General features: G+C 70.4%; 93 protein-coding genes (2 of these 93 running past the window's edge). 32 read left to right on the top strand and 61 right to left on the bottom strand.

All coding sequences use genetic code 11. From position 1 onward, the window contains the following. The 3 genes in view from ACKI2N_RS25665 to ACKI2N_RS25655 are tightly spaced (at most 34 nt apart) and all read left to right on the top strand, a layout consistent with a single transcriptional unit that may run on beyond the window. Positions 1–756: the 3' portion of a TonB-dependent receptor gene (locus tag ACKI2N_RS25665; RefSeq protein WP_420991622.1), read on the top strand. The gene continues 1,488 nt to the left of window position 1, outside the view; only the last 756 of its 2,244 coding nucleotides appear in the window; the start codon falls outside the window, past its left edge; its stop codon occupies positions 754–756. 7 nt (positions 757–763) lie between these two features. Beyond that, positions 764–2,302, top strand: coding sequence for a PepSY domain-containing protein (locus tag ACKI2N_RS25660; protein ID WP_420991621.1), 1,539 nt, complete (start codon positions 764–766; stop codon positions 2,300–2,302). 34 nt (positions 2,303–2,336) lie between these two features. Next, entirely contained in the window at positions 2,337–3,395 is a 1,059-nt protein-coding gene (locus tag ACKI2N_RS25655) for a HoxN/HupN/NixA family nickel/cobalt transporter (protein ID WP_420991620.1), read from the top strand. Positions 3,396–3,497: 102 nt separating this feature from the next. Here ACKI2N_RS25655 and ACKI2N_RS25650 read toward each other — a convergent pair whose 3' ends face one another. The 12 genes from ACKI2N_RS25650 to ACKI2N_RS25595 all read right to left on the bottom strand — a co-directional run bounded on the left by ACKI2N_RS25650 (position 3,498) and on the right by ACKI2N_RS25595 (position 19,168). Next, the gene (locus ACKI2N_RS25650; RefSeq protein ID WP_420991619.1) at positions 3,498–3,935 is read right to left on the bottom strand and encodes a type II toxin-antitoxin system VapC family toxin; all 438 of its coding nucleotides are present in this window, start codon (positions 3,933–3,935) and stop codon (positions 3,498–3,500) included. Continuing rightward, entirely contained in the window at positions 3,932–4,174 is a 243-nt protein-coding gene (locus ACKI2N_RS25645; RefSeq protein WP_420991618.1) for a type II toxin-antitoxin system Phd/YefM family antitoxin, read from the bottom strand. Before ACKI2N_RS25645 ends, ACKI2N_RS25650 begins: the two co-directional genes overlap by 4 nt. Positions 4,175–4,391: 217 nt before the next feature. Then, complete coding sequence (locus ACKI2N_RS25640; RefSeq protein WP_420991617.1) at positions 4,392–4,853, bottom strand: vWA domain-containing protein; 462 nt, start codon at positions 4,851–4,853, stop codon at positions 4,392–4,394. A gap of 209 nt (positions 4,854–5,062) precedes the next feature. After that, complete coding sequence (locus ACKI2N_RS25635; RefSeq protein WP_420991616.1) at positions 5,063–6,103, bottom strand: ATP-binding protein; 1,041 nt, start codon at positions 6,101–6,103, stop codon at positions 5,063–5,065. Further along, positions 6,100–9,900 carry a cobaltochelatase subunit CobN gene (gene cobN / locus ACKI2N_RS25630; RefSeq protein WP_420991615.1) on the bottom strand — a complete coding sequence of 1,267 codons (3,801 nt, stop codon included), beginning with the start codon at positions 9,898–9,900 and terminating at the stop codon, positions 6,100–6,102. Before cobN ends, ACKI2N_RS25635 begins: the two co-directional genes overlap by 4 nt. A 38-nt stretch (positions 9,901–9,938) precedes the next feature. After that, positions 9,939–11,012, bottom strand: coding sequence for a cobalamin biosynthesis protein CobW (gene cobW, locus ACKI2N_RS25625; protein WP_420991614.1), 1,074 nt, complete (start codon positions 11,010–11,012; stop codon positions 9,939–9,941). Positions 11,013–11,127: 115 nt separating this feature from the next. Further along, positions 11,128–15,219 (bottom strand): cobaltochelatase subunit CobN, encoded by a 4,092-nt coding sequence (locus tag ACKI2N_RS25620; RefSeq protein WP_420991613.1) that lies wholly within the window; start codon positions 15,217–15,219, stop codon positions 11,128–11,130. Continuing rightward, positions 15,216–15,644, bottom strand: coding sequence for a DUF2149 domain-containing protein (locus ACKI2N_RS25615; protein WP_420991611.1), 429 nt, complete (start codon positions 15,642–15,644; stop codon positions 15,216–15,218). Before ACKI2N_RS25615 ends, ACKI2N_RS25620 begins: the two co-directional genes overlap by 4 nt. Further along, the gene (locus ACKI2N_RS25610; protein WP_420991610.1) at positions 15,644–16,288 is read right to left on the bottom strand and encodes a MotA/TolQ/ExbB proton channel family protein; all 645 of its coding nucleotides are present in this window, start codon (positions 16,286–16,288) and stop codon (positions 15,644–15,646) included. The genes ACKI2N_RS25615 and ACKI2N_RS25610 overlap by 1 nt, the downstream gene beginning before the upstream one ends. 117 nt (positions 16,289–16,405) lie before the next feature. Then, positions 16,406–17,293, bottom strand: a complete 888-nt coding sequence (locus tag ACKI2N_RS25605) for a polysaccharide deacetylase family protein (RefSeq protein ID WP_420991609.1) — start codon at positions 17,291–17,293, stop codon at positions 16,406–16,408. Positions 17,294–17,698: 405 nt separating this feature from the next. Then, the gene (locus ACKI2N_RS25600) at positions 17,699–18,406 is read right to left on the bottom strand and encodes a response regulator transcription factor (RefSeq protein ID WP_420991608.1); all 708 of its coding nucleotides are present in this window, start codon (positions 18,404–18,406) and stop codon (positions 17,699–17,701) included. Positions 18,407–18,664: 258 nt separating this feature from the next. Next, positions 18,665–19,168 carry a DUF6630 family protein gene (locus ACKI2N_RS25595; protein WP_420991607.1) on the bottom strand — a complete coding sequence of 168 codons (504 nt, stop codon included), beginning with the start codon at positions 19,166–19,168 and terminating at the stop codon, positions 18,665–18,667. Between the two features lie 757 nt (positions 19,169–19,925). Here ACKI2N_RS25595 and ACKI2N_RS25590 point away from each other — a divergent pair. The 5 genes from ACKI2N_RS25590 to ACKI2N_RS25570 all read left to right on the top strand — a co-directional run bounded on the left by ACKI2N_RS25590 (position 19,926) and on the right by ACKI2N_RS25570 (position 25,339). Beyond that, on the top strand, positions 19,926–20,651 hold the full coding sequence (locus ACKI2N_RS25590) for an MgtC/SapB family protein (protein ID WP_420991606.1): 726 nt from the start codon (positions 19,926–19,928) through the stop codon (positions 20,649–20,651). Positions 20,652–20,792: 141 nt separating this feature from the next. Continuing rightward, positions 20,793–21,800, top strand: a complete 1,008-nt coding sequence (locus ACKI2N_RS25585) for a Bug family tripartite tricarboxylate transporter substrate binding protein (RefSeq protein WP_420991605.1) — start codon at positions 20,793–20,795, stop codon at positions 21,798–21,800. 453 nt (positions 21,801–22,253) lie between these two features. Further along, entirely contained in the window at positions 22,254–23,240 is a 987-nt protein-coding gene (locus ACKI2N_RS25580) for a Bug family tripartite tricarboxylate transporter substrate binding protein (protein ID WP_420991604.1), read from the top strand. Between the two features lie 39 nt (positions 23,241–23,279). Next, positions 23,280–24,479, top strand: a complete 1,200-nt coding sequence (locus tag ACKI2N_RS25575; RefSeq protein ID WP_420991603.1) for a CaiB/BaiF CoA transferase family protein — start codon at positions 23,280–23,282, stop codon at positions 24,477–24,479. After that, complete coding sequence (locus ACKI2N_RS25570; protein ID WP_420991602.1) at positions 24,476–25,339, top strand: citryl-CoA lyase; 864 nt, start codon at positions 24,476–24,478, stop codon at positions 25,337–25,339. Before ACKI2N_RS25575 ends, ACKI2N_RS25570 begins: the two co-directional genes overlap by 4 nt. Before the next feature lie 10 nt (positions 25,340–25,349). Here ACKI2N_RS25570 and ACKI2N_RS25565 read toward each other — a convergent pair whose 3' ends face one another. Then, the gene (locus tag ACKI2N_RS25565; RefSeq protein ID WP_420991601.1) at positions 25,350–26,546 is read right to left on the bottom strand and encodes a diguanylate cyclase; all 1,197 of its coding nucleotides are present in this window, start codon (positions 26,544–26,546) and stop codon (positions 25,350–25,352) included. 324 nt (positions 26,547–26,870) lie between these two features. Further along, a complete protein-coding gene (locus ACKI2N_RS25560) occupies positions 26,871–27,599 on the bottom strand; it encodes an IclR family transcriptional regulator (protein ID WP_420991600.1) in 729 nt (242 codons plus the stop codon). A gap of 761 nt (positions 27,600–28,360) precedes the next feature. On the opposite strand from ACKI2N_RS25560, the gene ACKI2N_RS25555 reads away from it, so the two are divergent. The 3 genes from ACKI2N_RS25555 to ACKI2N_RS25545 are packed head-to-tail and all read left to right on the top strand — an operon-like array spanning position 28,361 to position 34,374. Next, positions 28,361–29,659 carry an efflux RND transporter periplasmic adaptor subunit gene (locus tag ACKI2N_RS25555; protein ID WP_420991599.1) on the top strand — a complete coding sequence of 433 codons (1,299 nt, stop codon included), beginning with the start codon at positions 28,361–28,363 and terminating at the stop codon, positions 29,657–29,659. Between the two features lie 16 nt (positions 29,660–29,675). Beyond that, a complete protein-coding gene (locus tag ACKI2N_RS25550; protein ID WP_420991598.1) occupies positions 29,676–32,861 on the top strand; it encodes an efflux RND transporter permease subunit in 3,186 nt (1,061 codons plus the stop codon). Position 32,862: 1 nt separating this feature from the next. After that, positions 32,863–34,374, top strand: coding sequence for an efflux transporter outer membrane subunit (locus tag ACKI2N_RS25545; RefSeq protein ID WP_420991597.1), 1,512 nt, complete (start codon positions 32,863–32,865; stop codon positions 34,372–34,374). A gap of 26 nt (positions 34,375–34,400) precedes the next feature. Here the strand turns inward: ACKI2N_RS25545 and ACKI2N_RS25540 are convergent, their stop codons facing one another. The 5 genes from ACKI2N_RS25540 to ACKI2N_RS25520 all read right to left on the bottom strand — a co-directional run bounded on the left by ACKI2N_RS25540 (position 34,401) and on the right by ACKI2N_RS25520 (position 39,140). Next, positions 34,401–35,168, bottom strand: coding sequence for a class I SAM-dependent methyltransferase (locus tag ACKI2N_RS25540; protein WP_420991596.1), 768 nt, complete (start codon positions 35,166–35,168; stop codon positions 34,401–34,403). Between the two features lie 178 nt (positions 35,169–35,346). Beyond that, positions 35,347–36,234 carry an ABC transporter permease gene (locus ACKI2N_RS25535; RefSeq protein ID WP_420991595.1) on the bottom strand — a complete coding sequence of 296 codons (888 nt, stop codon included), beginning with the start codon at positions 36,232–36,234 and terminating at the stop codon, positions 35,347–35,349. Positions 36,235–36,253: 19 nt separating this feature from the next. Next, on the bottom strand, positions 36,254–37,102 hold the full coding sequence (locus tag ACKI2N_RS25530; RefSeq protein ID WP_420991594.1) for an ABC transporter ATP-binding protein: 849 nt from the start codon (positions 37,100–37,102) through the stop codon (positions 36,254–36,256). A gap of 1 nt (position 37,103) precedes the next feature. Then, positions 37,104–38,138 (bottom strand): ABC transporter substrate-binding protein, encoded by a 1,035-nt coding sequence (locus tag ACKI2N_RS25525; protein ID WP_420991593.1) that lies wholly within the window; start codon positions 38,136–38,138, stop codon positions 37,104–37,106. Between the two features lie 87 nt (positions 38,139–38,225). Beyond that, positions 38,226–39,140: a TauD/TfdA dioxygenase family protein gene (locus tag ACKI2N_RS25520; RefSeq protein WP_420991591.1), complete on the bottom strand. Its 915-nt coding sequence runs from the start codon at positions 39,138–39,140 to the stop codon at positions 38,226–38,228. A 545-nt stretch (positions 39,141–39,685) separates the two neighbouring features. Here ACKI2N_RS25520 and ACKI2N_RS25515 point away from each other — a divergent pair. The 5 genes from ACKI2N_RS25515 (at position 39,686) to ACKI2N_RS25495 (ending at position 44,388) form a co-directional block, all read left to right on the top strand. After that, positions 39,686–40,783 (top strand): ABC transporter substrate-binding protein, encoded by a 1,098-nt coding sequence (locus tag ACKI2N_RS25515; RefSeq protein WP_420991590.1) that lies wholly within the window; start codon positions 39,686–39,688, stop codon positions 40,781–40,783. A 4-nt stretch (positions 40,784–40,787) separates the two neighbouring features. Further along, positions 40,788–41,633: an ABC transporter permease gene (locus tag ACKI2N_RS25510; RefSeq protein WP_420991589.1), complete on the top strand. Its 846-nt coding sequence runs from the start codon at positions 40,788–40,790 to the stop codon at positions 41,631–41,633. Between the two features lie 64 nt (positions 41,634–41,697). After that, on the top strand, positions 41,698–42,492 hold the full coding sequence (locus ACKI2N_RS25505; protein ID WP_420991588.1) for an ABC transporter permease: 795 nt from the start codon (positions 41,698–41,700) through the stop codon (positions 42,490–42,492). Between the two features lie 37 nt (positions 42,493–42,529). Beyond that, the gene (locus ACKI2N_RS25500) at positions 42,530–43,369 is read left to right on the top strand and encodes an ABC transporter ATP-binding protein (protein WP_420991587.1); all 840 of its coding nucleotides are present in this window, start codon (positions 42,530–42,532) and stop codon (positions 43,367–43,369) included. A gap of 59 nt (positions 43,370–43,428) precedes the next feature. Next, entirely contained in the window at positions 43,429–44,388 is a 960-nt protein-coding gene (locus ACKI2N_RS25495) for a TauD/TfdA dioxygenase family protein (protein WP_420991586.1), read from the top strand. 82 nt (positions 44,389–44,470) lie between these two features. Here ACKI2N_RS25495 and ACKI2N_RS25490 read toward each other — a convergent pair whose 3' ends face one another. Genes ACKI2N_RS25490 through cyoA form a run of 4 tightly spaced genes read right to left on the bottom strand, consistent with a single transcriptional unit; the run spans position 44,471 to position 48,433 of the window. After that, positions 44,471–44,833, bottom strand: a complete 363-nt coding sequence (locus tag ACKI2N_RS25490) for a cytochrome o ubiquinol oxidase subunit IV (protein ID WP_420991584.1) — start codon at positions 44,831–44,833, stop codon at positions 44,471–44,473. Continuing rightward, entirely contained in the window at positions 44,833–45,474 is a 642-nt protein-coding gene (gene cyoC, locus ACKI2N_RS25485; protein WP_420991583.1) for a cytochrome o ubiquinol oxidase subunit III, read from the bottom strand. The genes ACKI2N_RS25490 and cyoC overlap by 1 nt, the downstream gene beginning before the upstream one ends. A gap of 5 nt (positions 45,475–45,479) precedes the next feature. After that, positions 45,480–47,456, bottom strand: a complete 1,977-nt coding sequence (gene cyoB, locus ACKI2N_RS25480; RefSeq protein WP_420992056.1) for a cytochrome o ubiquinol oxidase subunit I — start codon at positions 47,454–47,456, stop codon at positions 45,480–45,482. 8 nt (positions 47,457–47,464) lie between these two features. Then, entirely contained in the window at positions 47,465–48,433 is a 969-nt protein-coding gene (cyoA, locus tag ACKI2N_RS25475) for a ubiquinol oxidase subunit II (protein WP_420991582.1), read from the bottom strand. Between the two features lie 689 nt (positions 48,434–49,122). Here cyoA and ACKI2N_RS25470 point away from each other — a divergent pair. From ACKI2N_RS25470 to ACKI2N_RS25460, 3 genes are all read left to right on the top strand, one after another. After that, a complete protein-coding gene (locus ACKI2N_RS25470) occupies positions 49,123–50,091 on the top strand; it encodes an aliphatic sulfonate ABC transporter substrate-binding protein (RefSeq protein ID WP_420991581.1) in 969 nt (322 codons plus the stop codon). A 201-nt stretch (positions 50,092–50,292) separates the two neighbouring features. Further along, positions 50,293–51,567 (top strand): O-acetylhomoserine aminocarboxypropyltransferase/cysteine synthase family protein, encoded by a 1,275-nt coding sequence (locus ACKI2N_RS25465; RefSeq protein ID WP_020203456.1) that lies wholly within the window; start codon positions 50,293–50,295, stop codon positions 51,565–51,567. 261 nt (positions 51,568–51,828) lie between these two features. Further along, positions 51,829–52,641 carry a MetQ/NlpA family ABC transporter substrate-binding protein gene (locus ACKI2N_RS25460; RefSeq protein WP_420991580.1) on the top strand — a complete coding sequence of 271 codons (813 nt, stop codon included), beginning with the start codon at positions 51,829–51,831 and terminating at the stop codon, positions 52,639–52,641. Between the two features lie 182 nt (positions 52,642–52,823). Here the strand turns inward: ACKI2N_RS25460 and ACKI2N_RS25455 are convergent, their stop codons facing one another. The 3 genes from ACKI2N_RS25455 to ACKI2N_RS25445 are packed head-to-tail and all read right to left on the bottom strand — an operon-like array spanning position 52,824 to position 58,811. Continuing rightward, a complete protein-coding gene (locus tag ACKI2N_RS25455; protein ID WP_420991579.1) occupies positions 52,824–54,317 on the bottom strand; it encodes an efflux transporter outer membrane subunit in 1,494 nt (497 codons plus the stop codon). Next, the gene (locus ACKI2N_RS25450) at positions 54,314–55,567 is read right to left on the bottom strand and encodes an efflux RND transporter periplasmic adaptor subunit (RefSeq protein WP_420991578.1); all 1,254 of its coding nucleotides are present in this window, start codon (positions 55,565–55,567) and stop codon (positions 54,314–54,316) included. Before ACKI2N_RS25450 ends, ACKI2N_RS25455 begins: the two co-directional genes overlap by 4 nt. Before the next feature lie 4 nt (positions 55,568–55,571). Then, positions 55,572–58,811, bottom strand: coding sequence for an efflux RND transporter permease subunit (locus tag ACKI2N_RS25445; RefSeq protein WP_420991577.1), 3,240 nt, complete (start codon positions 58,809–58,811; stop codon positions 55,572–55,574). A 380-nt stretch (positions 58,812–59,191) separates the two neighbouring features. On the opposite strand from ACKI2N_RS25445, the gene ACKI2N_RS25440 reads away from it, so the two are divergent. Continuing rightward, on the top strand, positions 59,192–60,172 hold the full coding sequence (locus tag ACKI2N_RS25440) for an aliphatic sulfonate ABC transporter substrate-binding protein (protein WP_420991576.1): 981 nt from the start codon (positions 59,192–59,194) through the stop codon (positions 60,170–60,172). Positions 60,173–60,204: 32 nt separating this feature from the next. On the opposite strand, the gene ACKI2N_RS25435 is transcribed toward ACKI2N_RS25440, so the two are convergent. Next, positions 60,205–61,032: an SDR family NAD(P)-dependent oxidoreductase gene (locus ACKI2N_RS25435; protein ID WP_420991575.1), complete on the bottom strand. Its 828-nt coding sequence runs from the start codon at positions 61,030–61,032 to the stop codon at positions 60,205–60,207. A 99-nt stretch (positions 61,033–61,131) separates the two neighbouring features. Here ACKI2N_RS25435 and ACKI2N_RS25430 point away from each other — a divergent pair, with 99 nt between their 5' ends. Beyond that, positions 61,132–62,124, top strand: coding sequence for a GlxA family transcriptional regulator (locus ACKI2N_RS25430; protein WP_420991574.1), 993 nt, complete (start codon positions 61,132–61,134; stop codon positions 62,122–62,124). A 17-nt stretch (positions 62,125–62,141) separates the two neighbouring features. Here the strand turns inward: ACKI2N_RS25430 and pip are convergent, their stop codons facing one another. Continuing rightward, complete coding sequence (gene pip / locus ACKI2N_RS25425) at positions 62,142–63,101, bottom strand: prolyl aminopeptidase (RefSeq protein ID WP_420991573.1); 960 nt, start codon at positions 63,099–63,101, stop codon at positions 62,142–62,144. 89 nt (positions 63,102–63,190) lie between these two features. Then, on the bottom strand, positions 63,191–63,382 hold the full coding sequence (locus tag ACKI2N_RS25420) for a 2-hydroxymuconate tautomerase (protein ID WP_420991572.1): 192 nt from the start codon (positions 63,380–63,382) through the stop codon (positions 63,191–63,193). 227 nt (positions 63,383–63,609) lie between these two features. Between ACKI2N_RS25420 and ACKI2N_RS25415 the strand changes: the two genes are divergently transcribed. Then, entirely contained in the window at positions 63,610–64,569 is a 960-nt protein-coding gene (locus ACKI2N_RS25415) for a patatin-like phospholipase family protein (protein ID WP_420991571.1), read from the top strand. 80 nt (positions 64,570–64,649) lie between these two features. Further along, on the top strand, positions 64,650–65,867 hold the full coding sequence (locus ACKI2N_RS25410) for a CaiB/BaiF CoA transferase family protein (protein WP_420991570.1): 1,218 nt from the start codon (positions 64,650–64,652) through the stop codon (positions 65,865–65,867). A gap of 46 nt (positions 65,868–65,913) precedes the next feature. On the opposite strand, the gene ACKI2N_RS25405 is transcribed toward ACKI2N_RS25410, so the two are convergent. The 10 genes from ACKI2N_RS25405 to ACKI2N_RS25360 all read right to left on the bottom strand — a co-directional run bounded on the left by ACKI2N_RS25405 (position 65,914) and on the right by ACKI2N_RS25360 (position 75,245). Then, complete coding sequence (locus ACKI2N_RS25405) at positions 65,914–66,198, bottom strand: hypothetical protein (RefSeq protein WP_420991569.1); 285 nt, start codon at positions 66,196–66,198, stop codon at positions 65,914–65,916. A 202-nt stretch (positions 66,199–66,400) separates the two neighbouring features. After that, entirely contained in the window at positions 66,401–67,099 is a 699-nt protein-coding gene (locus tag ACKI2N_RS25400; protein WP_420991568.1) for an SDR family NAD(P)-dependent oxidoreductase, read from the bottom strand. An 89-nt stretch (positions 67,100–67,188) separates the two neighbouring features. Further along, positions 67,189–67,905 carry an ABC transporter ATP-binding protein gene (locus tag ACKI2N_RS25395; protein WP_420991567.1) on the bottom strand — a complete coding sequence of 239 codons (717 nt, stop codon included), beginning with the start codon at positions 67,903–67,905 and terminating at the stop codon, positions 67,189–67,191. Next, positions 67,886–68,620, bottom strand: coding sequence for an ABC transporter ATP-binding protein (locus ACKI2N_RS25390; protein ID WP_420991566.1), 735 nt, complete (start codon positions 68,618–68,620; stop codon positions 67,886–67,888). Before ACKI2N_RS25390 ends, ACKI2N_RS25395 begins: the two co-directional genes overlap by 20 nt. A 12-nt stretch (positions 68,621–68,632) precedes the next feature. Continuing rightward, a complete protein-coding gene (locus ACKI2N_RS25385) occupies positions 68,633–69,655 on the bottom strand; it encodes a branched-chain amino acid ABC transporter permease (protein ID WP_420991565.1) in 1,023 nt (340 codons plus the stop codon). Positions 69,656–69,668: 13 nt separating this feature from the next. Then, the gene (locus ACKI2N_RS25380) at positions 69,669–70,553 is read right to left on the bottom strand and encodes a branched-chain amino acid ABC transporter permease (protein ID WP_420991563.1); all 885 of its coding nucleotides are present in this window, start codon (positions 70,551–70,553) and stop codon (positions 69,669–69,671) included. A gap of 92 nt (positions 70,554–70,645) precedes the next feature. Further along, the gene (locus tag ACKI2N_RS25375; protein ID WP_420991562.1) at positions 70,646–71,917 is read right to left on the bottom strand and encodes an ABC transporter substrate-binding protein; all 1,272 of its coding nucleotides are present in this window, start codon (positions 71,915–71,917) and stop codon (positions 70,646–70,648) included. Between the two features lie 137 nt (positions 71,918–72,054). Further along, positions 72,055–73,035, bottom strand: coding sequence for a transketolase family protein (locus ACKI2N_RS25370; RefSeq protein ID WP_420991561.1), 981 nt, complete (start codon positions 73,033–73,035; stop codon positions 72,055–72,057). Positions 73,036–73,048: 13 nt separating this feature from the next. Beyond that, a complete protein-coding gene (locus tag ACKI2N_RS25365) occupies positions 73,049–73,948 on the bottom strand; it encodes a transketolase (RefSeq protein WP_420991560.1) in 900 nt (299 codons plus the stop codon). Positions 73,949–74,150: 202 nt separating this feature from the next. Further along, the gene (locus ACKI2N_RS25360; protein WP_420991559.1) at positions 74,151–75,245 is read right to left on the bottom strand and encodes a glycerol dehydrogenase; all 1,095 of its coding nucleotides are present in this window, start codon (positions 75,243–75,245) and stop codon (positions 74,151–74,153) included. 213 nt (positions 75,246–75,458) lie between these two features. Here ACKI2N_RS25360 and ACKI2N_RS25355 point away from each other — a divergent pair, with 213 nt between their 5' ends. Both ACKI2N_RS25355 and ACKI2N_RS25350 read left to right on the top strand, forming a co-directional pair. Next, entirely contained in the window at positions 75,459–76,304 is an 846-nt protein-coding gene (locus ACKI2N_RS25355) for a shikimate dehydrogenase family protein (protein WP_420991558.1), read from the top strand. A gap of 67 nt (positions 76,305–76,371) precedes the next feature. Beyond that, on the top strand, positions 76,372–77,052 hold the full coding sequence (locus ACKI2N_RS25350) for a GntR family transcriptional regulator (protein WP_420991557.1): 681 nt from the start codon (positions 76,372–76,374) through the stop codon (positions 77,050–77,052). A 22-nt stretch (positions 77,053–77,074) separates the two neighbouring features. On the opposite strand, the gene ACKI2N_RS25345 is transcribed toward ACKI2N_RS25350, so the two are convergent. Continuing rightward, on the bottom strand, positions 77,075–77,926 hold the full coding sequence (locus ACKI2N_RS25345; RefSeq protein WP_420991556.1) for a type 1 glutamine amidotransferase domain-containing protein: 852 nt from the start codon (positions 77,924–77,926) through the stop codon (positions 77,075–77,077). Between the two features lie 126 nt (positions 77,927–78,052). Between ACKI2N_RS25345 and ACKI2N_RS25340 the strand changes: the two genes are divergently transcribed. Further along, on the top strand, positions 78,053–78,973 hold the full coding sequence (locus ACKI2N_RS25340; RefSeq protein ID WP_420991555.1) for a LysR family transcriptional regulator: 921 nt from the start codon (positions 78,053–78,055) through the stop codon (positions 78,971–78,973). A gap of 21 nt (positions 78,974–78,994) precedes the next feature. Here ACKI2N_RS25340 and ACKI2N_RS25335 read toward each other — a convergent pair whose 3' ends face one another. Then, positions 78,995–79,981 carry an NAD(P)H-quinone oxidoreductase gene (locus ACKI2N_RS25335; RefSeq protein ID WP_420991554.1) on the bottom strand — a complete coding sequence of 329 codons (987 nt, stop codon included), beginning with the start codon at positions 79,979–79,981 and terminating at the stop codon, positions 78,995–78,997. A 271-nt stretch (positions 79,982–80,252) separates the two neighbouring features. Between ACKI2N_RS25335 and ACKI2N_RS25330 the strand changes: the two genes are divergently transcribed. Then, the gene (locus ACKI2N_RS25330) at positions 80,253–80,642 is read left to right on the top strand and encodes a VOC family protein (protein ID WP_420991553.1); all 390 of its coding nucleotides are present in this window, start codon (positions 80,253–80,255) and stop codon (positions 80,640–80,642) included. Positions 80,643–80,658: 16 nt separating this feature from the next. Here the strand turns inward: ACKI2N_RS25330 and ACKI2N_RS25325 are convergent, their stop codons facing one another. The 6 genes from ACKI2N_RS25325 to ACKI2N_RS25300 form a co-directional block, all read right to left on the bottom strand. Further along, on the bottom strand, positions 80,659–81,660 hold the full coding sequence (locus ACKI2N_RS25325) for a tripartite tricarboxylate transporter substrate binding protein (protein ID WP_420991552.1): 1,002 nt from the start codon (positions 81,658–81,660) through the stop codon (positions 80,659–80,661). Positions 81,661–81,740: 80 nt separating this feature from the next. Beyond that, entirely contained in the window at positions 81,741–83,537 is a 1,797-nt protein-coding gene (locus tag ACKI2N_RS25320) for an acyclic terpene utilization AtuA family protein (RefSeq protein ID WP_420991550.1), read from the bottom strand. Beyond that, entirely contained in the window at positions 83,534–85,552 is a 2,019-nt protein-coding gene (locus ACKI2N_RS25315) for an acetyl/propionyl/methylcrotonyl-CoA carboxylase subunit alpha (protein ID WP_420991549.1), read from the bottom strand. The genes ACKI2N_RS25320 and ACKI2N_RS25315 overlap by 4 nt, the downstream gene beginning before the upstream one ends. Positions 85,553–85,603: 51 nt before the next feature. Then, the gene (locus ACKI2N_RS25310; protein ID WP_420991548.1) at positions 85,604–86,473 is read right to left on the bottom strand and encodes an enoyl-CoA hydratase/isomerase family protein; all 870 of its coding nucleotides are present in this window, start codon (positions 86,471–86,473) and stop codon (positions 85,604–85,606) included. Positions 86,474–86,537: 64 nt separating this feature from the next. Continuing rightward, complete coding sequence (locus ACKI2N_RS25305; protein WP_420991547.1) at positions 86,538–87,698, bottom strand: acyl-CoA dehydrogenase family protein; 1,161 nt, start codon at positions 87,696–87,698, stop codon at positions 86,538–86,540. Between the two features lie 80 nt (positions 87,699–87,778). Continuing rightward, positions 87,779–89,398: an acyl-CoA carboxylase subunit beta gene (locus ACKI2N_RS25300; protein WP_420991545.1), complete on the bottom strand. Its 1,620-nt coding sequence runs from the start codon at positions 89,396–89,398 to the stop codon at positions 87,779–87,781. A 110-nt stretch (positions 89,399–89,508) separates the two neighbouring features. Between ACKI2N_RS25300 and ACKI2N_RS25295 the strand changes: the two genes are divergently transcribed. Further along, a complete protein-coding gene (locus tag ACKI2N_RS25295) occupies positions 89,509–90,303 on the top strand; it encodes an IclR family transcriptional regulator (RefSeq protein WP_420991544.1) in 795 nt (264 codons plus the stop codon). Between the two features lie 73 nt (positions 90,304–90,376). Here the strand turns inward: ACKI2N_RS25295 and ACKI2N_RS25290 are convergent, their stop codons facing one another. The 3 genes from ACKI2N_RS25290 to ACKI2N_RS25280 form a co-directional block, all read right to left on the bottom strand. Continuing rightward, positions 90,377–90,871, bottom strand: a complete 495-nt coding sequence (locus tag ACKI2N_RS25290) for a hypothetical protein (protein WP_420991542.1) — start codon at positions 90,869–90,871, stop codon at positions 90,377–90,379. A 70-nt stretch (positions 90,872–90,941) separates the two neighbouring features. Continuing rightward, on the bottom strand, positions 90,942–91,190 hold the full coding sequence (locus ACKI2N_RS25285; RefSeq protein WP_420991541.1) for a GlsB/YeaQ/YmgE family stress response membrane protein: 249 nt from the start codon (positions 91,188–91,190) through the stop codon (positions 90,942–90,944). A gap of 64 nt (positions 91,191–91,254) precedes the next feature. After that, positions 91,255–91,437 (bottom strand): hypothetical protein, encoded by a 183-nt coding sequence (locus tag ACKI2N_RS25280; RefSeq protein ID WP_420991540.1) that lies wholly within the window; start codon positions 91,435–91,437, stop codon positions 91,255–91,257. A gap of 346 nt (positions 91,438–91,783) precedes the next feature. On the opposite strand from ACKI2N_RS25280, the gene ACKI2N_RS25275 reads away from it, so the two are divergent. Continuing rightward, positions 91,784–92,692 (top strand): DMT family transporter, encoded by a 909-nt coding sequence (locus ACKI2N_RS25275; RefSeq protein ID WP_420991539.1) that lies wholly within the window; start codon positions 91,784–91,786, stop codon positions 92,690–92,692. Positions 92,693–93,062: 370 nt separating this feature from the next. Here ACKI2N_RS25275 and ACKI2N_RS25270 read toward each other — a convergent pair whose 3' ends face one another. After that, entirely contained in the window at positions 93,063–95,006 is a 1,944-nt protein-coding gene (locus tag ACKI2N_RS25270) for a methyl-accepting chemotaxis protein (protein ID WP_420991538.1), read from the bottom strand. 419 nt (positions 95,007–95,425) lie between these two features. On the opposite strand from ACKI2N_RS25270, the gene ACKI2N_RS25265 reads away from it, so the two are divergent. Then, the gene (locus ACKI2N_RS25265) at positions 95,426–95,677 is read left to right on the top strand and encodes a hypothetical protein (protein WP_420991537.1); all 252 of its coding nucleotides are present in this window, start codon (positions 95,426–95,428) and stop codon (positions 95,675–95,677) included. Positions 95,678–95,805: 128 nt separating this feature from the next. On the opposite strand, the gene ACKI2N_RS25260 is transcribed toward ACKI2N_RS25265, so the two are convergent. From ACKI2N_RS25260 to ACKI2N_RS25230, 7 genes are all read right to left on the bottom strand, one after another. After that, a complete protein-coding gene (locus tag ACKI2N_RS25260; RefSeq protein WP_420991536.1) occupies positions 95,806–99,330 on the bottom strand; it encodes an error-prone DNA polymerase in 3,525 nt (1,174 codons plus the stop codon). Positions 99,331–99,431: 101 nt separating this feature from the next. Then, on the bottom strand, positions 99,432–100,988 hold the full coding sequence (locus tag ACKI2N_RS25255) for a Y-family DNA polymerase (RefSeq protein ID WP_420991535.1): 1,557 nt from the start codon (positions 100,986–100,988) through the stop codon (positions 99,432–99,434). Next, positions 100,921–101,826, bottom strand: coding sequence for a translesion DNA synthesis-associated protein ImuA (gene imuA / locus ACKI2N_RS25250; RefSeq protein WP_420991534.1), 906 nt, complete (start codon positions 101,824–101,826; stop codon positions 100,921–100,923). Before imuA ends, ACKI2N_RS25255 begins: the two co-directional genes overlap by 68 nt. Positions 101,827–101,996: 170 nt before the next feature. Further along, positions 101,997–103,736, bottom strand: a complete 1,740-nt coding sequence (araD, locus tag ACKI2N_RS25245; protein ID WP_420991533.1) for an L-arabinonate dehydratase — start codon at positions 103,734–103,736, stop codon at positions 101,997–101,999. A 12-nt stretch (positions 103,737–103,748) separates the two neighbouring features. Then, positions 103,749–104,528: an HpcH/HpaI aldolase family protein gene (locus tag ACKI2N_RS25240; protein ID WP_420991532.1), complete on the bottom strand. Its 780-nt coding sequence runs from the start codon at positions 104,526–104,528 to the stop codon at positions 103,749–103,751. Between the two features lies 1 nt (position 104,529). Then, positions 104,530–105,483 (bottom strand): Bug family tripartite tricarboxylate transporter substrate binding protein, encoded by a 954-nt coding sequence (locus tag ACKI2N_RS25235; RefSeq protein ID WP_420991531.1) that lies wholly within the window; start codon positions 105,481–105,483, stop codon positions 104,530–104,532. A 125-nt stretch (positions 105,484–105,608) separates the two neighbouring features. Next, complete coding sequence (locus ACKI2N_RS25230; protein WP_420991530.1) at positions 105,609–107,054, bottom strand: NAD-dependent succinate-semialdehyde dehydrogenase; 1,446 nt, start codon at positions 107,052–107,054, stop codon at positions 105,609–105,611. 316 nt (positions 107,055–107,370) lie between these two features. Here ACKI2N_RS25230 and ACKI2N_RS25225 point away from each other — a divergent pair, with 316 nt between their 5' ends. Continuing rightward, a complete protein-coding gene (locus ACKI2N_RS25225; protein WP_420991529.1) occupies positions 107,371–108,060 on the top strand; it encodes a GntR family transcriptional regulator in 690 nt (229 codons plus the stop codon). 195 nt (positions 108,061–108,255) lie between these two features. Then, positions 108,256–110,058 carry an IlvD/Edd family dehydratase gene (locus tag ACKI2N_RS25220; RefSeq protein ID WP_420991527.1) on the top strand — a complete coding sequence of 601 codons (1,803 nt, stop codon included), beginning with the start codon at positions 108,256–108,258 and terminating at the stop codon, positions 110,056–110,058. A gap of 117 nt (positions 110,059–110,175) precedes the next feature. Here the strand turns inward: ACKI2N_RS25220 and ACKI2N_RS25215 are convergent, their stop codons facing one another. From ACKI2N_RS25215 to ACKI2N_RS25205, 3 genes are all read right to left on the bottom strand, one after another. Further along, the gene (locus ACKI2N_RS25215) at positions 110,176–111,189 is read right to left on the bottom strand and encodes an alpha/beta fold hydrolase (protein WP_420991526.1); all 1,014 of its coding nucleotides are present in this window, start codon (positions 111,187–111,189) and stop codon (positions 110,176–110,178) included. 226 nt (positions 111,190–111,415) lie between these two features. Further along, positions 111,416–112,525, bottom strand: a complete 1,110-nt coding sequence (locus ACKI2N_RS25210) for a mandelate racemase/muconate lactonizing enzyme family protein (RefSeq protein ID WP_420991525.1) — start codon at positions 112,523–112,525, stop codon at positions 111,416–111,418. Between the two features lie 68 nt (positions 112,526–112,593). Beyond that, positions 112,594–113,177: the 3' portion of a Bug family tripartite tricarboxylate transporter substrate binding protein gene (locus ACKI2N_RS25205; RefSeq protein ID WP_420991524.1), read on the bottom strand. Its footprint extends 406 nt past the window's final position; the window shows 584 of its 990 coding nt (coding positions 407–990); the start codon falls outside the window, past its right edge; the stop codon is at positions 112,594–112,596.

Raw genomic sequence — 113,177 nt, 5'->3', positions numbered from 1 at the left:
GACTGGACGCGCACCTTCAACAACGCCACCTGGCGCGCGGGCACGGTCTACGAATTCACGCCGTCGCTGTCGGTCTACGCGCAGTACGCCACCGCCACCGACCCGCTCGGTGCGCTGATCACCACCTCGGACGCGCAGAAGGACTTCAAGCTCGCCACCGGCCGGCAGATCGAAGCCGGCGTCAAGCAATCGTTCTGGAACAAGCGCGGCGAATGGACTTTTGCCGCCTACCAGATCGTGAAGAAGAACCTGCTCACGCGCGACGCCAGCAACCCGGCGTTGTCGGTGCAGGTGGGCGAGCAGTCCTCGCGCGGGCTGGAGGCGTCGCTCGGCATCGAACTGATGCGCGGCCTGCGCGTGGATGCCAACGGCACCGTGCTGCGCGCCCGCTACGACGACTTCGCCGAAAGCGTGAACGGCGCGCTGGTCTCGCGCAACGGCAACGTGCCGACCGGCGTGCCGCAGCAGGCGGCCAACCTGTGGCTGACCTGGGCGTTCGCGCCGCGATGGCAGGCGGGCGGCGGCCTGCGCTACGTGGGCCGGCGCTATACCAACAACGCCAACACCACGGCCATGCCCTCGTACACGGTGGTGGATACGTCGCTGCAGTGGCGCGTGTCGCGCCAGGCCGCGCTGACGCTGCGCGTCTACAACCTGTTCAACCGCAACTACGCCGAGACCTCCGGCAACAGCGGCGGGCAATGGCTGCTGGGCCGCCCGCGCGCGGCCGAGCTGTCGGCCAGCTTCTACTTCTAGGCCGGCCATGACGCGCCCCTCGCTGTCCTGGCGGGAACACTGCTGGCGCTTCACGCGCCGCTGGCTCTACCTGGTGCACCGCTGGGCCGGGATCGCCGGCTGCCTGCTGATCGCCATGTGGTTCCTGTCGGGGCTGGTCATGATGTACGTGGCGTTCCCCGCGCTGACCGACAGCGAGCGCCACGCCGGCCTGCCGCCGCTGGACCTGCCGGCGGTGCGGGTCACGCCCGCCGCGGCGATGGCCGGCGCGGGCCTGGACCGCTTCCCGCGCAGCCTGCGCCTGGAGACGATGGGCACGCTGCCCGTGTACCGCATGGTCGACTGGCGCGGCCAGCCGCATACCGTCTCCGCGCGCGACGGCACGCGCATCGAACAGGTGGACGCCGCCGCCGCGCGGGACATCGCCGCGCGCTTCGCCCACGCCGGCGGCGCGCGCTGGGTCGAGACCGCCGCGCGCGACCAGTGGACCGTGCCCAACGGCCTGAACGCCTGGCGCCCGCTGCACCGCATCGCGCTGGACGACGAGGCCGGCACCGAGCTGTACGTGTCCGCGCGCACCGGCGAAGTCATGCGCGACACGAACCGCGCCGAGCGCTTCTGGAACTGGCTGGGGGCGGTGCCGCACTGGCTGTACTTCACGCCGGTGCGCGCCGATCCGCCACTGTGGCGCCAGGTGGTGCTGTGGACCTCCGGCGTGTGCGTCGCCGTGGCGGTGAGCGGCATCTGGATCGGCTGGCTGCGGCTGCGCGTGCGCCGCCGCTTCGCGCACGGCAGCGCGGGCGGCACCTCGCCCTACCACGGCTGGATGGCCTGGCACCACGTGGCCGGGCTGGGCGGCGCGCTGTTCCTGCTGGCGTGGCTGGCCAGCGGCTGGCTTTCGGTCAATCCCAACCAGTGGTTCCCCGCGCGCAACTTCGACCAGGCCGCGCTGGAGCGCTACGCGGGACAGACGCTGCCGCGCTTTCCGGAGCTCGACGGCGGCGCGCTGGCCGCGCGCCTGGACGGCATGGCGGCGCCGCGCGAAATCCGCATGGCGTGGCAGGCGGGACTGCCGGTGCTGCTGGTGGCGGACGCGGGCGAAGACGGGCTTGCCGGGCTTGCCGTACGCACCATACGCGCCATACGCGCCGACGACGGCAAGACGCCGGCGCTGAGCGACGCGGCGCTGGCCGCGGCCGCGGCCAGCCTCGTGCCCGGCGCCCGCGTCGCCGGCAGCGAACGCCTCGCGCAGCCGGACGCCTACTGGTACGGCCATCACCAGCCGCGCAGGTTCCCGGTGCTGCGCGTGCGCTTCGACGACGCCGCGCAAACCTGGGCCTATATCGACCCGGCCAACGGCAGCCTGCTCGGCCGCAGCGACCGCAGCCGGCGCGCCTACCGCTGGCTGTTCAACGCCGCGCACAGTTGGGACCTCGGCTGGCTGCTGCGGCACCGGCCAGCGTGGGACATTGCCGTGTGGGCGCTGTCCCTCGCCGGACTCGTCATCTCCGTCAGCGGCGTGGTGATAGGCTGGCGGCGTTTGTTCCGCCCCCGCCGCCGCTCCTGAAAACCGTCGCCGACCGACTCCATCCCCTGCCCCCATGCTCCGCTTCCTCGCCAGCATCTTCAACGACCAGCACGCCGACGTGCGCCGCAAGGTCATTGCCCTGTACGCCTTCCTGATCGCCGCCAACGTGGGCGCCTGGATCTGGGCGCTGGCCGCCTTCCGCGACCATCCCATGCTGCTGGCCTCGGCCGTGCTGGCCTATACGCTCGGCCTGCGCCACGCCGTCGACGCGGACCACATCGCCGCCATCGACAACGTCACGCGCAAGCTCATGCAGGAAGGCAAGCGCCCGGTCACGGTGGGCTTCTTCTTCTCGCTCGGGCACTCCACCGTGGTCACGATGATGTCCGTCGGCATCGCCGTCGCCGCCGCGGCGCTGCAGACGCGCTTCGCCGACATGAAGGCGGTGGGCGGCATGATCGGCACCAGCGTGTCGGCGCTGTTCCTGTTCCTGCTGGCCTTCTTCAACCTGCTGATCCTGATCTCGGTGTGGCGCGCGTTCCGCGCCGTCAGGCGCGGCGAGCCTCTCAAGGAGCAGGACCTGGACCTGCTGCTCAACAACCGCGGCTTCCTCGCGCGCATCTTCCGCCCGCTGTTCCGCCTCGCCAGCCGCAGCTGGCACCTGTTCCCGATGGGCCTGCTGTTCGGCCTCGGCTTCGACACCGCGACCGAAGTGGCGCTGTTCGGCCTGTCCGCGGCCGAGGCCGCCAAGGGCGTGCCGTTCTGGACCATCATGGTGTTCCCGGCGCTGTTTACCGCCGGCATGTCGCTGGTGGACACCACCGACGGCATCCTGATGCTGGGCGCCTACGGCTGGGCCTTCACCAAGCCGATCCGCAAGCTCTACTACAACATGACCATCACGCTGGTGTCGGTGGTGGTGGCGGTGGTGATCGGCGGCATCGAGGCGCTCGGCCTGATTGCCGACAAGCTCGGCCTGGAAGGCGGCGTGTGGGACGTGGTCGGCGCGCTGAACGCGCACTTCGGCATGCTCGGCTACGTCATCATCGGCGTGTTCGTGCTGAGCTGGCTGGTGTCGATGGTGGTGTACCGCGTGCGGCGGTACGACGAGATCGAGGTGCGGATGGGATGACGGCGCGCTGTTGCAAACGCGATGTGAACGCGGTGAAGCAGCGATGGAAACGGAACGAAGCCGCCTGCGCATGCGCGCGGAACGGCCCGCGCGGTGGCGGACTCAGGCGAACACGATGCCGCCGGCCCGCCGCATCGCATCCGCCAGCGCGACGTCGAAGGTCGCCAGCGCCGCGCCGCTGCGCAGCGCGAGATCCAGGTAACTAGCGTCATAGGCGGTCAGCGCGTGCTCGCGGGCCAGCCCCATGACGACCTCGCTGCGCTCCGCGGGCGCCGCCACGTCGGTCTCGATCGGCAGGCGGCCGAGCTTGGCGACGAAATCCGCCACCTGGGCCTCGCTCACGACCTGCCTGCGCTCGGCCACCAGCAGCGCGTTGGCGGTCTCCACGTGCCACAGCGGCGGCACCAGCACGCGGCATGACGGCAGCGCCGCGAGCACCCGCCCGGCGCAATCGGCCTGCGCCGGCTCCGTCCGCTCGAACAGCCAGGCCAGCGCCACGGAGGCATCCAGCACCAGCGCCGCCGGCACCGCCGACGTCACCGGCGCCCCTCCGCGATCCAGCGGCCGAGTTCGTCGGCCGCCACACCCTGCACCCGGGTAATGGCGCGCATCGCCGCGACCGCGGCTTCCGCGCCGAGCCGGCTGTTGTCCGCGCTCGGCACGAGGTCCGCAATGGGACGGCCACGCTGGGTGATGGTGAAACGCTCGCCCTGCTCCACCTTGCGCAGCAATTCGGGCAGCCTGGTCTTGGCATCGTAGGAACCCACCTCGACGAACATGCTAGCCTCCATCTGGTCTATGAACTGGTCTAGTCTAGCAAATTTGATGGAGGTGGTACGGGCAACGCTTGCGTCGCGTTGTTGTGCGGTCACATGAGCTCCTTTCACGATGACGTCGGATGGCACAAATGGCTTCGGATGCATGCAGGATGCGAGGTATTTTCAGCCGCCATCCGATTCTGGGCACCCGCGACCATCGCCAGGAAGTCCCGGATTCTCATTTTAGAAGTGCTTCCACCGCCACCCACTCCCCGCCCCACGCCGCCGCCAGTTCGCGGCAGCGCCCCAGCGCCACCGCCTGCTGTTCGAAATCCACCACCATCACGGCATCCGCCCCGCGCGGGCGCGCGGGCTGCTCCGCGCTGCGGCCGTCGCTGAGCAGCCACAGCCAGCGCTGCTGCGCCGGGCGGCGGCGGGCGGCGCCGGCCAGCACCTCGCCCGCGCGCTGCATGCCGAGCGCGAGCGGCGTGCCGCCGCCGCCGGCGATCGGGCGAATCCAGGCTTCGCTCCACGGCCGCGCGCGGGCCGGCTGGAGGCGGACTTCGGCGTGGCTGCCGGCAAAGCACACCAGCGCGACCTCGGCACGGGCCTGGTAGGCGCGCTGGAGCAGGCGCAGCAGCACGCCCTTGGCCAGCGCGAGCTGGCGGCCGTGCAGCATGGAGGCGGAGCAGTCCAGCACGAAGCAATGCAGCACGCCGGCGTGGGCATGCTGCGCGCGCAGGCGCAGGTGCGCGGGCGCGAGCGGCCCGGCGCGCTTGGCGGCGAGCGTGCGGGGCCAATCGATGCGGCTGCCGGCGGGACGGCCTTTCTGCGGCCGTGGCGCGGCGAAGCGAGGGGCTTGCCACCGGTTGCCGCCCTGCCCGGAATCGGCGGCGGCCTGCCGGTGGCTCAGGCTTTTTTTGCGGGCAGCGGCCTCACGGACTTGACCGGGGCGATGCCGGCCGCGCCGCTGTCCGCGGGCGGCGGCAATGCGCCCCAGGGATTGGCTGCGCTGCCGGCGTCGCCGCGCTCGCCCGCCTGCGCGTCGGCCTCCGCGCCGTCCGGCGCGCGGCCGGCATCGGGCGGCGCCTGCCGGCGATGATGCAGCACCAGTTCCGCCACGGCATCCACATGCGCCGGCGCGATGGCGGCGTCGCCTTGCAGCGCGGCCAGCGCGCGCGCCGCGCGCAGCATCACGAGGTCGGCGCGCACGCCGTCCACGGCGGCATCCAGGCACAGGCGGCCGACGCGCTCGTGCACGGCGTCGCCGAACGTGAGCGCCGGCAGCGCGGCCCGCGCCGCGCGCACCTGCCGCGTCAGGGTTTCCTGCGCGCCGGCATGGCGCGCGCGCAGCGCCGCGGGATCGGTGTCAAAGGCCAGCCGCGCGCGGACGATGGCCTGGCGCTGCGCCGCGTCGGTGCAGTTCTCCAGCGTCAGCGCCAGGCCGAAGCGGTCCAGCAGTTGCGGGCGCAGCTCGCCTTCCTCGGGGTTCATGGTGCCGACCAGCACGAAGCGCGCCTCGTGCTGGTGCGAGACGCCGTCGCGCTCCACCACGTTGACACCGCTGGCGGCCACGTCGAGCAACTGGTCGACGAGGTGATCGGGCAGCAGGTTGACCTCGTCGACATAGAGCACGCCCTGGTGCGCGCGCGCCAGCAGGCCCGGCGCGAAGCGCACCTCGCTCTGGCGCAGCACGTGGCCGAGGTCCAGCGTGCCGACGAGCTGCTCCTCGCTGGCGCCCAGCGGCAGCGTGACGAACTGCCCTTCGGGCAACAGCTCGGCGAGCGCGCGCGCGGCGGTGGACTTGGCGGTGCCGCGCGGGCCGCTCACCAGCACGCCGCCGATGCCGGGGTCCACCGCGGCCAGCAGCAGCGCCTGCTGCAAGCGCGGCTGGCCCACCAGCGCGCTGAACGGAAACGGCAAGCGCGGGCGCTGTGCGGCGGCGGTCATCGGGATGCTCCTTCAAGCGCCTGCTCGCTGTCGAGCAGGTGTCGTTCGAGTTGGGCGCGGCGCTCGCCGGGTTCCTGCCACAGGCCGCGCTGCGCGGCCTCGAGCAGGCGCTCGCAGATGGCGTGCAGCGCGCGCGGGTTATGCCGGCGCAGGAAGGCGCGCGTGCCGGCGTCGTTGACGTAGGCGTCGGCCACCAGCGCGTACTGGTGGTCGGATACCACGCGCGTGGTGGCGTCGAAGCCGAACAGGTAGTCCACGGTGGCGGCCATCTCGAAGGCGCCCTTGTAGCCGTGGCGCTTGACGCCGTCGATCCATTTGGGATTGACCACGCGCGCGCGGATCACGCGGCTGATTTCTTCCTGCAGCGTGCGGATGCGCGGCGCGGCCGGGTTGCTGTGGTCGCCGTGGTAGATGGCCGGCTGCGCGCCGCCGAAGGTGCGCGCGGCGGCGGCCATGCCGCCCTGGAACTGGTAATAGTCGTTGGCGTCGAGCAGGTCGTGCTCGCGGTTGTCCTGGTTCTGCACCACGGCGTCCAGGCCCGACAGGCGCGCGGCAAAGCTGGCGCGCGCCTCCACGCCGTCGGTGCCCTGCCCGTAGGCATAGCCGCCGGCATGCAGGTAGGCCTGGGCCAGGTCGTTGTCGTCCTGCCAGGCGCGGCTGTCGATCAGGTCCTGCAGGCCGGTGCCGTAGCCGCCCGGGCGCGCGCCGAACACGCGCCAGCCGGCGCGCCGGCGCGCCTCGGCGGCGGGCAGGCCCTGCGCTTGCAGGCAGGCGCGCTCGGCCAGCACGCGCGCGCGCAGCGGGTTGAGTTCAGGCGGTTCGTCGAGCTCGGCCACCGCCTGCACGGCGGCGTCGAACAGGCGCATGACGTTGGCGAACGCATCGCGGAAGAAGCCCGACACGCGCAGCGTCACGTCCACGCGCGGGCGGTCGAAGATGGCCATCGGCAGGATCTCGAAATCCGTGACGCGGAAGCTGCCGGATGCCCACCTGGGCCGCACGCCCATCAGCGCGAAGGCCTGCGCGATGTCGTCGCCACCGCTGCGCATGGTGGCCGTGCCCCAGACCGACAGGCCCACCGCGCGCGGATAGTCGCCATGCTCCTGCAGATGGCGCTCGATCAGCTGGTTGGCCGACTTGAGGCCGAGCGTCCACGCCGTGCGCGTGGGCACCGCGCGCGTGTCGACCGAGTAGAAATTGCGGCCGGTGGGCAGCACATCCGGGCGGCCGCGCGACGGCGCGCCGCTGGGGCCGGGCGGCACGAAGCGCCCGGCCAGGCCGCGCGCGAGCTGCAGCATTTCCTGCGCGCCGCAGGCGTCCAGCCGCGGCGCCACCTCGGCGTGCAGGCGCGCCAGCACCGCCGCGGCCCGCGGCAGGCCGGCGGGCGCGGCGCCCTCGTCGAGCCAGCGCGTCGCCAGCAGCTCGAGCCGCTCGCGCGTGTCGCCGTGGTGGCGCCACGCGCCGGCATCGACGGACATCAGCAGGGCCGGGCGCGGCCCGTGCCACGGCGCGCCCCAATCCGCGTCGAGCGGGTCGAAATCTTCGCCCAGCCCGAGATCGGCGGCGAGCGCGGCCAGCAGGCTGGCTTGCGCGCCGCGGCCGTCGCCGCTCGGGAAACGGCCCAGCGCGAGCAGCGTGTCGCGCCGCTGGCGCCCCTGCGGCGACACGCCGAACACATGCAGGCCGTCGCGGATCTGCGACTCCTTGAGCTCGCACAGGTACGCATCGGTGCGGTTGAGCAGCGCGTCCTCGCCGTCGCTGTCGGCCGGCGCGTCGAGTCCCAGCTCGCGGTGCAGCTGCTGGTCCACGATCAGCTCGAGGATGGACTTGCGCAGCAGCCGCGCGCGGCGCGGGTCGACCGCGAGCGCCTCGTAGTATTCGTCGACCTGCCGCTCCAGGTCCTGCAGCGGCCCGTAGTTCTCGGCACGCGTAAGCGGCGGCATCAGGTGGTCGACGATGACCGCCTGCGCGCGCCGCTTGGCCTGCGCGCCCTCGCCCGGGTCGTTGACGATGAACGGGTAGAGATGCGGCAGCGGGCCGAGGATGGCGTCGGGCCAGCAGGTGTCGGCCAGCGCCACGCTCTTGCCGGGCAGCCATTCCAGGTTGCCGTGCTTGCCGACGTGGACGACGGCATCGGCGCCGAACGCATGGCGCAGCCAGAAATAGAAGGCCAGGTAGCCATGCGGCGGCACCAGCTCGGCGTCGTGGTAGCTGGCGTAGTCCTGCGCGCCGGTGGTCCCGTCCTCGCCGGGCCGCGCGTGGGCGCGCGCCGGCTGCAGGCCGACGAACAGGTGGCCGCTGCGCACGCCGGCGATCATGAAGCGGCCCTGCCGCACCATCGGGTCGTGCTCCGGGCTGCCCCACCGCGCGGCGATGGCGCGCTGGTTTTCCTCGGGCAGGCCGCGCAGGTGGCGCAGGTAGTCCGCCATCGCCAGGCTCTGGAAGGCGGGGCGCCAGCCGTGCTGGGCGAGGTCGTTGGTGATGCCTTGCGTCAGCCCGCGCATGAGCGCGTCGCCGTCGGCGGGCAGGCCTTCGCAGCGATAGCCCTGCTCGCGCAGCATGGCGAGGATGCCCACCACCGAGGCCGGCGTGTCGAGGCCCACGCCATTGCCGATGCGCCCTTCGCTGGACGGATAGTTGGCCAGCACCAGCGCCACGCGCTTTTGCGCGTTGGGCAGATCGCGCAGGCGGCACCAGCGCCGCGCCAGTTCGGCCACGAAGGCGATGCGCTCCGCGTCGGGCTGGTAGCGCACCACGTCCACCTCGGTGTGCGGGCAGCGGTAGGCCAGGCCCTTGAAGCTGACCGCACGCGTGATGATGCGGCCGTCCACCTCGGGCATGGCGATGTGCATGGCCACGTCGCGCGCGCCCAGGCCCTGGCTGTCGCGCAGCCAGTCCTCGCGGTTGCCGCCGCTGAGCACCACCTGCAGCACCGGCGCGTCGCCGGCCAGCGCCATGGTTTCGGGCGCGTCGAGCGAAGACACCGCGAAGGCGGTGGTATTGAGCACCAGCGCCGCGCGCTGTTCCGCGCAGAGCTGCTGCAGGACTTCGCGGCACAGCGCGTCCTTGAGCGAGTTCACCGCCAGCGGCAGCGGGTTGAGGCCCGCGGCGCGCAGCGCGGCGATCAGCGCGTCGAACACGGCGGTGTTGCCGGCCTGCAGGTGAGCGCGGTAGAACACCAGCGCCGCCACCGGCGCGCCGGCCATCCACTCGCGCTGCCAGTCCGCCATGGTGGCGACGCCGTGCGCCGGATGGTAGAGCGCGGCCTGCGGCAGCACGCGCGGCTGCAAGGCCGGCTCGCCCCAGCCGAACGCGTGGTGCGCCAGGCAGCGGAAAAACTGCTCGGCGTTGTCGGCGCCGCCTTCGCGCAGGTAGCGCCACAGCGTGGTGGCCAGCGCCGCCGGCGCGTTGCCGCGCGCGAGCAGGTTGGCGTCCTCGGCGAGGTCGCCGGAAAACATCACCAGCAACTGCCCGCGCGCGCGGGCCAGCTCGGTCAGCCGCTCCAGGCCGTAGGCCCAGTCGCTGTCGCCGCCGAGGTGGTCCACCACCACCACGCTCGCGTGCTGCAGCACGTCGTCCACGTACATGTCGAGCGAGGCCGGCTGGCGCAGGTACATCTGGTTGGCCAGCCGCACCGTGGGAAAATCGTCGCCCAGGCGCGGAAACACGCCGGCCAGCAGCGACAGCGTGGTGTCCGCCGCGCTCAGCACCACGATGCGCGCCGGGCTCTGCGCGATGCGCACCACGCCGGCGTTGTCGTCGACGAAGCCGCCGGGGCGGGTGGAAAGCAGATGCATGCGCGTGGCCTGCGCGAACGTGTGCGCCGCAGGCGGCGTCAGGCCTGCGCCGTGGCCAGCGCCGCCTCGAGAGCCGCCTGCAGCGCGGCCTGCTCGAGGTCCTGCCCGATCAGCACGATGCGCGTGGCCTGCGTCTCGCCCGGCTGCCAGCGACGGTCGAAATAGCCGTCGAAGCGGCGCCCCACGCCGTGCAGCACGAAGCGCATGGGCTTGCCGGGCAGCTTGGCGAAGCCCTTGATGCGATAGATGGTGTGCTGCTCCACCAGTTGCTGCAGCGCGCCGACGAGGTGGTCGCGCCCGACTTCGCCCAGCGCCACCACCACCGAATCGAATTCGTCGTGATGATGGTCGGCATGATCGGGATCGTCGGCCGAGCCGTGGTGGTCCGGGCGCAGGTGGATGGTGTCCTCGGAGGCACGGTTCAGGCCCAGCAGCAGCGCCACGTCGAGCTTGCCGCCCTGCGCGCCGACGATCTTCACCTCGGCCGGGATCTCGGGGCGGATCAGCGCTTCCACCTCGGCGCGCTGCGCGGCGTCGATCAGGTCGGTCTTGTTGAGGATGACGAGGTCGGCCGCGCCGAGCTGGTCCTCGAACAGCTCGTGCAGCGGCGATTCGTGGTCGAGGTTGGGATCGGCCTTGCGCTGCGCGTCCACGGCGTCCGGATCGGCGGCGAACTGGCCGGCCGCCGCCGCGGCGCCGTCCACCACGGTCACCACCGCGTCCACGGTGAAGGCATTCTTGATGCTGGGCCAGTTGAAGGCCTGCACCAGCGGCCTGGGCAGCGCCAGGCCGGAGGTTTCGATCAGCACGTGGTCGATGTCGGCGCGGCGCTCCAGCAACTGCTCCATCACCGGGAAGAACTCTTCCTGCACGGTGCAGCACAGGCAGCCGTTGGCCAGTTCGTAGAGCTGGCCGTTGCTCTCGCCCGCCTCGTCGCAGCCGATGCCGCAGCCCTTGAGGATCTCGCCGTCGATGCCCAGCTCGCCGAACTCGTTGACGATCACCGCGATGCGGCGCCCGCCGGCGTTCTCGAGGATGTGGCGCAGCAAGGTGGTCTTGCCGCTGCCGAGGAAGCCGGTGACGATGGTGGCGGGGATTTTGCTGGTCTGCATGATGGTGGCGGGCTCGGAAATCAGGCGTCTGGACAGGCCGCGGCCAGGCTGCGGCGCGGCGGAAACGAGGCGGACAGCATAAAGAGATCGCGCGGGGCTGTCCACCGCCGCGGCATCAGCGCGATGCCCCCCGGCGCCGGCCGCGGCGCCATTCCGCGCCGGCCCCTGCGGCGACCAGCAGCAGTATCAGCAAGACGGCTCCCCATGCCTGGCGCGGGTGCAGGCCGGAAAGTGGCGCCGCAGGCGCGAGCCTGAGCGAGCGCGATGCGAGCAACCGGCCGACCACGTGCTCGGTGGCCGGCGCCGGCGGCGCGGCCGGAGCCGGCTGTGCCCCTTGTGCCCCCCCTGCCCGCTGGGCGGGTGCCGCCGCTCCCTTCGCGGCGGCGCGCCGCGCGGGCGCGCCGCCCGGTGCCGGCGCTGGCTCGCGCCCCGGCATCGCCCGCGCCAGCCGCTCGCCGAACGCGCGCAGCGCCTGCGCCGGCAGGCGCGCCTGCTGGCCCAGCCCGGCGATGTATTGCATCAGCGCCGGATTGCCGCAGCTGTTGGCCGTGCACGACAGCCCGTCGCGGTTGACCGAGGCCACGTAGCGCCGCGCCATGTCCGCGCGCTCGGCCGCGGTGAAGCGGTAGCTGCCCTGCCGGTCCACTTCCAGCAGGCGCGCCAGGATGCCCTGCCGCGCGTGCGGATTGCTGCGCGCGAAGAAGCGGTCCATGTCCATGCCGAGCTTGTCGGCCACGTAGACGTCGTAGGTCTGCTGCCAGAAGTCGCCGCTCATCTGCTCCGGGCTGGTGGCCTGGAAGCCGTAGAGATGCTCGATCTCCCTGGCCATCTCGCGCGCGCCGGCGTAGCCCGAGCGCTGCATGCCGGCGATCCAGCGCGGGTTCCAGTTGCGCGCGTTGAGCTCGGTGGCCAGCCACGTGCGCGCATCCACCGTCTCGGCCTCGGCCGGGCGGCGCAGGTTGTGCAGCCAGAAGCGCGGCGCCTGCCCGCTGACCGCGCGCGTGGCGAGGTTGAGGCCGCCGGCGTACTGGTAGGTGTCGTCGTTGTCGAGCGCGCCGTAGAGCGTGCTGGCGCGCGAGAACAGCACGGCCTGGTTCGATTTGAGATGGCTGGCCAGCGCCTGCGGCGCGGTCTCGCCCCAGCCCTCGGCGGAGAACGCGAAGTTCATGTAGCGCAGGTATTGCTGCGCCAGCGCCTGCCCGGCCGGCTCGCCGGGCCGGGCCACAGGTCGGGCCACATCAAGGCTCTGCTCCACCATCTGCTGCACGCCGATGCCGTAGTTGCCCGGCCTGGCGGCGAACACGCGGGCGCGCGCCAGGCGCGCGGCCAGCGGCGGCGCCACGCCGGCGGCCAGCAGCGCCGCCTCTGCCTCGCGGTCATGGCGGCTGACGGCGTTGTCGCCGGCCGCGGCGGCCAGGCGCGCGGCCTTGTCCAGCAGCGCCACCTTGTCGCCGAAGCCGTCGCGGTAGATGCCGGAGATGGTGAACAGCACGTTGACGCGCGCCCGGCCGAGCTGCGCATCGGGAATCAGCCGCACGTCCTCGGCCACGCCGCGCGCGTTCCAGACCGGCTCCACGCCCATCAGGTAGAGCGCCTCGCTTTCCATCGCGCCCTGGTGGCGCTCGGTCTCGCCGTAGAACAGCACCATCGAAACCTGCGCGGGAATGGCGCCGGTTTCCGCGCGGTAGCGCGCCAGCGTCTGCCGCGCCAGCGCCTTGCCGACTTCCCACGCGGCCGGCGTGGGGATGAAGGCGCCGTCGAAGGCATGCAGGTTGCGCCCGGTGGGCAGGCCCTGCGGCGTGCGCACCGGATCGCCGAGCGGCGCGGTCGGCAGGTAGCGGCCCGAGAGCACCGTGACGAGGCCGTCGAGCTCGTCCTGCGGCGAGGCGCGCAGGCCGGCCAGCCAGGCGCGCGCCGCGGCCAGCGCGGCCTTTGCCTTGTCCGCCAGCGGCGGCAGGTCCGCCAGATCCGGCTCGCGCCCGTCGAGCAGCGCGCCGGCCCAGTCCGCCAGCGTGTCATGGCCCATGCGTTTGCGCTCGCCGGCGTCGAACGCGCTTTCCAGCACGGTAGCCAGCGCCCGCCGCTGGAAATCCGCCGGCGGCAGTTCGCCCAGCACGTGGATGCCTTGCGGCATCGGCTCGGCTTCCACCTTGTGCAGGAAGCGGTGGATCACCGGCTCGACCTGTTCCCACGGCGCGCCGAGGTCCAGGCCGAGCTGCCGGTCCAGGCCCAGCGCGCGGATCTGCGCCAGCGCCTGCAGGCGGTATTGCCCGGCCAGCGCGGGGGCGCCGTCGGCGGTGGCTTCCTGCTGCTCGATCACCTCGTCCAGCTTCGCCAGCGCGGCCGGCATGCCGGCGCGGGCCAGCAGCGGGGTCAGGTGGCTGACCAGCACGGCGGCGCTGCGGCGCTTGGCCTGTATTGCCTCGCCGCCGCCGTCCTGGATGTAGTAGTAGGCGTTGGGCAGGTCGCCCAGCAGCACTTCCGCGCTGTCGTCGCCGGCCTGCCCGGCCTGCTTGCCGGGCAGCCACTCGAGCGTGCCGTGGCGGCCGACGTGGACCACCGCGTCGGCGCCGAACGCGTGGCGGTACCACAGGTAGGCGGCGATATACGAATGCGGCGGCGGCGTGACCGTGTCGTGCGAGCTGTCCAGCGCGCGCGCGAAGGTGGAGCGCAGCGGCTGCGGGCCGACGAACAGGTTGCCCAAGCGCAGGCCCGGGATCACGAAATCCTGCCCGCCGCGGCCGTCGTCCACCAGCATCAGCGGGTTGCGCTCGGGCGGCCCCCAGGCGGCGAGCACCGACCGGCGGAAGCCCGCGGGCAGCGTGTCGAACCAGCGCTTGTACTGCGCCATCGGCAGCAGCGCGACGCGCCCGCGCGCGACCATCTCGCGCAGCTCGCCCGGCGACCATTCCTCCATGTTGCGGCCGTTGCGCTCCAGCAGCGCGCTCAGCCCGGCGGTGTCCGGCACGGCGCTGCCGGCCTGGTAGCCGGCCGCGCGCAAGCGCGCCACGATCTGCGCCAGCGATGGCAGCGTGGCCAGGTAGCTGGCGCCGATATTGCCGCTGCCGGGCGGGTTGTTGTAGTAGAGGATGGCGATGCGCTTGTCCGCCGCCGGCTTGTCCTGCAGCGCGATCCAGCGCCGCGCGCGCGCCACCGCGGCGTCGGCGCGCTCCGGCACCGCGCGGCTGGTCTTGGCGCCGTTTTCGTCTTCCAGCGTGGCGAACAGGATCGGTTCGCTGGCGCCGGCGCGCTCGGGCGTATTGAGCAGCAGCGGCAGGCGCTCGCCGGCGATGCCGCGCGCGTCGGCGCGCCAGGCGGCCTGGCTGTCGCGCGTGGCGACCAGGTTGATGGCGTGCACGCCGTGGCGCTCCAGCCATGCCTTGTCCTCGGCGCGGCTGATGGTGAGATTGAGCGCGAACAGCGCGCGCAGCGGGCTGTGGCCGTCCACCGTCAGCGCGGCGTCCAGGCTGGAGAGCGGCCAGCCGAACACCGGCACGGCGCCGATGCCCTGCCGCTCCAGCGCCGCCACCAGCGCATCGATATGGGCCAGGTCCTGCTGGCGGTAATTGCTGGCGTAGAAGGCAATGCCCACCAGCGGCGCATCGGCGGGCGGGCCGCCGTTGGCGCGATACCAGTCCAGGTACGCCGGCAGCGTGGCGAACACTTGCGCGGCGCGCGGGTGATAGATGCCGGCCGCGGGCAGCGGGCGCGGCGCCGGCACGGCGATGGCGTCCGCGCCGCGCAACTGCGCCACGGTCCACGCCAGCCAGCCGGCCAGGTTGTCGGCGCCGCCGGCGCTCCAGTAGGCCTCGGCCGCCTGCCCGCGCGCGGCGTCGAGGCCAATGCCCCACGCGGCTTCGGCCGAGGCCGCGGGCGCGGCCAGCACCAGCGCGCCGCGCTGCCTGGCCTGGCGCACGGCCGGAGCCATCTGCTTCAACACGGCGGCAGGCGCGAAATACGCGTAGATGGCATCGGCGGCGGCGGCCTGCACGGCATCGGGCGCGGCGGTGACGGCTTGCAGCACCACCCGGCCTGGCCCGGCCAGCTCGCGCAGGCGCGCTTCGGCGGCGGGCAGCAGATGGGTGTTGGTGGTGACCACCAGCACGCGCACCGGCGCGGCGGCCTGCGCATGCGCCACGCATGCCGGCAGCAGCCAGCCGAGCAGGACGAGGAGCGCCGCCAGCCAGCGCTGCCGGACCGGCCTCATCTGGCCGCGCCCGCCGCCGGGGCGGCCTGCGCGGCGGAGGCCGGCGCGCCTTCGGGCACGTAGACCACGCTGCCGTCGGGCAGCTGGTAGGCCACGCCCAGCCGCGTGCCCTCGCCGGCCTTCTGCTGCGCGGAGAACTTGCTGACCTTCACTTCCTTGCGGTTCTTCTCCAGCCATTGCAGTTCGCCCGTGCGCGGGTCGCGCCGGACCAGCGTGAAGCGCGCCTCGGGATCGAGCAGCTGGGCCAGGCCGAAGGCCTGCGTGAGCGCCACCATCAGGCCCACCGCAAAGACGATCGAGGCATCGAACAGGTTGGCCACGCCGGCCAGCGGGTCTTCGCGGTGCACCGAGGCCAGTTCGCCCTGCATGTGCCGGCGGCGCACGAAGCGGCGGCGCCGGAAACGGTGTCCGTGGCCGGTTTCCATCAGGCTTGCGCCCCCGCCGCCGGCAGGGCGCGCAGCACCAGCTCGCACAGGTTCTCCATCTCCTTGAGATCGGCGCGCGCCCAGCGCTCGCGCGTGAGCGTAAGCACGTAGGCGATGCCGCCCAGCACCAGCCCGCACACCACCGCGCCGAAGCCGATCACGAGGTGGTTGACCATGCCGGCCATGTCGCCGGCCAGCAGCGACTGCAGCGCCGGCCCGAGCGGGATGATGGTGCCGGCCAGCCCCAGCATGGGGGCGATGCGCACCAGCGTGCGGGTCAGGTCGAGCCGGTTGGCCACGCGCATTTCCTCGCGCTGCAGCGTCTCGTCCAGCCACAGGTCGAGGTGCTCGTGCGAATCGAGGCGCGCCAGGCGGCCTTCGAGCAAACCCCAGAAGCGCGCCAGCGCGGGCGACATCGGCAGCGTGTGCAGTTGGGCCGGCGCCCCACGGCGCAAGCCGGCGGCCAGCGCGTTGGCCAGCGCCGGCAGGTCGCTGCGCGGCGAGGCGGCGCGCCGGCGCGACTGCACCAGCAGGCTGCCGAGGTCGGCCAGCGACAGCACGAACAGCGCCAGCAGGGCCAGCGCGACGGGCCAGAAGAACGCCGTGGAAAGGCGGTAGAAGATCTCGGTGACGGCGCTTTCCATCGTGATGCTCGGCTGGGAAGTAAGAGGAAGCGGCAAGGCATGGAGCGCCCCGCGCAGGCGCGCGGCAGGCCGCACGCGCAGCATTGTACGCGGCGGCGCGCGCCGCCGCCGCGCGCTTCAGGGCCAGCTGGCGCGCGCGTAGACGCCCGACAGCGCGCGCACCCGCGCGGCCCGCTCGGCCTGGCGGGCATCGGTATAGAACGGCGGGTCGGCCAGCGCCAGGCCGTTGTTGCCGGCTTCTTCCACCAGGATCTGCAGGTACTCCGTCATGTGCGAGGCGGTGTAGTCGTTGGTGTCGTGGAAACTCACCACGATGGGCGCCACGCCGCCGGCCAGCGCCAGCCGCTGCGCGGACAGCGCCACCTTGACCTGCGCCAGCTCGCTGTTGATGTGCGAGCGGCGGCGCAGGCTGATATGCCAGCCGTAGATCTTGCCGTCGCGCGCGTTGACGTCCGACATCAGCATGCCCAGCCCGAGCTTGCGGTAGACCGCCTGGACCGCATCGTCGTACGCCCAGTTGGGCGGGCGCACGAGCTGCGCCGCGCCGCGGCACTGCTCGATGATGTCGGCTTCGCCGGACAGCAGCGACGCCTCCAGTTCCTCCGGCGCCAGGCGCGTGTGCGACACATGGCCCTCCGGCAGGCCGCTGTGCACCGCGAGGCGGTGGCCGGCCTGGCAGGTGGCATGCATCTGCGCCTTGCCCGCTTCCCCGCCGCCGCGGCGCGGGTGGGCGGTCTGCACGAAGAACAGGGCCTTGATGCCCGGGGTGACCGGATTGTCGGCCAGCTGGCGCAGGATCAGCGGCGTGCTGCCGTCCTCGCCGGCGTCGGGGCCGTCGTCGAAGGTGAGCAGGAAGCGGATCGGCGGCAGCGGCTGCGCGGCGCGCATGGTGGCCAGCTGGATGGACGGCGTGGACGGCGTGGACGGCGTGGACGGCGCGGCCGGCAACGGCGTGGCCAGCGATGGCGTGGCCAGCGATGGCGCGCACAGGCCGGCGGCCTGCATGACGCAGGCCAAGAGACAAGAACGGAAAAGACGCATGCGTGGGGGCGCACGGCGGCGCGCGGCGCGCCACTTCGTGCGCTGTGCCGGCGGGCCGTGGTGGAGTTTCAGGCAACGGGCAAGGCGCCCGGCGGTGCGCGCTTACCGCGTGTGCGCGAGGCGCCGCAGCGGCAATCGAGGCCCGGCCGGACACGACGCGGCATTGTGCCATAGTGCCCGGCGGCGGCCCGCGCCAGCAAAAAAACCAGGCCACATGACGTGGCCTGGCTGGCAATGCGGCAGCGATGCGGGCGCTGCCTGCGGGTACGGGAAGCTGGCGAAAGCTCCCCTGGATTCAGATTAGCCGCTGGCCGGCGCGCCAGCGTGAACAACTGTGTCGGCAAGCCGGCCGGGCGCGGCCGCCGCGGCTCATTCGAGCCGGCCGGGCTCGGTCACCGCATCGAAGCGATAACCGTGCGAGTACACCGAAGTCAGGCGCACGCCGTTCTGCGGGCGCAGCGCGAGCTTGATCCGCAGGCGCGACACGTGGGTGTCGAGCGTGCGCGAGTCGGGGCCGATCACGCGGCCCCACACGGCCTTCTCCATCATCTCGCGCGGCAGCAGCCTGCCCACGTTGCGGAACAGGAACAGCGCCACGTCGAACTCGCGCGGCGAGACGTCGAGCCGCGTGCCGCGCAGCGAGATGGTGCGCCCGACCGGATCCACCGCGTAGCCGCCGACTTCGATCAGCTCGCTCTGCACCATCGCCTGCGGATAGGCCCGGCGCAGCAGCGCGCGCATGCGGGCCACCAGTTCGGCGCGGCGGATCGGCTTGGTCATGTAGTCGTCGGCGCCGGCGCCGAGCGCGGCCACCACGCTTTCCTCGAGCGGACGGCTGGTGACGAACAGGATGGGCAGGACGCGGCCGACGCGCTGGCGTATCCACGGCACGAGGTCGAGGCCGCTGATGTCGGGCAGTTGCCAGTCGAGAATCACGAGGTCGAACGTGTCTTCGCGCAGCGCGCGCACGAAGGCCCCGCCACTGGCGTAGGTGGCGCAGGCATAGCCCGCGTCTTCCACAATCTGCCGGATGAGCCCGGCCTGGCTCTCATCGTCTTCTACCGAAGCAATTCTCATGGCTCTCTCTTGACCATCCCCGGTAACGTTACCGTGTCCAGCCATTGCGCCGAAGGGTTCAGCGAAAGAGAAAGGCGACTGCAATGCGAAAACGCTCACAGGCATGCTGCCGGGCCAGCATCAGACCCCGCTAGCCTAGCGCAGCCGTGCGCGGTAATTGTCACTAAATGTGAACGCCAGGGTGAGCGCCGATATCAATGCAGGGAGGAACGCAGGGAGGGCGCGGAGGTGCGGCGGCGTCGAACGGAGCCGCCCCTGTCAGCAGGTTTCGTCGGCGGGATCGATCATCAGTTGCAGGCGCGCGGCCACGCTGGCCAGCCGCGCCTCGTCGCGGCTGCGCACCAGCCAGCCGGCAAAGGCGTCGGCCTGGGTGTCCCAGCACCACAGGGTGTGGCCGGCCGCGCGCAGCGACGCCTGCGCGATGGTCATCAGGGCGGGGACATCGTGGGCGGCGAGAAAGGCTGGCGCCAGCGGGTCGGCCACGCCCCAGTCCACCTGCAAGCCGGCGCGCGCGGCCAGCGCGCGCACGCTGCGCACCAGCGCCGCGGGGTCGTTCCACTCGACGTAGAAACCGGCGCCGGTGCCGGTGGCTTCGCTCAGCGGCCACAGCAGCCGATGGCCGTCGCATCCCGGCCCGGCGTGCGCGAGAGCGTGCCCGAACGCGGTCCAGCAACGGTCTGCCGCATCGTGGTCATGCAGGCATACCAGCAGGATCAGCTCGCGCATGGCGTCCTGCGTTTCACTCGGGAGCACAATCGTCATAGGCTTCTGGCGGGTTGGAGCGGCAGGACCGGCGCGGTCATGGCGGGAACACCCGGCGGGCACGCATGGTCCGCGCCGGATTGACTGCGGCGCGGACCATGATGCACGGGCACCGGCAACGCTCGCAGCACGCTATTCTGACAAAGCTTGTAGCGTGGCGCCACTACGCTCGCGCCCCTTCCCGCACGGCGCGAACACCCCCCCAAAAAGCGGTTGCCAAGCGCATGGTGGCTTTGATACGCTTCGCCCGTCATCGCTGCGGAGTCGATCTCCATGGACAGTTGTTCTGCGTGGCCTGCGGCCACATCCTGAACGGCCAGGCAAGCCAAGGCGTCGTTTCTCCTTTCGCCGCTGCCTCGCCGATACCGGCCGGTAGTGGCGGCATCGCACGGGTTCTCCGCGCGCTGCCTTCCCTTCCAGCTCCCCCCAGTTCCCTGCCAGACTAGCGGCCGCCATGCCGCGGAATGCACTCGCCCATGCGGCGTCGCTTCCACACGCCGGCACCCGTGCGCCGTCTCCACGCGGCCCTGCCACCGGTGCATGGGCCGCAGTGCGATTGCGTGGCGGCCTGCCGCCGCCACGCACGCAACGCAACACGTGACACGCCACGGACCTCGTGCCGAAACGCCCGTCGCGGCCGATGCCGCGACACGGGCCCGACATCTGCCTGCCGTACAAATGCGGTAGCGCCCGGGTCGGGACCTGGGAAACAATAACGAAAAAAGCGCATCCGCTTTACAGCCCGGGAAAACCTGCCATGCAATCCCTCCAAGCGTTCCAGAACGTCAACCTCACCTCGTTGATGGATACCCTCGTGAGCCTGACCACCGCCTTCGTGCTGGGCGCGGTGATCGGCTACGAGCGGCAGATCCGGCAGCGCACCGCCGGCCTGCGCACCAACGTGCTGGTGGCGGTGGGCGCGGCCATCTTCGTCGACATGGCCAACCGCATGGCCGGGCACGACGGCGCGGTGCGCGTGGTGGCCTACGTGGTGTCCGGCATCGGTTTCCTTGGCGCGGGCGTGATCATGCGCGAGGAAGGCAATGTGCGCGGCCTCAACACCGCCGCCACGCTGTGGGGCTCGGCCGCGATCGGCGCCAGCGCGGGCGCGGACCTGATCCTCGAGGCCACGCTGGGCTGCCTGTTCGTGCTGGCGGCCAACACGCTGTTGCGGCCCGTGGTCGACCGCATCAACCAGCAGCCGATGGACACCACGGCGGTGGAAGTCACCAACACCGTCTACGTGATCGCGCCGCGCGCTTCGCAGAAGCTGGCGCTGCAGTTGCTGGAGCGCACGCTGGAGATGGGCAACTATCCCACGCGCGACCTGGAGGTGCATGCCTTCGGCGATGCCGACGTGGAGATCGAGGCGGTGCTGACCGCCACCTCGATCGACGGCGAGGTGCTGGACCGCCTGATGGCGCAACTGGCCGAGTCCGAGCATATCCACCAGGCTTTCTGGAGCCCCAGCACCACGGACTGAGCACGCCGCCGGCACCGCGCCGGCAGTCGATCAGCGCACACAATCGCCGCGGCGGACGTTGCAATGCGCGCGCGGCATGGCATCCTTGTCGACCACCGTGGACGGAGATCCCGGCGCGGTCTTATTACATACGAGGAGCCAATGAAAGTATCGAAGTCGTCCGCCGCCCAGGGGCCGCGCCTTGCGCGCCGCATCCTGGCCTCCGCCGTCGCATGCCACGCGATGGCCGCGGCCGTTCCCGCCATCGCCGCCGAGACGTGGCCGTCCAAGCCGATCAAGGTGATCGTGCCTTATACCCCGGGCGGGTCCACCGACACCGTCTCGCGCATCGTCTTCGAAAAGGTCGCGGAGCGGCTCAGGCAGCCCATCGTGATCGAGAACAAGCCCGGCGGCAATTCCACGCTGGGCACGTCGATCGCCGCGCGCGCCAAGCCGGATGGCTATACCTTCCTGTCGGTGCTGGCCGCGTACTCGGCCAACCCCAGCCTGTACTCGCACCTGCAGTACAAGCCGAGCGACCTGACCCCCGTCTCGCTGATGGCCGACCTGCCGCTGTTCCTGTTCAGCAGCAAGTCCGTGCCCGCCACCACGGTGGCGCAACTGGTGGACTATGGCCACAAGAACCCGGGCAAGCTGAACTTCGGTTCCAGCGGCACGGGCTCCAGCGCGCACCTGGTCGGCACCCGCTTCGGCATGGTCAGCAAGATGGAGATGACCCACATCCCCTACAACGGCAGCGCGCCGATCCTGACGGACCTGATGTCGGGCAATGTGTCGATGGTGTTCGATCCGCTGCTGGTGCCGATGCCGCAGGCCAAGGCCGGCAAGATCAACGTGCTGGCGGTGGCCTCGGCCAGGCGCTGGCCGGGCGAGCCGAATATCCCGACCATGGAGGAAGCCGGCTTTCCGGGCTTCGTGATGAGTTCGTGGGCCGGGCTGGTGGCGCCGGCGGGCACGCCGCAACCGGTGATCGAGCGCATGTCGAAGGAAATCGCCGAGGCGGTGCGCTCGCCCGACGTGCAGAAAAAGCTGGAGAACCTCGGCTTTATCGGCGTGGGCAGCACGCCGGCCGAATTCCGCAAGCTGATCGAGCGCGACTCGGCGCGCTACGCCGAAATCATCAAGGCGGCCAAGATCTCGCTCGACTGAGCGCCTGCCGCGGCCGCCCGCCGGCGCGGGCAGCCATTCCCCGATGAACCCGGACGAGCGTCCGGCAAGCGGCCTGCTCCCCCAGGCCGCTTTTCGTTTTCTCCCGCCTGTCTTTCCTCCCCCGTTTGCTTCCCGTTTGCTCTCCGTTGCCGCCCCGCATCGCGGTCCGCGCCGGCCCAGGCTCGTCTCCTGACGTACCCCGCCGATGCCTTGACAACCCTCCCCGGCACTTCTATTCTCTCGCTTAAATTCCCTAAGTAAGATCATAGTTCTGTTGTACAGAACAAAATTGGAGACAAGGCCCGCCGGCGACCCGCGCCACCGCCACGCCCCGTTCCCCCAAGAGCCAATCGAGAGACACCTTCCCTGACGCCCTGGCCGGCATCGCGGGAGCGCCTGCCCGCGAGGGCGGCGCCGCGCACCGGCCGGCACCATTCCACAGACGGAGACCCAATGAAGCGCTTTACCTCCCGCATCCGCGCCCTGCTGATGCTCGCCGCGCCCGCCGCGCTGCTTGCCGCGGCAGCCCTGCCCGCCGCCGCCGACACCTATCCCAGCCAGCCGGTGCGGCTGGTGGTGCCCTTTCCGCCGGCCGGCGGCACCGACGTCATGGCGCGCCTGGTGTTCAACAAGGTGGGCGCGAGCACGCACTGGAACGTGGTGGTGGAAAACCGCGCCGGCGCGGGCGGCAATATCGGCATGGACGCGGTGGCCAAGGCGCGCCCGGACGGCTACACCCTGGGCATGGGCCAGACCGCCAACCTGGCGATCAATCCCACGCTCTACCCCCGGATGCCGTATGACGCGGTCAAGGACTTCGCGCCCGTGGCGCTGGTTTCGGCGCAGCCGCTGGTGCTGATCGTGCGCAAGGACGCGCCGTACAAGAACCTCGCCGACCTCGTTGCCGCCGGCAAGGCCAAACAGTTGTCGATGGCTTCGGCCGGCACCGGCACCGTGGGCCACCTGACCGGCGAGATGTTCGCGCGCCGCACCGGCATCAAGATGCTGCACGTGCCGTACAAGGGCGCCTCGCCCGCGCTGACCGACCTGCTGGGCGGCCAGACCGATTTCTACTTCGCCACGCCGCCGATCGCGCTGCCGATGCTCAAGGGCGGCAAGCTCAAGGCGCTCGCGGTGACCTCGGCCAGGCGCCTGCCGCTGCTGGCGGACATCCCCACCGTGATCGAAGGCGGCTATGCCGGCTTCCAGGCCGAGGACTGGAAGGCGCTGGTGGCGCCGGCCGGCACTCCGGCCGACGTGATCAAGCGCGTCAACGAGGCCGTCAACAAGGCCATCGCCGAGCCCGAGACCGTTGCCCGCATGCGCGAAGAAGGCAGCGAGCCGCGCGGCGGCACCCCCGCCGAGCTGGGCGCCTTCATCAAGGCCGAGAACACCCGCTGGGGCACCATCGTGCACCAGTCGGGCGCCAAGGTAGAGTAAGCGGCGCCAGAGGCCGCCGTACCAACCGGACCACGCAACATGCAAAAACCGCTACGCCATATCCGCGTGCTCGACCTCACCAACGTGCTGGCCGGGCCGTTCTGCTGCCACCAGCTCGCCCACATGGGCGCCGAGGTCATCAAGGTGGAAACGCCGGGCACCGGCGACCTGGCGCGCCAGCTCGGCGCCGACGCCGAACTCAACAGCCGCCTGATGGGCGTGTCCTTCCTGGCGCAGAACCCGGGCAAGCGCTCCATCACCGTCAACCTCAAGCATGCGCGCGGCAAGGAAGTGTTCCGCAAGCTGGTGGCCAGCGCCGACGTGCTGGTGGAGAACTTCCGCCCGGGCGTGATGGACCGCCTGGGACTGGGCTTCGAGGCGCTCAAGCAGGTCAACCCGAAGCTGATCTACTGCGGCATCTCCGGCTTCGGCCAGGACGGCCCGCTGTCCGACCTGCCGGCCTACGACCAGATCATCCAGGGCATGTCCGGGGTGATGAGCATCACCGGCGACGCGCAGACCGCGCCCTACCGCGTGGGCTACCCGGTGTCCGACACCATCGGCGGCATCACCGCGGCGTTTGCCGTGGCCGCGGCGCTGGCGGACCACCAGCGCACCGACGGCTATTTCATCGACGTGTCCATGCTCGAAGCCACGCTCGCCACCATGGGCTGGGTGGTCTCCAACTACCTGATCGCCGGCAAGACCCCGGCGCCGATGGGCAACGAGAACATGACGGCCAGCCCGTCCGGCACCTTCCGTACCGGCGATGGCCTGCTCAACATCGCCGCCAACAAGCAGGAACAGTTCGAGGCGGTGTGCCGCGTGGTGGGCCGTCCGGAACTGGCCACCGACGCGCGCTTTGCCGCACGCCAGGCGCGCCTGGCCAACCGCGCCGAACTCACGCGCGAACTGGAAGCCGAGCTGGCGAGGAAATCCGCCGACCAATGGTGGGCGCTGCTCAACGAGGCGGGCGTGCCCGCCGGCCCGGTCTACAGCGTGCCGCAGACGCTGGACCACCCGCAGATCAGCGGGCGCGGCATGATCGGCGACTTTGCCGACGTGCCCGGCGTGGGCCGCGACATCCGCCTGGTGCGCACCGGCTTCAAGCTCAACGGCGAGGCTCCTTCGGTGGATACGCCGCCGCCGGAGCTCGGCCAGCACACCCGCGAGATCCTCGCCCAGCTCGGTTATGGCGAGGCCGACATCGAAACCCTGCAACAGGAGCGCGCCGTATGAGCGAACCCATCCAGGCCGGCAACGCACCCGGCATCGACGAAGGCCAGCGCCTGTCCCAGGACTGGTGGCGCACCGGGATCATCGACATGCAGCCCGGCGAGATCCGCTACCGCGGCTATCCCATCGAGCAGCTGATCGGGCAGGTCTCGTTCGCGCAGATGATCTGGCTGATGCTGCGCGGCGAATTGCCGGGCCGCAAGCAAGGCGAGCTGCTCGACGCCGCGCTGATGTCCGCGGTGGACCACGGCCCGCAGGCGCCCAGCATCGCCATCGCGCGCATGGCCGCGACCTGCGGCGTGGGCCTGAACAATGCCATGGCCTCGGCCGTCAACGTGCTCGGCGACGTGCACGGCGGCGCCGGCGAGCAGGCCGTGGAACTGTACCAGGACGTGGCGCGGCGCATCGACGGCGGCCTGGCGCAGGCCGACGCGGTCAGGGCGGCGCTGGCCGACTACCGCGACGCGCATGGCAAGTTCGTCTCGGGCTTCGGCCATCGCTTCCATCCGCTGGACCCGCGCGCGCCGCGCCTGCTGGCGCTGGTGGACAAGGCGGCGCAGGACGGCGTGGTATCGGGGCGCTTCGCGGCCATCGCGCGCGCGGTGGAGGCCGAGCTGGGCGCGGGCCGCAGCAAGCCCATCCCGATGAACATCGACGGCGCCACCGCGGTGATCTACGCCGAGCTGGGCTTTCCGGCGCCGCTGGCGCGCGGGCTGTTCTGCCTGTCGCGCTCGGTCGGCATCCTGGCGCACGCATGGGAGCAGACGCAGCAAGGCGGCCGCAACAAGGGACCGATCCCGCGCCAGTACATCTGGACCTACGACGGCCATCCGCAGCGCGACGTGCCGCCGATGCAGGACTGACCCGGCGCCGCTACCGGCTCGGCGCGTGGGCGGAGTCGCCCACGTCCCCCGGCACCGGCCGCGTGGCCGGCGCCATCCACGACGCCAGCGCGTAGCGGTCGCGGCCGAATTCCTTGGCGGCGTAGAGCGCGCGGTCGGCGGCCGCGAACAGCGAGCGCCACAGGCCGTCCGCCCCGGCCGCGCCGCCGCGCAGCTCCGCCACGCCGATGCTGACGCTGGCGAACGCGGCCGGCGCGCCGGGCAACGGGATCGCGCGGACTTTCTTGAGGATGCGGCTGGCCAGCGCGGTGGCCTGGCCTTCATCGGTATGCGGGCAGAGAATGCAGAATTCCTCGCCGCCGTAGCGGCCGGCCACGTCGGAGGCGCGCCGCGAATTGTCGATGGCCTCGGCGATCAGCTTGAGCACGGTGTCGCCGGCATGATGGCCGTTGCGGTCGTTGACCTGCTTGAAGTGATCCACGTCGATCACCAGGCAGGACAGGGGCTGGCCGTGCCGCTCCCATGCCGCCACCAGGCTGATGGCGGCCTTGTCGAGCGCGCCGCGGTTGAGCAGGCGGGTCAGCGCGTCGAAGCGCGCGCCGCTTTCGTTGGCGGCGATGACCTGCTCGGTCGCCATCAGCGTGAAGCCGAACAGGCCCAGCAGGGTCGCCACCAGCGGCGACAGCAGCAGCATGGCGCTGGCATTGCTCGCGTAGAACGGGCCGGCGAACACGGTGCCCGCCAGGCCGGCGGCCACGCCCGCGAGCTGGGTGACGAGATGGATCAGGGTGGCCACCACCACCAGCGGCGCGCCGATGCTGCGCCGGCCGCCGTGGGAATGCAGCAAAGTAAGCGCGGTCAGCATCGCCACCACCGCCAGGCAGCCGTAGCCGACCACGTGCAGGCGCGCGTAGCTGTCGGCCATGCCGGCCGCGCCGAGCAGCGCGAGGCCGGCCAGCGCGACGCCCAGCGCCAGCGAGCGGTCCCACGGCGCCAGTCCGTAGTAGACCCGCACGCCGCGATAGATCAGCATCCGCCCGCCGATGAACACCGCGGCCGCCACGGCGCTCACGTAGACCTGCCGGGCCGAGGTATTGAGGGCCAGCGCCAGCCCGGCCACCGACAGCAGCAAGTGCCCGGCCGCCCACAGCCGCCCCGCCGGGCTGAGCCGCAGCGCGGCCAGCAAGCCCAGCGAGATGACCAGCGTACTGGCAAACACCACCAACATGACGACAACTACCGTTTGCTGGTCTAACTGCACGGGAGTCCTTTGAAGATGCCGTGTTGCCGGTGGCGTTGAGAAGAAGTCGAGAAGGAAGGCCGAAGACGACGATGCCGGCGCGGCGGTGCGGTTCCCGCTGCCTGGGCAATTTTCGCAAAACGCGCATGATAACGTCCCGGGACCGCGCGGGGTACCCCCCGGCAAGCCGGGCATAGGGCACTTTCTGCAGAGATATTGACGGCTGGCAAACCGGGCGGCCCGGGAGAGCCATCGGACCGGAACAAAAATGACTAATAAGTCATGTTCATGAAGACGGGTCCGGCCCGCAGCTCAGGTGGAATAAGGGAAGGTGCCGCCCAGCGCGACCGTGAGATCCCGTGCCGCGTTCAGCACATGCGGGCGGAACGCGGCATCGAAGCGCGGCGTCGGGCAGGTCAGCGTCAGCGCGCCCTTGAGCGCGCCGTCGGGCCCGAACACCGGCGAGGACACCCCGGCGATGTCCGGCACGCGGTCGCCGACCATCTCGGCCACGCCTTCGTCGCGGATCTTCTGGTAGAGCTCCCCGCGCGCGCCGCCGAACGCGCGCAGCACGCGGCCGCCGGCGCCGCGGTTGCGCGGCAGCAGGTCGCCGGCCTTGGCGTGGTCGCGCACCGGCTGCGGCGAATCGACGCGGTACAGGCACAGGCGGTGCTCGCCCTGGTCGATGTGGAAAGCCGCGCTCTCGCGCGTGGCCTGCACCAGCTGGCGCAGCACCGGCATTACCACCAGCTCCAGCGAAAACGAGGCCGAGTAGACCGCGTGCAGGCGCGCCACCTCGGGCCCGAGGCCGTAGCGCCCGTCGGCCTGGCGCTGGACCAGGCGGGCATGCTCGAGCGAAGCCAGCAGCCGCAGCAGCGTGCTCTTGTACAGCCCCGAGCGCTGCGCCAGTTCCACCAGCCCGAGCGTGGTGTCGCCCTGCCGGAACGCGCAGAGCACGAACAAGGCGCGGTCCACGGCGATGGCGCCGCCTTCGGCGCCATGCTTGTCGGCTTCGGAAAGTTGGGCGGCTTTACGGGGCATCGATTGGCTTGCGGAAAGAAGGAAAGATGGTGGAACGGCAGGAAAAACAGGGGGCCGGGCTCCGGACGACGGTTGCCGGCATGCGGCAGTTTCCGGCATTCCTTGGCACTGCGGTTCCACGGTACAGAACGGTGCCATCGTTGTCAATGCGGCCTCGCCACCCCCCGCGCACCGGTGCGCCTGCCGCGGCCGAGCCTGTGCAAGCGCCGTTCGCGCCCCGCGCCCCCGCCACGGCCGTCCTTGAATTGTCCCGGAAGTGATCTAGAGTGATGTGATGCGTCATCTCGCCCGCCGGCCCCGATGCTCCGGGAGCGCGGCGACATGGCGCAATCCACGACACGATTCACGTCACGATGGAGTGATCCAGCAATGGTTGGACTGAACGCACTGACCCGGGCCCGCCTTCAGCTTGCGCAAAACACGTTCCTCCACCCCCTCCGCCCTGCCAGCCGCGCCTGTCTTGCCAGCGCCGGCGGCGGCATCCGGCACGATTTCCCTGGCGGCGCTTCCCGCGCGCCGCACCCGGACTTGGACCCAGATCAATAATCGAGCGCCCATTTCCGCCCACGATACCCAACGACCGCCTTGCGGCAAGCCTCAGGCCCTGCCGGCCCTTGCGCTTGCCCGCCAGGCGCGCCCACGCTGCCTCAACCATCTTGCCGCCCAGCGGCTTCAGCCTGTCCATGCCCAGACTCCAGCGCGCGCGTGTTCCCGTATTGCCAGCCTGCCCCAGCCACCCTTACCGATTCCGAGGTTCTTCCATGCGCATCGAGCGGATTCCACTTCGCCTTCTCGGCGCCGCGGCGATCGCCGCCCTCCTTGCCGCATGCGGAGAGAAGCCGGCCCCCCCGCCCCCGCCTCCGCTCGAAGTGGGCGTGGTCACGGTCAAGACCAGCACCGTGCCGGTGACGGTGGAGCTGCCCGGGCGCACCAGCGCCTTCCTGGTGGCGCAGGTGCGCGCGCGGGTGGACGGCATCGTGCTGCGGCGCGAGTTCACCGAGGGGGATGACGTCAAGGCCGGCGAGCGGCTCTACAAGATCGACCCGGCGCCTTACATTGCCGCGCTCGACAACGCCAAGGCCGCGCTGGCCAAGGCCCAGGCCAACGTCACCACGCAGAACGCGCTGGTCAGCCGCTACAAGGTGCTGGTGGCCGCCAACGCCGTCAGCAAGCAGGACTACGACAACGCCGTGGCCGCGCTGGGCCAGGCCCAGGCCGACGTGGCCGCCGGCAAGGCCAGCGTGGAAACCGCGCAGATCAACCTCGGCTATACCGACGTGATCTCGCCCATCACCGGCCGCAGCGGCCTGTCGCAGGTCACGCCGGGCGCCTATGTGCAGGCCAGCCAGGCCACCCTGCTCACCACCGTGCAGCAGCTCGACCCGGTCTACGTCAACCTGACGCAATCGAGCGTGGAAGGCCTGCGGCTGCGCCGCCAGGTCCAGGAAGGCAAGCTGCAGACCAGCGGCATCCACGCCGCCAAGGTCACGCTGCTGCTGGAAGACGGCCGCACCTACTCGGAACCGGGCCGGCTGCAGTTCTCCGATGTGAGCGTGGACCAGACCACGGGCTCGGTCACGGTGCGCGCGATCTTCCCCAACAAGGACCGCGTGCTGCTGCCGGGCATGTTCGTGCGCGCGCGCATCGACGAAGGCGTCAACGACAAGGCCATGGTGGTGCCGCAGATCGGCGTCACGCACGACCAGAAGGGCCAGCCGGTGGCGCTGGTGGTCGGCCCCGACAACAAGGTGTCGCAGCGCCAGCTCGTCACCACCGCCACCTACGGCAACAACTGGGTGGTGGAAAGCGGGCTGCAGCCCGGCGACCGCGTGATCGTCAACGGCGTGGAAAAGGCCAAGCCCGGCATGACCGTGAAGCCGATCGAGGCCCAGGTGCCGGCCCAGCCCGCCTCGGGCGCGCAGGCGCCGCCGCCGGCGGCGCAACCGGCTTCGGCGGCTCCGGCGGCATCGGCGCCGCCGTCCGTGCCACCGGCCACGGCCCCGTACTCCCCCGCCCCCGCTCCGGCACCTGCTGCGGCGTCCACGTCCGCCGCGCAATAAAAAGGGAGCCTGCCTCATGGCAAAGTTCTTCATCGACCGGCCGATCTTCGCCTGGGTCATCGCCATCATCCTGATGCTGGCGGGCGTGGCGGCGACGGTGACCCTGCCGATCGCCCAGTATCCGACGATCGCCCCGCCGGCCATCCAGATCAGCGCCACCTATCCCGGCGCTTCGGCCAAGACGGTGGAAGACACCGTCACCCAGGTGATCGAACAACAGATGAGCGGGCTGGACCACCTGCTTTACCTTTCGTCGACCAGCGACGACTCCGGCACCGCCACCATCACCCTGACCTTCGCCGCCGGCACCAATCCCGACATCGCCCAGGTGCAGGTCCAGAACAAGCTGCAGCTGGCCACGCCGCTGCTGCCGCAGGTGGTGCAGCAGCTCGGCGCCAAGGTGACCAAGTCGAGCAGCAGCTTCCTGCTGATCCTGGCCTTCGTGTCCCGCGACGGCAGCATGAACCGCTACGACCTGACCAACTACGTGGCCTCCAAGATCCTGGACCCGATCAGCCGCCTCGACGGGGTGGGCACGGTGACGCTGTTCGGCTCGCAGTTCGCCATGCGGATCTGGCTCGACGCCACCAAGCTCAACAACTATGGCCTGACCCCGGTCGACGTCAACAGCGCCGTGATTGCGCAAAACGTGCAGGTGGCGGGCGGCAGCCTGGGCGGCACGCCGTCGGTGCCCGGCCAGATGCTGCAGGCCACCATCACCGAGGCCACGCTGCTGCAGACGCCGGAGCAGTTCGGCAACATCCTGCTCAAGGTCAACACCGACGGCTCGCAGGTGCGCCTCAAGGACGTGGCGCGGATCGAGCTGGGCGGCGAGACTTACAACTACGACACCAAGTACAACGGCCAGCCGACCGCGGCGTTCGGCATCCAGCTCGCCACCGGCGCCAACGCGCTGAACACCGCCAAGGCCGTGCGCGCCAAGATCGCCGACCTGCAGCGCTACTCCCCGCAGGGCCTGGTGGTGGAATATCCCTACGACACCACGCCGTTCGTCACGCTGTCCATCGAGGAAGTGGTCAAGACGCTGATCGAGGGCATCGTGCTGGTGTTCCTGGTGATGTACCTGTTCCTGCAGAACCTGCGCGCCACGCTGATCCCGACCATCGCCGTGCCGGTGGTGCTGCTGGGCACGTTCGCGGTGATGGCGATCGTGGGCTTCTCGATCAACACGCTGTCCATGTTCGGGCTGGTGCTCGCCATCGGGCTGCTGGTGGACGATGCCATCGTGGTGGTGGAAAACGTCGAGCGGGTGATGGCGGAGGAAGGATTGTCGCCGCGCGACGCCACCCGCAAGGCCATGGAGCAGATCACCGGCGCGCTGGTGGGCGTGGCGCTGGTGCTGTCGGCGGTGTTCGTGCCGGTGGCGTTCTCGGGCGGCTCGGTGGGCGCCATCTACCGGCAGTTCTCGCTGACCATCGTGGCCGCCATGCTGCTGTCGGTGATGGTGGCCCTGATCCTGACGCCGGCGCTGTGCGCGACCATGCTCAAGCCGATTCCCCAGGGCCATCACGACGAGAAGACCGGTTTCTTCGGCTGGTTCAACCGCAATTTCGCCAAGAGCCAGCAGAAATACCACAGCGGCGTGCTGCACGTGATCCGCCGCTCGGGCCGCTGGCTGATCATCTACCTGCTGGTGATCGTGGCGGTGGGCTTCCTGTTCCTGCGGCTGCCCAAGTCCTTCCTGCCCGAGGAAGACCAGGGCACCATGTTCGTGCTGGTGCAGGCGCCGGTGGGCTCCACGCAGGAGCGGACCGCCAAGGTGCTGGCCGACGTGCAGGACTACCTGCTGAACCAGGAGAAGAACGTGGTCGAGGCGGTGCTGACGGTCAACGGCTTCAGCTTCGCCGGGCGCGGCCAGAATTCCGGCCTGGTGTTCGTGCGCCTGAAGGACTTCAAGCTGCGCGAGACCGCCGACCTGAAGGCGCCGGCGCTGGTGGGCCGCATCTTCGGGCACTTCGCGTCCTACAAGGACGCGCAGATCTTCCCGCTCAACCCGCCGTCGATCCCCGAGCTCGGCACGGCCGCCGGCTTCGACTTCGAGCTGCAGGACCGCGCCGGCCTCGGCCACGAAAAACTGATGGAGGCGCGCAACATGCTGCTCGGCATGGCCGCCAGGGACCCGTCGCTGGCGCAGGTGCGGCCCAACGGCCTGAACGACACGCCGCAATTCAAGGTCAACATCGACCGCGAGAAGGCCAATGCGCTGGGCGTGACCGCGGCCAGCATCGACCAGACCTTTTCCACCGCGTGGGCTTCGCAGTACATCAACAACTTCCTCGACATCGACAACCGCATCAAGAAAGTCTATGTCCAGGGCGACGCGCGCTTTCGCATGAACCCCGAGGACCTCAACGTCTGGTATGTCCGCAATGCGGCCGGCACCATGGTCCCGTTCAGCGCCTTCGCCACCGGCGCGTGGATCTACGGCTCGCCCAAGCTGGAGCGCTACAACGGCATCTCGGCGGTCGAGATCCAGGGCGCCGCGGCGCACGGCAAGTCGACCGGGCAGGCCATGCAGGCCATCGAAGCCATCGCGGCCAAGCTGCCGGCCGGCATCGGCTACGAATGGACGGGCCTGTCGTACCAGGAAATCCAGTCCGGCTCGCAAGCGCCGATCCTGTACGGCATCTCGATCCTGTTCGTGTTCCTGTGCCTGGCCGCGCTGTACGAGAGCTGGTCGATCCCGTTCTCGGTGATCATGGTGGTGCCGCTGGGCGTGCTCGGCGCGCTGCTGGCCACCACCCTGCGCGGGCTCGAAAACGACGTGTTCTTCCAGGTCGGCCTGCTGACCACGGTGGGCCTGTCCGCCAAGAACGCCATCCTGATCGTGGAATTCGCGCGCGAGCTGCGCGACCAGGGCATGAGCACCCTGGACGCCGCGGTGGAAGCCGCGCGGCTGCGGCTGCGCCCGATCCTGATGACCTCGCTGGCCTTCATCCTCGGCGTGATGCCGCTGGCGCTGAGCAACGGCGCGGGCTCCGGCAGCCAGCACGCCATCGGCACCGGCGTGATCGGCGGCATGCTGACCGCCACCTTCCTGGCCATCTTCATGATCCCGATGTTCTTCGTGGTGATCGGCAAGTTCAGCAAGGCAAAGCCCCACCACGACTCGCATCCCGCGGCCCCGCCGCCCCCGGACAACCCCGCCGGCGGCGACGGCGCGCTCAGGGAGGGACACTGACATGCGCAGACATGCACTGATGACCGCCGCCGCGATCCTGGCCGCCGGCTGCACGCTCGCGCCGAAGTACGAACGCCCCGCGGCGCCGGTGGCGCCGGCCTTCCCCACCGGCGGCATCTATGACCAGCAGCCGGGCCCCGGCCAGGACGGCAGCGGCAGCGCGGCCGGCGCGCCGGCGCCGGAGATCGGCTGGCGCGACTTCTTCGCCGACGCGCGCCTGCAGCGCATCCTCGCGCTGGCGCTCAAGAACAACCGCGACCTGCGCGTCTCCGTGCTCAACATGGAAGCCGCGCGCGCCCAGTACCAGATCACGCGTGCCGGCCTGTTCCCCGCGCTCGACGCGGTCGCCTCGGAAAACCGCACGCGCACGCCGAGCCGCCTTGCCGTCACCGGCCGCCCCATCGTCAGCGAATACTCGGTCGGGCTGAGCGCGTCGTGGGAGATCGACTTCTTCGGCCGCATCCGCAGCCTCAAGGACCAGGCGCTGGCGCAATACCTCGCGCTGGCGCAAACCCGCAAGGCGGCGGAGATTTCGCTGGTGTCGGCGGTGGCGGACCAGTACCTGACCATGCTCGCCTACGACGACGCGCTCACCGTGACGCGCAATACGCTGGTGACCGCGCAGGAGTCGTTCCGCATCACCAAGCTGCAGTTCGAGACCGGCACCGGCTCGGAACTGGACCTGCGCCAGGCCGAAGGCGTGGTCGAACAGGCCAACGCCAACCTGCAATCGCAAAGCCGCCTGCGCGCGCAGGCGGAGAACGCCCTGGTGCTGCTGGTGGGCGAACCGCTGCCGGAAGACCTGCCCGAGGGCCTGCCGCTCAACAGCCAGGCCCTGCTGACGGACATCCCCGCCGGACTGCCCTCGGACCTGCTCGTCCGCCGCCCGGACATCGCCGCGGCCGAGCAATCGCTGCTGGCCGCCAACGCCAATATCGGCGCGGCGCGCGCGGCCTTTTTCCCGCGGGTCGTGCTCACCGGCAGCGCCGGCACGCTCTCGCCCACGCTCGGCGGCCTGTTCAAGCCGGGCTCCGGCGCGTGGTCGTTCGCCCCGCAGATCACCCTGCCGATCTTCGAAGGCGGCCTCAATGTCGCCAACCTCGACCTGGCGCAGGTGCAGAAGCGCATCGAGATCGCCAATTACGAAAAAGCCATCCAGGTCGCCTTCCGCGAAGTCTCCGACGGGCTGGCCGCGCGCGGCACCTACGACCAGCAGATCCAGGCGCTGGAGCGCTTCACCAGCTCGCAGGAGCGCCGGCTGACCTTGTCGGACCTGCGCTACCGCAACGGGGTTGACAGCTACCTGAGCGTGCTGACCGCGCAGACCGATCTCTACAACGCGCAGCAATTGCTGATCTCGGCGCGGCTGCAGCGGCTGACCAACCTGGTCGACCTGTACCAGTTCCTTGGCGGCGGATGGATCGAGCGCGCCGGCGACACGCCGCGGCCGGCCGATGCGCCGGCCGACTACGACGCGCGGGCGCAGGCGACGCCACCGGCGGCATCGCCCTGAGCCCTGAGCCCTGAGAACCCCGGAGGCTAGACCCGCGCGCAGCTATACGCCTCGGTCCGGTACGGAAACGCCAGCGTTGCCTTGCCGGCCAGCGCCGGGTTGCCGTCGATCACGGCCTGCAGCTGCGCCCTTACCTTGTCCTGCTCGGCCGCCGGCAGCGAGGCAATGAAGCTGACCGACATCACGCGGTCGATGATGACCTGCTGCGCCGGCCCCACGTGTTCATAAGGCAGGCTGGCCAGTTCCAGCGCGCCAAACCCCGTGGCCGGAAACACGGCCTTCCAGTCGCCCTTGTAGAAACGCGGCGCGTCGCCCTCGTAGGGCGTCATGATGGCGGTGAGCTGCGCCACCCAGTCCACCGATTCGTCGCGCACGTTCCAGATCAGGCCGAGCTTGCCCCCGGGGCGCAGGACGCGGGCGATCTCGGCCATGGCGGCGTGGTTGGCGAACCAGTGGAAGGCCTGCGCGCAGGCCACGGCGTCGACGCTGGCGTCGGGCAACGGGATGGCTTCGGCGGTGCCTTCCAGGGCCTGCACCGCGGGCAGCGCCGCACCGAGCTGGGCACGCATGGCGGCGACCGGCTCGACGGCGACCACGGTGGCGCCGGTGGCCTGCAGGAGCTTGCTGAACTTGCCGGTGCCGGCGCCGAGGTCCAGCACGGTCTTGCCGGCGCGCAGCCCCAGCGTGCCTTGCAGCCATTGCGCCAGCGCGGGCGGATAGTCGGGGCGGCCGCGGGCGTAGGTATCGGCCTGGGTGGAAAAGCCCTGGGCGGCGGCGTGGTGGATGTCGGTCATGGGGCGCGGTCTCTGGATGCGGGAATGGTCGCTCCAGGGCGCACGGGTGCAGCGCAGCCCCGGAAGCAGCGGCGCCGGGCGGCGCGCGGTCAAAACCCGGGGAGTCTTGCCGTCGCGGCGGCGGCAAGCCGACACGGTACGCCTTCCGCGCGGCGCGCGCAAGGCCCGGCCGCCGCCGTCAGTGCTGCATGCCCCAGCGGCGCACGGTCACGCGCTCGAGCGTGCGGAACACCAGGTTTTCCACCAGCAGGCCGATCAGGATGACCATGGCCAGGCCGGCGAACACGCGGTCGGTGTACAGCTCGTTGCGGTTCTGGAAGATGTACCAGCCCAGCCCGCCCTTGCCCGACGACGCGCCGAACACCAGCTCGGCCGCGATCAGCGTGCGCCAGGCGAAAGCCCAGCCGATCTTCAGGCCGGACAGGATGGCCGGCAGCGCGGCCGGCACCAGGATCAGCAGCACGTAGCGCAGCCCGCGCAGGCCGTAGTTGCGCCCGGCCATGCGCAGCGTGGCCGGCACGCCGCGAAAGCCCGCGTAGGTATTGAGCGCGAGCGGCCACAGCACCGAATGGATCAGCACGAACACCAGGCTCTTGCTGCCGAGGCCGAACCACAGCAGCGCCAGCGGCAGCAGCGCGATGGCCGGCAGCGGGTTGAACATCGACGTGAGGGTATCGAGCACGTCGCGCCCGATCTCGGTGGAGACCGCCAGCGTGGTCAGCACGAAGGCCAGCACGATGCCGCCCACATAGCCTTGCAGCAGCACCGACAGCGACACGCCCGCCTTGTCCAGCAGCTCGCCGTTGGCGATGCCCTCGGCAAACGCGCGCGCGGTGGCCAGGAAGGTGGGCAGCAGCAGGTCGTTGTCCTGCACGCGGGCGATGACTTCCCACAGGCAGGCCAGCACCACCAGGATCAGTGTCTTGCGCAGCCAGCCCTGCTGCCACAGGCGCTGCGGCCACGGCAAGGCGCGCGCCACGGGCAAGGCGGTGAAGGGTTCGAGCGTGCGCTCGTATTCGGGGCGCACCGCCGGCGTGGCGGCAAGGGTCGGGGTTGCTTGACTCATGATCGGTCCTGGCGGGCGCTCAGCGCGCCTGCGCGGCGCGTGCCGGCGCCGCGGCCGCGTGCGGCGCTTCGTCGAACAGCAGATGGTGGATACGCTGGGCGGTGGCCTGGAATTCGGCGCCGCCCTGGCTGGCAAGGTCGTACTGGTGGCTGTTCAGCTCGGCGCGCACGCGGCCCGGATGCGGCGACAGCAGCAGGATGCGGCTGCCCACCACCAGCGCTTCCTCGATGGAGTGGGTCACGAACAGCAGCGTGAAAGCCGCGTCCTGCCACAGCGCCAGCAGCTCTTCCTGCATGCGCCGGCGCGTGAGCGCGTCCAGCGCGGCAAACGGCTCGTCCATCAGCAGCACCTTGGGCCGCATCGCCAGCGCGCGCGCGATCGCCACGCGCTGCTTCATGCCGCCGGACAAGGTATGCGGATAGGCGTCGGCGAACTGCGCCAGCCCCACCTTGTCGAGGAAATGCAGCGCGCATTCGCCGGCCTCGCGCCGCGACATGCCGCGCGAATGCACCAGCGGGAACATCACGTTCTGCCGCACGGTCTTCCACGGCGGCAACTGGTCGAACTCCTGGAACACCACGATGCGGTCCGGGCCCGGCGCGCTGACCGGCACGCCATCGAGCCGGATCTCGCCCTCGCACGGCGGCACGAAGCCGGCCACCGCCTTGAGCAGCGTGGACTTGCCGCAGCCCGAAGGCCCCAGCAGCACGAAGCGGTCCGCCGCGTGCACGTCGAAGCTGACCTGGTGGGTGGCGCGTACCACGCGTTCGGGGGTGCGGTATTCCAGCGACACGCCATCCACCTGCAGCAGCGGCGCGGCGGGGGTGGCGGGACGCGCGGAAACCACGCGCAGAGGCTGCACGGACATGTCAGCTACCTTGTGCGGTGGCCGGGTCCTGGAAGAAATAATCCTGCCAGGACTTCGGCTGGTTGCGAATGGCGCCCACGCGGTACATGAACTCGGCCAGCGTGAAGGTGTTCTGCGGCGTCACCTTGAACTGCACCTGCGGGTTCTTCAGGATCTTGACCAGCAGCGCGCGGTCGATCTTGGCCTTGTTGACGCGGATATACAGGTCGGCCGCCGCTTCGGGGTTGGCGGTGGCGAACTTCGCCGCCTCGGCCAGCGCGTCGACGAAGGCGCGGTAGGTCTTGGGGTTCTCGTTGCGGAATTTCTCGGTGGCGTACAGCACCGTGGCCGAGCTGGGGCCACCCAGCACGTCGTACGAATTCAGCACGATGCGCGCGTTCGGGTTGCCGGCCAGTTCCTGCTCCTGGAACGGCGGGTTGCCGAAGTGCCCGGTGATCTCGGTGCCGCCGGCGATGATCGCGGCGGCCGCGTCCGGATGCGGCACCGCCACCGTCCACTTGTCGAGGCGGTTGTATTCCTTGTCGCCCCACTGCTTGGCCGCGGCCAGCTGCAGCACGCGCGACTGCACCGAGACCGACACGGCCGGCAGAGCGATGCGGTCCTTGTCGGTGAAGTCCGCGATGGTCTTCACCTTGGGATTGTTGCTGACCAGGTAGTACGGGAAGTTGCCCAGCGACGCCACGCCCTTCACGTTCTGCTTGCCGTGCGTGCGGTCCCACACCGTCAGCAGCGGGCCCACGCCCGCGCCGGCGATGTCGATGGCGCCCGACAGCAGCGCGTCGTTGATGGCCGCGCCGCCCGAGAGCTGGGTCCACTCCACCTTGATGTCCACGCCCTGCTGCTTGCCGTGCTTCTCGATCAGTTGCTGGTCGCGCGCCACGTTGAGCAGCAGGTAGACCACGCCGAACTGCTCGGCGACACGGATCTTCCCTTCGGCATGGGCCACGCCCGTGACCGCCATGCCGGCGGCCAGCGCCAGCGCGACGGCGCCGCGCTGCCAGCGGGCGGGAAGGAAGCGGGAACGAAACAGGGACATGCGGAACACTCCGTTGGGTACGAGACAGGAAGACGGAAGACGCGCAGCACCGGGGCGCCGCGCCATATCCGTTTGATTTGAAGCGGGTCAGACCGGCAGGTCGCCTTCGATGGTGGTGCGGTACATCACGCGGCGCAGGTGGTCGGGCGTGCCGGCGGCCAGGTGCAGCAACGAGCGGTTGTCCCAGAACACCAGGTCGTGCGGCTGCCACCGGTGGCGGTACACATGCTCGGGCTTCACGCTGTGCGCGAACAGCTGCGCCAGCAGGTCGCGGCTCTCGTCCTCGGGCAGGCCGGCGATGCGCGTGGTGAAATGCTCGCTGACGAACAGCGCGCGGCGGCCGGTCTCGGGGTGCGTGCGCACCACCGGCTGCAGCACCGGCGCCACCTGCGCGATCTGCTCCGGCGTCAGGTTGGGACGCCACGGGCTGCGCTGCTGCAGCTCGGCGTACTTGGCCAGGTACGTGTGCTCGGCCTTGCGCCCTTCCACCGCGGCCTTCAGGTGCGCGGGCAGGGTGTCCCAGGCCGTGTGCATGTTGGCGAACAAGGTGTCGCCGCCCTCGGCCGGCAGCTCCTGCGCGTGCAGCAGCGAGCCCAGGCTGGGCTTTTCCTTGTACGAAAGATCGGAATGCCAGAAATGGCCGGCGTCGCCCAGGCCGATCGGCTTGCCGTCCTTGAGCACGTTCGAGACGATCAGGATCTCGGGGTGGCCGGGAAGCTGGAACTGGTTCAGCACATGGATCTGCAGCGGCCCGAAGCGGCGGCTGAAGGCGATCTGCTGGTCCGGGGTGATGCGCTGGTCGCGGAACACCACCACGTGGTAATCGAGGTGCGCGCGATGGATGCGGGCGAAGTCCTCGGCGGACAGCGGCTCGGACAGGTCCAGGCCGACGACCTCGGCGCCCAGCGGCGCGTCGAACGGACGGATTTCGAAAGTGCCGGCGGGACCGGAAAGCGGTGCGCGGGCGGACGCGGCGGCTGCCGCTTGGGTACCAATCGTCATGACGGGCTCGGGGAACGAAAGTGCGGACTGATCTATATGGACCGGCCGGTGCGGCGCCGCGCTCCGGCAAAGGAGGGCCCCGCACTGCTTGGTTTCAAGCCTTGCACTGTAGTGACCACGAGCTAGTGCGGTCAACGAAGGATAACGGTGGGTCTTATTTGTTTATCGCATATGGCGTGACGCCGCGCGGACATGGCGGCGCGCCCGGCTCTCCGGTCTCCCGTCTCCCGTCCTGGCACTGCGCCACGCAGCCATTGCCGCGCCGGTCCGTCATCGGCGGCGGACGTGCGCGCGGTGGCACCGGTGTCCGGCACAGCGGGAATGGCGCACTCTATGTCAGCGCGCCGCCTGGCGGAAGGAAGGAAAACGCATGCGCATATGCGTTGCGCCAGCACCCCGCGGCACGCCGGGGCATATGCACGCAGCCGATAACCAAAGCCAAAAACATTCCTTCTGCCGCGCGCGGGGCGCCGCGTATCTTGGGAGCCGTCGCTGCACTTCTCACTGCCTTCTCGGACGAGAACAACAACAGGAACCAGAACACGATGCCCCTCACGCGCCGAAGCCTGCTCAAACACCTTGCCTGGTCCGGCCTTGGCGCCGCCGCCGCGTCCACCCCGCTGAGCGTGTTCAGCGCCACCGGCGCCGCCCGGCCGGACGTCATCCGCATCGGCGTGGCGCAGCCCGCCACCGGCACGCCGCCCAGCTTCGGCGGCAGCTCGCTGTCCATCGCCCATGCGCGCGGCTGGCTCGAAGAAGCCTTCAAGCCGGCGGGCACGCGCGTCGAGTGGTACTTCTTCAAGGGCGCGGGCCCGGCCGTCAACGAAGCGCTCAGCACGAAGCAGCTCGATTTCGCGCTGCAGGGCGACCTGCCCGCCATCGTGGCGCGCGCCGCGGGCCTGAAGACGCGGCTGGTGCTGGCCACCAGCGTGCGCACCAATATCTATATCGGCGTGCCGCCGGACTCGCCGCTCAAGACCGTGGCGGACCTGCGCGGCAAGCGCGTGTCGCTGTTCAAGGGCACCAACATGCATCTGCCGGCGCTGCGCCTGCTCGAGGCCAACGGCCTCGCCGAGAAAGACCTGCGCCTGCTCAACCTCGACACCGCGAGCTACCTGGCCGCGCTCACCACGCGCGACCTCGACGCCGCCATCGGCGCGATGGACATCCTGCGCCTGCGCGACAAGGGCGCGGTGCGCATTCTCTATTCGAGCAAGAACCAGTCGCCGATCTACACGCGCCAGAGCCATGTGCTGGTGACCGACGAGTTCGCCGGCAAGTACCCGGAAGCCACGCAGCAGTTCGTCAAGACCTCTGTGCAGGCCGCGCGCTGGGCCTCCGACGAGAAGAACCGCGACGACGTGCTGCACACCTGGGCGCGCGCCGGCACGCCCTACGAGCACTGGAAGGAAGACTACGAAGGCGAGCCGCTGCGCGTGCGCGTGAACCCGAACTTCGACCCGTTCCTGGTGGCGCGCTACAAGGACGCCACCGAGCAGGCCTACCGCCTGCGCCTGTCGCGCGCGCGCTTCGACGTGGACCAGTGGATCGACACGCGCTTCCTCAAGGGCGCGCTCGACGACCTGAGCCTGCAGAGCTACTGGCCGGTGTACCAGGCCAACGGCAAGATCCTCGGAGCCTGACGCGATGGCGGCCAACGAAACCCTGGCGCTGCCTCCGGCGGGACACGCCGCCGCGCAAGACGCCGCGCCGGCGCGCCGCTGGCGCCCCGGGCGCCAGCACCTGGCCTGGCTGCTGGCCTGGCCGGTGCCGCTGGCGCTGCTGCTGGGCTGGTACGTGGCGGCGCGCCTCGAATGGATCCCGCCGCAGGTATTGCCGTCGCCCGACGCGGTGTGGCATACGCTCGCCGATCTCTACCAGAGCGGCGAGCTGCAGGCCAACCTGGCCGTCAGCGCGATGCGCGTGGCCGGCGGCTTTGCCCTGGGCCTGGCCGGCGGGCTGGCGCTGGGCGTGGCGATGGGCCTGTCGCCGAACTTCCGCGACTACGTCTATCCCACCTTCAAGGCCTTCAGCCAGGTGCCGGTGCTGGGCTGGCTGCCGCTGCTGATGCTGCTGGTGGGCATCGACGAGGCCCTCAAGATCATCCTGATCGCCAAGGCCTCGCTGGTGCCGATCGCGCTCAATACCTACAAGGGCATCCAGAACGTGCCCACGCGCTACATCGAGGTGGCGCGCGTGCTGCGCTTCACGCGCTGGCAGATGCTGTCGCGCGTGGTGTTCCCGGCCGCCGCGGCGCCGATCTGGAACGGCATCCGCTACGGCCTCACGCATGCGTGGCTGGCGCTGGTGGTGGTGGAGCTGCTGGCCTCGTCGGAGGGGCTGGGCTACATGATCGTGTACGGCCGCCAGCTGTTCCAGCTCGACATGGTGATCGCCGCGGTGATCGTGGTGGGCGCGGTCGGCTTCGCGCTGGACAAGGCGCTGGCGCTGGCCGAGGCGGCGGTGCTGCGCTGGCGCAAGCCGGGCCTCTGATGCCCTCCGATCCCCTCTGATGCCTTTCCTGGCCAAACGACGAACCGATCACGAAGGAACCAAGATGGCGGAATCATCCACGCGCTCCCTGCGCATTCCCCGGCCGCTGCGCGGCTGGATCCTGCCGATCGCGCTGGTGGTGCTGTGGTGGGCGGCGGTGCGCTTCGGCTGGAGCACCTCGCCGCTGCTGGTGCCGGTTTCCAAGGTCTGGGACACGGCGGTGCAGCAGGTGCGCAGCGGCGCCCTGCTCGAGGCGCTGCGCGCCAGCCTGTGGCGCGACCTGGCCGGTTTCGCGCTGGGCGCCAGCGTGGGGCTGGCGTTCGGCGCGGCGCTGGGGCTCTCGCGCCTGTTCGAGCAACTGGCCGGACCGACCTTCCATACCGTCAAGCAGATCTCGCTGTTCGCGTGGATCCCGCTGATTTCGGTGTGGTTCGGCCTCGGCGACACCGCCAAGGTGGTGTTCCTCTCGCTGGCGGCGTTTTTCCCGGTGGTGCTCAACACCTTCGAAGGCATCCGCGGCGTGCCGGCCGACCTGCTGGAAGTGGCGCGCGTGCTGAAGTACTCGCGCTGGCAGGTGCTGCTGCGCGTGGTGCTGCCGGCGGCCTCGCCGTCGATCTTCGCCGGCATCCACCTGGCGCTGATCTATGCGTGGCTGGCCACGCTCGGCGCCGAATACCTGCTGGTGGCCGGCAAGGGCATCGGCAACACCATGATCGACGGCCGCGAGAACTTCTGGATGGACCTGGTGATCTTCGGCGTGATCGTGGTGGGGCTGGTCGGCTTCACGCTGAACTGGCTCGCCAGCCGCATCGAAGGCCGGCTGCTGGCCTGGCGCGGACGCTCCGTCGCCGCATTCTGAACCCCATCCTTACCGCCCATCTTTTCCGGAGAACCACATGGCGCATGCCGGCACGCTCAGCATCGAGCACCTGCGCAAGCAATACCAGGTCAAGGGCGCGCCCCTGCCTGTGCTGGAGGACATCACGCTGTCGATCGCCCCGGGCGAGTTCGTCAGCATCGTCGGCGCCAGCGGCTGCGGCAAGTCCACCCTGCTGCGGCTGGTGGTCGGGCTGGAGGAAGACTACAAGGGCGAGATCCTGCTCGACGGCAAGCGCGTGGCCGGCACCAGCCTGGACCGCGGCATCGTGTTCCAGGAGCACCGGCTGTTCCCGTGGCTGACGGTGGAGCAGAACATCCGCATGGCGCTGCTCAACGCCAACATCACCGAGACCGACAAGCGCCGCACGGTGCGCGAGCACATCGAGCTGGTGGGCCTGGCGGGCTTCGAGACCGCCTTCCCGCACCAGTTGTCCGGCGGCATGTCGCAGCGCGTGGCGATTGCGCGCGCGCTGGTCACCCGCCCCGAGATCCTGCTGCTCGACGAACCGTTCGGCGCGCTCGACGCGCTCACGCGCGCCTACCTCCAGCAGGAGCTGCACCGCATCTGGCAGGCCGAGGGCATCACCATGATCCTGGTCACCCACGACGTCGAGGAAGCGGTCTACCTGGGCGACCGCGTGGTGGTGATGGAGCCGCGCCCGGGCCGCATCCGGCGCATCCTGCCGGTGCCGCTGGCCCACCCGCGCGAGCGCGCCTCGGCCGCCTTCGCGCGCGTCAAGGACGACGTGCTGCAGGAATTCACCGGGCGCCTGGCCGAGCTGGCCGAGGCGCCGGTCAAGCGCGAGGCGCAGGCGGATGGCACCCGGCTGCCGCCCAATATCCAGTTCGCCATCTGAAGCGCCCGCCCTGCCAAAAGACGCGCGGAACGCGCAGGACAACCCACAGGAGAAACCTCATGACCCAGCAGCACGCCGCAACGCAAGTCGGGCAAGCCGAGCTCGACATCCACCCGGTAGCCGGGCGCATCGGCGCGGAGATCCGCGGCCTGCGGCTCTCGCCCGACCTCGACGCCGCCACCTTCGGCGCCGTGCGCGCGGCGCTGCTGCGCCACAAGGTGCTGTTCTTCCGCGGCCAGGACCATCTCGACGACGCCGCGCAGGAAGGCTTCGCCAGCCTGTTCGGCACGCCGGTGCCGCATCCCACGGTGCCCTCGCGCGACGGCACGCGCTTCCTGCTGGAACTGGATTCCGAGCACGGCGGGCGCGCCAATTCCTGGCACACCGACGTCACCTTCGACCTGGCCTACCCGCAGGTCTCGGTGCTGCGCGGCGTGATCATCCCGGCCGCCGGCGGCGACACCGTGTGGGCCAATACCGCCACCGCCTACCAGGACCTGCCGGACAGCCTGCGCGAACTGGCCGACCGCCTGTGGGCATTGCACACCAACGACTACGACTACGCCGCCACGCGCACCACGGTGAGCACCGACGCCATCAAGCGCTACCGCGAAGTCTTCACCTCCGCCATCTACGAGACCGAGCACCCGGTGGTGCGCGTGCATCCCGAAACCGGCGAGCGCACGCTGGTGCTGGGGCATTTCGTCAAGAAGCTGCTGGGTTATTCGGGCTCGGACTCGCAGCACCTCGTGGCCGTGCTGCAGGACCACGTGCACCGCCTGGAGAACACCGTGCGCTGGCGCTGGCGCGCCGGCGACGTGGCGATCTGGGACAACCGCGCCACCCAGCACTACGCCATCAACGACTATGGCGACGCCAAGCGCGTGGTGCGGCGGGTCACCATCGCCGGCGACGTGCCGGTCGGCGTGGACGGGCGGCGCAGCGTCGCCATCAAGTCAGGCGCGCCCAAGGCGGGCGAGCCGGCCAACCACGCGGCACCGGCGCGCGCGGCGGCGTAGGCGGGCCGCTCCCGGAAACGACAAAGGCGGCCCGCGGGCCGCCTTTGTCGTTACGCCGGAAGGAAGACCTTCAGCGCGCCATTCAGCGCACCATCATGTTGTGGTTCATGTTGTGCATGATCCACAGCGACCCTGCCACCACGATCACCAGGATCAGCGCGGTGAAGGCCAGCGCCATCACGTTCCAGCGCTGCTCCGAGGAGCGGTCCATGTGCAGGAAGTACACCAGGTGCACCACGATCTGCACCACGGCCAGGCCCAGGATGACGGCCAGCGTGGTGCCGGCGTCGAGCGAGCCGCCCATCACCAGGCGGAACGGGATGACGGTCAGGATGACCGCCAGCACGAAACCGATCACATAGTTGCGGGCGCTGCTGTGGCTGGCGCCGCCGGCGCTGGTGCCGTGCGCGCCGTGGCCGGCGGTCGAGACGTTGCTGTGTTCCATTACATCGCTCCCATCAGGTAGACCACGGTGAACACGCCGATCCAGACGATGTCCAGAAAGTGCCAGAACAGCGCGAAGCACGCCAGGCGCTTGTTCATGGTCGGGGTCAGGCCCTTGCGGGCGATCTGCCAGATCAGCACGGCCATCCACAGCAGGCCGCTGGCCACGTGCAGGCCGTGGGTGCCGACCAGCGTGAAGAACGACGACAGGAAGGCGCTGCGGTTGGGGCCCGCGCCTTCGGCGATCATGTGATGGAACTCGTTGATTTCCATGCCGATGAAGGCCACGCCGAACAGGAAGGTGATGGCCAGCCAGAACTGCAGGCGGGCCTTCTGGCCGTTGTGCAGCGCCACCATCGCCATGCCCGAGGTCAGGCTGGAGAACAGCAGCAGGAAGGTCTCGACCAGGACGTAGTTCAGCTCGAACAGTTCCTTGCCCGAGGGGCCGCCCGCCACTTCGCCGCGCAGCACCGAGAAGGCGGCGAACAGACCGGCGAAGATGATGCAGTCGCTCATCAGGTAGACCCAGAAGCCGAACACGGTGTTGGCGCTGGTGTCGTGGTGAGCGTGGTCGTGCGAATGGTCATGGGCATGCGCCGGGGCGGCATGCGCGGAATGACTGTCTAGGACTTGTGTGGACATAGGTTTCAGGCCTGCGACGCGACGCGCTGGAAGTGAGTCTTTTCGACCGCCTCGACTTCGCGTGCGGGCACGTAGTAGTCGATATGGTCGTCGTTGCTGCGGAAGATGAAGGACACGATCATGCCCACCAGGCCCGCTGCGGCCAGCCACCAGATATGCCAGGTCGCGGCAAAGCCCAGCACGAAGCTGAACACGCCCATGTAGAAGCCGGCGCCGGTGTTCTTCGGCATGTGGATCTGCTCGTAGTGCGCTTGCTGCCTGGGCGCTTCGCCACGGGCCTTCATGTCGGCGAAGGCGTCCAGGTCACGCACCACCGGGGTGTGCGCGAAGTTGTAGAACGGCGGCGGCGACGACGTGGCCCACTCCAGCGTGCGGCCGTCCCACGGATCGCCCGTGACGTCGGCCAGCGCCTTGCGGTTGCGCACGCTCACCACGATCTGCAGCACCTGGAACACGATGCCCAGGCCGATCAGCGCGGCGCCGCAGACGGCCACGTACAGGAACGGGTTCCAGGCCGGGTTGTCGGTGTGGTTCAGGCGACGGGTCATGCCCATGAAGCCGAGCACGTACAGCGGCATGAAGGCCAGGTAGAAACCGACCAGCCAGCACCAGAAGGCGCACTTGCCCAGGCGCTCGTCGAGCTTGAAGCCGAACGCCTTCGGGAACCAGTAGGTGATGCCGGCCAGGTAGCCGAACAGCACGCCGCCGATGATCACGTTGTGGAAGTGGGCGATCAGGAACAGGCTGTTGTGCAGCACGAAGTCAGCAGCGGGCACGGCCATCAGCACGCCGGTCATGCCGCCGATCACGAAGGTGACCATGAAGCCCAGCGTCCACAGCACCGGCGTGGTCATGCGCACGCGGCCGCGGTACATGGTGAACAGCCAGTTGAAGATCTTCACCCCGGTCGGGATGGAGATGATCATGGTGGTGATGCCGAAGAACGCGTTCACGCTGGCGCCGGAGCCCATCGTGAAGAAGTGGTGCAGCCAGACCAGGAACGACAGCACCATGATCGAGCAGGTCGCGTAGACCATGCCCTTGTAGCCGAACAGCTTCTTGCCCGAGAAGGTCGAGATGATCTCGGAGAAGATGCCGAATGCCGGCAGGATCAGGATGTACACCTCGGGGTGGCCCCAGATCCAGATCAGGTTCACGTACATCATGGCGTTGCCGCCCATTTCGTTCGTGAAGAAGTGCATGTCGAAGTAGCGGTCCAGGCCCAGCAGCGCCAGCGACACCGTCAGCACCGGGAAGGCGGCGATGATCAGCACGTTGGTGCACAGCGCGGTCCAGGTAAACACCGGCATGCGCATCAGGGTCATGCCCGGGGCGCGCATCTTGAGGATGGTGACCAGGAAGTTCACGCCGGTGAGCAAGGTGCCCAGGCCGGAGATCTGCAGGCTCCACAGGTAGTAGTCCACCCCCACGCCGGGGCTGAACTGCAGGCCCGACAGCGGCGGATAGGCCAGCCAGCCGGTGCGCGCGAACTCGCCGACGCCCAGCGAGACGTTGACCAGCATGGCGCCGGCCACGAACAGCCAGAAGCTCAGCGTGTTGAGGAACGGGAAAGCCACGTCGCGCGCGCCGATCTGCAGCGGCACGACCAGGTTCATCAGGCCCGTCATCAGCGGCATCGCCACGAAGAAGATCATGATCACGCCGTGGGCGGTGAAGATCTGGTCGTAGTGCTCGGGCGGCAGGATGCCCGGCGAGCCGTTGGTGGACAGCGCCAGCTGGGTGCGCATCATGATGGCGTCGGCGAAGCCGCGCAGCAGCATGATCATGGCCACGGCCGAATACATGATGCCGATCTTCTTGTGGTCGACCGAGGTGAACCAGTCATTCCACAGCCAGCCCCACTTGCGGGTGTAGGTGATCAGCGCGAACAGCGCCAGCGCACCCAGGGCCACCACCGACAACGTGCCCATGACGATGGGCTCGTGGAACGGGATGGCATCCAAACTCAATTTGCCAAACATCATTACTCCTAGGAATTCGAGCCCGGCGCCGACGTAGCGGGCGCGGCCAGGGACACCTGGCTCTCGCCGAGGGTGTTGCGCGAGGTGCAGACAGGACCGAACGAGGTGCCGTTGCCGGCGATCGCGCCGCCGGCGCCGTCCATGTACTTGTGCAGGATGCCGTGGTACAGCTGCGGATCGACCTTGGCGAACAGGGTCACGGGATCCTTCTCGCTGGGCTTGGCCAGTTGTTCGTAGTCGGCCAGGTTCAGCTCGCGCGACGAGGCGCGGACCTGCTTGACCCATTGCTCGAAGTCGAAGTTCGACACGGCCTTGGCCTTGAACTTCATGCCCGAGAAGCCGCCGCCGCTGTAGTTGGCGGACATGCCGTCATAGGTGCCGGCTTCGTTGGCGATCAGGTGCAGCTTGGTCTCCATCCCGGCCATCGCGTAGATCTGGCTGCCCAGCTGCGGGATGAAGAAGGAGTTCATGATCGAATCGGACGTGATCTTGAAGTTCACCGGCGTATTGACCGGGAACGCGATCTCGTTGACGGTGGCGATGTGCAGTTCGGGGTAGATGAACAGCCATTTCCAGTTCAGCGCCACGGCCTCGATGGTGATCGGCTTGACGTCGGATTCGATGGGCTTGTACGGGTCCAGGTCGTGCGAGGACTTCCAGGTGATGATGCCCAGCACCAGGATGATCAGGCACGGGATCAGCCACACCACCACCTCGATCCCGGTCGAGTGCGACCAGTTCGGCTCGTAGCGGGCGTTCTTGTTGCTTGCGCGGTACTTCCAGGCGAAGGTGAATACCAGGATGATCACCGGCACCACCACCAGCAACATCAGCCAGGTCGCGATCAGGATGATGTTCTTTTCGTCGGCGCCGATCTGGCCCTTCGGATCTAGCACGGTCATGTTGCAGCCGGCCAGCAGCAGCAAGGCGCCACCGGGCAGGAACCGCGTCCAACGCGGAAGTTCGGGTATCTTCATGTCACGACTGGTTGAGTAAGCCACGGAACGACGGCGCGGCGTGGTTTTGCCGCCCGATGCGCAAGCAAGGGGCAACTTAAGGCTTGGGGGAAACTCGGTTCAAGCGACCTGCCGGCCCGGCGAGGCGCCAATCAGAGGCAGACTGGCTTGGTCCTTGTAGGACGGGGCAGGCAGGGTGGCTCGGTCCTTGCGGGACGGAGCGTTGTGGGACTGCGGCGGTCCACACAGGAGGATGCTGCGGTGGCGATGCTCGACACGCCTGCCTGTGCGGCAAACGTGGTTTCTTGATGAGGATCGGGGTACGTCAGACATCGTGGCGCGAATCTACCGCATCGCAACAACGAGGGTAAACCCGGAACCAGAAACACACTGTCCGATAAACCGGACAATGCACCATCTCGCGCGATCGTGCGGCGAACGGTGCGCTTGTTCAGAAAGTTCTGTAGTGCGGCAAGGTGTCGCAGGGTGCGCACCCTTGAAAGCGCTTGCACAAATCGCAACGCGCGCATGGCGCGCGCCGCGCCCCGCGCCATGCCGCCTCCCGGCGGCGGGCAGACCCGGTCTGACCGCCGCCGGCCCGGTCGGTTCTATTCAAATGCAATAAGCTTCCTTCCCCTGCCAGCGCGATTTCGCAACCATAGGGCCGGACCGGATCCTCCCGCTCCCCGCCACCCTCCCGGAGAAATCGCATGACCCTGCTGCGCAACTGGCCCCGCCGCCTTGGCCTTGCCCTGTCCATCGCCACCCTTGCGTGGTCCGCCTGCGCCACGGCCGCCGACCAGGCCGTGCGGGTGGGCTACCAGAAGGCCGGCCTGCTCGCCGTGCTCAAGGCCCAGGGCTCGCTCGAGAAGAAACTCGCGCCGCTGGGCTTCAAGGTCGAGTGGAAGGAATTCCCGGCCGGCCCGCAACTGCTGGAGGCGCTCAATGCCGGCAGCATCGACTTCGGCTACACCGGCGCGCCGCCGGCCGTGTTCGCCCAGGCCGCGCGCGCCAGCTTCGTCTACGTGGGGGCCGAGCCCGGCGGCAAGACCAACGAGGCGCTGTTCGTGCTGGACAAGTCCCCGGTGCACACGGTGGCCGACCTCAAGGGCAAGCGCGTGGCGCTGCAGAAGGGGTCCAGCTCCAACTACCTGCTGGTGCAGCTGCTCAAGAAGAACGGCCTGAGCCTGCAGGACATCCAGCCGATCTACCTGCCGCCGGCCGATGCCCGCGCCGCCTTCGAAAGCGGCAGCGTGGACGCCTGGGTGGTGTGGGACCCTTACTACGCGCTGGCGCAGAAGGCGCTCAAGGTGCGCACCATCGCCGACTACGAAGGCGTGCCCTCGCCGTTCAACTTCTACGAAGCCGCCGGCGGCTTCGTCAAGGCACACCCGCAGGTCATCAACGCCGTGCTCGAACAGCTGCGCGCCAGCGGCCTGTGGGTGGTGAAGAACCCCGGCGAGACCGCCGCCCTGCTTGCGCCGGCCATCGGCCTCGACGTGCAGGTGGTGGAAGCCTGGCTCAAGCGCGTGCCCTACGGCGCCACCCCGGTGACGCCGGAGGTGGTGGCCACGCAGCAGCAGGTGGCCGACCTGTTCCACCAGCAAAAGCTGATTCCGGCCCCCATCCAGGTCAAGGACAACGTCTGGCAGGCCAGCTTCCCGCTCGCCAGCCAGTGATCCCGGCGCGGGCCGGCAGCGCGGACAGCGGAAAGGCGGCGCAGAAGCGACCCGCAAACGACGCACAAGCGGCGCGGCCCGGTGCGAGGCCGGTGCGATCACCGGCCGCCACCGTGGCGGGCGCCCGCCCGCGCTGCTACCATGCCCGCTCCCTGCCGGCTTCCCGACACACATAAATCCAATAGCGACACCAGCGACACCATGAAACTCGAGACGATTGCAGTCCACGGCGGCTACTCCCCGGACCCCACCACCCGCGCGGTGGCGGTGCCGATCTACCAGACGGTGGCCTACGCCTTCGACAACGCGCAGCACGGCGCCGACCTGTTCGACCTCAAGGTGCCCGGCAATATCTACAGCCGCATCATGAATCCGACCAACGACGTGCTCGAGCAGCGCCTGGCCGCGCTCGAAGGCGGCGTGGGCGCGCTGGCGCTGGCGTCCGGCATGGCGGCCATCACCTACGCCATCCAGACCATCGCCGAAGCCGGCGACAACATCGTCTCGGCCAGCCAGCTCTACGGCGGCACCTACAACCTGTTCGCCCACACGCTGCCGCTGTCCGGCATCGAGACGCGCTTCGCCGACGGCCGCAACCCGGCCGCCTTCGGCGACCTGATCGACGAGCGCACCAAGGCCATCTTCGTCGAATCGGTCGGCAACCCGCTCGGCAATATCGTCGACATCGCCGCCATCGCCAAGGTCGCGCACAGCCACGGCATCCCGCTGATCGTCGACAACACCGTGCCCTCGCCCTACCTGTGCCGGCCGTTCGAGCACGGCGCGGACATCGTCGTGCATTCGCTCACCAAGTACCTGGGCGGCCACGGCAACAGCGTGGGCGGCGCCATCGTCGACAGCGGCAAGTTCCCGTGGGCCGAGCACAAGGCCCGCTTCCGGCGCCTCAACGAACCCGACGTGTCCTACCACGGCGTGGTCTATACCGAAGCGCTCGGCCCGGCCGCCTACATCGGCCGCGCGCGCGTGGTGCCGCTGCGCAATACCGGCGCGGCGCTGTCGCCGTTCAATGCCTTCCTGATCCTGCAAGGCATCGAAACCCTGGCCCTGCGACTGGACCGCATCACCGAGAACGCGCTGGCCGTGGCGCGCCATCTCAAGGCCAGCCCCAAGGTCGAATGGGTCAACTTCGCCGGCCTGCCCGAGCATCCGGACCACGCCCTGGTGCAGCGCTACCTCGGCGGCCGCGGCCCCGGCATCCTCTCGTTCGGCCTCAAGAGCGGCGGCCGCGAGGCCGGCGCGCGCTTCCTCGACGCGCTGCAGCTGTTCACGCGCCTGGTCAATATCGGCGACGCCAAGTCGTTGGCCACGCACCCGGCCTCCACCACCCACCGCCAGCTCGACGCCGCCGAACTGAAGGCCGCCGGCGTCAGCGAGGACATGGTGCGCCTGTCGATCGGCATCGAGCATATCGACGACCTGCTGGAAGACCTGGACCGGGCGCTGGCGGCGGCCTGAGGCCGGCGCCGCCTGCCCTGCCGTTTCCCGCCCGCCGGTTTTCTGCCCTCTCCCGCTTGCGGGAGAGGGACGGTGAGAGGGCCGGGGAGAGGGAAAGCGCATCAAATGCCACACCGCCGATCCGGGCTCCTTATTCGCCTGCGTTATATACCCATGCATATTTACTCGTTCCTTGCGCATAGCTAGCCCCCTACAATGGCTCCCTCGCCCGATGCGGCAACCGCGCGGGCACGCCACACACCAACGACACGGGGAGCTTTGATGAAAATGGGTTTCGGGATTCGACTGATTGCCGCGGTGCTTGCGCTCGGCGTGATCCAGACGGCCGGCGCGGCCGATCCGGACAAGAAGGAAATCCGCTTCGGCGCCACCGCCGGCCCGTACTCGGACCAGATCCGCTACGGCATCAAGCCGCTGCTGGAAAAGAAGGGCTACAAGGTCACCATCGTCGAGTTCAGCGATTACGTGCAGCCCAACCTGGCGCTGGCCGACGGCGCCATCGACGCCAATGCCTTCCAGCACGTGGCCTACCTGAAGAAGTTCGCCGGCGACCGCAACCTGCAACTGTCGGAAGTGCTGCAGGTGCCCACCGCGCCGATCGGCATCTACAGCCGCAAGCACAAGACCCTGGCCGAAGTGAAGCCGGGCGCCACCGTCTCGCTGCCCAACGATCCGTCCAACCTGGCGCGCGCCATCGCGATCCTGCAGCAGATCGGCTGGGTCACGCTCAAGCCCGGCACCGACCCGATCCGCGCCAGCGAGCGCGATATCGAGACCAACCCGCACAAGCTCAAGCTGATCCAGCTCGAAGCCGCGCAACTGCCGCGCTCGCTCGACGACGTGGACTACGCCTTCGTCAATGGCAACTTCGCGCTGTCTTCCGGCCTGAAGCTGACCGAGGCGCTGTCGCTGGAGAAGATTCCCGACTACTACATGAACCTGGTGGCCGTGCGCACCGCCGACCTCGGCAAGCCGTTCGTCAAGGACATCCGCGACGCCTACCAGTCGCCGGAATTCAAGGCGACCACGCAGCAGCGTTTCGCGGGCTTCCTGCCGCCGGCATACCAGCGCTGAGGCAGCGCCCGCGGCCCTTGGGGGCCGTGGAAGCAAAAAGCGCCCGGCCTGGTCCGGGCGCTTTTTTTGCCGGCGAGTTGCCGGCGAGTTGCCGGCGTCAACGATGACGACAAATCACCGCATGCAGCAAAACGCCCAGGCAAGCCCGGGCGTTTTCTCGTCTGCCGCCGAAGCGTGGCTGCCTACTTCGCCACCACCTGCCCCATCCCCTTCTTCCCGCCGTCGGCCAGCGTCGAAGCGCCGCCCCAGTCGCCGCCCAGCGCCTTGACCAGGAACACCGCGGTCAGCATCTGCTGGCCGCGCAACTGCGCCGCCGTGCGCTCGGCGCCGAGCAGGCCCTGCTGGGCGGTGATCACGTCCAGGTAGGCGGTGGCGCCGCCTTCGTAGCGGGCCGTGGCCATGTCGAGCACCTGGCGCGCGCTGCCCACGGCCCGCTGCTGCTGGTCGTTGGCGCGCGACAGCGCGGCCAGCCCGGTGATGCCGTCTTCCACTTCCTGCATCGCGGTCAGCACCACGCGGCGGTAGTTGGCCACGGTGCCGTCATAGCCGGCCTGCGCGAACGCCAGGTTGGCGCGCAGCTTGCCGCCGTCGAACAGGGTCACCGCCGCCGTGGCGCCGACCGACCAGACCAGGCTGGGCAGGTCGAACAGCGAGCCGAACGAGCCGCTTTCGCCGCCGAGCGCCGCGCCGAGTATCACGCTGGGATAGAAGGCGGACTTGGCCACGCCGATCTGCGCGTTGGCGGCGGCCATGGCGCGCTCGGCCGAGGCCACGTCGGGCCGGCGCTCCAGCACGTCGGACGGCACGCCGAGCGGCACCGCGGGGGGCACCAGCTCGGCTACCTCGGGGGCCAGCGCGAACAGCGGCGCCGCGGTGCCGGTAAGCGTGGCGATGGCGTGCTCGAACTGGCTGCGCTGCTTGGCAAGCACGTCCACCTGGGTGAGCGTGGCATCGAGCAGGGCCTGCTGCTGCGCCAGGTCCAGCCCGGAAGCGGCGCCGAGATCGTGGCGCGCGCTGACCAGCTCGAGCGCGCGGCGCTGCAGTCCGATCGAGCGGCGCAGCACGTCGAGCTCGATGTCGAGCGCGCGCAAGTTGTAATAGTTGGCGGCCAGATCGGTGGTCAGCAGCAGCCGCACGTTCTCGAAATCGGCCTGCGACTGCTGCGCCGACGCCTCGGCGCTCTCGATGGTGCGCCGCACGCGGCCGGCCAGGTCCAGCTCGTAGCCCACCGTGAAGGTCGGCGCGAGGTCGTTCTGCACCGTCCCGAAATTCGGCGCCGCGTAGTTGGTCAGCGGCCGGTTGGCGGAAATGGCCCCGCGCTGGGCGCGCGCGTTGACGCCGATCTGCGGGAACAGCCCGGCATTGGCCGCGTTGGCCTGCGCACGGGCCTGCGCCAGGCGGGCATTGGCCACGGCCAGCGTGGGGTTGGCCGCCAGCGCCTGCTGCTCGAGCGCGTTGAGGCGGGCATCGTCGAAGCGTTCCCACCAGGTGCCCTTGGCGACGCTGTCGCCGGGGGTGCTTTCGCGCCACGGCGGCTCGACCTTCCACGCCACCGGCAGGTCGGAATCCGGCTTGCGGTAGTCCGGGCCGGCCGCGCAGCCGCCCAGCAGAAGCGCCAGGGCAAGGGCCGAGGCAAGCGCCGGCACCGGGACCGGCAACGCACGCCGCAGCCTCATCGCCTGGCCTCCGCCGGCGCGGCGCCCTGCCCGCCATTGGCGCCCGCGTTCTGCGCCAGGGGCGCCATCACCACGCGGTCGCCGTTGGCGATCGAGTCCGACGGATTGAGCACCAGCCGGTCCTGCAGGCCGAGGCCATCCAGCACTTCCACGGTGGTGCCGTAATAGCGGCCCAGGCTGACCGGGCGCAGCGTCACCTTGCCCTGCGCATCCACCACCGCCACGCGCGTGCCTTCGCCGCGGAACAGCAGCGCATTGCTCGGCGCCAGCAGCGCCTGCGCGTTCTTCAGCGGCAGCGAGACGGTGACGTACGCGCCGGGCAGCAGCGCGCCTTCGCGGTTGGGCAGGTTGACCTCGACCTGCATGGTGCGGGTCGTGGTATCGATCGAGGCGGCGGTGCGCGCCACCTCGCCCTTGAAAGCCTGGCCGCGCAGCTCGGGCTGCGTCACCACCACTTCCTGGCCGGGCTTGACGAGGTTGGCGTAGCTCTGCGGCACGTTGACATAGACGCGCAGCGGATCGGTCTGGGAGAGCAGGAACAGCTGGCGGTTGCCGTCGATCAGGTCGCCCACGTCCACGCTGCGGCGCGTGATGATGCCGGAAAACGGCGCCACCACGCGCTTGAAGGCTTCGAGCTGGCGCAGGCGCTGCACATTGGCATCGGCCGCGGCCACGTTGGCCGCGCCCTGCGTCACCGCGCTGCGGCGTTCGTCCAGTTCCTGCTGCGAGACCACGTCCTTCTTGCGCAGCCCTTCCCAGCGCTCCACCGTGCTGCGCGCCAGCGCCAGGCTGGAGGCGGCCTGCTCGCGCGCGGCGATGGCCTGGCTGAGCTGCTGGTCGATTTCCGGCGTCTCGATCTCGGCCAGCAGCTCGCCCTTCTCCACGCGCGCGCCGATGTCCTTGGTCCAGCGCTTCACGTAGCCGTTGGCGCGCGCGGCGATGGGCGCCTGCACATAGCCCTGCAGCGTGCCCGGCAGCGCCAGCGACTGGCTGCTGCCGGTCTGCGGCAGCGCCGTCTGCACGTATTGCGTGGCGCGCTCCTCGGTGCCGGTCTTGAGCGCCTTGGCGTCGGCGTAGCGGCTGATCATGGTGCGGCCCGCGCCCAGCACCAGCAGCGCCAGCACCACCAGCGCGGCGATGCGCGTGCGCCGCGCCACCTCGCGCCGCTTGAGCTGCTCGTGCGGGTCCTGCCCGCCGGCTTCGTCGTCAGCCAGGTGCAGACCCAGCTCTGCATGGCGTTGTTCGGTCATCGCTTCAACCCTCTTGATGTGTGGGAGCCAGCGGCGGATGCGCCGTGCCACCGTGCGGCTTGCGGCCAGCCAGCCAGCGGTGCACGGCGGCGAACACCACCGGCACGAAGAACAGCGTCGACACGGTGGCGAACAGCAGCCCGCCGATCACCGCGCGGCCCAGCGGCGCATTCTGCTCGGCGCCTTCGCCCAGGCCCAGCGCCATCGGGATCATGCCGATGATCATGGCCAGCGCGGTCATCAGCACCGGGCGGATGCGGGTGGCGCCCGCCTCGAGCGCGGCCGCCAGCGGCGGCACGCCCTCCTCCAGGCGCTGCCGCGCGAACGACACCAGCAAGATACTGTTGGCGGTGGCCACGCCCATGGTCATGATCGCCCCGGTCAGCGCCGGCACGCTCAGCGTGGTGCCGGTGATGAACAGCATCCACGCGATGCCGGCCAGCGCCGCGGGCAGCGCGGCGATGATGACCGCCGCGTCGATCCACGACTGGAAGTTCACCACCACCAGCAGGTACACCAGCACGATCGCCATCGCCAGCCCGACGCCCAGGCCGATGAACGACGACTGCATGGTCTGCACCTGCCCGCGCACCACGAGCTGCGAGCCGCGCGGCAGCTTGCCCTGCATCTCGTCGACCAGCTTCTGCACCTTGCCCGCCACGCTGGCCAGATCGGTGCCCTGCACGCTGACGTAGATGTCGATGGCCGGCAGGATGTTGTAGCGCGACGCCACCGCTGGCTGGCGCGCGGTCGAGGCCTGCACCAGGTTGCCCAGCAGTTGCGATCCGCTCGGGGCGGCCGCCGCCGCGGGGCCGGCGGCGTTCGGGACATTGGCGGCACTGGCGGCGCCGGCCACCGGCAGGTTGAGCAGCGTGTCGAGCGAATCGATCTTGTACTGCGGCGTCTGCACCGCCACGCTGTAGACGATGCCGTTGTTCGGATTGAGCCAGAACGCCGGCGAGGTCTGCGAGCTGCCCGACAGCGAGATCAGCACGTTCTGCCCGACGTTCTGCGCCGACAGCCCGAGCTGCTGCAGCCGGGTGCGGTCCATGTCGAGGTTGATCGCCGGATAGTCGTTGCGCTGGTGCACGTGCGCGTCGACCGCGCCGGGAATCTGGCGGATCCGCTTGACCAGCTCGCCGGCGAGCTGCGCGTTGCCCTGCAGGTCGTTGCCGGTGAACTGCACGTCGATCGCCGCCGGCAGGCCGAAGTTCAGGATCTGCGTGACGATGTCGGCCGGCTGGAAGAAGAACTCCACGCCCGGGAAGCGCTTGGGCAGCTCGGCGCGCAGCCGCGAGATGAACTCCTCGGTGGGCCGGTGGCCCTCGCGCAGCGACATCAGGATCTCGCCGTCGAGCGTGCCGATGGTGCCGGCGTTGCTGTAGGAGAGGTTGATGCCGCTGTTGGGCACGCCCAGGTTGTCGAGGATGGTTTCCAGCTGGTCGGGCGGGATCATCTCGCGGATGGCCGCCTCCACCTGGTCGGCCACGCGCGCGGTTTCCTCGATGCGGGTGCCGGTCGGCGTGCGCATGTGCAGGCGGATCTGGCCGGCGTCCACGGTGGGAAAGAAGTCGCGCCCGAGGAACGGAATCAGCGCGCACGACAGCACGCAGAAGCCGAGGAACACCGTGGCGAAGCGCTTGCGGTTGGCCAGCTGCGCCGACAGCGCCAGCGTGTAGACGCGCCGCACGTGCTCGAAGCGGCGGTCGAAGCCGCGGTACAGCCGCTGCAGCAGGCTCGGCTTGCCGCCGTCGGGCGGCGCGTGCGCGCCGCCCATGAGCAGCATCACCAGCGTCGGCACCAGCGTGCGCGAGAGGATGTAGGAGGCCGCCATCGCGAACACCACCGCCTCGGCCAGCGGCACGAACAGGAAGCGCGCCACGCCCTCGAGGAAGAACATCGGCACGAACACGATGCAGATGCACAGCGTGGACACGAACGCGGCCACGCCGATCTCGCCGGCGCCGGCGTCGATCGCCTCCAGCAGCGGCTTGCCCAGGTGCATGTGCCGCTCGATGTTCTCGATGGTGACGATGGCCTGGTCCACCAGGATACCCACCGAGAGCGCCAGGCCCCCCAGCGTCATCAGGTTCAGGGTCTCGCCGAACGCGTGCAGCATCAGCACCGACGCCAGGATCGACAGCGGGATGGTCAGCCCGATGATCAGCGTGCTGCGCCAGTTGCCCAGGAACAGCAGCACCATCGCGGCGGTCAGGCCGGCGGCGATCAGCGCCTCGAACACCACGCCCTTGACCGCGGCCTTGACGAACACCGACTGGTCGAACAGCGGCGTGACCTTCACGTCGGACGGCATGATCTGCTGCGCGCGCGGCAGCATCGCGCGCAGGTTCTTGACGATGTCCAGCGTGGACGCGTCGCCGTTCTTCAGCAGCGACAGCAGCACGCCGCGCTGGCCGTCCTGGCGCACGATGTTGGTCTGCGGCGAGAAGCCGTCGCGCACGTAGGCCACGTCGCGCAGGTAGGTGGTGTTGTTGCCGATGGTGCGCACCGGCAGGTCGTTGAGCCCGGCGATCGCGTCGGGCGAACCGTTCATCTTGATGTTGAACTCGGTCTCGCCGAGCTTGGCGGTGCCCGACGGCAGGATCAGGTTCTGCAGGTTGACCGCGTTGACCACGTCGGCCGGCGCGAGGCCGCGCGCCTGCAGCGCCTGCATGTCCAGGTCCACCGACACCAGCCGGCTCTTGCCGCCGTAGGGGAACGGCACCGCCACGCCGGGGATGGTGATGAGCTGCGGGCGCAGCAGGTTGACCGCGGCGTCGAACAGCGACTGCTCGGGCAGCGTGGGGCTGGACAGGCTGAGCTGCACCACCGGGATGCTGGAGGCCGAGTACTTGATCACCAGCGGCGGCGTGATGCCGGGCGGCAGCTGCCGCAGCTGCGACTGCTCCACCGCCACCACCTGCGCGATCGCGGTCTGGATGTTGGCGGTGGGCTGGAAGAAGATCTTGATGATCGCCACCCCGTTGAGCGAGGTCGACTCGATGTGCTCGATGTCGGAGACGGTGGTGGTCAGGCTGCGCTCGTTCTGCGCCGAGATGCGCTGGCCCATCTCCTGCGGCGACAGGCCGTTGTAGTTCCAGATGATGCTGATGACCGGGATGTTGATCTCGGGGAAGATGTCGGTCGGCATCTTCAGCAGCGCGAAGGGTGTGGCGAGCACGATCAGCATCGCCATCACGATAAAAGTGTACGGGCGACGCAGCGCCAGCTGGACCATGGACACGGGGCGGGTCTCTTGTGGAAAGGACAGCGGGATTCCTGCAGGACGTCGACGCTGCCACCGGACCAAGGCGCGCTGGCGGCATGCCGGACGCGGAGCTTGCGCCCCGCCCTTGACATGCGCCGTACCGTCGACGGTGAAAGAATATAGCACGCCAATTTGCATTCGGCGGCACTCCGTGGGGCAAACTCGCAAGCGGCATGCCAGGGTGTTGCGCGCAGTGCAAATACATTCACGCAGACATTTATCCGGCGCCAGAATGCATGGACATTAGCCCGCACCGGGCCGGCCAAACGCATAAGCATGTGCGGCATTCTTCGTTCCCTGGCGGCCCGCGCTCGCCTACCCTGCTGCGCTTGTGCACAGACAACGCAGGAACGGCAATGACGCATGCATTCGACAAAGGCCGCCGCATGGCGGTGAACGCCGTGCTGGCGGCGGGCGCCGCCGCCACGCTCGGCACGGCGCTGCCGGCGCGCGCGCAGGCGCAGAAGCACACGCTGCGCATCGGCTACCAGAAATCGTCCACGCTGATGATCCTGCTGAAATCGCGCGAGACGCTGGAAAAGGCGCTGGCGCCGCTCGGCGCCTCGGTGCAGTGGTACGAGTTCACCTCCGGGCTGCCCCTGCTGGAGTCGCTCAACATCGGCAACCTGGACCTGAGCGCCGACGTGGCCGACGCCGTGCCGCCGTTCGCGCTTGCCGCCGGCGCCAACCTCACCTACTACGCCATCGAGACACCCTCGCCGGAAGCGCAGGCCATCGTGGTGCGCCAGGATTCGCCGATCCGGGAAATCGCCCAGCTGAAGGGACAGCGCGTGGCCTTCGCCAAGGGCGCCGGCGCGCACTACCTGCTGCTCGAGGCGCTGGCCGGCGCGGGCCTGACCATCCGCGACATCGAGCCGGCCTACCTGAGCCCGGCCGACGCGCGCGCGGCCTTCGAGCGCGGCAGCGTGGCCGCCTGGGTGATCTGGGACCCGTTCCTGGCCGCCGTGCAGCGCCAGGCCAACGCGCGCATCCTGCGCGACGGCAAGGGCCTGTCGAGCTACCGGCGCTTCTACCTGGCCGCCACGCCGTACGCGCAGAAGCACGCCGACGTGCTGGCGGTGGTCTACGACGAACTGCGCCGCGCCGGCGAGTGGATCAAGCAGAACCCGGCCGCCGCCGCGCAGTGGCATGCGCCGCTCATCGGGCTGGACGTGCCCACCGTGGAAGCGGCCAACCGCCGCCGCACCTACCAGGTGCAGACCGTCGACGCCGCCTCGCTGGAAGAGCAGCAGCGCATCGCCGACGCCTTTACCAGCCAGAAGATCCTGCCGAAGAAGGTGGTGGTGGCGGACTCCCCGGTGTGGAAGCGGGCCTGAGGGCCTGAGCCCCGCGCCTCAATCCCGCCGCCTCAGGCCGCCGCCCCCACCTTGAAGCGCGCCGCCGGCTCGCGCCGCGACAGATTGGGCCCCAGCGCCGCGCGCGCGGCCTCGAAGGCCTGCCAGTCGGCGGCCTCCGGCAGCGACGGAATCGTGACCACTTCGCCCTGGTCGAAGCCGGACAAGGCCGCGTCGACCATGTCCTCGGCGCTCATCACCCAGGCTTCGGGCAGGTTCTCCACCGGCTGGCCGGCCACTTCCCAGAAGTCCGTGCGCGTGGCGCCCGGCAGCACCGCCTGCACCCGCACGCCCTTGGCGGCCAGCTCGTGCTGGAGCGACTGCGTGAAGGCCAGCACGAAGGCTTTCGAGCCGCCGTACACGCCGTTGAGCACTTCCGGCGCCACCGCCACGATGGAGGCGATGTTGACGATGGTGCCGGTGCCGCGCGCCACGAAAGCCGGCGCCACGGCATAGGTCAGGCGCGTGAGCGCGGTCACGTTGAGCGCGATCATGGCTTCCATCTTGTCGACGTCCGACTGCAGCAGCGGGGCCGCCGCGCCGATGCCGGCGTTGTTGACCAGCATGGTGATGCTGGCGTCGTCGCGCAGCAGGGTTTCCAGCCGGCGCACGTCGGCGTCCTTGCCCAGGTCGGCCACCACCACTTCGACCGAACGGCCGGTCTCGGTGGTCAGGCGCCCGGCCAGTGTGTCGAGCCGCTCGCGGTTGCGCGCCACCAGGATCAGGTCGTAGCCGCGCCGGGCGAGCCGGTCGGCATAGATCGCGCCGATGCCGGAAGAGGCGCCGGTGATGAGGGCCGTGCCCCGGTGGGACTGGTCTGCGGTGTGCTGCGTGGTTGCCATGATGCTCTCCGTTATTGCTGCCGGCCCGATTGCCGGCAATCACGGAAGCAAGATTAGGCGTATAGTCCGATGGCACCAATGTCATAGATGCCACCTTTTATGCCATCAGCCATCCTTGCGGCCGGACGCGCCCCGCTGCGCACCGGCATCGTCGTCTACCCCGGCTTCCAGGCCATGAACCTGGCCGTCACCACGGTGCTGGAATTCGCCAGCATCACCGCCGGCCGCCAGCTCTACGACGTGGTGCTGCTGTCCGAGCACGGCGGCCCGGTGCTCACCTCGGGCGGCTTTTCCGTCACCACGATGCCGCTCGACGACCAGCCGTTCGACACCGTGCTGGTGGTCGGCGACAACGATGTCCTGCCCACGCCACCGGGGCTGGCCGCCTTCCTGCGGCGAGCGGCGCCGTCCGCGCGGCGCGTCGGCGCCACCTGCACGGGCGCCTTCAACCTGGCCGAGGCCGGCCTGCTCGACGGCCGCCGCGCCACCACCCACTGGTACTACGCCGCGCGCTTTCGCCGCGCCTATCCCAAGGTGAAGATGGAGGAGGACCGCATCTTCATCATCGATGGCCCGGTCTGGACCTCGGCCGGCATGAGCGCCTGCATCGACCTGGCGCTGGCGCTGGTGGAAAAGGACGCCGGCGCCGAGATCGCGCGCCAGGTGGCGCGCAAGCTGGTGGTCTACCACCGCCGCGCGGGCGGCCAGTCGCAGTTCTCCGCGCTGCTCGAGCTGCAGCCCAGGTCCGACCGCATCCAGTCCGCGCTGGACTTCGCGCGGCGGAACCTGCATGAGGAATTGTCGGTGGAGCAACTGGCGCAGGCCGCGCATCTCAGCCCGCGCCAGTTCAGCCGGGCCTTCCGCGAGGAAACCGGGCAGACCCCGGCCAAGGCGGTGGAGCATCTGCGCATCGAGGCCGCGCGGCTGATGATGGAGTCGGGCCGCCACCCGATCGACGTGGTGGCGCGCGACACCGGCTTCGGCGACCGCGAGCGCATGCGGCGCGCGTTCCTGCGCGCGTTCGGCCAGCCGCCGCAGGCCATCCGGCGCATGAGCCGGGCGGAAGCGGAAGCCGAAGCCGCAGCAGCCTGAGCGCCCGGCCGGCGGCGCTACCCGCGGCTGGCGGCGAAGCGGTCGGTGGCGGCCACCAGCTGGTCGAGGATGCCCGGCTCGGACCACGCGTGCCCGGCCCCTTCGATCAGGTGGAAATCGGCCGCGGGCCAGGCCCGGTGCAGCGCGTAGGCATGGCGCGCCGGGCAAGGCATGTCGTAGCGGCCATGCACGATCACGCCGGGAATGCCGGCCAGCCGGTGCGCGTCGCGCAGCAGCTGCCCCTCCTCCAGCCAGCCGCCATGCACGAAGTAATGCGTCTCGATGCGGGCGAACGCCAGCGCGAAATGCCCGTCGCCATGCGAGGCGGAGAACGCCGGGTCCGGCAGCAGCGTGATGGTCTCGCCCTCCCACAGGCTCCACGCCTTGGCGGCCTCGACCTGCTTGGCGCGGTCGCTGCCGGTCAGCAGCCTGCGGTACGCGCCCAGCATGTCGCCGCGCTCGGCCTCGGGCACCAGCGCCTGGAAACGCTCCCATTTCTCCGGGAACATCTCGGACACGCCGAACTGGTAATACCAGTTCAGCTCCGCCTTGCTGAGCGTGTAGATCCCGCGCAGCACCAGTTCGCTGACCCGCTCGGGGTGGCGCTGCGCATAGGCCAGCGCCAGCGTGGATCCCCACGAGCCGCCGAACACCAGCCAGCGCTGCGCGCCGGCCAGGCGGCGCAGCCGCTCGATGTCCTCGACCAGGTGCCAGGTGGTGTTGGCCTCCAGCCCCGCGTGCGGGGTCGAGCGGCCGCAGCCGCGCTGGTCGAACAGCAGCACGTCGTAGCGCGCGGGATCGAACAGCCGGCGGTGCTCGGCCGAGATGCCGCCGCCGGGCCCGCCGTGCAGGAACACGGCGGGCTTGCCGCCCGGCGTGCCGACCCGCTCGTAGTAGATGACGTGGCCGTCGCCGACGTCGAGCGTGCCGCTCTCATAGGGTTCGATCGGGGGATAGAGCGTGCGCAGTGCGGTCATGTCGGTTCCGGGAAGGCCGGGAGGGCGGGAAGGCTGGTGGACGCTGGTGGACGGAAGGCGCAGCGATTGTAAAGTAAACCGCCCGCCGCTCAGCGGCCCAGTTCCTTCGCCGTCTTGCCGGCAATGCCGAACTGCGTCTTCGGCACCTCGGTGATCATCACGCGCACGGTCTCGATCGGCGCCCCGATCGATTCCACCGCGGCGTCGGTGAGCGCGCTGATAAGGCGCGCCTTCTGTTCGTCGGTCCGGCCTTCGATGAGGAAAACCTGCATGATGGGCATCGCGTTGCTCCAGTCTGGTTGGATTCGGGGTTCGGTTGAACCTGTGCATTGTATTGGGGGACGGGCTTGCCTGCCGGGGCCGGAAAAACCAGGCGCGCCGGTGCTTTTTCTGGCACTGTGTGCACACCTGTGCCATTGGCGCCGCGCGGCCTGTCAAGCCGGCCGGATGTCGCCTATGCTGTCCTTGACAGGATTTCCCATACCGTTGTTGCCCTGCACCACGAACCATGGAAAAAACCGCATTCGTCTTCGCCGGCGGCGGCAGCCTCGGCGCCATCGAGGCTGGCATGCTGCGCGAGCTGGTCGCCTGGGGCATCAAGCCCGACATGGTCATCGGCGCCTCCGCCGGCGCCATCAACGGCGCCTACTACGCCTGCAACCCCCACGCGGCGGGCACCACCAAGCTCGAATCGCTGTGGCGCGGGCTGCGCCGCGCCGAGGTGATGCCGTGGTCGTGGCGCAGCCTGTTCGGCATGCTGCGCGGCCAGCGCGGTCACCTGGTGGAATCGCACGCGCTGCAGCGCCTGCTCTCGCACCACTTCGGCGACATGCCGATGGAAAGGGCCGAGCTGCCGCTGTACGTGGTCGCCACCGACATGCAGAACGGCTCGGAGGTGGTGCTGTCCTCCGGCAGCCTGGTGCAGGCGGTGCTGGCCAGCGCCGCCATCCCCGGCGTGTTCCCCCCGGTGAGGCTCGGCGGGCGCACGCTGATCGACGGCGGGGTGGCCAACAATACGCCGGTCTCCACGGCCATCCGCCTGGGCGCCACGCGCGTGGTGGTGCTGCCGGCCGGCTTCGCCTGCGCGGCCCGGCGCGAGCCGCGCGGCCCCATCGACCATGCCTTCAACGCGCTGTCGCTGCTGGTGGCGCGCCAGCTGGTGCAGGACCTGGAGCGCTGGGCCGGGCACGCGCACATCTCGGTGGTGCCGCCGCTGTGCCCGCTCGACGTCTCGCCGTACGACTACACCCAGTGCGGCACGCTGATCGACCGCGCGGCCGCCGCCACGCTGGCCTGGCTCAACGCCGACGGCCTCAGCAGCCGGCACATCCCGGGCGCGCTGACCCCGCATTCGCACGACGAGGCCAATCCGAGCTGCGACTTCGATCCCCGCCAGGCGCCGGTCATGCATGTGCACGAGGCCGCTCCCGGGCACGCGCCCCACTCGCACGCTTCCGCCCCGCCGTAATCCGGCTTTGGCATTGGTGAATTGCCTGAACGCGGGATCCGGCCAATGATGCCGGATCTCTTTTTTTGGGCGGCATGCACATGAGCGCAATCCTGGAAGGCATCAAGGTACTCGACCTGACGCGCGTGGTGGCCGGTCCCTGGGCCACGCAGAACCTGGCCGACATGGGCGCCACCGTCTACAAGATAGAGAAGCCCGGCGACGGCGACGACACCCGCAAGATGGGCCCCTTCCTGACCGACGCCCAGGGCAACCTCACCAACGACTCCGCCTTCTTCCTCGCCAGCAACCGCGGCAAGCAGTCCCTGACCATCGACATCGCCAGCCCCGCGGGCGCCGAGCTGGTGCGCCGGCTGGCCGCGCGCTGCGACGTGGTGGTGGAGAACTACAAGGCCGGCAGCCTGAAGAAATACGGGCTCGACTACGAATCCATCCGCGCGCTGCGCCCCGACGTGATCTATTGCTCGGTCACCGGCTTCGGCCCGGACGGCCCCTACAGCGCGCGCCCGGCCTACGACTTCATCCTGCAGGGCATGGCCGGCCTGATGAGCACCTGCGGCCAGCCCGACGGCAGCCCCGGCGGCGCGCCCATGCGCACCGCCATCCCGATCACCGACATCCTCACCGGCATGTACGCCTCGGTGGCGCTGCTCGGCGCGCTCTACCACCGCCAGGCCACCGGCGCAGGCCAGTACATCGACGCGGCCATGATCGATGCCTCGGTGGCCGCCAACGGGCACCTCGCGCTCGGCTACCAGATGACCGGCCAGCTGCCGCGCCGCGCCGGCAACACCAACCCGGTGGCGGCGCCCTCCGAGGTCTTCGCCTGCCGCGACGGCCACCTGATCGTGGCCGCCGGCAACAACGGCCAGTTCGCCGCGCTGTGCAAGCTGCTGGGCTGCCCCGAGGTCGCCGCCGATGCGCGCTTCGCGCAGAACGTGGGCCGCGTGGCCAACCGCGACGCGCTGCGCGAGCTGATCGGCGCGCGCATCGCCGGCTGGCGCAGCGCCGAGCTGCTGGAGACGCTGGAGCGCTGCGGCGTGCCGGGCGGGCCGATCAACGACCTGGACGAGGTATTCGAAGACGCGCAGGTCCGGCACCGCGAGCTGCTGATGCACCTGCCGCACGGGCGCGGCGTGACCGCGCCCAGCCTGCGCAGCCCGCTGCGCTTCTCGGCCACGCCGGTGACGATGAAAGCGCCGCCGATGCTGGGCGAGCATACCGACCGCGCGCTGCGCGCGGAGCTGGGGCTGAGCGAAACCGAGGTGGCGGGACTGAGGGAAAAAGGGATCCTGTAGCTGGCCGGGCGCCGCCCCCGCGGCGGGGGGCGGCGCCCGGCGTGGCTCAGGCGCGCGCGCCGTCGGTGTACGCATCGCGCTGGCGCGCCGGCGGCGCGGACGGGCCGCTGCGGTCCATGCCGGCCACGAGCGCGCCGTCCAGGTACGGATCGATGCGGCCGCGGGCGCCGTCGGTGTACGCATCGCGCTGGCCCGTGCGGGCAAGGGTGCCATGCACGGCGGTGTTGCGCGCGGCGTTGTCGACCACGCCGTCCACGTTGGCGCCGTGCGCCGAGGCGGCGACAAAGGCGGTGGCGAGGCTGGCGGCGGTGAGGAAGGTCTTGGCGTTCATGCTGGTTCTCCGTGATGTTGCGGCGTGGGGCATCCGCGACGCGGAGGCCCGGCGCGGCGCCCGGGATGGGGCCGGCGCTACGCTACGGAGCGGAGTATGGGCGGCCCGGGCCAGACGAAAAACAGCCCCGCGGACACAAGACACTTGAATCCGCGGCAACAATCGGGCCGCTTGGGGCGGCTTGGGGCGGCTCCGGACTGCCTCAGGCGATGCCGAAGCCGCCGTCCACCGGCAGGATCACCCCGGTCACGTAGCCGGCGTCCTCCGAGCACAGGAAGCGCACCACGCGCGCCACGTCGCGCGGCGCGCCCCAGCGGCGCATCGGCAGGCGCGCCATGATGGCGGCGCTGCGCTCGGGATTGTCCAGCGCGCCGGCCGACAGGCGCGTGCGGATCCAGCCCGGCGCCACCGCATTGACGCGCACGCCGTGCGGCGCCAGCGCCGCGGCGTAGGAGCGCGTCAGGCCGAGGATGCCGGCCTTGCTGGCGGCATAGGCCGGGTTGTTGGCCGAGCCGAAGTAGCTCCACATCGAGGCGATATTGACCACCGAGCCGCGCGCGCGCACCAGCCGTTCCTGCAGCACGCTGGTCAGGATCTGCGAGCCGTTCAGGTTCACGTCGACCACCGCGCGGAAGCCCTCGGGCGTGAACTCGCGGCCTTCGTGGCGGATGATGCCGGCCGCGTTCACCAGCACCGCCACCGTCTCCAGGTCAGCCGTCGCGGCGCGCGCGGCCTCGGCCGAGGTCACGTCGAGCTGGCGGAATGCCAGCCCGTCCGGCAGGTCCGCGTCGGCGTCCATGCCGAGGCAGACCACGCGCATGCCCGCCGCGTGCAGTTCCTCGGCGATGGCGCGGCCGATGCCCGTGCCGCCGCCCGTCACCACTGCTACACCTTGTTCCATCTTTCCTGACTCCTGTGGTTTTTATGTCGGTTCTTGCATCGGTTCTTGGGCCGGTTCTTGGGCCCGTTCCCGATCCGGCGGCCAGCACGCTAGACGCCGAGATAGGTTGCCCGCAGATGCGGATTGGCCAGCAGTTCCCTGCCCGTGCCGGCCAGCGCGATCGCGCCGCTCTCGATCACGTAGCCGTAGTCCGCCATGTCCAGCACCTGGTTGACGTTCTGCTCGATGACCAGGATGGCGAGGTCGCGCTCCTTGAGGCGGCGGATGCTGTCGAACAGCCGGTCGACCATGATCGGCGCCAGCCCCAGCGACGGCTCGTCGAGCGCCAGCACGCGCGGCATCGCCATCAGCGCGCGCCCGACCGCGAGCATCTGCTGCTGCCCGCCCGACAAGGTGGAGGCCGCCAGCTTCTGGCGCTCCTCCAGGATCGGGAACAGCTCGAACACTTCGCGCAGGGTCTGTGCGCGGCGCGCCCGCGCGCGCGGGTTGCTGGCGCCGACCAGCAGGTTCTCGAGGATCGACATGCCGAGGAACAGCTGCTTGCCCTCGGGCGACTGCACGAAGCCTTCCAGCACCACCTCGTGCGGGGCGAGTCCGTCGATGTCCTTGCCGTTCAGGCGCACCGTGCCGCGCTTGCGGCGCAGCAGGCCCGAGACCGTGCGCAGGAAGGTGGTCTTGCCGGCGCCGTTGGCGCCGATCAGCGCCGTGATCGAGCGCGGCGCGAGCGACAGGCTCACGCCGCGCAGGATCTGCTGCTCGCCGTAGCCCGACCAGATATCGCTGACTTCAAGCACTGGCGCCGACATAGCCGTCTCCAAAATAAGCCTTGAGCACCTGGGGCATCTTCACCACCTCGGCCGGCACGCCGTCGGCGATCAGCCGGCCCTGCTCCATCACGATCACGCGGTCCGACAAACCCATGATCACCTTCATCACGTGCTCGACGATCAGCACCGTGATGCCGCGGTCGCGCACCTTGCGCACCAGCTCCACCATCTCGCCCGCCTCGCTCGGCGTGGCGCCGGCCACCACCTCGTCCATCAGCAGCAGGCGCGGCTGGGTGGCCAACGCGCGGCCCAGCTCGAGCTTGCGCTTGTCGAACGCGGTGAGGTCGTTGGCATCGGTGTCGGCGCGCTGGGCCAGGCCCAGGAACTCCAGGCAGGCGTAGGCTTCGTCGCGCACGCGGGCGCGCCCGGCGCCGCGCGCGAAGCCGCCGACCATGACGTTCTCCAGCGCGCTCAGTCCGCCGAACGGCTTGGACAGCTGGAACGTGCGGGCGATGCCGCTGGCGCAGATCTGGTACGGCTCGCAGCCGCGGATCTGCTTGCCGCCGAACAGGATCTCGCCCTCGTCGGCCTTGATGAAGCCGGCGATCAGGTTGAAGGCGGTGGTCTTGCCGGCGCCGTTCGGGCCCAGCAGGCCCAGGATCTCGCCGCGGCGCACGGCAAACGAGAGGCGGTCGACCGCCTGCAGGCCGCCGAAACGCTTGGAGATGGATTTCACTTCGAGCAGGTTGTCCATGGCGTGGTCCTCCTAGGCCTTGCGCGCCGCGGGCGCATCGACCGTGGCGGCGCGCCGCGCGCGCGGCTGCAGCAGGCGCTCGAGCGGGCCGACGATGCCCTTGGGGAAATAGAGCACCGCGCCGATCAGCACCAGGCCGTAGATCACCAGGTCCAGCCCGAGGAAGCGCCCCGCGAAGTAGGTCCGCGCCAGCTCCGAGACCGGATGCAGCACGAAGGCGCCGATCACCGGGCCGATGATGGTGCCCTGCCCGCCGACGATGGCCATGACGGCGGCGTCGATCGACAGGTCCAGCCCCATGTTCCGCTCCGGGTTGATGTAGCGGAAGAACTGCGCGTAGAAGGCGCCGCCCAGGCCGGTCATGAAGGCGCTGATCGCCAGCGCGATGAGGGGGTAGCGCGTGGTGCTCACGCCCACCGCCTGCGCGGCCGCCTCGTCGCCGCGGATGGCCTTGAGGTAATAGCCCAGGCGCGAGCGCTCGAGCGCCAGCGTGGCCAGCAGCATCACCACCAGCATGGCGAGGATGATGTAGTAGTACGGCACCTTGCCGTCGAACTGGAACGCCGCCCAGCCCCCGGCCGAGGGCGGGATCACCAGCCCCTGCGCGCCCTTGAGCGGGATGCCGAGGAACTCGTCGGTGTTCTCCACCCAGATGCGCACGATCTCGGCAAAGGCGATGGTGGTCAGCGTGAAGTACGGCCCCTTGAGCTTGAAGGTGGGGTAGCCGATGCACACCGCCAGCAGCGCCGCCGCCAGCCCGCCGGCGCACATGCCGAGCCACGGCGACAGGCCCAGCCCCGTGAACAGCAGCACCGTGACGTAACCCGCGCTGCCGGCGAACACCGAGTGCCCGAGCGAGAGCTGGCCGACGTAGCCGCACACGAAATTCCACGCCGACGCCATGTAGGCGAAGTACAGCACCATGACGAGCGAGTGCAGCACATAGCTGTCCTTGACGAACAGCGGCAGCACCACCGCGGCGCACAGCAGCGGCATGCCCAGCACCAGGTTGATATTGGTCCTTGACGACTTCATGCGGTGGTCCTCCTCATTTGCGGCCTAGCAGGCCGTTCGGCCGGACCAGCAGGACAACGATGAACAGGCAGAACGAGAAGACCGACGCGGAAGTGGCGGTCACGAACTGCGAAGCGAACGATTCGAAGATGCCCAGCACGAGGCCGCCGAGCAGCGACCCGGGGATCGAGCCGATGCCGCCCAGCACCACCACCAGGAAGGACTTGATGCCGAAGCCGAGCCCGGTGGACGGCGACACCGAGAGGAACGGCACCAGCAGCGCGCCGAACAGGCCGAGGATGCCGGCGCCGATGCCGAACGTCACGTTGTAGACGCGCCCGACGTTGATGCCCGACAGCGCCGCGGCCTCGCGGTTCTGCGCGGTGGCGCGGATCTTGCGCCCGGTGTCGGTGCAGCGCAGCCAGTAGGCCAGCCCGGCCGACACGGCCACCGCCGCCGCGCACGCGATCAGGCGCGGCACGTTGACCGGCAGCCCGCCGATGTCGACCGAGCCGCTCAGCGTGTCGGTGGTGACCGTGCGCACGTCGGGGCCGAAGCTCATCAGGATGGCGTTGTCGATCACCAGGAAGATGCCGGTGGTGAGCAGCAAGGCGCCGAGCGGCTCCACCACCATGGTGGTCTCGCGCCGGAACAGCGGGGCGATGACCACGGCCTGGGTGACATAGCCGAGCAGGAACAGCACCGGCACGGTCACCAGCGCGGTGGCGTACGGGTGGATGCCGAACACCGACCACAGCAGGTAACTGAGATACATGGCGAGCATCAGGAAGGAGCCATGCGCGAAATTGATCACCCTCAGCACGCCGAAGATGAGGCTCAGGCCCAGCGCGATGCCCCCGTAGATCCCGCCGAGCAGTACGCCGTTGACCACGGCGTAGGCCAGAATGATTGGGTCCATATACCTACCTCGATTGGGCACGGCGGCCGCGGCCGCCGTGCGGGATGTGACGGTCCGGCAGCCACGCCGGACCGTGCGACTGCGTGCCCGGCTCAGCGCGCGGCGGGCGCCGGCAGCGGCCACACCGGCTTGACGCCGGCCAGCCGGTTCTCCACCGGCCAGATGGTGCGGCGCTCGCCGTTGAGGTTCTGCGAGATCACGCCGTGGGCATAGGTGTTCTGGCCCTGGTCGTCGAACTTGATGCGCTGGTAGCCGGTGACCAGCGCGGGGCCGCTGGAGATGTCGGTGGCGGCCAGCGCCGCGCGCAGCTTCTCGCGGTCGACCGAGGCGGCGCGCTCGAGCGCGTCCTTGACGATGTACACGTTGGACATGCCCTGCGAGCCGTAGGAGTTCATGCCGTAGCCGAGCGCCGCCTTGAACTTGGCGTCCGCGTCGATGATGGCCGGGTCCTTGGCCGCGCGCATGATGTCGACCTGGAAGTCATCCTGCACGAACATGTACTCGACCGCCTTGGGCGACACCGCCTTGTAGAAGTTCGGGTCCTCCGAGCCGCCGCCCACCGAATGCACGCCGTACGGAATGTAGAGGCGGCTTTCCGCCAGCTGGCGCGTGAAGAGGATGTGGTCGGGCGTGTAGGCCACCACGATCAGCGCGTCCGGCTTCGCGCTGCGGATCTTCAGCAACTGCGCCGAGAGGTCGGTCTGGTTGGGCGGATACGACTCGTCGAGCGAGATCGCATAGCCGCGCTCCTTGACCAGCTTCTTGATGTTGGCCGCGTGCGAGCGGCCCCAGTCCGTGCCTTCGTAGAACAGCCCGATGTTCTTCGGCCCCTTGCCGGTTTCCTTCTTGAGCAGGTCCAGCGCGTCGATCTGCTCGCGCGCGTCGTAGATGGCCTTGTTGTTGGGGCGGAACACGTACTTGAAGCCGCGCTCGGTGATCTCGTCCTTGACCGCGCCGGTCACCACCCAGGGTACCTTGTAGCGCTCCGCCACCTCGGTGGCCGGGAAGGTCACGGCGCTGTTGTAGGCGCCCACGATCAGCGGTACGTTCTCGCGCTGGATCAGGCGCTCGGTCTCGGCCACGCCCACGTCGGGCTTGGACTGGCTGTCGGCGAAGATCAGCTTGAGCCTGGCGCCGCCCAGCGAGCGGATGCCGCCGGCCTGGTTGATCTGCTCGGCGGCGATCTCGGCGCCCTGCTTGGTCTGGTTGCCGATGGTGGCGGCGCCGCCGGACAACGGCAGCACGAAGCCGATCGGGATCTCCTTCACCTGGGCCTGGGCCGATATCGCGCCGCACGCCATGGCGGCGCCGAGGCCGGCGGCAAGCAGGACCGCTCGCCGGGTTCTTGAAACGAGGTTGCGCATTGACTGTCTCCTGTGTCGAACCGTTCTGTCTTTATGACTTGTTATGCAATAGCTCCCTGCACCTCCACCTGCGCCGGCGCGGCGGACGGGAGCGGGGCCTTGTCCCCGCCCGCCGCGGCCGCCGCGGCCGGGTCCTGCTATGCCGCCATGGCCTGCCGCGCCAGTTGCTCGATGCCGTCCGCGTCGAGCTTGTAGTGCGCGTACAGATGCGTCGGCGGCGCGATCAGGCTGTACTCGTCGAGGATGCCGTGGCGCACCAGCCGCACGCCGGCGCCGACGTCGGCCAGCACTTCCGCCACGGCGCCGCCGAGGCCGCCCAGCACGTTGTGCTCCTCCACCGTCATCAGCACGCGCGAGCGCGCGGCGGCGCGCAGCACGGCGTCGCGGTCGAGCGGCTTGACGGTGGCCATGTCGATCATCCCGACCGAACGGCCGGCGGCGCCGAGCCGCTTCGCCGCCTCCAGCGCGGGATGCACGCACGAGCCGGTGGCGATCAGCGTCAGCTCCTCGCCCTGCTGGTGCTCGATGGCCTTGCCGAATTCGAACGGCACGCCCTCTTCGTAGACGTCCGGCTCGCGCCCGCGGCCGATGCGGAAATAGATCGGCTGCGCATGGCCGGCCGAGGCCTTGACCGCGGCGCGCAGCTGCGGGCCGTCGGCCGGCGCCACCACGGTGAGGTCGGCGATCGAGCGCATGATGGCGAGGTCCTCGGTGGCATGGTGCGAGGTGCCGTAGAAACCCAGCGAGATGCCCGCGTGGTGGCCGACCAGCCGCACCGGCAGGCCGCAGTAGGCCACGTCCATGCGGATCTGCTCGCAGCACAGCAGCGCCAGGAACGAGGCGAAGGTGGCGACGAACGGCGTGTAGCCCACGGTGGCCATGCCGGCGGCCGCGGTCACCATGTTCTGCTCGGAGATGCCGAACTGGATGTAGCGCTCGGGAAAGCGCTGGGCGAAGCGGGCCAGGCCGTTGGAGTACTGCAGGTCGGCCGAGCCGGCGAGCACCGGCGCGCCGGCCTCGACCAGGTCGATCAGGCCGTTGGACAGGTAGCTCAGGCCCGGCGTGATGGCGTTCAGGCCCCGGTACTGCCAGGAGTCCTTGGAAAGTGGCTGGTTCATGCTGTCGGTCCTCTTATTTGTCCCTGGCGAGAATTTCTTCGGCCGCGCGCCGCGCGTCTTCGGGCGCGAGGTAGCCCAGGTGCCAGCCGGGCTCGGTCTCCATGTAGGAAACGCCCTTGCCCTTGACGGTCCTGGCGATCACGCAGGCCGGCGTGGCGCGCGCGTCGTCGGCGCGCAGCCGGCGCAGCAAGGCGGTCAGCGCGGCCACGTCGTGGCCATCCACCACATGGACTTCCCAGCCGAACGCGCGCCACTTCGCGTCGAGCGGCTCGATGCCCATCACTTCGTCCACCGCGCCGTCGAGCTGGTAGCCGTTGCGGTCGACGATGGCGATCAGGCGGTTGGCGCGATGGTGCGCGGCGGACATCGCCGCCTCCCACACCTGCCCTTCCTGCATCTCGCCGTCGCCGAGCATCACGAAGGTGGTGAAGTCCAGCCCCGCGTGCCGGCCGGCCAGCGTCATGCCCAGCCCGGCCGAGAGCGCGTGCCCGATCGAGCCGGAGCTGAAGTCGATGCCCGGCACCTTGCGCATGTCGGGGTGGTCGCCCAGCGGGCTGCCCAGGCGCGTGTATTCGTCGAGCCAGGACTTGGGGAAGAAATCCAGGTCGGCGAGGATCGGGAACAGGCCCACCGCGGCGTGGCCCTTGCCCATCAGGAAGCGGTCGCGCTGGGGCCAGCCGGGCTCGCCGCGGCGCAGCTTCATCACGTCGTAGTACAGCGCGGCGAAGGTCTCCGCCGCCGAGAACACCGAGGTGTAGTGCCCGGTCTTGGCGATCTCGATCAGGCGGATGGTTTCCAGGCGCACGAAGGTGGCGCGCTCCCTGAGCCGCGCGACCTGCTCCGCGCTGGGCGCGAACGCGCCGTCGGCGGCCGTCGGCTGCGGCGCCAGGGCCGACACAATGGCTTGGCTCATCGGGTGCCTCCGTTGTTGATTGATGCACGATATATCATGCATTTTTTCAAGGGACTGGGGAAATGCATTGGCTTACGCTCCTCTCAATTACCGCCCGCGCACGCTGGCGCCGGGCTCCGGATAGTCTGCTTCGCCGCCGGCGGCGCCATCGCGCGCGGCCGGCCTGGCGTGTGTCCGCCTGGCGGCCTGCCCGCCGGGCCGCTCAGCGCGCGGCCTGCGCCGCGCGCGCGTCCACCTGCCGCATCGCATCGGCGATCGCGGCGGCGTCCAGTTCGCGCGGGAAATTCTTCATGTGCGGGGCCGCCAGCGACAGCGCCGCGGCCGCCTCCAGCTCCTCGCGCGAGGCATCGGTCAGGCCGAGGTCGGCCAGGCGCAGCGGCAGGCCGATGCGGCGATACAGCGCCTCGATCTCGGCGCGCGCGCCGTCCTGGCGCTGCTCCAGTTCGAGCTGGACCAGCAGGCCGTATGCCACCTGCAGGCCGTGGGGCGCGCGCTGCGCGTGGCGCAGCGCGGAGAGCCCGCGCGTGAGCGCGTGCGCGATCGACAGGCCGCCGCTTTCGAAGCCCAGGCCCGACATCAGGATGGTGGCCTCCACCACCCGCTCGAAGGCGGCATCCGGCACGCCGGAGCCGGCCACCGCCAGCGCGGCCTGCGCATCGGCCATCAGCACGCGGTGGCATTCGCGCGCCAGCGCCCCCGCCGACAGCAGCGGCCGGGTGCCGAACATGTTCGCGCCCCGGGGAGCGGCCGCGCATTGCGCCGCTTCGAAGGACTTGGAGATGGCATCGCCGATGCCCGCCAGCAGCATCGCCGCGGGCGCCTGCGCGATCAGCGCGGTGTCGGCAATGACGCAGGCCGGGCTGTAGGGAAGATGCCTGACCTCGAGCAGCCGGTGATGGGCGTCGTAGAGGACGTAGTTCTTGCTGGTCGGCGCATCGTTGGAGGCCACCGTCGGCACCGTGATGACCGGCGCCTGGTAATGGTCCGCCAGCGCCTTGCCGGCGTCGATGCTGCGCCCGCCGCCGGCGGCGACGATCACCGCCGGCGCGCTGCCGCCCAGTTCGCCGACGAGGCGGGCGACCAGCTCCGGCGTCAGGCCTTCGTCGAAGCTCAGCCGGCGCAGCGCCACCGCGGCGGCGCTGCATAGCTGCCCGACGCGTTCGCCGATCATCTCCATCACCATGCGGTCCGCGATCAGCACCGCGTCGCGGCCGAGCCGGGCCACATGCCCGCCCAGCGCGTCCAGCGCTCCCGCGCCCTGGACATAGCGTCCGGGCGAGCCAAATACCGCTTGCACGTTGTCTCCTCCTTGGTTTGCGCCGGCCTGGCGAATGCCGGCCCGCTGCTGCCGGGCCGGGCGGGACGCCGCTGCGATGGCGTCCCGCCCTTCCCAATACATGATATAGGATATATGCTACATCATTATCGGTGGCTGGCAAGAAGCTTTTTTGCCGCGGCCCGCTTGCAACCCCTCGGCTTGTTCTTCCGATTCTCCCTGGAGCACTACACGATGCCGCAAACCAACCAACCCGCCGTGGGCCCGATCGACGGCCGCACGCGGGTCGTCGTCATCCTTGCCTACCCCGCGCACCACGTGCGCACGCCGGCCTTCTTCAATGCGCGCGCCGCGGCGCTGGGACTGAATGCGGTGCTGGTGCCGTGGCAGGTCTCGCCGGCGCAATTGCCCGGCGCAGTGGCGGGCCTGCGTGCGGTGGAGAACCTCGCCGGCGTGATCGTCACCGTGCCGCACAAGCAGGAAGTGGCGCGGCTGTGCGATGAGCTCGAAGGCGTGGCGGCCGACCTCGGCGTGTGCAACGTGGCGCGCCGCACGCCCGACGGGCGCCTGGTCGGCAGGATGTTCGACGGCGTGGGTTTCGTGGCGGGCCTGCGCGCGCAGGGCATCGACCCGGCCGGCAAGCGGACCCTGCTGCTGGGCGCGGGCGGGGCCGCCACCGCGGTGGCCGCCGCCCTGCTCGATGCCGGCGTCGCCCAACTGGCCATCGTCAACCGCTCGCGCGGCAAGGCCGACGCGCTGGCCGCGCAGTTGCAGGCGAAGCGGCCCGGCGCGGCCGTGGCCTCGGCCGCGGATCCGGCGGGCGACTGGGACCTGATCGTCAACGGCACCTCGCTCGGCCTGAAACCCGACGATCCCCTGCCGCTCGACCCCGCGCTGCTGCGGCCGCAGGCCATCGTGGCGGAAGTCATCATGCAGCCGGCGCGCACGCCGCTGCTGCTCGCGGCGCAGGCGCGCGGGTGCCGCGTCCATCTCGGCGAGCACATGGTGACGGCGCAGATCGACCTGCTGGTGGACTACCTGCTTGGCGCGCCGCCCGGCAACGCCGGCAGCGCGGCATGACCGGAAAATCGACCCCGCACATCATATATGATGTGTCCCTGAACATTCCTTACCGAGGCAGGCTGTCATGAAAGAACTCGTGCGCGTGGAGAAGAGCAATCTGTCGTCACGCGTCTACGACCAGATCCGGTCCGCATTGATGAGCGGCAAGTACGTGCCGGGCGAGCGCTTGCGCGTGGCGGAACTGGCCCAGTCGATGGGGACCAGCACCACCCCCGTGCGCGAGGCGATCTTCCGGCTGGTGAGCGAGCAGGCGCTGGAAATGACGGCGGCGACCTCCATCACCGTGCCCGAGCTGGACCCGGGCACGGTCTCCGAGATCCAGCTGATGCGCACGCTGCTCGAAGGCGCCGCGGCCGAGGCCGCCGCGCTGCGCATCACGCCGCAGGAGATCGCGCGGCTGCGCAAGACGCATGAGGCCTTCATCAAGGCGGTATCGTCCAGCCCGCGCGAAGCGGCGGGCCTGAACCGCAAGTTCCATTTCGAATTGCTTGCCGCGTCCCACCTGCCGAACCTGTTCGCGGTGGTGGAAAGCATGTGGGTGCGGATGGGCCCGCTGCTGCATATCTTCCACACGGAACTGCAGGCCAGCAGGGAAAGCCTGGAAGAGCACCCGCACTACCGCGTGCTCGACGGCCTCGCCCGGAAGGACCCGAAGACCGTGTCGGCGGCGATCGGCGACGACATCCAGTGGGGCAAGACGGTATTGCTCGACTGGATGGCGTCGCGGGAAGAGGAACCGGTCTGACCGCGGGCCGGGCCTACCGGGCCTACCGGGCCTGCCGCAGCCGCGCGAGCAGCGCGTCGGCCACGGCCAGCGCGGAAGCCGGGTTCTGCCCGGTGATCAGCTCGCGGTCGGTCACCACGTAGGGCGTCCACGGCGCCACGTTGCTGCCGTAGCGCGCGCCGGCCAGTTCCAGCGCCGTCTGCGGGTAGAACTTCATCGTCCCGCCGCCGAGCAGCCCCTTGGCCTGCTCTTCTTCCTGGTTGCTGATCACCGTGAGCCGGTAGCCGGCATAGGTCCAGCCCGGCACGGCCTGCGCGCCGGCACCGGCCTCGAGCGCCCGCACGAAGCCGCGCGCGTCCGGCAGCGTGGAGAGCAGCGCGATGGGGCCGTGGCACACCAGCGCCGTGGTCTTGCCCCGGGCGTGGAAGTCCGCCAGGAGCTTGCCCAGCTCGGCACTGTGCGACAGGTCCTGCATGGGCGCGTGCCCGCCCGGGATATACACCGCGTCGAAATGCGCATAGCCGATCTGCGCCACGCGCGCCAGGCTGATCACCGGCGAGCCGCTGCGCGAAGTAATGTTCAGTTGCGCCATCAGCGCCTGGTGGGCCTGCAGCGCGGCCTCGTCGCCGCCGAAATACATCTTGTCGAGCGACGACTTGTCCACCGTGGGCGCCAGCCCCGCGGGCGTGGCGAAGGTCACCGAGTGGCCCGCGTCGAGCAGGCGCTTCACCGGCTGCATCAGTTCGTTCAGATAGAAGCCGGTCTGGTACACCTTGCCGTCTTTCAGGTCGAGGTGGTCGGCGTCGGAAAGCACCACGAGGACGTTGCCCGCGTGCGCGCTGAACGCGGTCATGGCGGCCACCGCGCCGGCGGCGATGCTGCTGGTCAGGTTCATGTTCTGTCTCGAAGATAGGAAGGGTTAGGGTCGAGCAAGGGCGAGGAAAGACGCTCACACTTTATTCACGCCGCCATCGGCGATAAACTCCTGCAAAGGGAAATCACCTGTTCTTCAGAGGCAAAAATGGCACGGCGATTCGATCACCTGGGCGATGTGGAAGCGTTTATCGCCGTGGTGGAAAAGGGCTCGGTCAGCGCCGGCGCGGTGGCGCTGTCGACCACGCCGTCGGTCCTCAGCCGCGCCATCGCGCGGCTGGAAGCGCGCCTGGGCATCCAGCTGCTGCGGCGGACCACCCGGCGGCTCAACCTGACCGAGGCGGGCCGCCTGTACCTGGAAAGCACGCGCACCGCCTTTGCGCTGATCGACGATGCCGAGCGCGCCATCCAGGGGCAGGACGGCCAGGTGGCCGGCCGCGTGCGCCTGAGCGTGCCCACCACCTACGGCCATTACCGCCTGCCGCCGCTGCTGCGCCGCTTCGCGCAGCGCCACCCGGCCGTGCAGGTCGAACTGAACATCACCAACCGCAACGTGGATCTGGTGGCCGAGGGCTTTGACGTGGCCATCCGGCTGGGCAAGCTGCCGGACAGCGGGCTGGTCGCGCGCCGCCTCGAAGATGCCGGGCTGTGCCTGGTCGCCACGCCGGACTACCTGGCGCGCGCCGGCACCCCGCAGGCCATCGCCGACCTCGCGGGCCATGCCTGCCTGCACTTCGTGATGCCCAGCACCGGCCGCGTGGCGCCGTGGGTATTCAGCGACGGCGGCAGCGAGGTGGACTGGACGCCATCGGCCGGCATGCAGGTATCGGACGACGTGCTCGGCGTGGTGTCGCTGGCCGAGCAGGGCCTGGGCATCTGCCAGACCTACCGCTTCATCGCCGGCGAGCGCATCCGGCAAGGCCGCTTCGTCGAAGTGCTGCCCCGCCTGAGCGGGCGCACGCGGCCCTTCTCGCTGGTCTTCGCGCCGCACCGGCGGCTGTCGGCCGCCTCGCGCACGCTGATCGACTTCCTCGCGCAGAGCACGCCGGCCGGGGAAGCCGGCGGCTGAGCGCAGGCTGCGCGGGCGCGCTCAGGCCGGCGCCACCTCGAGCAGGATCTTGCCGGCGTGCGTGCTCGACTCCATCAGCGCGTGGGCCCGGCCGGCCTCGGCGAGCGGCATCACGGCGTGGATCAGCGGCAGGCACCGGCCCTGCTCCAGCACCGGCCAGAAGGCCGCGCGCAGGCCCTCGATCAGCTCGGCCTTGTTCTGCGGCGTGCGCGCGCGCAGCGTGGAGCCGGTCACGTTGAGCCGCTTGAGCATGACCGGCAGCAGGTCGATGTCGACGCGGCTGCCTTCCAGGAACGCGATCTGCACCAGCGCGCCGTCCAGCGCCAGCGCGCGCAGGTTTTTCTCGATGTAGCGCCCGCCCACCATGTCCAGCACCACGTCCACGCCGCGGCCGTCGGTCGCCTCGGCGACGGCGTCGTTGAAATCCTGCTCCCGGTAATTGATCAGGTGCGTGGCGCCATGCCGGCGGCAGATCTCCAGCTTGTGCGCATTGCCCGCGGTGACGGCCACCTCGGCGCCAACCTCGCGCGCGAGCTGGATGGCGGTGATGCCGATGCCGCTGCTGCCGCCGTGGACGAGGACGGACTTGCCCGCCGACACCAGCTTGCCCGCGAACAGGTTGGCCCACACCGTGATGTAGTTCTCCGGCAGCGCCGCGGCCTGCGCCAGCGTCAGGCCGGCGGGCACCGGCAGGCAGTGGCGCTCGTCGGCCACGCAGAATTCGGCATAGCCGCCGCCGTGGGTCAGCGCGCAGACCTGGTCGCCGGCCTTCCAGCGCGTCACCGCTTCCCCGACCTGCTCGACCGTGCCCGCGACCTCCAGCCCCAGGTAGGGGCAAGCCGAGGGCGGCGGGTTGTAGAGGCCGAGCCGCTGCAGCACGTCGGGCCGGTTGACGCCGGCAAACGCCACCCGTATCAGCACTTCGTGGGCGCCCGCGCGCGGCGTGGCGGCTTCCTGCAATACCAGCGTGTCCGCCCCGGTTCCGGGGCCGTGCTCGATGTACTTCATGGCGACATCCTTTGCCTGACGGCGTTGTCTGTTCGTGGTGCGATGGGGAGAATGCGGGTCCGACGCCGGGGGCAACCCGCCCCGGCATGCCTGCGCCGCGTCCGGATTTGACGCGCACAGAATATATCATGCATGATATTACGGCGCAGGACAGCGCCGCGCGGCATCGGCGGGAACGCGCGCCGGCGGGACCGTCTAGACTGGGGACTGCGCGCCACCGATCACACCATATCGATCAGGGAGCACAACGCTCCCGCCCAAGGAGCAAGGCATGCCGATTGCCGGGATGAACCACTTCACCGTCCTGACCGACGCCCTCGAAGACAGCGTCGCTTTCTATCGCGAGGTGCTGGGCTTCGAAACCGGCCCGCGCCCGCCGTTTTCGTTCCCGGGCGCGTGGCTGTACGCCGGCGGCGCGCCCATCGTCCACCTCGTCGCGACCGCTGCGCTGCCGGCGCCCTCGGCCGGCGTGCTGGACCACATGGCCTTCACCGCCACCGGGCTGGAGCACCACGCGCGCGACCTGCGGCGCCGCGGCATTCCGTTCACGCTCGGGCGGCAGGCGGGCTCCGGCCTGTGGCAGTTGTTCCTGCACGATCCCAACGGCGCCAGGATCGAGCTCGATTTCGACGCGCGCGAGCCGCAGCCGGGCGAAGCCTAGCCGCGCGGCGGCGGGCTCACTCCACCGTGATGCCCCCCTTCTTCACCACCGCGCCCCAGCGCGCCGCCTCGTCCTTGATGAAGGACTGGAACTGGTCGGGCGTGCCGCCCACCGGATCGATGCCGTATTCGATCAGCCGCGCCTTCACGTCGGGCTGGTGCAGCACCGCGTCCATGTCGGCCGACAGCCTGGCCAGCACGTCCTTCGGCGTCTTCGCCGGCGCGATCAGGCCGATCCAGCTGCTGGCGGTCACGCCGGGATAGCCCGCCTCCGCCATGGTCGGCACGTCCGGCGCGGCGGGCCAGCGCGCGGGGCTGGTAATGGCCAGCGCCTTGAGCTTGCCGGCCTTGACCTGCGGCATCATGGTCTGCACCGAATCGAAGATCATCGCCACCTGGCCCGAGAACAGGTCCGGCAGCGCCGGCGAGACGCCCTTGTACGGCACGTGCGTCATCTTCATGCCCACGGCCTGCGAGAACAGCTCGCCGGCCAGGTGCGCGCCCGAGCCATTGCCGCTGGAGGCATAGGTCATCTTGTCGGGATGCGCCTTGCCCCAGCTCACCAGCTCCTTCACGCTCGACGGCGGCAACTGCGCGCTGGACACCAGCAGCAGCGGGATGCGGCCGATCTGGCTGACGCCGGTCAGGTCCTTGACCGGGTCGTAGGCCATCCTGGGATAGAGGCTGGGATTGATCGCATGCGCGGCCACCACCACCAGCAGCGAATAACCGTCCGGCGCGGACTTGGCCACGTTGTCGGAGCCGATCATGCCGTTGGCGCCGGGGCGGTTCTCCACCACCACCGGCTGGCCGATGCGCTCGGCCAGCTTCTGCATGACCAGCCGCGTCACGGCGTCCGACACGCCGCCCGGCGTGTACGGCACCACCACGCGCAGCGGCTTGCCGGGATAAGCCGCGTCGGCCCGCGCCGCGCCGGCCATGCCGCACGCCAGCGCCGCGGCGAGCAGGCACGCGCCGGCCCATCGGCCGCGGGCCCGGTTCGTCTTCGTCGTCTTCATGTCTCCTCCGTCAGGATGGAACCGGCGCCCTTGGTATCGGTTGGATGGCGGCCGGCGTTGCGCAAGCGCTGCGGCCGGGTCTACGCCCAGCCTGGCGGCACCGTCAGCGGGAAATCGAGCAGCATCTGCGCATAGCTCTTGCCGAGCGGGTCCGAGCGCAGGCTGGCCACGCCGCCGCCGCCCAGCGCGCGGTGCAGCAGGAAGTTGAGCGCGTGCAGGCCCGGCACCTCGAAGCGCTCGACCTCGCCTTCGACCAGATGCGCGAAGTACGCGCGCACGGCGGCGGGCGTCAGCTGCTCGCGCAACAGCGGCAGGAAAGCCGGTTCGCGCGCGATCACGCCGATGTTCTCGTCGTCGCCCTTGTCGCCGCTGCGCGCGTAGGCCAGCGCGACCAGCGGCACGGTCACGCGCGGACCGGCGGGAATGGCCGGAACGTGGGCCGCGGGCGGCAACGCCTCGGCCGCCGGCAGGTCGCCCACGATCGCCGCGCACGACAGCGTCTCGGCGCTGCCGTCGAGCTCCACCCGCATCGGCACCTCCGACTTCGGCACCAGGAACGAGAACACCTTCACCACCGGCTGGATATCCACGCGCCCCGCGAACGAGGAGCGCGTGCCCGCCGCCATCGAGGTGCCCGCCGACGAGCATTCGCGCTGCAGGAAGCGCAGCGCGCGCGCCTGCGCGTGGCGCGCGCCGATGCGCAGCACCACCTCGCGCGTGGGCAGCGCGCGCGCGTGCGGGCCGTATTGCGATTCGCAGCCGAGCAGCTCGACCACGGTGTCGGTGTAGTCCGGCAGGCCGTTGGCCGCCAGCATGGCGCGCGTGCGGGCCAGCAGCGCCTCGGCCGTGCGGCGGGCCTTGGCGGGCGCGTCGATGCCGCGGATCGCCATCATCAGGCTGAGCTGGTAACCGTCCTGCCAGGTGCCGTTGGCCTTGTAGTGCGCGCCGGGCGCGCGGCCGCGCGCGCCGTGCACGCGCACCCGGCCGGGCGCCACCTGCGCGGTGCGCACCATGCGGAAGTCGCAGGTCACGTCGGGCATCAGGTAGCTGGCCGGGTCGCCCACCTCGTACAGCACCTGTTCCGCCACGGCGGCGGGATCGACCAGGCCGCCGGTGCCGTCCGGCTTGGAGAGCACGAAGCTGCCGTCCGCGGCGCAGTCGATCACCGGATAGCCGATGCGGTCCCAGTCCGGCACGCGCCGCCAGTCGGTAAACAGGCCGCCGGTGGCCTGCGCGCCGCACTCGATCACGTGGCCGGCCAGCGTGCCGGCGGCCAGGCGGTCCCACTCGTGCCATTGCCAGCCGAATTCGTGCGCCAGCGCGCCGACCACCACCGCGCTGTCCACGCAGCGCCCGGCGATCACGATGTCGGCGCCCATGGCCAGCGCGCGGGCGATGCCTTGCGCGCCGGTATAGGCGTTGGCCGACAGCAGCTCCGCGGGCGGCGCGGCGCCGCTGTAGAGATCGGTCAGCCCGCCGGCGCGCCAGCCGTCGAAGCGGGCCAGCACGTCGTCGCCGCTCACCACCGCCACCCTGGGCGCCAGCCCCTGCTTCGCGGCCGCCGCCAGCAGCGCGGCGCGGCAGGCCTGCGGATTGAGGCCGCCCGCGTTGGCGATCACGCGGATGCCGCGCGCCAGTATCTGGCCGAGGTGCGGCGCCATCGCGGCCTGCACGAAATCGGTGGCGTAGCCCAGCGCCGGGTCCTTGGCGCGGGCGCGCGCCAGGATCGACATGGTGGTCTCGGCCAGGTAGTCGTAGACCAGGTATTGCAGGCCGGGCACGGCCAGCAACTGCGGCGTGGCGATGGCGGAGTCGCCCCAGAAGCCGGAGGCGCCGCCTATCCTCACGGTGCGCGCGGCGTCCGCGCCCGGGCTCATGCCTGTTCCTCCCCGCTACCCCGCGCGCCGGCCGGCGCCGCCACGCGCGCCAGCAAGGCGCCGGCGCGCGCCTGCCCGCCTTCGCGCGCATTGAGCTCGGCCAGCACGCCGTCGAACGGCGCGGCGATGGCGTGCTCCATCTTCATCGCCTCGAGCACCACCAGCACCTGGCCGGCCTGCACCGCCTCGCCGGCGGCGGCCTTCACCGCCACGATGCGCGCGGTCAGCGGCGCCAGCAGTTCGCCGGCGCTTTCCGCGCTGCCGCCCGCGCGCTGCTTGCGGCGCGGGTCCAGCCGGTCGAAGCGCCAGGCGCGGCCCGCGCTGAACAGGTGCAGGGCATCGGCCGCGCTCGCGAACACCAGCGGCAAGGCCATGCCGTCGCACTCCACCAGCGCGCTGCCGTCGCCGGCATCGGCGCGCAGCACGCGGGCGCGCACGGTGTGGGCCGCGTCGCCTTCGCGCAGCGTCACGTCCCAGCCCGGCGCGGCGGCGCGCACGTCCACGCGCCATTGCTGCCCGCCCGCCTGCAGGCCGAGGCTGAACGCCGGCGCCACCAGCCCGGGCCGCGCGCCCTCCGCCAGCAGCCCGGCGGCGGCCAGCGCCGCGCAGGCCACCTGCGGCAAGGCGGGGGACGCTGCCCGCAGCGCGTCCTGCATGTGCGCCTCGACAAAACCGGTATGCACATCGTTGCCGGCGAACGCGGCGTGCGCCAGGCAATCGGCCAGGAAGCCCTGGTTGCTGGCCACGCCCAGCAGCACGGTCTGCTCCACCGCGCGCAGCAGCTTGCGGCGCGCCTCTTCGCGCGTGGCGCCGTGTGCCACCAGCTTGGCCACCATCGAGTCGTAGTGGACCGGGATCTCGCCGCCCTCCTGCAGCGCGTGGTCGACGCGCACGTCATGCCCGTTGGCGGGCGGGCGCCAGCGCAGCACCGGGCCGCCCTGCGGCAGGAAGCCGGCGGCCACGTCCTCGGCGGTCAGCCGCACCTCGATGGCGTGGCCCCGCAGCGCGACCTGCTGCTGCGTCACCGGCAGCGGCTCGCCGGCGGCCACGCGCAACTGCCATTCGACCAGGTCGAAGCCGGTGATGGCCTCGGTCACGGCATGCTCGACCTGCAGCCGCGTGTTCATCTCCATGAAGTAGAAATTGCCGTCGCCGTCGAGCAGGAATTCCATGGTGCCCGCGCCCACGTAGCCGATGGCCTGCGCGGCGCGCACCGCCGCCTCGCCCATGCGCGCGCGCAGCGCGGGCGACACCGCCGGCGACGGCGCCTCTTCCACCACCTTCTGGTGGCGCCGCTGCACCGAGCAGTCGCGCTCGCCCAGGTGGATCGCGTTGCCGTGCGTGTCGGCGAAGACCTGGATCTCCACGTGGCGCGGCGCGATCACCGCGCGCTCGAGGATCAGCTCGCCGGAGCCGAACGCGGCGCCGGCTTCGGAACGCGCGCTGGCGAGCGCGCCCGGCAGCGCCTGCGCCTCGCGCACCAGCCGCATGCCGCGCCCGCCGCCGCCGGCCGCGGCCTTGACCATCAGCGGGAAGCCGATCTGCGCCGCGGCATGCAGCAGCGCGGCGTCGTCCTGCGCCTCGCCCTGGTAGCCGGGGATGCAGGGCATGTCGGCGGCCAGCATCAGGCGCTTGGCCTCGGCCTTGTTGCCCATCGCGCGGATGGCCGCGGCCGGCGGGCCGACGAAGACCAGCCCGGCCTGCGCCACGCCTTGCGCGAACGCGGCGTTCTCGGCCAGGAAGCCGTAGCCGGGGTGCACGGCGTCGGCGCCGCTGTCGCGCGCGGCCGCGACGATGGCCTCGATGTTCAGGTAGGAGGCGCGCGGCGCGGCGTCGCCGATGCGCACGGCGCGGTCGGCAAACGCCACGTGCGGGCTGTGGCGGTCGGCCTCGGAGTACACCGCCACGGTGGCAAGGCCCAGGCGGCGCGCCGTGCGCATGATGCGCAGGGCGATCTCGCCGCGGTTGGCGACGAGCAGGGTATGGAAGGGTCGGCTGGTGCTGGTAGCAGGCATGGTGCTCATTGGGAACGCGGGGATGCGAGGTGGGGATGCGAGGTGGAAGTGTCAGTCTTGCGTGGCCTGCGCGGCGCGCACGGCGGCGGCGTCGAAGCGCGCCACCCAGGCGGCGTCGCGCTTGTCGCGGAAGGCCTGGATGCCTTCGGCGCCTTCGCCGCGCATGCATTGCGCGAACAGCCGCGCGGCTTCGTCGAGCGCCTCGCCCTGCGGCAGCCGCGCGGCGCGCGCCACCAGCGGCTTGAAGGCGCGGTTGGCCTGCGGGCCGCAGCGGCAGATGCGCGTGAGCCATTCGGCCAGCAATGCATCGAGGGCGGCGCCGTCGGCGGCCAGTTCGTCGGCCAGGCCCAGCGCCACCGCCGCGTCGCCGCTCGCGCGCTCGCCCGACAGGCCGAGCCGGCGCGTGGCCGCGGCGCCGATGCGCGCCACCACGAACGGCGCGATCTGCGCGGCGATGATGCCCAGCGTCGTCTCCGACAAGGCAAAGCGCGCGTCGCGCGTGGCCAGCACGATGTCGGCGGCGCACGCCAGCCCCATGCCGCCGCCCATCGCCGCGCCCTCCACCGCCGCCACCACCGGCACCGGCAGCGCGGCGAGGCGCTGCATGAAATAGCCGAACTCGCGGTTGCGGCTGGCCACCGGGTCGTCGCCGCCGGGGCCGGCGTCGAGCCGCGCGCGGAAGTTGCCCACGTTGCCGCCCGCGCAGAAGAAGCCGCCCGCGCCGCGCAGCACCAGCGCGCGCACCGCGCCATCGGCTTCGGCGCGCGCCACGGCGGCATCGAGCGCGGCCACCACCTCGGGCGCGAGGGCGTTACGCGTGGACGGCGCGTTGAGGGTGGCGAACAGCACGCCCTGGACTTCGCGCACGATCACGGCGGGCGCGCTGGGCCGGGCGGCTTCGGGTTGGACTGCCTGGTTCATGGCTGGCATCGGAAAACGTGGTGAATGCGGGAAGGACGACAAAGGACGGCGGGCGGCGCGGCGCTCAGCCGCGCGACATGATCCCCATCTGCCTGGCGATCACGGTCAGCATCACCTCGTCGGCGCCGCCGCCGATGGAGCCCAGGCGGAAGTCGCGGTAGGCGCGCGAGGCGTGGTTGTCCCAGGTGTAGCCCATGCCGCCCTGGAACTGCATGCACCAGTCGGCCACCTCGCGCGACAGGCGCCCGGCCTTGAGCTTGGCCATCGACGCCAGCTCGACCACGTCGCCGCCGTCGATATAGGTCTTGGTGGCCATGTAGACCAGCGCGCGCAGCGCCTCCATCTCGGTCTTGAGCTCGGCCAGCTTGAACTGGATGAACTGGTTGTCCAGCAGCGGCTTGCCGAAGGCGACGCGCTGGCGCAGGTAGTCCGCGGTTTGCTCGATCAGCGCGGTGCAGGCCAGGCGGCGCGCGGCGCCGTTCAGGCGCTCTTCCTGGAACTGTTTCATCTGGTAGATGAAGCCCATGCCCTCCTCGCCGATGCGGTTGCGCACCGGCACGCGCACCTCGTCGAAGAAGATCTGCGCGGTGTCCGAGCACCACATGCCGAACTTCCTGATCTTCTGCACCTCGACGCCGCGCGCGCGCTTGCCGCCCTGCCTGAGCGGCACCACGATCAGCGACTTGTTCTTGTGCACCGGGCCGTCCGAGGTATTGCACAGCAGGCAGATCCAGTCGGCCTGGGTGCCGTTGGTGATCCACATCTTGGCGCCGCTGATGACGTAGTCGTCGCCGTCGCGGCGCGCGCGCGTCTTGAGCGAGGCCACGTCGGAGCCGGCGCCGGCCTCGGACACGCCGATCGCCGCCACCATCTCGCCGGCGATGGCCGGCGCCAGGAATTCGCGCTTGAGCGCATCGGAGCCGAACGCGGTCAGCGCCGGCGTGGCCATGTCGGTCTGCACGCCCACCGCCATGCCCACGCCCTGCGCGTCGACGTAGCCGAAGGCTTCGGCGGCCGCCACCGCGTAGGAGAAATCGAGGCCCAGCCCGCCGTACTCCACCGGCTTGGTGATGCCGAGGAAACCGAGCTCGCCCATCTTCCTGAACAGCGCGTGGGCGGGAAAGATCTCGGCGGCCTCCCATTCGTCCACGAACGGGTTGATCTCCGCATCGACGAAGCGGCGGATGCTGTCGATGATGTTGCGGTGGTCTTCGGTGTAGAGCATGTCGTTGTCTCCGTATGTCTTGTCTTGGTGGGCCGGCGGGCGGATCAGCGTGGGGATCGGCGGGCGGCTCGGCGGGCGGATCAGAAGCGCGCCACGCCGAACTGCACCGGGCGCGGTGCGCGCGCCTCGGCCTCGCGCGCGGTGGCCAGCACGAAGGCCAGCACCGCGCGCGTGTCGCGCGGGTCGATCACGCCGTCGTCGAGCAGCAGCCCGCTGGTGACGAAGGCGCTGGCCTGGCGCTCGAAGCTGGCCACGATCTCGCCGGTCTGCCGGGCCAGTTTCTCCTCGTCCACCGGCACGCCCTTGCGCGCGGCCTGCTGGCGCGCCACGATCTCCAGCGTCATGGCGGCCTGCTCGCCGCCCATCACCGCGGTGCGCGCGTTGGGCCACGAGAAGCAGAAGCGCGGGCGGAAGCCGCGCCCGCACATGCCGAAGTTGCCGGCGCCGTACGAGGCGCCGCAATAGAGCGTGATCTGCGGCACGGTGGAGCTGGACAGCGCCTGGATCATCTTGGAGCCGTGCTTGATCATGCCGGCCTCCTCCGAGGCGCGGCCGACGATGAAGCCGGTGGTGTTCTGCAGGAACACAATGGGCGTGCCGCTCTGGTTGCACAACTGGATGAACTGCGCCGCCTTGGTGGCGCCGGCCGGGTCGATCGGGCCGTTGTTGCCGATGAAGCCCACCGCGTGGCCTTCGATGCGGCCGCGCCCGCACACCGTGGCCACGCCGTAGTCGGGCTTGAACGGCAGCCAGGCGGAATCGTCGACGATGCGCCCGACGATCTCCAGCATGTCCACCGGCTTCTTCACGTCCAGCGTCATCACGCCGTCCAGCTCGCGCGCGTCCAGGCGCGGCGGCCGCGCGGGCCGCGGCAGCGGCGGCGCCACGGCCGGCCAGTCCAGGCTGGAGACGATGTCGCGCGCCAGCGCGATGGCATGCTCGTCGTCCTCGGCGAGGAACTCCGCCAGGCCGCTGACGGTGGCGTGCAGGTCGGCGCCGCCCAGCTCCTCGTCGGTGGCGATCTCGCCGGTGGCGGCCTTGAGCAGCGGCGGGCCGGCCAGGAAGGCGCGGGCGCGGCCGCGCACCATCACCACGTAGTCGGACAGGCCGGGCATGTAGGCGCCGCCCGCGGTGGACGAGCCGTGCACCACCGTGATCACCGGCAGGCCGGCGGCGGACAGGCGCGCGAGGTTGTAGAAGATGCCGCCGCCGCGCACGAACTTGTCGACGCGGTATTTGCGCAGGTTGGCGCCGGCCGACTCCACCAGGTGGATGAACGGCAGGCGGTTTTCCAGCGCGATCTCCTGGCAGCGCATCAGCTTGAGGTTGCCGCCTTCGGTCATGGCGCCGGCGTCGATGCCGGAATCGGTCGCCACCACCATGGCGCGCACGCCGCTGACAAAGCCGATGCCGGCCACCAGCGAGCCGCCGGGAATCGAGGTCTCGGGGTCGGGATCGTCCATGCCGTAGCCGGCGAGGCTGGCGATCGGCAGGAAGGCGCTGGCCGGGTCCAGCAGGCGGGCCAGCCGCTCGCGCGGCAGCAGCGCGCCGCGCCGGGCGAAGGACGGGCGGGCGCGCTCGGAAGCGGCGGCGGCGCGCTGCTCCAGCGCGCGCAGGCGCCCGATCAGGGCTTGCATGCCGTCGCGCTGGCTGGCGAAGACGGGACTGGCGGGATCGATCCGGGACTCGATGGGAAGCATGGCGCTCGGCAAGGGACTGGAATGCATCGATTGCAAACCAGGCGCCCGCGGCGGACAAGCGCAAACGCTCCATTTGTGCATAATGTGCACAAACCCGCTCCGACACCGCCATGCCGATGCCCCCTGCCCCCGCCCAGCCTTCCGCGCCCGCGCCCCAGGGCCCGCCGGCCGCGCCGCCCATGCCCGGCGTGCAGAGCCTGGACCGCGCGTTTACCCTGTTATGCCTGCTGGCCGAACATCATGAAGCCGGCATGACGCTGGCGCAGATGGTGGCGCGGACCGGCATCGACCGCACCACGGCCCACCGCATGCTGCGCTACCTGACGCACGCCGGCTTCGCCAGCCAGGACGAGCAAGGCAAGCGCTTCCGGCTCGGCATGGCGGCGATGGCGCTGGGCCTGCGCACCATGAACCGCTCGCCGCTGGCCAGCGCCTGCGCCACGCGCATGAAGGCGCTGGCGCGCCGCACCGGCGATACGGTCTTCCTGATCGTGCGCATCGGCGACCACGGCTACTGCATGCATGCCGAGGAAGGCAGCCACCGCGTGCAGCATTTCCACCTGCTGACCGGCAGCACGCGGCTGCTGGGCCAGGGCACCGCCAGCATGGCGCTGCTGGCCAAGCTGGCCGACGAGGAAATCGCCGCGCACTTCGAGCGCCACCGCGCCGGGTACGAGGCCAGCGGCCTGAGCCTGCTCAAGCTGCAGCGCGGCGTGGAACGCAGCCGCAAGCAGGGCTACGCGCTGGCCGGCGCCGGCGGGGTGGCGGGGGTGGGATATGCGTTCGCGCTGCCGCTGGCAGGCGAGGCGGCCATCAGCATCGTCTCGACCGCCTCGCGCATGCCGGTGGCGCGGCGCCACGAAATCGGCGCCATGATCCGCGAGGCGTTCGGGCCGGCCGGCTGATTCCGGCTGATTCCGGCTGACTCCGCTCAATGCCGGCGAAGGCCCGATGAAGGCCGGCCGGCGCCGGCGCGGCTCAGGCCTGCTGCCGCTCGCGGAACTTGGCCAGCGCGATGGCCAGCGCGGCGCTGCCGATGGTCTTGACCAGCGTGGGATGCTGCGCGTAGAAGCCGGCGATCTGGTCGACCACGCCCGGATGCGCCTGCTCGGCGTGGGCGGCGATCTCCTGCACCTGCGCCGGCGTCAGCTGGCTGGCCTGTTCCGGCGTGACCTGCGTGGCGCCGGGCGCCATCACCTTGCCCAGCGCGCCGCCGGCCGCGCCGGACAGCACGGCCGGCCCCAGCAGGGCCAGCAGCTGGTTGAGCATGCCGGCCTGCTGCGTGCCGCTGGACTGGCCGAACAGCTCGCCCACCATGTTGCCGAAGGCCGGCGTCTGGTCGGAGCGGAAGGCGCCCGCCAGCAGTTCGCCGAGCGCGCCGGGCGGCGCATTCCGGGCGAGGTGGTCCACCTGTTGCTCGGGGTTGCCGCCGAGGGCGGAGGCGGCGTTCTGCAGGATATCCATCAGGCTCATGATCGGCTCCGGGGGTTGCGTTGCGGGGGTTGCGTTGGGTCGGGAAAGAAGGCGGGGGCGCCGGGAAACTTCAGCCCTTGCGGGCAACCAGGTGATAAGCCACCAGCAGGATCACCGCGCCGACCACCGCGCCGATGAAGCCGGCCGACTGGCCCGGGCGGTACCAGTGCAGGAGCTGCCCGAGGAAGGTGGCGGCGAGCGCGCCGGCAATGCCGAGCGCGGCGGTCAGGAAAAAGCCGCTGGGGCCGCTGCCGGGCGTGATGGCGCGCGCCACGAGGCCGGCCACGAAGCCGATGAGAATCGTCCAGATCAGGTGCATGAGGTCAGGGGGCTGGATAAAAGAATGCGCCCCGGGCGAGGCGCATTCCGAAACGCCGCATTGCTTACTGCGCGGCGGGCTTGGCCGGCGTGGCGGCCTTGGCGTGCTTGGTGCCGTGTGCCTTGGCGCTCTTATGCGCGGTCTTTTCGACCTTGGCCGGCTCCTTGGCCGCCTCGGCGGCGGGAGCTTGCGCATAGGCGCCGGCAGCGAAGAGTCCGAGGGTCAGGATGGCGAGAACCTTTTTCATTGCAATCTCCAGGTAAGGCGCGCGGCTTGCGCGTTGCCTGTAAAAACGGCTTGCCGGTTTGCGCTGTTGACAGCCGGCCGGCGTACCCGTGTAACAGTTCGTATCCGGCACTTTTCCAGGCTCGCCGCCCGGCGTGACGACACGCGGCACGCATGCAGACTAGCGCAAGGCAGCCGCATGCGGCATGCCCCTGACAATCGTTTGCAATCGGCGCTGCGGCATAATGCCCGCGCACGAGGCGAAAGAAGACGGGCAGGCACCCGGGCACCCGCCGGCGCAAGAACAAGGCGGAAACAAGCCGAAAACAAGACAAGAACAAGAACACCGACAGGACGACAACCTTCACATGCGCGCTACCGCCGCCGGCAAGACCGGCCTCGACTGGACCACCCTCGGCCTGCTGACCTTCCCGCCGCTGAGCTGGGCCGGCAACGCCATCGTCGGCCACTACGCGGCCGGCGCCATCCCGCCGGTCACGCTGAACTTCGCGCGCTGGGCGCTCGCCGGGCTGCTGCTGGCGCCGGCCGTGTGGCGCGACTTGCGCGTGCACGCCGCCGCGCTGAAGCGGCACGCCGGCGTGATCGCCGCGATGGGCGTGCTGTCGGTGTCGGTCTACAACGCCATGCAGTACCTCGCGCTGACCACCTCGTCGCCGATCAACGTGACGCTGATCGGGGCCTCGGCGCCGATCTTCCTGCTGATCATCGGCGCGCTGTTCTTCCACGAGCGGGTGCGCGGCTGGCACGTGGCGGGCGCCCTGCTCTGCCTGGCCGGCGTGGGCGTGGTGCTGCTGCGCGGCGACCCCGCGCGGCTGGCGCAGCTCGATTTCGTGCCGGGCGACCTGTTCATGCTGGCCGCCACCGTCACCTGGAGCGCCTACACCTGGCTGCTGCGCAAGCGGCGCCCCGACCTGCCGCTGGCGGTGCTGCTGTTCGCGCAGATCGTGGCCGGCGTGCTGGCCAGCGCGCCGTTCGCGGCATGGGAACTGGCGGCGCCGCACGCGCCGCTGCACCTCGACGGCAAGGTGGCCGCCATCCTGCTGTACGTGGCCACGGTGCCGTCGCTGCTGGGCTACTTCGCCTGGGACCGCGCCATCGCGCGCGCCGGCGCGCAATTGCCGGTGTTCTTCTTCACCCTCACGCCGGTGTTCGCCGCGCTGATGTCGAGCGCGCTGCTGGGCGACTGGCCGCGCTGGTTCCACGCGGCCGGGCTGGCCGCCATCGTCGGCGGCATCTGGCTGGCCAACCGGAGGTGAGAGGAGATGGCGCCTGGGCCGGTCGCGTCGCAGCGACAAGGCTGCGCCAAGAAGGCTGGCGTCTGCGTGGCGTGACGGTTTTCGCCGTTGGCGGGCGCCGGCCCTCTCCCCCGGCCCCTCTCCCGCAAGCGGGAGAGGGGAGCAAAACGGGAGCAATGAACGAAGCCCCGAGCTGCGCCCACACCGCCCGAGCTAGCCCAAACAAGGTGTTCTCCCTCTCCCCTCACGGGGAGAGGGTTGGGGAGAGGGGCGGTTTGACTAGGAGCCACATCGAGCGGGGCCAACGGTGTGGTCCAGCATGGCGGCGAGGAACGAAGCCGCTGGCTTTTTCCAGCACGGCAGCATTCGCCGGCCCCCGCCCTCTCCCCCGCTACGCCTCCAGCCGGAACACCGCCACCGCCTGCTCCATGCGCTGCGCCTGTTCCTTGAGCGCGTCGGCCGCGGCGGCGGCCTGCTCCACCAGCGCGGCGTTCTGCTGCGTGACCTGGTCCATCTGCGCGACCGCCTGGTTGACCTGGGCGATGCCGTTGCTCTGCTCGTGCGAGGCGCGGCCGATCTCGTCCATCATGGCGGTGACGCGCCGGACCGCGCCGACGATGTTGTCCATGGTCGTGGCGGCGTCGCCGGCCAGCGTGGAGCCTGTCGCCACGCGCTGCACCGATTGCGAGATCAGCGTGCGGATTTCCTTGGCCGAGCTGCCCGCGCGCTGGGCCAGGCTGCGCACCTCGGTGGCCACCACGGCGAAGCCGCGCCCGTATTCGCCGGCGCGCGCCGCTTCCACCGCGGCATTGAGCGCGAGGATATTGGTCTGGAAGGCGATCGAGTCGATCACCGCGATGATCTCGACGATGCGCCTGGAGTCGGCCTCGATCTCGCTCATGGTCTGCAGCACGCGGCCCACCGAGGCGCCGCCCGCCTGCGCGATCTCGCGCGCCTCGCCGGCGAGCAGGCTGGCCTGGTCGGCGCTGCTGGCGTTCTGCTGCACGGCGGCGGTGAGCTGCTCCATGCTGGCGGCGGTCTGCTCCAGCGACGACGCCTGCTCCTCGGTGCGCTGCGACAGGTCCAGGTTGCCCTGCGCGATCTCGCCGGCGGCGGCCAGCACGTTGTGCGCGCCGGCCTTGGTGTCGCCGATCAGCGCGCGCCAGGTCTGCACCAGCGACAGCAGGTGGCGCTTGACCTCGCTCAGCTCGTCCTTGCCGCGCACCTCGGCGTGCACGGCGAGGTCGCCGGCATTGATGCGCTCCACCATCCCCGCCACCTCGCGCACGTCGCCGCGCATGCCGGCGGCGAAGCCGGCGAACAGGTAGAGGGCGGCGCCCACGGCCACCAGCGCCACCCCGCCCAGCACTTCGAGCCGCAGGACCTCGGCGGCGATGCGCTGCTCCAGCATGGCATGCGTGATGTCGGAGAACTCCTTGTTGACCGCCGACACCGCCTCGATGGCGGCGCTGGCGTTGTCGAAATACGCCTTGGCGTCGATGGCGATGCCGCCGGTGCCGAGCATCTTGTCCTTGAGCGTGGCGTAGAAGGCGTCCATGGCGGACAGCTTGGCCTGCGCCGCGTCCACCCGCTCGCGGTAGCCGGGCGCCGCGCGCGTGACGCGGCCGATATCGCGCCGCACCGATTCCAGTCCGTCATGAATCTGCTCGGCCAGCGCGGCCAGTTCGGCCTGCTGCGCCGCATCGGAATAGCCGCCCTGGGTGATGATGGCCGCGCCCCTGCCGCGCGCCAGCGCGCTCAGTTCGGCCAGCTTCGGCATGGGACCCACCAGCAGGTTGATCAGGTAGTAGGAGCCGCTGTCCGGGTCCAGCGCGAGCGACGAGCGGTCCGCCACGTCGGCGATGAACAGGCGGGTCTGCTTGACCAGCGCGCTGTGCTGCTCGAACAGCGGCGCGGCGGTGCCTTTCAGGCCCGATTCATGCATGGCTTGCCAGGCCTGCGCGAGCTTTTCCGCATCGGGCATCACATCGAAACTGCCGCTTGCCCCGGCGTCCTGCCGCAGCTGCGCGAGGTGTGCCGCTGCCTTGGCATCGGCGGCGTCGAAGGTGGCGCGGAAAGCGGCGTTGCCGGCCAGCACCGCGTTGGCCGCGCCGCGCCTGACCTGGGTCTCGCGCATGAAATCGAGCGCGCGGTCGACGATGACCAGGCCGCGCACTTCGTCGCGCGCGGCGCCGATGGACTGCACCGACATGCTGAGCACCGCGTAGAGCGAGCCGCATAGCGGGATCAGGAACAGCACGGCAAGCAAGGCGAGCTTGCGGATGATGTTCAGGCGCGCCATCACGCGCACCGCGGGGGAAAGAAAGGTCGCCACGAAAGTCCTCGGGAAAAACGCTCGCATGCGGCTTGTATCGGCTGCTTGCCCGCATCCTGAAGGCTCTTGTTACAGCTTATTTTCAGCCGCACAACGGCGGGGCGAGAACGGCACAAGCGCGGTGCAGCATGCCCGCAAAGCGGGCGCCGGCAAGGAGGGGCGAGCACCGACAGGCAAGGGGGACGACGCGGGGAACGGGTACGCCGGGGGCAAGACAGCGGGAAGATAAACAAAGCGGACACAAAACGGACGCAAAGAAAACGTACAACGAAGCCAAGCGAAGCCGGTGGGCACACCGGCCAGGAGGCACGCCGGGAGGCACGAAAGACCTTGAACCAATTCGCGGCAACGCTGTCTTCTGGTCAGCGATTTTGTCCTCGAAGGCCTGCGAGCGCAGGCTTCCCACCCAGGAGTCACTGATGCTGAGTCCCCATGAATTTGCCACCTTGCTGCTGGTCCGCGATGCGCAGGACTGCCTGGAACTCGACCCCGTCGATCTGGACACCCTGGTCGAGCGCGGCCTGGTATCGCTCGAGGATTGCACCAACGGGCATCGCTGCCCGCGTGTGACGGCACATGGCTTCGCCGTGCTGAAGGCAGTGGGCTGGCGCGACGAGGTGCCGCGCCAGGCTCAGTGGCAGACCCCGGCGCAAGGCACGCGCGCGCTGTAGCGCCGCAGCCATGCCCGCATGCCGGCGGCGTGCGGGCATGCGCCTGAGTGAACGGCCCGGGCAGAGGGAACAGGCCGCCGCCGGCACAGGCAAGACAGGCAAGACGTGCGCGCGCCGCGGGCACCGCCTCAGTGAAAATCCCGGCTCATCACCATCAGGCGGCCCAGCAGCGGGCTGAGATCCACCAGTTGCTGCGCCACCAGGTGCCTGACCTCGCCCTGCCGCTGCCAGGTGCCGATCACGCCCAGCATGGTGGCCCCGAGCACTTCCTTGCGCTGGCGCTCGACCAGGTCCGGCCACAGGATCACGTTGACGGCGCCGGTCTCGTCCTCGATCGAGACAAAGATGGTGCCGCTGGCGGTGGCGGGCCGCTGGCGCACGGTGACGATGCCGCAGGCGCGCACGCGCCGGCCGTTGCCGCACTGCGCAAGCTGCTGCGCGGTGGCGTATTTCATGGCCTCCAGGCGCGGGCGCAGCAGCGCCAGCGGATGCGACTTCAATGACAGGCCCGTGCTGGCATAGTCGGCGGCCACGTCCTCGCCCAGCCGCGGCGCGGGCAAGGTGAGTTCGCTCTCGGCCGGCGGTGCCGCATAGAGCAGGTCGCGGTGGGCCGCCTGCAGCGCGGCGGCGCGGGCCTGCCAGCGCGCCTGGCGGCGATGCCCGGCGAGCGCGGACAGCGCGTCGGCGGCGGCCAGCGCGTCGATGTCGTGGCGGTCCAGGCAGGCGCGCAGCACCAGGTCTTCCACGCTGGCGAAGGGCCGTTCGGCGCGCGCCGCCTCGATGCGCAGCGCCACGTCCTTGCCCATGCCTTTCACGCGATTGAGGCCGAGCCGCACGGCCGGCTGCGCGCGGCCATCCTCCGCGTCCACATCCGCGTCCGCCTCCGCTTCCGCTTTCACATCCGCTTCCACATCCGCTTCGAGCGTGCTTTCCCAGCCGCTCACCGTGACGTCCGCCGGGCGCGTGCGCACGCCGTTGCGGCGCGCATCCTGCACCAGTTGCGAGGGCGAATAGAAGCCCATCGGCTGGCTGTTGAGCAGCGCGCACAGGAAGGCGGCCGGATGGCGGCACTTGATCCACGCGCTGATGTAGACCAGCTTGGCGAAGCTGGCGGCGTGGCTTTCCGGGAAGCCGTACTCGCCGAAACCTTCGATCTGCTTGCAGATGGCCAGCGCGAAGGACTCGGGATAGTCGTTGGCGGTCAGTCCCCTGACCAGCTTGTCCTGGTACTTGCGCAGGTCGCCCTTGCGCCGCCACGCCGCCATCGAGCGGCGCAGATGGTCGGCCTCGCCGGGCGTGAAGCCGGCCGCGTCGATGGCCAGCTGCATCACCTGCTCCTGGAAGATCGGCACGCCCAGGGTACGGCCCAGCACGTCCTGGATGATCTTGTCGTGGTACACGGGCTGCTTGCCGGTGCGCCGCACCAGCTCGCGCCGCTTGAGGAAGGGATGCACCATGCCGCCCTGGATCGGGCCGGGCCGCACGATGGCCACTTCCACCACTAGGTCGTAGAAGTTGCGCGGCCGCAGGCGCGGCAGCATCGACTGCTGCGCGCGCGATTCCACCTGGAACACGCCGATGGTCTCGGCCGCGCAGATCATGTCGTAGGTCTTGCCGTCCTCGCGGGGAATCTCCGCCATGCGCATCGGCGCGCCGGACGGGCCCGGGATCATTTCCAGCGCGCGCCGGATCGCCGACAGCATGCCCAGCGCCAGCACGTCCACCTTGAGCAGGCCGAGCGATTCGAGGTCGTCCTTGTCCCACTGGATCACGCTGCGGTCCACCATGGCCGCGTTCTCGATCGGCACCAGCCGCGACAGCTTGTCCCGCGCGATCACGAAGCCGCCCACGTGCTGCGACAGGTGGCGCGGAAAGCCGCGCAGCTGCATGGTCAGGCTGGCCCACTGCCGCACCGCCAGCGATTCCGGATCCAGCCCGTACTGCGAGATGCGCTCGAGAAACCCGCGCGGGCCGTCCCACCACGCCTGGCCCTTGACCACCTGCTCGATCACGCTGGCATCGATGCCCAGCGCGCGGCCCACGTCGCGCAGCGCGCTGCGCGAGCGGTAGGTGATCAGCGAGGCGGCCAGCGCGGCGCGGTCCCTGCTGTATTTCTCGTAGATGTACTGGATGACATCCTCGCGCCGCTGGTGCTCGAAATCGACATCGATGTCGGGTGCCTCGTCGCGCTCGCGCGAGAGAAAGCGGCCGAACAGCATGTTGGTGTCGGCCGGGTGGACCTCGGTGATGAACAGGCAATAGCAGACCAGCGAGTTGGCCGCGGAGCCGCGCCCCTGGCACAGGATGCCCTCGCGGCGCGCGAAACGCACGATGTCGTGCACGGTGAGGAAGAACGATTCGTACCCTTTTTCCTGGATCAGGGCGAGTTCCTCCTTCAACTGCTTTTTCCACTTGGGATCGAGGCCATCGGGAAACCGCATCCTCATGCCCTTGATGGTCTCGCTGTACAGGTGGCTGAACGGCGTCAGGCTGACGGGCACCAGCTCTTCCGGATATTCGTAGCGCAGCGTATCCAGCGAGAAATCGCACAGGCCGGCGATGCGCAGCGTCTGCGCCAGCGCCTCGCGCGGATAGAGCCGCGACAGCCGCTGGCGCATGCGCAGGTGCTGCTCGGCATTGGGCGCCAGCGCCATGCCGCACTCGGCCAGCGTCTGCCCGGCGCGGATCGCGCTGAGCACGTCGGACAGCGGCTTGCGCGAGCGCACGTGCATGGTCACCGCGCCCGCCGCCGCCAGCGGCACGCCGGCCTGCGCCGCGGCGTCCTCGAGCCGCAGCCGGTGCAGCGCATCGGCATGGCCCTGCAATTGCTCGAGCGCGATCCAGGCGCGCTCGCCGAAGACCTGCCGCATCCAGCGCGCCTGCCGCAGCAGCGCCTGTGGCTCGGGGCAATACGCGGGCAGCAGCAGCGCCACGCAGTTGGGCATGCCGCGCAGGTGCGCCTGCTCCCCCGTGGGCGCGGCGATGTCCTCCGGGTGCAGGCGGTAGGCCCCTTTTTCCGCGCGCCGGCGGCCCAGCGTGATGAACTCGCAGAGATTGCCGAAGCCCTCGCGGTCCTGCGCCAGCAGCACCAGCCGCAGCGCCGGCTCGCCATCCTGGCCGGCAAGCGTGAAACGGCTGCCGATCAGCAGGCGGAATGCCTGCGCGGCGGCCGCGATGGCGGACAGTTTTTCGTGGCGCCGCAGGCGGGCCTCGGCGGCCTCGCCGGGGCCGGCAGCGTCCAGCAGGACGTCCTGCGCGCCCGGCTCGTGGCTTTCGCCCTCTTCCGCCTCTTCCGCGGCCAGGGCATCCAGGTCGTCCTCGTCTTCTTCGTCCTCGCCCGCGTCGAGGCCCGCGGCCAGCCGCGCCGCGCTGCGCGCGAGCGCGTCGCTGGCGCGCTCGCGCAGGTCCTTGAGCGCGTGGTGCGCGCGCGCCGTGCCGGCCACGGAGCATTCGTCGGTCAGCGCGAGGCCGCCATAACCGAGCGCGAACGCGCGCTCGATCAGCTCGACCGGATGCGAGGCCCCTTCAAGGAAGGTGAAGTTCGAGATGCAGTGCAGCTCCACGTAATCGGGTAGCGCGGGCAAGCCCGGCAGCAGCGCCGAGAGCGCGGCCGGCAAGGCGGAAAACGAAGGAGCGGCTGGCTGGCTGGACATGATGGAGACGGATACCGAATGTGAAGCGACGCGTGAGGCAAAGCGATGAGGCAAAGCGATGAGGTGAAGCCGTGAAGCCAAGCCGCGAAGCGAAGCGGCCCTCAGAACAGCCCGTGCAGGAACCAGCGGTATTCACCGCCCTCCTCGCGCCCCGGGCGCTGGCGGTAGACCCAGCAGCGCAGGCCGTCGGCGCGCTCGGCGACGAAATAATCGCGCGTGGCGAGCGCGTCGTCCCACCAGCCGGACTCGATGCGCTCGGGCCGCGACAGCAGGACCAGCGGCCCGCCGTGGCAAGGCCGGTGGCGCTGCACGGCCAGCGGCAGCGGCTGCGCCAGCAGCCACGGCGGGCGCGCGGGCCAGGCCTGCGGGGCCGCCGCCGCCGCCGCGCGCGCCGGCATCTCGTCCACCGGGCACCAGCGGCTGGCGCACTCGGGCCGGTGGTCCGCCAGCGGCCGGGGCTGCAGCACGTTCTCGCGGCCCAGGCGCGCCATCAAGGTATCGAGCAGGCGGCCCAGCCCGGCCGGCGTGCCGCCCGGGTCGGGAAACAGCGCCGCGCTGCGCGGCAGGCAGTCCTGCATGGCTTCCACCGCCAGCAGCAGCCCCACCGCCGGCACGGTGAACTGCACCTTGTCCAGCCGCTCCTGCAGCAGCCGGCCCAAGTGCGCCGGATCGCGGCTGGGCTCGGCCAGGCTCACCGTCACCGGCGTGGCCGGGGTCTCGCAGCCCAGGCGGTAGCGCTCATGCTCGAGCCGCAGCGCCAGGCGCGTCACGCCGGCCTGCCGCACCGCCAGCCAGCCGCCCAGCGCCAGCAGCAGGCGCTGCGCGCCGGCCATCACGCCCTGGACCGATTCGGTGCGGCCCGGCAGTTCCATGCGCTGCGCGAACGCGGGCGGCGCGCTGAACCAGGTAAAGCGCACCGGCACCGCGCCATAGGCCTGGTCCAGCCGCACCAGCACGTCCGCGCCGAGGCGGCGCCGCAAACCGGCGCGCGGCAGGCGGCGCACCTCGCCCACGGTGCGGCAGCCGATGCCGTCCAGCCAGCCTTCGTCGGCCACGTTATGCAGCATGCCCACCGGCAGGCGGTCCAGCAGCCGCGCCATGCGCGCCGGCCGCAGCGCGCGCCGCGCCGGGCGCACCATGGCGCCGCGGCGGTCGCGCCGGAACGGCTGCGCCGCCAGCCACGCCGCGCCGAAGGCGGTCGGCGCGCAGCCGAGCTGGAGGAACACGCCCAGCCGGCGCACCCGCGCATAGACCGCGCGGCACAGCGCGCGATGCCCGCCGAACAGCCGCACGCTGGCGCCCGCATCGATCATCACCGTGGCCGCCTCGGGGTCCGGGTGCAAGGTCACGTGCGGCGAGAAATGCAGCAGCGCCAGCGCCAGCGCCGTCATCAGCTGCGCCTCCGCCGCCGGCTCGCGCTCGAGCTGCACCACCCGCGCCGACAAGGCCTGCACGCCGCCGCGCCGCATGCCGGCCTGCACGCCCAGTGCCAGCGCAGGGGTATTGGCCAGCACCACGCGCTCGCGCTCCATCACCGCCACCGGCACGCCGTGATGCAGCACGCCGGGGACCGCGGCGGCCGCGTCCGGCTCAGGCCAGTTCGGCTGCAGCGCGTCCAGCGACAGGCGCGGCAGATGCACCGCGATCCAGTACGACATGGTCTTGCTCTCCCGCAACGGCCGGTGAAACGCGCGGCGCCTGCGCCGGCGCGGGCCGCCGCGCGGACGGACGGCCCGGCACCGCCACCATCTCGCCGAGCGGCAGCACCAGCGGCTGCTCGCGCACCGGCCCGCGCCGCTTGTGGAAGGTGATCGACAGCGCGTTGCCCGGCGCCGGCGCCAGCAGCAGCCGCAGCACCGCCGGCGACGACTCGCGCAGCACGCTGGCCGGGCGCATGGCCCACACCACCGCGTCGCCCGCCTGCGCCAGCACCTGCAGGCGGCGCAGCGCCTCGGGCCGCGCCGCGGGCAGCCACACCATGACTCCGCCGAAGGCCTGGCTGCGCAGCACCTGCTCCGCCGCCCACAGCACGTCGGCCTGCGCCGCGGCCTTGCCCGCGCCGGCCGGCGCGCGCACCCAGAACACCTGCCGCGCCGGCAGCTCCCAGCCGGCCAGGCAGGCGGCATTCGGCAAGTGCGGCGGCCCCACCAGCGCCAGCCGCCGCTGCGCCGCCGCCAGCGCGGCCAGCGCCGGCCGCAGCAGGCGCAGCTCGCCCACGCCGGGCTCGGCCAGCAGCAGCTCGGTCAGGGCTCCCAGCGGCCAGCCGCCGCCCGGCAATTCGGCCGACAGCGCCGCATGGCCCGTCTCCAGCGCCGGCACGCTGCCCGCGTGGCCCGCGCGGCCAAGCTGCCCGGCGCGCCACAGGCCGGGATGGCGCCGCGCGAGCGCGTTCAGCGCCTCATGGCGGTCTGCCTCGGCAGGCCGGTCCAGAAGGCAACCGGGCGACGACGCATCGGGTGGCGGCTCGTGCGAGCCGGGAAAAACAAGGGAATTCATGTGACGCTTGCGGCCTCGTGGCTGCCTTATCCGGCGGATGAGGCGAAATCTCCGAATACTGTATGTTTATACAGTATTCGGATTGGCGCAAGGGGAGATGGGAGGGAGTGCCGGAAGCGCCGCCCCGTGGCGGGACGGCGCCGAGACGAGTGGCAGACGCGAGGCCCCGCCTACGAGAAGCGCGCTTCCGGATCGGGCACGGTGCCCTGCTTGGCGAGGAAATCGAGGTCGCAGCCCTCGTCCGCCTGCAGCACGTGCTCGATATGCAGCAGGCCGAAGCCGCGCTCGTAGTGCGGCGGCGGCGCCACCCAGGCCTTGCGCCGCGCTTCGATCTCCGCCTCGTCGACCAGCAGGTCGAGGCGGCGGCCCTCGGTGTCGAGGCGCACCAGGTCGCCGTCGCGCACCAGCCCCAGCAGCCCGCCCACGCGGCTTTCCGGGCACACGTGCAAGACGCAGGTGCCGTAGCTGGTGCCGCTCATGCGCGCGTCGGAGATACGCACCATGTCGCGCACGCCGGCCGCCAGCAGCTTCTTCGGGATCGGCAGCATGCCCCATTCCGGCATGCCGGGCGCACCAGTCGGGCCGCTGTCCTGCAGCACCAGCACGCTGTCCGCGGTCACGGGCAGGTCGGGGTCGTCCACGCGCGCGAGCATGTCCTGGAAGTTGCGGAAGACCACGGCCGGGCCGGTGTGCTGGAGCAGGCGGGGCTCGGCGGCGGCGCGCTTGAGCACCGCGCCGCGCGGCGCCAGGTTGCCGCGCAGCACCACCAGCCCGCCGGCGCCGTAGACCGGGTTTTCCTCGGTGCGGATGACGTCGTCGTTATAGACCTCGGCCTGCTCGATGTTCTCGCCCAGCGTGCGGCCGGTGACCGTCTGGCAGGACAGGTCGAGATGCGGGGCGATGCGCTTGAGCAGGGCCAGCAATCCGCCCGCGTAGAACAGGTCCTCCATCAGGTAGGTGCCGCTGGGCTGCAGGTTGCACAGCACCGGCACCGTTTCGCTGGCGCGCGAGAAATCGTCCAGCGACAATTCGACGCCGAGGCGGCGCGCCATCGCCACGAGGTGGATGAGGGAGTTGGTCGAGCCGGACAGCGCCATGTCCGTGACCACGGCGTTCAGGAAGCTCTGGCGCGTCACGATGTCCTTCGGCCGCAGGTCTTCCCACACCATCTCGACGATGCGGCGCCCGGACGTCGACGCCATCTGCGAATGCGTGGCGTCGACGGCGGGGATCGAGCTGGCGCCCGGCAGGGTGAGCCCCAGCGCGTCGGCCATGCTGGTCATGGTCGAGGCCGTGCCCATGGTGTTGCAGGTGCCCGGCGAGCGGGCCGTGCCCTCGCCGACCTGCCGCCACGATTTCTCGTCGAGCTTGCCGGCGCGGTAGTCGGCCAGGGCCTGCCAGGTGCTGGAGCCGGTGCCCAGCATCTGCTGCCCGCGCCAGTGCCCGCGCAGCATCGCGCCGGCGGGCACGAAGATGGCCGGGATGTTGACCGAGGCGGCCGCCATCAGCAGCCCGGGCGTGGTCTTGTCGCAGCCGCCCAGCAGCACGGCGCCGTCGATCGGGTGCGAGCGCAGGATCTCTTCCGCGTCCATCGCCAGCAGGTTGCGGTAGATCAGCGTGCTGGGGCGGACGTAGGTCTCGCCCACGCTCAGGGTCGGCATCACCACCGGGAAGCCGCCGGCCTGCCAGACGCCGCGCTTGACCTCCTCGATGCGCTGCGGGAAATGCGTGTGGCAACTGTTGAGGTCGGACCACGTGCTGAGGATGCCGATGACGGGCTTGCCCTGGAAGTCCTCGCTGGTGTAGCCCATCTGCTTGGTGCGATAGGACTTGTGGTTGCCGGGCTGGCCGGCCGCTCCGAACCACCGCTGGCTGCGCAGCTGGGACAGTTCAATTCGCTTTCTGCTCATGGCGGGTGGCTCTCAGGCGGCGGTGATTTCTGCGAGCAGGGCTTCGCTGCGCCGCGCCAGGATCGACAGGTCGGAGCCCACGGCGATGAAGTCGTAGCCCATCGCCAGCAGCTCGCGCGCCTGCGCGGGGTTGAAGTTCAGGATGCCCGGCGCCTTGCCGGCCGCGCGGATGTCGGCCAGGATGCGCGCGATCGCCGCCTTCACCTCGGGCGCGCCCGGCTGGCCGTACAACCCCATGTTGGCGGCCAGGTCGTTGGGCCCGACGAACAGCCCGTCCACGCCGTCGACCGCGCCGATCTCGCGCACGGCCGCGGCGGCCACCGGCGACTCGATCTGCACCACGATGCATTGCGCCTCGGCATAGCGCTCGCTGTAGTCCTTGATGCGCGAGAAGCCGTTGGCGCGCATGTTGCCGCTCACGCCGCGGATGCCGTGCGGCGGATAGCGCGTGGCGGCCACGGCCTGCTGCGCCTCCTCGGCCGACTGCACGAAGGGCACCATGAACGAACGGATGCCGGCATCGAGCAGGCGCTTGAACACGACCGGCTCGTTGGACGGGATGCGGACCACCAGTTCGGCCGTGCCGCCCTGCGCGGCGCGCAGATGGTCGATGACCTGGGAGACGTCGACGCAGGTGTGCTCCATGTCGAGCAGCAGCCAGTCGTAGCCGGAGCCGGCCAGCACCTCGGTGGCATGGGGGCTTTCGAGCGTGAGCCACAGGCCGGGCTGCTTGCGCCCCTCGCGCAAGCCTTCCTTGAAGCGGTTCGGACGCAGGGTGTCAGGTGTTTTCATGTCAGTCGGCCTTGATGTTGGCGGCTTTGGCGAGATTTGCCCACTTGGGCGCTTCGGTGTGCACGAAGGCCCGGAACGCCTTGGCGTCCATGCCCGCGGGTTCCAGTCCCTGCCCGCGCAGTTGCTGGATCACCTCCGGTTGCTGCAGCGCCTTGAGCACCGCGCGCGACACCGTGTTGACGATCGCGTCGGGCGTGCCCGCCGGCGCGAGGAAGCCCTGGAAGCCGGTGGCGTCGATGCCCGGCAGGCCGGCTTCGGTGAAGGTCGGCACGTTCGGCAGCGTGGCCAGCCGCTTGCTTCCGGTGACGGCAAGCGCGCGCAGGCGGCCGCTCTGGACGAACGACTGCACCACGGGCGGCGCGTCGACCATGAACTGGACCTGCCCGCCCAGCACGTCGTTGAGCGCGGGCACGCTGGCCTTGTAAGGCACCATCAGCATGTCGACGCCGGCGCTGCGCTTGACCATCTCCATGGCGAAATGCTGCGACGAGCCGACGCCGGCCACGGCCGCGCTGATCTTGCCGCCGCTGGATTTGCTGTAGGCAATGAACTCCTTCAGGTCATGGGCGGGCACGCTGGGATTGACCACGGCGACCAGCTCGTTGGTGGTGGCGCGGGCCACCGGCACGAAGTCCTTCAGGGGATCATAGGAAAGCTGCTTGTAAATGGCCGGGTAGATGACGATGACGCCGGTATTGGCAAGCAGCAGCGTATAGCCGTCGGCCGGCTGCCGCGCGGCGTAGGATGCGCCGAGGATGCCGCCCGCGCCGGGCCGGTTGTCGATCACCACCGACACGCCCAGGTATTCGGACATCTTCGATTGCAGGGTGCGGGCGATGAAGTCGATGTTGCCGCCGGGCGCGAAGGGCACGACCAGCTTGATCGGCTTGTCGGGATACTGGGCCGCTGCCACGGTAGCCCACAACATGGCAATGCAGGCCAATAAACGCTTCATGAATGTCTCCGTATGGTTTTATAAGTCAGCAGGGAAAGTCTAGGTGCGGCCCCTCAGATTGTCAATAATCTAATCGATAATTCAGGGGCCGAGACGGACGCACCTTATGCGTCCTGCACGTCGCCCTAGGCGGCGTGCCGGTGGACGAACTTGGTGTTGAGGTATTCCCGCACGCCGATTTCGCCGCCCTCGCGGCCGAAGCCGCTTTGCTTGATGCCGCCGAACGGCGCCTCGGGCGTGGCCACCGCCGTGGTGTTCACGCCCACCATGCCGGACTCGAGCGCATCCGACACGCGCTCCGCGGCCTCTCCGGAGCGCGTGTAGAGATAGGCCGCCAGCCCGGCTTCGAGCGCGTTCGCGCGCGCCACGGCCTCGTCGGCGCCGGCGACCGGGACGATCGCCATCACGGGCGCGAACGGCTCTTCGTGGAGGATCTCGGCGTCGTCGGGCACATCGGCCAGCACGGTGGGCTCATAGAAATAGCCGCGCAGCAGCTCGGGCGGCCGCCGCCCGCCGCACAGCAGCCGCGCGCCCTTGGACAGCGCATCTTCCACCAGCCGCTCGGCGCGCGCGCGCTGCCGCCCGGTGGCAAGCGGGCCCATGTCGACGTTCTCCTGCTGGCCGTTGCCCACCCGCAGGCGGCGCGTGGCCGCCACCACCGCGGCCTCGAACGCCGCCAGCACCGGGCGCGCGACGAAGAAGCGGCTCGGCGACACGCATACCTGGCCCGCGTTGCGGAACTTGCCCTGCACCGCGGCGGCGGCCGCCACGGCGACATCGGCGTCCTCCAGCACGATGAAGGGAGCGTGCCCGCCCAGCTCCATCGTCAGGCGCTTGACGGTATCCGCGCTCTGGCGGATCAGCAGCTGCCCGACGCGGGTCGAGCCGGTGAAACTGATCTTGCGCACCGCGGGCGCGGCCATGAGCGGCGCGACGACGTCGTCCGGCGTGCCGATCAGCATGTTGACCGCCCCGGCGGGCAGGCCCGCGTCATGGCAGCACCGCACCAGCGCGGCCACGCTGCCGGGCGCCTCTTCCGCCGGCCGGACGATGACCGAGCAGCCCGCGCCCAGCGCCATGGCGAGCTTGCGCGCGGCCAGGTTGACCGGGAAGTTCCACGCCGTCAGCGCCAGCACGACACCCACCGGCTCGTAGCGTACCTCCAGCCGGCTGGCCGGCGTGCGCCCGGCCAGCACCATGCCGTACAGGCGCCGGGCCTCGTCGGCGCACCACTCGAAATGCTCGGCGGAGACCGCCACCTCGGCACGCGCCTCGGCCAGCGTCTTGCCGATCTCCAGGGACAGCACGCGGGCCATTTCCTCCTGGCGCTCGCGCATCAGGCGGGCGATCTCCCGCAGCACCTCGGAGCGCGCCCACGGCGCCGTCTTGCTCCAGCGCGCCAGGCCGCGCTGCGCGGCCCGCAGCGCGGCGCTGACTTCCGCCTCGCCGGCGCCGGCCACGGTCCCGAGCACCGTCTCGGTGGCCGGATCGATGACCGGAATGGCGGGGGCAAAGGGCGCCGCGGCAAAAACCTCGGCTCCGTCGATGAAATGTGTGGGTGTCTTGTACATGATGCCTCTCAGTGGATCGGGTGGAGCGAGGACGCAGCGTCCTGGCCGCGATTCTGAGACGCGCGAAACAGATTGTCAATAATCGTATTGATATTAATATGGAGGCAAGCAGCGCCCGCGCCGGCCAGGACCGCCGCCGCATTGACCACGCGCGGCGGCCCCGCGTAACCTCTGCCCGGGGCGCATGTAGAATTGCCGCGATCCACGCCCTGCGGGAAGGCGTGCGATGCGGCCGCGGCGCCGGGCGCCGCACCCTTGCCTGGCCTTGCCCGACTGGCAACGCCGCGCCCTGTCCCGTCTTACTTACGATCCACTCATGTCCGTTGCGCAAAACCGCCATATCGAATCCGCCAGCAAACCCTATGACGTTCCCGCCGCCGTGTGCGAACTGGAAGAGGACATCGTGCTCGGCAGGCTGCATCCGCGCGAACGGCTGATCGAAGACGACCTGATGCGCCGCTTCGACCTCAAGCGGCATGCCGCGCGCGAGACGCTCTCGGAGCTGGCGCGCCTCGGGCTGGTCGAGCGCCGCAAGAACATCGGCTGCGAGGTGCGCGCCTTCAGCGCGCGCGAAGTGGCCGAGCTGTACCAGTTGCGCGAGCTGCTCGAGAGCGAGGCCGCGCGCATCCTGCCCTGCCCTTTGCCCGAGGCGGACTTGCGGCATCTCGTCGAGATCCAGCGCGAGCACGACGCCGCCGTCGCGGCCAACGACCCGCGGGCGGTGTTCCGCACCAACCAGCGCTTCCACGAGACGCTGTTCGGCTTCTGCGAAAACGCCACGCTGCAGCGCGCCATCCAGGAATACGCGCGCCAGACGCACCCGATCCGCTTCAGCTCGCTGGTCGATCCCGCCTACCGCACGCGCGCCAGGGACGAGCACTGGGCCATCATCGAAGCGCTGCGCGAAGGCCGCCGCGACGATCTCGTCACGCTGTGCCGCAACCACCTCGCGCCGTCGCGCGACGCCTACCTCGCGCTGAACCGGCACCTGTTCGCCAGCGCCTGAGGCGCCGGCGCCACCTTGCCCGCCGCCGCGCCGTGCGCGGGCGCCAGCCGGCGCCCGGGCGCGACGTGTGCCGCGCGCCCGGGCGGCACCGGCCCCGCCGCTCTCTCCGCCGCACGATCTCCTCTCGACAAGCCCCGAGGTTCGTGCCAGAATCCGTCAATAGTATTATTGATAATTATCCGGAGAGCGTTCACCATGCCCCAGACTCCCAAGGACGGCACCGCCGTCGTCCTGCCGCGCGGCCTTCGCAAGGGCCTCACCAACTACGGTGACACCGGCTTCTCCCTGTTCCTGCGCAAGGCCTTCATCAAGGGCGCGGGCTACACCGACGAGGCGCTCGACCGCACCATCGTCGGCGTGGTCAACACCGGCAGCGGCTACAACCCGTGCCACGGCAACGCGCCGCAACTGATCGAGGCGGTCAAGCGCGGCGTGATGATGGCCGGCGGGCTGGCGATCGACTTCCCCACCATCTCCATCGCCGAGAGCTTTTCCGCGCCCACCAGCATGTACCTGCGCAACCTCATGTCGATGGACACCGAGGAAATGATCCGCGCGCAGCCGATGGACGCGGTCGTGCTGATCGGCGGCTGCGACAAGACCGTGCCGGCGCAACTGATGGGCGCGGCCTCGGCCAACATCCCCATGGTGCAGCTCATCACGGGCTCGATGCTGACCGGCGGGCATCGCGGCGAACGCGTGGGCGCATGCACCGACTGCCGCCGCTACTGGGGGCGCTTCCGCGCCCAGGAAATCGACGAGCAGGAAATCGCCGAGGTCAACGGCAAGCTGGTGGCCAGCGTCGGCACCTGCTCGGTGATGGGCACGGCCAGCACCATGGCCTGCCTGGGCGAGGCGCTCGGCATCGTCCTGCCGGGCGGCGCCTCGCCGCCGGCCGTCACGGCCGACCGCATCCGCATCGCCGAGCTGAGCGGCAAGCAGGCCGTCGAGATCGCGCGCGCGGGGCTCACGCCGGACCGCATCCTCACCGCCAAGGCGTTCGAGAACGCGCTGCGCGTGCTGCTCGCCATCGGCGGCTCGACCAACGGCATCATCCACCTGACCGCCATCGCCGGCCGCCTGGGGTTCGAGGTGGACCTCGACGCGTTCGACCGCATGAGCCGCGAGACGCCGGTGCTGGTCGACCTCAAGCCGTCCGGCCAGCATTACATGGAGGACCTGCATTTCGCCGGCGGCATGCCCGCGGTGCTGCGCGAGCTGCGCCCGCTGCTGCATCTCGACGCGCTGACGGTCACCGGCCGCACGCTCGGCGAGGAGATCGACGCGTTCCGGCCGTTTCCGCAGACGGTGGTGCGGCCCATCGCCGACCCGATCTACCCGGCCGGCGGCATCGCCTTCCTGCGCGGCAACCTCGCGCCCGGCGGCGCCATCATCAAGCAGTCCGCCGCCAACCCCGAGCTGATGGAGCATGAGGGCCGCGCCGTGGTGTTCGAGGATTCGGCGGACCTGGCCAGCCGCATCGACGACCCCGGGCTCGACGTGCATGCCAGCGACATCCTGGTGCTCAAGCACATCGGCCCGGCGGGCGCGCCCGGCATGCCCGAGGCCGGCTATCTGCCGATCCCCAAGAAGCTGGCCAGCGCCGGCGTCAAGGACATGGTGCGCATCTCCGACGGTCGCATGAGCGGCACCGCGGCGGGCACCATCGTGCTGCACGTCACGCCCGAGGCGGCGCTCGGCGGGCCGCTCGCGCTGGTGCGCAACGGCGACCGCATCCGCCTGAGCGTGTCGGCCCGCAGCATCGAGTTGCTGGTCTCGGACGAAGAACTCGCGCGCCGCCGCGACACCCTCGGGCAAACGGCGCCGGCCGCGCCCGCCGCCCCTCTGCGCGGCTACCGCAAGCTGTTCCTCGAGCAGATCACGCAGGCCGACAAGGGCTGCGATTTCGAGTTCCTGCGCGCCACCGAGATGGTCGGCCGCGTGCCGGGCCAGGCGGCCGATGGGGCGACTGCGGCGGATGCGCCGGACCGGCAATGACCCGGGCCACGCACGAATGAACGAGGCCGCGCCCGAGGCGCGGCCAGTCATGCCGGGCGCGACGACGGAACCCACGCGCCGCGCCGTGCGCGGCAGCGCTTGCCCGCCGGGCCGGCGCTACCGCAATGCCAGACGCAGCGGCTCTTGCCAGACCTCCGCTTCCAGCAACGGCGACAGATGTCCGTAGCGCCCATGCACGGTGGTGCGCACGATGGAAGCCGGATAGTGCGCGCCGGCCGCCGCTGCCGCGGCATCGGCGCCGGGGGGAAACAATACGTCGGACGTACAGCGCAGCCAGTGGACCGGCATGGGCGCGGCCGCCAGCGCCGCGCTCGCGTCGAAGCGGCGGGCGGCATCGCGCAGGGCCGCCAGCGACCACGGCGAGAAGCGCGCGGCCCAGGCTTCGGCCTCGCCCTGCAGGCGGGCTTCCACGGCGGTCATGTCGTGCGGCTGGCGGTCGGCAAGCCACGCGGCGTAACCGTAGCGCTGCAAGGTCGCGCGCCGCATGGCGACCCAGGCTTCGCGCGCGGCTGGCACGCCCGCGTCGAGCGCGGCGGCGAGCTGGCGCAGCTGGGCCACATCCTGCGCGGTGCCGTTGCCGCGCGGCGCCGAGGCCAGCACCACCACCCGCGCCGCCGGCACGGGTCCGGCCACCGCCCACTGGAACGCCTGGTATCCGCCATAGGAAAAGCCGAGCACGGCATCCACGCGCGCCACGCCGAGCGAGCGCAGCCACAGCCCCTGCAGGCGGACCGTGTCCGCGATGGAAACCGGCGGGAAATCCGCGGCAGACGTGGCAGACGTGGCGGGAGAATCGGCCGGGCCGCTGCTGCCGAAGCAGGAGCCCAGTGCGTTGGGCACCAGCACGCAGGTCTGCCGCGTGTCGAGCAGCGCGTCCGGACCCAGCCAGGCGCTGGCCCAGCCGGCATCGGGATGCGCCGGTCCGCTGGCGGGCGCAAGCGCCTGATGGCTGCCTGAAATGCCGTGCAGCAGCACCACCACCGAACGCGCGTGGGCGGGCTCCGGCCCGTAGCGCGACCACGCCAGGCGCACCGGCGACAGCGTGCCGCCGCCGTCCAGCGGCAGGCCGTCGAACGTGGCAATACCCGCCGCGCTGGCAACGGATGGCATCGGGGATGGCGTCGGGGATGGCGTCAGGAATGGCGTCTGGCTGGCGGACTCGCTCATGGACATGGGAGATTCATGGACATGGGAACTGCCGGCGCGGCCGCCTGCCCGTCACGGTGATGCGACAGATGGCGTGGCGCATGGCGGCGGGCAGCTCCCGCGTGGTGGATTTGTGCATCACGCGGCGATTGTCCCACAGCATGGCATCGCCCGCCGGCCGCCCGGTCGTTCAGTTGATGCGGTACCGCTTGACCATGTCCCAGTCCAGCTCGATGCCGAAGCCCGGGCCTTGCGGGATCGCCATGATGCCGTCCTTGATGCGCGGCGGGTTGGCCCACATGCCCGGGAAGATGGGATCGCGGTCCGGGTCGGGGAAGCACTCCACGCAGATGCCGTGCGGCAGCGCGCCCAGCATGTGCGAGGCGATCTGCGGCTCCTCGTGGTGCGCCATGCGCACGCCGGCCAGCGCGCAGGCGGCCGCCGCGCGGCGCCATTCGGTGATGCCGCCGCCCTCGGAAGCATCGAAGTTGACGATGTCCACCGCGCCGGCGTCGAGCAGGCGGCGCACGCCCGCCGCGCTGACCTCGCTCTGGCCAGCGTTGATGGGAATCGAGGTGGCGCGCCGCACCTCGGCCATGCCGCGCACGTCGTCGTGCCAGTGGCACGGCTCCTCGAACCAGGCGATGTCGTAGCGCTCGACGAGGCGGGCAAAGCGCGTTGCCTCCTCCACGCTCCAGCCGCGGTTGGCGTCCACCGCCAGCAGGAAGTCGTCGCCGCCGCCTTCGCGCGCGTACTTCACGCGCTCGGCGTCCTCCTCGGGCGTCGCCCCGCCCACCTTGACCTTGCAGCCGGCCATGCCCACCGAGCGCAGCCACGCCATCTCGCCGGCAAGGTCGGCCGGCGTCTTGCCGGGCAGGTAGTAGCCGGCGATGGCGATGATGGGCAGCTCCTGGCGGTAGCCGCCCATCAGCCGGCACACATTGATGCCGAGCGCCTTGCCGGCCAGGTCCCACACCGCCGAGTCGACGCAGGCGATGGCGTTCATCACCAGCGGCCGGTCGGCCGCGCGGATGGTCAGGCGGAACAGCTTTTCCCAGATGCGCTCGCACGCATGCACCGATTCGCCGACCAGCAGCGGCGCCATGTCCTGCTCGATCATGCGGGCGATCTCGGGGCCGTGCTCGCGCGGGTCGCCGTTGTAGACCTCGCTGACCAGCCCCGAGCTGGTATGGATGCGGGTGATCACCGTGGCGCGGCTGTCGACCTTGTACGAGCTGCCGGAGAACACCTTGTTGAGCGGGATGCGGACGGCAATCGCCTCTACGCGTTCGATCTTCATCGTTGGAATTCCTGTGGTCCTGGATATGTCTTCGTTGGTCTTTTCAGGGAGCGGGCGCGTGGCAAGGCTCAGTCGATCGTCGCGCCCGAGCGCTTGACGATGGCGGACCACTTGACGCTCTCGGACTGGATGTACGCGCCCAGCGCCTCGGGCGTCGAGCCCACCGGCACGATGCCGTCGAACATGAAGCGCTTGCGCAGGTCCGAGCTCTTGATCAGCTCGGCAACCTCCGCGCTGAGCTTGTCGACGATGGGCCGCGGCGTGCCGCGCGGCGCCAGCAGCGCGTACCACACGTTGGACTCGTAGCCGGGCACGCCGGCCTCGGCGATGGTGGGCACGTCGGGCATGGAGGCCGCGCGCTGCGCGGTGGACACGGCCAGCACGCGCAGCTTGCCGGCCTTGATCTGCTGCGAGGCCACGCCGTAGCTGGCGAACATGGCGCTGACCTGCCCGGCCAGCAAGGCCGGCATGGCCGGCCCCGTGCCCTTGAACGGCACGTGCACGAGATCGAGCCCGGCCATCGACTTGAGCAGCTCCATCGACAGGTGCGGTCCGCTGCCGTTGCCGGACGAGCCATAGGTGTACTTGCCCGGGTTCGCCTTGACCAGCTTGATGAATTCGGCCAGCGTCCTGGCCGGCACGGACGGATGCA

Source organism: Cupriavidus sp. 30B13 (assembly GCF_049059565.2).
GTDB lineage: Bacteria > Pseudomonadota > Gammaproteobacteria > Burkholderiales > Burkholderiaceae > Cupriavidus.
This window is presented reverse-complemented; position numbering and strand designations above follow the sequence as displayed.

Excerpts from the sequence above, each read along its gene's own strand:
- ACKI2N_RS25380 (WP_420991563.1), bottom strand. The coding sequence starts at position 70,553 with ATGGACCCAATCATTCTGGCCTACGCCGTGGTCAACGGCGTACTGCTC.
- ACKI2N_RS25305 (WP_420991547.1), bottom strand. The coding sequence starts at position 87,698 with ATGCTCTACACCGAAGACCACCGCAACATCATCGACAGCATCCGCCGC.
- ACKI2N_RS25560 (WP_420991600.1), bottom strand. The coding sequence starts at position 27,599 with ATGCCCCGTAAAGCCGCCCAACTTTCCGAAGCCGACAAGCATGGCGCC.
- ACKI2N_RS25290 (WP_420991542.1), bottom strand. The coding sequence starts at position 90,871 with ATGAGCCTGATGGATATCCTGCAGAACGCCGCCTCCGCCCTCGGCGGC.
- ACKI2N_RS25300 (WP_420991545.1), bottom strand. The coding sequence starts at position 89,398 with ATGCTTCCCATCGAGTCCCGGATCGATCCCGCCAGTCCCGTCTTCGCC.
- ACKI2N_RS25210 (WP_420991525.1), bottom strand. The coding sequence starts at position 112,525 with ATGAAGATCGAACGCGTAGAGGCGATTGCCGTCCGCATCCCGCTCAAC.
- ACKI2N_RS25520 (WP_420991591.1), bottom strand. The coding sequence starts at position 39,140 with ATGACGATTGGTACCCAAGCGGCAGCCGCCGCGTCCGCCCGCGCACCG.
- ACKI2N_RS25325 (WP_420991552.1), bottom strand. The coding sequence starts at position 81,660 with ATGAAGACGACGAAGACGAACCGGGCCCGCGGCCGATGGGCCGGCGCG.
- ACKI2N_RS25225 (WP_420991529.1), top strand. The coding sequence starts at position 107,371 with ATGTCCGTTGCGCAAAACCGCCATATCGAATCCGCCAGCAAACCCTAT.
- ACKI2N_RS25390 (WP_420991566.1), bottom strand. The coding sequence starts at position 68,620 with ATGGACAACCTGCTCGAAGTGAAATCCATCTCCAAGCGTTTCGGCGGC.
- ACKI2N_RS25315 (WP_420991549.1), bottom strand. The coding sequence starts at position 85,552 with ATGCCTGCTACCAGCACCAGCCGACCCTTCCATACCCTGCTCGTCGCC.
- ACKI2N_RS25440 (WP_420991576.1), top strand. The coding sequence starts at position 59,192 with ATGACGCATGCATTCGACAAAGGCCGCCGCATGGCGGTGAACGCCGTG.
- ACKI2N_RS25545 (WP_420991597.1), top strand. The coding sequence starts at position 32,863 with ATGCGCAGACATGCACTGATGACCGCCGCCGCGATCCTGGCCGCCGGC.
- ACKI2N_RS25645 (WP_420991618.1), bottom strand. The coding sequence starts at position 4,174 with ATGTTCGTCGAGGTGGGTTCCTACGATGCCAAGACCAGGCTGCCCGAA.
- ACKI2N_RS25420 (WP_420991572.1), bottom strand. The coding sequence starts at position 63,382 with ATGCCCATCATGCAGGTTTTCCTCATCGAAGGCCGGACCGACGAACAG.
- ACKI2N_RS25600 (WP_420991608.1), bottom strand. The coding sequence starts at position 18,406 with ATGAGAATTGCTTCGGTAGAAGACGATGAGAGCCAGGCCGGGCTCATC.
- ACKI2N_RS25280 (WP_420991540.1), bottom strand. The coding sequence starts at position 91,437 with ATGAAAAAGGTTCTCGCCATCCTGACCCTCGGACTCTTCGCTGCCGGC.
- ACKI2N_RS25435 (WP_420991575.1), bottom strand. The coding sequence starts at position 61,032 with ATGGCAACCACGCAGCACACCGCAGACCAGTCCCACCGGGGCACGGCC.
- cobN (WP_420991615.1), bottom strand. The coding sequence starts at position 9,900 with ATGCATCTGCTTTCCACCCGCCCCGGCGGCTTCGTCGACGACAACGCC.
- ACKI2N_RS25635 (WP_420991616.1), bottom strand. The coding sequence starts at position 6,103 with ATGACCGCCGCCGCACAGCGCCCGCGCTTGCCGTTTCCGTTCAGCGCG.
- ACKI2N_RS25460 (WP_420991580.1), top strand. The coding sequence starts at position 51,829 with ATGAAAATGGGTTTCGGGATTCGACTGATTGCCGCGGTGCTTGCGCTC.
- ACKI2N_RS25320 (WP_420991550.1), bottom strand. The coding sequence starts at position 83,537 with ATGAGCCCGGGCGCGGACGCCGCGCGCACCGTGAGGATAGGCGGCGCC.
- ACKI2N_RS25515 (WP_420991590.1), top strand. The coding sequence starts at position 39,686 with ATGCCCCTCACGCGCCGAAGCCTGCTCAAACACCTTGCCTGGTCCGGC.
- cyoC (WP_420991583.1), bottom strand. The coding sequence starts at position 45,474 with ATGTCCACACAAGTCCTAGACAGTCATTCCGCGCATGCCGCCCCGGCG.
- ACKI2N_RS25465 (WP_020203456.1), top strand. The coding sequence starts at position 50,293 with ATGAAACTCGAGACGATTGCAGTCCACGGCGGCTACTCCCCGGACCCC.
- ACKI2N_RS25410 (WP_420991570.1), top strand. The coding sequence starts at position 64,650 with ATGAGCGCAATCCTGGAAGGCATCAAGGTACTCGACCTGACGCGCGTG.
- ACKI2N_RS25655 (WP_420991620.1), top strand. The coding sequence starts at position 2,337 with ATGCTCCGCTTCCTCGCCAGCATCTTCAACGACCAGCACGCCGACGTG.
- cyoB (WP_420992056.1), bottom strand. The coding sequence starts at position 47,456 with ATGTTTGGCAAATTGAGTTTGGATGCCATCCCGTTCCACGAGCCCATC.
- ACKI2N_RS25405 (WP_420991569.1), bottom strand. The coding sequence starts at position 66,198 with ATGAACGCCAAGACCTTCCTCACCGCCGCCAGCCTCGCCACCGCCTTT.
- ACKI2N_RS25470 (WP_420991581.1), top strand. The coding sequence starts at position 49,123 with ATGACCCTGCTGCGCAACTGGCCCCGCCGCCTTGGCCTTGCCCTGTCC.
- ACKI2N_RS25375 (WP_420991562.1), bottom strand. The coding sequence starts at position 71,917 with ATGCGCAACCTCGTTTCAAGAACCCGGCGAGCGGTCCTGCTTGCCGCC.
- ACKI2N_RS25605 (WP_420991609.1), bottom strand. The coding sequence starts at position 17,293 with ATGCAGGCCGCCGGCCTGTGCGCGCCATCGCTGGCCACGCCATCGCTG.
- ACKI2N_RS25255 (WP_420991535.1), bottom strand. The coding sequence starts at position 100,988 with ATGTCGTACTGGATCGCGGTGCATCTGCCGCGCCTGTCGCTGGACGCG.
- ACKI2N_RS25330 (WP_420991553.1), top strand. The coding sequence starts at position 80,253 with ATGCCGATTGCCGGGATGAACCACTTCACCGTCCTGACCGACGCCCTC.
- ACKI2N_RS25230 (WP_420991530.1), bottom strand. The coding sequence starts at position 107,054 with ATGTACAAGACACCCACACATTTCATCGACGGAGCCGAGGTTTTTGCC.
- ACKI2N_RS25235 (WP_420991531.1), bottom strand. The coding sequence starts at position 105,483 with ATGAAGCGTTTATTGGCCTGCATTGCCATGTTGTGGGCTACCGTGGCA.
- ACKI2N_RS25365 (WP_420991560.1), bottom strand. The coding sequence starts at position 73,948 with ATGAGCCAAGCCATTGTGTCGGCCCTGGCGCCGCAGCCGACGGCCGCC.
- ACKI2N_RS25345 (WP_420991556.1), bottom strand. The coding sequence starts at position 77,926 with ATGAACCTGACCAGCAGCATCGCCGCCGGCGCGGTGGCCGCCATGACC.
- ACKI2N_RS25570 (WP_420991602.1), top strand. The coding sequence starts at position 24,476 with ATGAGCGAACCCATCCAGGCCGGCAACGCACCCGGCATCGACGAAGGC.
- ACKI2N_RS25450 (WP_420991578.1), bottom strand. The coding sequence starts at position 55,567 with ATGACCGAACAACGCCATGCAGAGCTGGGTCTGCACCTGGCTGACGAC.
- ACKI2N_RS25510 (WP_420991589.1), top strand. The coding sequence starts at position 40,788 with ATGGCGGCCAACGAAACCCTGGCGCTGCCTCCGGCGGGACACGCCGCC.
- ACKI2N_RS25395 (WP_420991567.1), bottom strand. The coding sequence starts at position 67,905 with ATGTCGGCGCCAGTGCTTGAAGTCAGCGATATCTGGTCGGGCTACGGC.
- ACKI2N_RS25535 (WP_420991595.1), bottom strand. The coding sequence starts at position 36,234 with ATGAGTCAAGCAACCCCGACCCTTGCCGCCACGCCGGCGGTGCGCCCC.
- ACKI2N_RS25355 (WP_420991558.1), top strand. The coding sequence starts at position 75,459 with ATGCCGCAAACCAACCAACCCGCCGTGGGCCCGATCGACGGCCGCACG.
- ACKI2N_RS25275 (WP_420991539.1), top strand. The coding sequence starts at position 91,784 with ATGCGCGCTACCGCCGCCGGCAAGACCGGCCTCGACTGGACCACCCTC.
- ACKI2N_RS25215 (WP_420991526.1), bottom strand. The coding sequence starts at position 111,189 with ATGCCATCCGTTGCCAGCGCGGCGGGTATTGCCACGTTCGACGGCCTG.
- cyoA (WP_420991582.1), bottom strand. The coding sequence starts at position 48,433 with ATGAAGATACCCGAACTTCCGCGTTGGACGCGGTTCCTGCCCGGTGGC.
- ACKI2N_RS25525 (WP_420991593.1), bottom strand. The coding sequence starts at position 38,138 with ATGTCCCTGTTTCGTTCCCGCTTCCTTCCCGCCCGCTGGCAGCGCGGC.
- ACKI2N_RS25265 (WP_420991537.1), top strand. The coding sequence starts at position 95,426 with ATGCTGAGTCCCCATGAATTTGCCACCTTGCTGCTGGTCCGCGATGCG.
- ACKI2N_RS25400 (WP_420991568.1), bottom strand. The coding sequence starts at position 67,099 with ATGGAACAAGGTGTAGCAGTGGTGACGGGCGGCGGCACGGGCATCGGC.
- ACKI2N_RS25505 (WP_420991588.1), top strand. The coding sequence starts at position 41,698 with ATGGCGGAATCATCCACGCGCTCCCTGCGCATTCCCCGGCCGCTGCGC.
- ACKI2N_RS25610 (WP_420991610.1), bottom strand. The coding sequence starts at position 16,288 with ATGGAAAGCGCCGTCACCGAGATCTTCTACCGCCTTTCCACGGCGTTC.
- ACKI2N_RS25550 (WP_420991598.1), top strand. The coding sequence starts at position 29,676 with ATGGCAAAGTTCTTCATCGACCGGCCGATCTTCGCCTGGGTCATCGCC.
- ACKI2N_RS25430 (WP_420991574.1), top strand. The coding sequence starts at position 61,132 with ATGCCATCAGCCATCCTTGCGGCCGGACGCGCCCCGCTGCGCACCGGC.
- ACKI2N_RS25350 (WP_420991557.1), top strand. The coding sequence starts at position 76,372 with ATGAAAGAACTCGTGCGCGTGGAGAAGAGCAATCTGTCGTCACGCGTC.
- ACKI2N_RS25615 (WP_420991611.1), bottom strand. The coding sequence starts at position 15,644 with ATGGAAACCGGCCACGGACACCGTTTCCGGCGCCGCCGCTTCGTGCGC.
- ACKI2N_RS25220 (WP_420991527.1), top strand. The coding sequence starts at position 108,256 with ATGCCCCAGACTCCCAAGGACGGCACCGCCGTCGTCCTGCCGCGCGGC.
- ACKI2N_RS25495 (WP_420991586.1), top strand. The coding sequence starts at position 43,429 with ATGACCCAGCAGCACGCCGCAACGCAAGTCGGGCAAGCCGAGCTCGAC.
- ACKI2N_RS25335 (WP_420991554.1), bottom strand. The coding sequence starts at position 79,981 with ATGAAGTACATCGAGCACGGCCCCGGAACCGGGGCGGACACGCTGGTA.
- ACKI2N_RS25580 (WP_420991604.1), top strand. The coding sequence starts at position 22,254 with ATGAAGCGCTTTACCTCCCGCATCCGCGCCCTGCTGATGCTCGCCGCG.
- ACKI2N_RS25565 (WP_420991601.1), bottom strand. The coding sequence starts at position 26,546 with ATGTTGGTGGTGTTTGCCAGTACGCTGGTCATCTCGCTGGGCTTGCTG.
- ACKI2N_RS25490 (WP_420991584.1), bottom strand. The coding sequence starts at position 44,833 with ATGGAACACAGCAACGTCTCGACCGCCGGCCACGGCGCGCACGGCACC.
- ACKI2N_RS25385 (WP_420991565.1), bottom strand. The coding sequence starts at position 69,655 with ATGAAGTCGTCAAGGACCAATATCAACCTGGTGCTGGGCATGCCGCTG.
- ACKI2N_RS25530 (WP_420991594.1), bottom strand. The coding sequence starts at position 37,102 with ATGTCCGTGCAGCCTCTGCGCGTGGTTTCCGCGCGTCCCGCCACCCCC.
- ACKI2N_RS25260 (WP_420991536.1), bottom strand. The coding sequence starts at position 99,330 with ATGTCCAGCCAGCCAGCCGCTCCTTCGTTTTCCGCCTTGCCGGCCGCG.
- ACKI2N_RS25590 (WP_420991606.1), top strand. The coding sequence starts at position 19,926 with ATGCAATCCCTCCAAGCGTTCCAGAACGTCAACCTCACCTCGTTGATG.
- ACKI2N_RS25500 (WP_420991587.1), top strand. The coding sequence starts at position 42,530 with ATGGCGCATGCCGGCACGCTCAGCATCGAGCACCTGCGCAAGCAATAC.
- ACKI2N_RS25585 (WP_420991605.1), top strand. The coding sequence starts at position 20,793 with ATGAAAGTATCGAAGTCGTCCGCCGCCCAGGGGCCGCGCCTTGCGCGC.
- ACKI2N_RS25370 (WP_420991561.1), bottom strand. The coding sequence starts at position 73,035 with ATGAACCAGCCACTTTCCAAGGACTCCTGGCAGTACCGGGGCCTGAAC.
- pip (WP_420991573.1), bottom strand. The coding sequence starts at position 63,101 with ATGACCGCACTGCGCACGCTCTATCCCCCGATCGAACCCTATGAGAGC.
- ACKI2N_RS25455 (WP_420991579.1), bottom strand. The coding sequence starts at position 54,317 with ATGAGGCTGCGGCGTGCGTTGCCGGTCCCGGTGCCGGCGCTTGCCTCG.
- ACKI2N_RS25240 (WP_420991532.1), bottom strand. The coding sequence starts at position 104,528 with ATGAAAACACCTGACACCCTGCGTCCGAACCGCTTCAAGGAAGGCTTG.
- ACKI2N_RS25575 (WP_420991603.1), top strand. The coding sequence starts at position 23,280 with ATGCAAAAACCGCTACGCCATATCCGCGTGCTCGACCTCACCAACGTG.
- imuA (WP_420991534.1), bottom strand. The coding sequence starts at position 101,826 with ATGAATTCCCTTGTTTTTCCCGGCTCGCACGAGCCGCCACCCGATGCG.
- ACKI2N_RS25555 (WP_420991599.1), top strand. The coding sequence starts at position 28,361 with ATGCGCATCGAGCGGATTCCACTTCGCCTTCTCGGCGCCGCGGCGATC.
- ACKI2N_RS25595 (WP_420991607.1), bottom strand. The coding sequence starts at position 19,168 with ATGACGATTGTGCTCCCGAGTGAAACGCAGGACGCCATGCGCGAGCTG.
- cobW (WP_420991614.1), bottom strand. The coding sequence starts at position 11,012 with ATGCAGACCAGCAAAATCCCCGCCACCATCGTCACCGGCTTCCTCGGC.
- ACKI2N_RS25540 (WP_420991596.1), bottom strand. The coding sequence starts at position 35,168 with ATGACCGACATCCACCACGCCGCCGCCCAGGGCTTTTCCACCCAGGCC.
- ACKI2N_RS25415 (WP_420991571.1), top strand. The coding sequence starts at position 63,610 with ATGGAAAAAACCGCATTCGTCTTCGCCGGCGGCGGCAGCCTCGGCGCC.
- ACKI2N_RS25620 (WP_420991613.1), bottom strand. The coding sequence starts at position 15,219 with ATGAGGCCGGTCCGGCAGCGCTGGCTGGCGGCGCTCCTCGTCCTGCTC.
- araD (WP_420991533.1), bottom strand. The coding sequence starts at position 103,736 with ATGAGCAGAAAGCGAATTGAACTGTCCCAGCTGCGCAGCCAGCGGTGG.
- ACKI2N_RS25660 (WP_420991621.1), top strand. The coding sequence starts at position 764 with ATGACGCGCCCCTCGCTGTCCTGGCGGGAACACTGCTGGCGCTTCACG.
- ACKI2N_RS25340 (WP_420991555.1), top strand. The coding sequence starts at position 78,053 with ATGGCACGGCGATTCGATCACCTGGGCGATGTGGAAGCGTTTATCGCC.
- ACKI2N_RS25295 (WP_420991544.1), top strand. The coding sequence starts at position 89,509 with ATGCCGATGCCCCCTGCCCCCGCCCAGCCTTCCGCGCCCGCGCCCCAG.
- ACKI2N_RS25285 (WP_420991541.1), bottom strand. The coding sequence starts at position 91,190 with ATGCACCTGATCTGGACGATTCTCATCGGCTTCGTGGCCGGCCTCGTG.
- ACKI2N_RS25310 (WP_420991548.1), bottom strand. The coding sequence starts at position 86,473 with ATGAACCAGGCAGTCCAACCCGAAGCCGCCCGGCCCAGCGCGCCCGCC.